The sequence below is a fragment of the Lutimonas halocynthiae genome, assembly GCF_030409835.1.
Taxonomy (GTDB): Bacteria; Bacteroidota; Bacteroidia; order Flavobacteriales; family Flavobacteriaceae; genus Lutimonas; species Lutimonas halocynthiae.
The window spans coordinates 173,014-288,356 of sequence record NZ_JAUFQO010000003.1; the positions used below are offsets into that span (position 1 = coordinate 173,014).

Annotated in this window: 116 protein-coding genes and 2 tRNA genes (2 of these 118 only partly in view); 62 read left to right on the plus strand and 56 right to left on the minus strand. The window is 35.2% G+C overall.

What is annotated here, in order from left to right:
- From QWY87_RS05270 to QWY87_RS05320, 11 genes are all read right to left on the minus strand, one after another.
- Nucleotides 1–33, minus strand: partial view of a hypothetical protein gene (locus QWY87_RS05270; RefSeq protein WP_290289121.1) — the 5' portion only. It extends 606 nt beyond the left edge of the window; 33 of the gene's 639 nt are visible here — the first part of the coding sequence; its start codon is at nucleotides 31–33; its stop codon lies off the left edge, out of view.
- Between the two features lie 247 nt (nucleotides 34–280).
- Nucleotides 281–937 carry a uracil-DNA glycosylase family protein gene (locus QWY87_RS05275; protein WP_290289124.1) on the minus strand — a complete coding sequence of 219 codons (657 nt, stop codon included), beginning with the start codon at nucleotides 935–937 and terminating at the stop codon, nucleotides 281–283.
- Nucleotides 938–971: 34 nt separating this feature from the next.
- Nucleotides 972–2,402 (minus strand): sugar transferase, encoded by a 1,431-nt coding sequence (locus QWY87_RS05280; RefSeq protein WP_290289127.1) that lies wholly within the window; start codon nucleotides 2,400–2,402, stop codon nucleotides 972–974.
- Nucleotides 2,403–2,446: 44 nt separating this feature from the next.
- Nucleotides 2,447–3,256, minus strand: a complete 810-nt coding sequence (locus QWY87_RS05285) for a glycosyltransferase (protein WP_290289130.1) — start codon at nucleotides 3,254–3,256, stop codon at nucleotides 2,447–2,449.
- Between the two features lie 7 nt (nucleotides 3,257–3,263).
- Nucleotides 3,264–4,397 (minus strand): glycosyltransferase, encoded by a 1,134-nt coding sequence (locus QWY87_RS05290; RefSeq protein ID WP_290289133.1) that lies wholly within the window; start codon nucleotides 4,395–4,397, stop codon nucleotides 3,264–3,266.
- Nucleotides 4,398–4,412: 15 nt separating this feature from the next.
- Nucleotides 4,413–5,369: an O-antigen ligase family protein gene (locus tag QWY87_RS05295; RefSeq protein ID WP_290289136.1), complete on the minus strand. Its 957-nt coding sequence runs from the start codon at nucleotides 5,367–5,369 to the stop codon at nucleotides 4,413–4,415.
- Nucleotides 5,370–5,632: 263 nt separating this feature from the next.
- Complete coding sequence (locus QWY87_RS05300) at nucleotides 5,633–6,853, minus strand: EpsG family protein (protein ID WP_290289139.1); 1,221 nt, start codon at nucleotides 6,851–6,853, stop codon at nucleotides 5,633–5,635.
- A gap of 5 nt (nucleotides 6,854–6,858) precedes the next feature.
- Nucleotides 6,859–8,124, minus strand: a complete 1,266-nt coding sequence (locus QWY87_RS05305) for an oligosaccharide flippase family protein (protein WP_290289141.1) — start codon at nucleotides 8,122–8,124, stop codon at nucleotides 6,859–6,861.
- Nucleotides 8,125–8,190: 66 nt separating this feature from the next.
- Nucleotides 8,191–9,261 (minus strand): hypothetical protein, encoded by a 1,071-nt coding sequence (locus QWY87_RS05310; protein ID WP_290289142.1) that lies wholly within the window; start codon nucleotides 9,259–9,261, stop codon nucleotides 8,191–8,193.
- Between the two features lie 147 nt (nucleotides 9,262–9,408).
- Complete coding sequence (locus QWY87_RS05315) at nucleotides 9,409–10,770, minus strand: OmpP1/FadL family transporter (protein ID WP_290289145.1); 1,362 nt, start codon at nucleotides 10,768–10,770, stop codon at nucleotides 9,409–9,411.
- An 18-nt stretch (nucleotides 10,771–10,788) separates the two neighbouring features.
- The gene (locus tag QWY87_RS05320) at nucleotides 10,789–12,096 is read right to left on the minus strand and encodes a hypothetical protein (protein ID WP_290289147.1); all 1,308 of its coding nucleotides are present in this window, start codon (nucleotides 12,094–12,096) and stop codon (nucleotides 10,789–10,791) included.
- 104 nt (nucleotides 12,097–12,200) lie between these two features.
- On the opposite strand from QWY87_RS05320, the gene proS reads away from it, so the two are divergent.
- The 3 genes from proS to rpsT all read left to right on the plus strand — a co-directional run bounded on the left by proS (nucleotide 12,201) and on the right by rpsT (nucleotide 14,120).
- Nucleotides 12,201–13,676 carry a proline--tRNA ligase gene (gene proS / locus QWY87_RS05325; RefSeq protein ID WP_290289150.1) on the plus strand — a complete coding sequence of 492 codons (1,476 nt, stop codon included), beginning with the start codon at nucleotides 12,201–12,203 and terminating at the stop codon, nucleotides 13,674–13,676.
- 87 nt (nucleotides 13,677–13,763) lie between these two features.
- Nucleotides 13,764–13,835, plus strand: a tRNA-Glu gene (locus tag QWY87_RS05330).
- Nucleotides 13,836–13,868: 33 nt separating this feature from the next.
- Nucleotides 13,869–14,120: a 30S ribosomal protein S20 gene (gene rpsT, locus QWY87_RS05335; RefSeq protein WP_290289153.1), complete on the plus strand. Its 252-nt coding sequence runs from the start codon at nucleotides 13,869–13,871 to the stop codon at nucleotides 14,118–14,120.
- Between the two features lie 76 nt (nucleotides 14,121–14,196).
- Here the strand turns inward: rpsT and rodA are convergent, their stop codons facing one another.
- From rodA to purH, 6 genes are all read right to left on the minus strand, one after another.
- Nucleotides 14,197–15,474 (minus strand): rod shape-determining protein RodA, encoded by a 1,278-nt coding sequence (gene rodA / locus QWY87_RS05340; RefSeq protein WP_290289156.1) that lies wholly within the window; start codon nucleotides 15,472–15,474, stop codon nucleotides 14,197–14,199.
- Complete coding sequence (gene mrdA, locus QWY87_RS05345; RefSeq protein ID WP_290289157.1) at nucleotides 15,455–17,335, minus strand: penicillin-binding protein 2; 1,881 nt, start codon at nucleotides 17,333–17,335, stop codon at nucleotides 15,455–15,457. Before mrdA ends, rodA begins: the two co-directional genes overlap by 20 nt.
- Before the next feature lie 3 nt (nucleotides 17,336–17,338).
- Nucleotides 17,339–17,845, minus strand: coding sequence for a rod shape-determining protein MreD (gene mreD / locus QWY87_RS05350; protein ID WP_290289159.1), 507 nt, complete (start codon nucleotides 17,843–17,845; stop codon nucleotides 17,339–17,341).
- The gene (gene mreC / locus QWY87_RS05355) at nucleotides 17,838–18,668 is read right to left on the minus strand and encodes a rod shape-determining protein MreC (RefSeq protein WP_290289161.1); all 831 of its coding nucleotides are present in this window, start codon (nucleotides 18,666–18,668) and stop codon (nucleotides 17,838–17,840) included. The genes mreD and mreC overlap by 8 nt, the downstream gene beginning before the upstream one ends.
- A gap of 17 nt (nucleotides 18,669–18,685) precedes the next feature.
- Nucleotides 18,686–19,714 carry a rod shape-determining protein gene (locus QWY87_RS05360; RefSeq protein WP_290289163.1) on the minus strand — a complete coding sequence of 343 codons (1,029 nt, stop codon included), beginning with the start codon at nucleotides 19,712–19,714 and terminating at the stop codon, nucleotides 18,686–18,688.
- A gap of 176 nt (nucleotides 19,715–19,890) precedes the next feature.
- Nucleotides 19,891–21,423: a bifunctional phosphoribosylaminoimidazolecarboxamide formyltransferase/IMP cyclohydrolase gene (gene purH, locus QWY87_RS05365; RefSeq protein WP_290289167.1), complete on the minus strand. Its 1,533-nt coding sequence runs from the start codon at nucleotides 21,421–21,423 to the stop codon at nucleotides 19,891–19,893.
- A 259-nt stretch (nucleotides 21,424–21,682) separates the two neighbouring features.
- On the opposite strand from purH, the gene QWY87_RS05370 reads away from it, so the two are divergent.
- Nucleotides 21,683–22,885 carry an MFS transporter gene (locus tag QWY87_RS05370; protein ID WP_290289170.1) on the plus strand — a complete coding sequence of 401 codons (1,203 nt, stop codon included), beginning with the start codon at nucleotides 21,683–21,685 and terminating at the stop codon, nucleotides 22,883–22,885.
- Here the strand turns inward: QWY87_RS05370 and QWY87_RS05375 are convergent.
- A complete protein-coding gene (locus QWY87_RS05375) occupies nucleotides 22,866–23,339 on the minus strand; it encodes a GAF domain-containing protein (RefSeq protein ID WP_290289175.1) in 474 nt (157 codons plus the stop codon). The two genes, QWY87_RS05370 and QWY87_RS05375, sit on opposite strands and share 20 nt — an antisense overlap.
- Before the next feature lie 49 nt (nucleotides 23,340–23,388).
- On the opposite strand from QWY87_RS05375, the gene xrtF reads away from it, so the two are divergent.
- The 3 genes from xrtF to QWY87_RS05390 all read left to right on the plus strand — a co-directional run bounded on the left by xrtF (nucleotide 23,389) and on the right by QWY87_RS05390 (nucleotide 24,983).
- Nucleotides 23,389–23,937 (plus strand): exosortase family protein XrtF, encoded by a 549-nt coding sequence (gene xrtF, locus QWY87_RS05380; RefSeq protein WP_290289177.1) that lies wholly within the window; start codon nucleotides 23,389–23,391, stop codon nucleotides 23,935–23,937.
- The gene (locus QWY87_RS05385; protein WP_290289180.1) at nucleotides 23,930–24,370 is read left to right on the plus strand and encodes an exosortase F system-associated membrane protein; all 441 of its coding nucleotides are present in this window, start codon (nucleotides 23,930–23,932) and stop codon (nucleotides 24,368–24,370) included. The genes xrtF and QWY87_RS05385 overlap by 8 nt, the downstream gene beginning before the upstream one ends.
- A gap of 301 nt (nucleotides 24,371–24,671) precedes the next feature.
- Complete coding sequence (locus tag QWY87_RS05390) at nucleotides 24,672–24,983, plus strand: heavy metal-binding domain-containing protein (protein WP_290289183.1); 312 nt, start codon at nucleotides 24,672–24,674, stop codon at nucleotides 24,981–24,983.
- A 46-nt stretch (nucleotides 24,984–25,029) separates the two neighbouring features.
- On the opposite strand, the gene pyrG is transcribed toward QWY87_RS05390, so the two are convergent.
- The 9 genes from pyrG to rlmD form a co-directional block, all read right to left on the minus strand.
- Nucleotides 25,030–26,637 carry a CTP synthase gene (pyrG, locus tag QWY87_RS05395; RefSeq protein WP_290289185.1) on the minus strand — a complete coding sequence of 536 codons (1,608 nt, stop codon included), beginning with the start codon at nucleotides 26,635–26,637 and terminating at the stop codon, nucleotides 25,030–25,032.
- 129 nt (nucleotides 26,638–26,766) lie between these two features.
- Nucleotides 26,767–26,946 (minus strand): hypothetical protein, encoded by a 180-nt coding sequence (locus QWY87_RS05400; protein WP_290289188.1) that lies wholly within the window; start codon nucleotides 26,944–26,946, stop codon nucleotides 26,767–26,769.
- Between the two features lie 87 nt (nucleotides 26,947–27,033).
- A complete protein-coding gene (locus QWY87_RS05405; protein ID WP_290289192.1) occupies nucleotides 27,034–27,906 on the minus strand; it encodes a nucleoside phosphorylase in 873 nt (290 codons plus the stop codon).
- Nucleotides 27,907–27,942: 36 nt separating this feature from the next.
- Nucleotides 27,943–28,299 (minus strand): translation initiation factor, encoded by a 357-nt coding sequence (locus QWY87_RS05410; RefSeq protein WP_290289196.1) that lies wholly within the window; start codon nucleotides 28,297–28,299, stop codon nucleotides 27,943–27,945.
- On the minus strand, nucleotides 28,292–28,459 hold the full coding sequence (locus tag QWY87_RS05415; RefSeq protein WP_290289199.1) for a hypothetical protein: 168 nt from the start codon (nucleotides 28,457–28,459) through the stop codon (nucleotides 28,292–28,294). The genes QWY87_RS05410 and QWY87_RS05415 overlap by 8 nt, the downstream gene beginning before the upstream one ends.
- A complete protein-coding gene (locus QWY87_RS05420) occupies nucleotides 28,456–28,626 on the minus strand; it encodes a hypothetical protein (RefSeq protein WP_290289202.1) in 171 nt (56 codons plus the stop codon). The genes QWY87_RS05415 and QWY87_RS05420 overlap by 4 nt, the downstream gene beginning before the upstream one ends.
- 7 nt (nucleotides 28,627–28,633) lie before the next feature.
- On the minus strand, nucleotides 28,634–29,320 hold the full coding sequence (locus QWY87_RS05425) for a DUF6048 family protein (RefSeq protein WP_290289205.1): 687 nt from the start codon (nucleotides 29,318–29,320) through the stop codon (nucleotides 28,634–28,636).
- Nucleotides 29,301–29,807 (minus strand): DUF6452 family protein, encoded by a 507-nt coding sequence (locus QWY87_RS05430; RefSeq protein WP_290289207.1) that lies wholly within the window; start codon nucleotides 29,805–29,807, stop codon nucleotides 29,301–29,303. Before QWY87_RS05430 ends, QWY87_RS05425 begins: the two co-directional genes overlap by 20 nt.
- 3 nt (nucleotides 29,808–29,810) lie before the next feature.
- Complete coding sequence (gene rlmD / locus QWY87_RS05435) at nucleotides 29,811–31,223, minus strand: 23S rRNA (uracil(1939)-C(5))-methyltransferase RlmD (RefSeq protein WP_290289210.1); 1,413 nt, start codon at nucleotides 31,221–31,223, stop codon at nucleotides 29,811–29,813.
- A 91-nt stretch (nucleotides 31,224–31,314) separates the two neighbouring features.
- Here rlmD and dinB point away from each other — a divergent pair, with 91 nt between their 5' ends.
- Nucleotides 31,315–32,403, plus strand: a complete 1,089-nt coding sequence (gene dinB / locus QWY87_RS05440; protein ID WP_290289211.1) for a DNA polymerase IV — start codon at nucleotides 31,315–31,317, stop codon at nucleotides 32,401–32,403.
- Between the two features lie 59 nt (nucleotides 32,404–32,462).
- On the opposite strand, the gene pckA is transcribed toward dinB, so the two are convergent.
- Together pckA and QWY87_RS05450 are read right to left on the minus strand one after the other, a co-directional pair.
- Complete coding sequence (pckA, locus tag QWY87_RS05445) at nucleotides 32,463–34,088, minus strand: phosphoenolpyruvate carboxykinase (ATP) (RefSeq protein ID WP_290289213.1); 1,626 nt, start codon at nucleotides 34,086–34,088, stop codon at nucleotides 32,463–32,465.
- A 303-nt stretch (nucleotides 34,089–34,391) separates the two neighbouring features.
- Nucleotides 34,392–34,775 carry a DUF423 domain-containing protein gene (locus QWY87_RS05450; protein WP_290289216.1) on the minus strand — a complete coding sequence of 128 codons (384 nt, stop codon included), beginning with the start codon at nucleotides 34,773–34,775 and terminating at the stop codon, nucleotides 34,392–34,394.
- A gap of 170 nt (nucleotides 34,776–34,945) precedes the next feature.
- Between QWY87_RS05450 and QWY87_RS05455 the strand changes: the two genes are divergently transcribed.
- Nucleotides 34,946–36,316, plus strand: coding sequence for a saccharopine dehydrogenase family protein (locus tag QWY87_RS05455; RefSeq protein ID WP_290289219.1), 1,371 nt, complete (start codon nucleotides 34,946–34,948; stop codon nucleotides 36,314–36,316).
- An 82-nt stretch (nucleotides 36,317–36,398) separates the two neighbouring features.
- Nucleotides 36,399–37,268, plus strand: coding sequence for a bile acid:sodium symporter family protein (locus QWY87_RS05460; protein WP_290289222.1), 870 nt, complete (start codon nucleotides 36,399–36,401; stop codon nucleotides 37,266–37,268).
- On the opposite strand, the gene QWY87_RS05465 is transcribed toward QWY87_RS05460, so the two are convergent.
- From QWY87_RS05465 to QWY87_RS05475, 3 genes are all read right to left on the minus strand, one after another.
- Nucleotides 37,258–37,974 (minus strand): tRNA1(Val) (adenine(37)-N6)-methyltransferase, encoded by a 717-nt coding sequence (locus tag QWY87_RS05465; protein WP_290289224.1) that lies wholly within the window; start codon nucleotides 37,972–37,974, stop codon nucleotides 37,258–37,260. The genes QWY87_RS05460 and QWY87_RS05465 overlap by 11 nt on opposite strands.
- A gap of 6 nt (nucleotides 37,975–37,980) precedes the next feature.
- On the minus strand, nucleotides 37,981–38,508 hold the full coding sequence (gene rimM, locus QWY87_RS05470) for a ribosome maturation factor RimM (RefSeq protein WP_290289226.1): 528 nt from the start codon (nucleotides 38,506–38,508) through the stop codon (nucleotides 37,981–37,983).
- Nucleotides 38,509–38,593: 85 nt separating this feature from the next.
- Nucleotides 38,594–39,181, minus strand: a complete 588-nt coding sequence (locus QWY87_RS05475; RefSeq protein ID WP_290289229.1) for a 30S ribosomal protein S16 — start codon at nucleotides 39,179–39,181, stop codon at nucleotides 38,594–38,596.
- Nucleotides 39,182–39,448: 267 nt separating this feature from the next.
- Here QWY87_RS05475 and dnaE point away from each other — a divergent pair, with 267 nt between their 5' ends.
- Complete coding sequence (gene dnaE, locus QWY87_RS05480; RefSeq protein WP_290289232.1) at nucleotides 39,449–43,768, plus strand: DNA polymerase III subunit alpha; 4,320 nt, start codon at nucleotides 39,449–39,451, stop codon at nucleotides 43,766–43,768.
- Nucleotides 43,769–43,771: 3 nt separating this feature from the next.
- On the opposite strand, the gene QWY87_RS05485 is transcribed toward dnaE, so the two are convergent.
- On the minus strand, nucleotides 43,772–44,860 hold the full coding sequence (locus tag QWY87_RS05485) for an SRPBCC family protein (protein WP_290289234.1): 1,089 nt from the start codon (nucleotides 44,858–44,860) through the stop codon (nucleotides 43,772–43,774).
- A 226-nt stretch (nucleotides 44,861–45,086) separates the two neighbouring features.
- On the opposite strand from QWY87_RS05485, the gene QWY87_RS05490 reads away from it, so the two are divergent.
- Nucleotides 45,087–45,971, plus strand: coding sequence for a dimethylarginine dimethylaminohydrolase family protein (locus QWY87_RS05490; protein ID WP_290289236.1), 885 nt, complete (start codon nucleotides 45,087–45,089; stop codon nucleotides 45,969–45,971).
- A 70-nt stretch (nucleotides 45,972–46,041) separates the two neighbouring features.
- Complete coding sequence (locus QWY87_RS05495; RefSeq protein WP_290289238.1) at nucleotides 46,042–47,394, plus strand: UDP-N-acetylmuramate--L-alanine ligase; 1,353 nt, start codon at nucleotides 46,042–46,044, stop codon at nucleotides 47,392–47,394.
- A gap of 1 nt (nucleotide 47,395) precedes the next feature.
- On the opposite strand, the gene era is transcribed toward QWY87_RS05495, so the two are convergent.
- The 6 genes from era to rho all read right to left on the minus strand — a co-directional run bounded on the left by era (nucleotide 47,396) and on the right by rho (nucleotide 54,875).
- The gene (era, locus tag QWY87_RS05500) at nucleotides 47,396–48,277 is read right to left on the minus strand and encodes a GTPase Era (RefSeq protein WP_290289240.1); all 882 of its coding nucleotides are present in this window, start codon (nucleotides 48,275–48,277) and stop codon (nucleotides 47,396–47,398) included.
- A 77-nt stretch (nucleotides 48,278–48,354) separates the two neighbouring features.
- On the minus strand, nucleotides 48,355–49,836 hold the full coding sequence (locus QWY87_RS05505; RefSeq protein WP_290289242.1) for a Na+/H+ antiporter NhaC family protein: 1,482 nt from the start codon (nucleotides 49,834–49,836) through the stop codon (nucleotides 48,355–48,357).
- Between the two features lie 339 nt (nucleotides 49,837–50,175).
- Nucleotides 50,176–51,345: an alpha/beta hydrolase-fold protein gene (locus tag QWY87_RS05510; RefSeq protein WP_290289244.1), complete on the minus strand. Its 1,170-nt coding sequence runs from the start codon at nucleotides 51,343–51,345 to the stop codon at nucleotides 50,176–50,178.
- A gap of 434 nt (nucleotides 51,346–51,779) precedes the next feature.
- Complete coding sequence (locus QWY87_RS05515) at nucleotides 51,780–52,199, minus strand: nuclear transport factor 2 family protein (protein ID WP_290289246.1); 420 nt, start codon at nucleotides 52,197–52,199, stop codon at nucleotides 51,780–51,782.
- 643 nt (nucleotides 52,200–52,842) lie between these two features.
- Nucleotides 52,843–52,915: transfer RNA gene (locus tag QWY87_RS05520), tRNA-Met, on the minus strand.
- Nucleotides 52,916–53,060: 145 nt separating this feature from the next.
- Entirely contained in the window at nucleotides 53,061–54,875 is a 1,815-nt protein-coding gene (gene rho, locus QWY87_RS05525; RefSeq protein WP_290289421.1) for a transcription termination factor Rho, read from the minus strand.
- 206 nt (nucleotides 54,876–55,081) lie between these two features.
- On the opposite strand from rho, the gene QWY87_RS05530 reads away from it, so the two are divergent.
- From QWY87_RS05530 to QWY87_RS05545, 4 genes are all read left to right on the plus strand, one after another.
- Nucleotides 55,082–55,516 (plus strand): DUF4293 family protein, encoded by a 435-nt coding sequence (locus tag QWY87_RS05530; protein ID WP_290289247.1) that lies wholly within the window; start codon nucleotides 55,082–55,084, stop codon nucleotides 55,514–55,516.
- Nucleotides 55,517–57,288: 1,772 nt separating this feature from the next.
- Nucleotides 57,289–57,696, plus strand: a complete 408-nt coding sequence (locus QWY87_RS05535) for a hypothetical protein (RefSeq protein ID WP_290289249.1) — start codon at nucleotides 57,289–57,291, stop codon at nucleotides 57,694–57,696.
- A gap of 117 nt (nucleotides 57,697–57,813) precedes the next feature.
- Complete coding sequence (locus QWY87_RS05540; protein WP_290289251.1) at nucleotides 57,814–58,473, plus strand: response regulator; 660 nt, start codon at nucleotides 57,814–57,816, stop codon at nucleotides 58,471–58,473.
- Nucleotides 58,460–60,292 carry a tetratricopeptide repeat-containing sensor histidine kinase gene (locus QWY87_RS05545; protein ID WP_290289253.1) on the plus strand — a complete coding sequence of 611 codons (1,833 nt, stop codon included), beginning with the start codon at nucleotides 58,460–58,462 and terminating at the stop codon, nucleotides 60,290–60,292. Before QWY87_RS05540 ends, QWY87_RS05545 begins: the two co-directional genes overlap by 14 nt.
- A 1-nt stretch (nucleotide 60,293) precedes the next feature.
- Here the strand turns inward: QWY87_RS05545 and QWY87_RS05550 are convergent, their stop codons facing one another.
- Complete coding sequence (locus QWY87_RS05550; RefSeq protein ID WP_290289255.1) at nucleotides 60,294–60,788, minus strand: metallophosphoesterase family protein; 495 nt, start codon at nucleotides 60,786–60,788, stop codon at nucleotides 60,294–60,296.
- A 51-nt stretch (nucleotides 60,789–60,839) separates the two neighbouring features.
- On the opposite strand from QWY87_RS05550, the gene truA reads away from it, so the two are divergent.
- Entirely contained in the window at nucleotides 60,840–61,589 is a 750-nt protein-coding gene (truA, locus tag QWY87_RS05555; RefSeq protein ID WP_290289258.1) for a tRNA pseudouridine(38-40) synthase TruA, read from the plus strand.
- Nucleotides 61,590–61,591: 2 nt separating this feature from the next.
- Entirely contained in the window at nucleotides 61,592–63,376 is a 1,785-nt protein-coding gene (locus QWY87_RS05560) for an ABC transporter ATP-binding protein (RefSeq protein ID WP_290289260.1), read from the plus strand.
- Nucleotides 63,377–63,405: 29 nt separating this feature from the next.
- Here QWY87_RS05560 and QWY87_RS05565 read toward each other — a convergent pair whose 3' ends face one another.
- The 4 genes from QWY87_RS05565 to QWY87_RS05580 are packed head-to-tail and all read right to left on the minus strand — an operon-like array spanning nucleotide 63,406 to nucleotide 66,316.
- Nucleotides 63,406–64,188: a diadenylate cyclase gene (locus QWY87_RS05565; protein ID WP_290289263.1), complete on the minus strand. Its 783-nt coding sequence runs from the start codon at nucleotides 64,186–64,188 to the stop codon at nucleotides 63,406–63,408.
- Nucleotides 64,189–64,217: 29 nt separating this feature from the next.
- The gene (locus QWY87_RS05570; protein WP_290289266.1) at nucleotides 64,218–64,895 is read right to left on the minus strand and encodes a hypothetical protein; all 678 of its coding nucleotides are present in this window, start codon (nucleotides 64,893–64,895) and stop codon (nucleotides 64,218–64,220) included.
- Nucleotides 64,886–65,716 (minus strand): dihydropteroate synthase, encoded by an 831-nt coding sequence (gene folP, locus QWY87_RS05575; RefSeq protein WP_290289268.1) that lies wholly within the window; start codon nucleotides 65,714–65,716, stop codon nucleotides 64,886–64,888. The genes QWY87_RS05570 and folP overlap by 10 nt, the downstream gene beginning before the upstream one ends.
- Before the next feature lie 15 nt (nucleotides 65,717–65,731).
- Nucleotides 65,732–66,316, minus strand: a complete 585-nt coding sequence (locus QWY87_RS05580) for an LOG family protein (protein WP_290289270.1) — start codon at nucleotides 66,314–66,316, stop codon at nucleotides 65,732–65,734.
- 116 nt (nucleotides 66,317–66,432) lie between these two features.
- On the opposite strand from QWY87_RS05580, the gene QWY87_RS05585 reads away from it, so the two are divergent.
- The 3 genes from QWY87_RS05585 to crcB are packed head-to-tail and all read left to right on the plus strand — an operon-like array spanning nucleotide 66,433 to nucleotide 68,459.
- On the plus strand, nucleotides 66,433–66,969 hold the full coding sequence (locus QWY87_RS05585; protein ID WP_290289274.1) for a DUF1599 domain-containing protein: 537 nt from the start codon (nucleotides 66,433–66,435) through the stop codon (nucleotides 66,967–66,969).
- Nucleotides 66,970–66,977: 8 nt separating this feature from the next.
- Nucleotides 66,978–68,081 carry a BT_3928 family protein gene (locus QWY87_RS05590; RefSeq protein WP_290289276.1) on the plus strand — a complete coding sequence of 368 codons (1,104 nt, stop codon included), beginning with the start codon at nucleotides 66,978–66,980 and terminating at the stop codon, nucleotides 68,079–68,081.
- Nucleotides 68,082–68,087: 6 nt separating this feature from the next.
- Nucleotides 68,088–68,459 (plus strand): fluoride efflux transporter CrcB, encoded by a 372-nt coding sequence (crcB, locus tag QWY87_RS05595; RefSeq protein ID WP_290289279.1) that lies wholly within the window; start codon nucleotides 68,088–68,090, stop codon nucleotides 68,457–68,459.
- A 7-nt stretch (nucleotides 68,460–68,466) separates the two neighbouring features.
- Here crcB and QWY87_RS05600 read toward each other — a convergent pair whose 3' ends face one another.
- Nucleotides 68,467–69,069 (minus strand): DUF1684 domain-containing protein, encoded by a 603-nt coding sequence (locus QWY87_RS05600; protein WP_290289282.1) that lies wholly within the window; start codon nucleotides 69,067–69,069, stop codon nucleotides 68,467–68,469.
- Between the two features lie 122 nt (nucleotides 69,070–69,191).
- On the opposite strand from QWY87_RS05600, the gene QWY87_RS05605 reads away from it, so the two are divergent.
- Complete coding sequence (locus QWY87_RS05605; protein ID WP_290289285.1) at nucleotides 69,192–70,382, plus strand: MDR family MFS transporter; 1,191 nt, start codon at nucleotides 69,192–69,194, stop codon at nucleotides 70,380–70,382.
- A 24-nt stretch (nucleotides 70,383–70,406) separates the two neighbouring features.
- Here the strand turns inward: QWY87_RS05605 and QWY87_RS05610 are convergent, their stop codons facing one another.
- The 6 genes from QWY87_RS05610 to trkA form a co-directional block, all read right to left on the minus strand.
- Complete coding sequence (locus QWY87_RS05610) at nucleotides 70,407–71,123, minus strand: class I SAM-dependent methyltransferase (RefSeq protein WP_290289289.1); 717 nt, start codon at nucleotides 71,121–71,123, stop codon at nucleotides 70,407–70,409.
- A gap of 7 nt (nucleotides 71,124–71,130) precedes the next feature.
- Nucleotides 71,131–72,498: an alpha/beta hydrolase gene (locus QWY87_RS05615; protein WP_290289293.1), complete on the minus strand. Its 1,368-nt coding sequence runs from the start codon at nucleotides 72,496–72,498 to the stop codon at nucleotides 71,131–71,133.
- Nucleotides 72,499–72,571: 73 nt separating this feature from the next.
- Nucleotides 72,572–74,509, minus strand: a complete 1,938-nt coding sequence (locus QWY87_RS05620; RefSeq protein WP_290289295.1) for a CocE/NonD family hydrolase — start codon at nucleotides 74,507–74,509, stop codon at nucleotides 72,572–72,574.
- A gap of 88 nt (nucleotides 74,510–74,597) precedes the next feature.
- Nucleotides 74,598–78,032 (minus strand): methylmalonyl-CoA mutase family protein, encoded by a 3,435-nt coding sequence (locus tag QWY87_RS05625; protein WP_290289296.1) that lies wholly within the window; start codon nucleotides 78,030–78,032, stop codon nucleotides 74,598–74,600.
- A gap of 110 nt (nucleotides 78,033–78,142) precedes the next feature.
- Nucleotides 78,143–79,654, minus strand: coding sequence for a TrkH family potassium uptake protein (locus QWY87_RS05630; RefSeq protein WP_290289299.1), 1,512 nt, complete (start codon nucleotides 79,652–79,654; stop codon nucleotides 78,143–78,145).
- Between the two features lie 6 nt (nucleotides 79,655–79,660).
- A complete protein-coding gene (trkA, locus tag QWY87_RS05635; RefSeq protein ID WP_290289302.1) occupies nucleotides 79,661–81,010 on the minus strand; it encodes a Trk system potassium transporter TrkA in 1,350 nt (449 codons plus the stop codon).
- A 140-nt stretch (nucleotides 81,011–81,150) separates the two neighbouring features.
- Between trkA and radC the strand changes: the two genes are divergently transcribed.
- From radC to QWY87_RS05675, 8 genes are all read left to right on the plus strand, one after another.
- The gene (gene radC, locus QWY87_RS05640) at nucleotides 81,151–81,828 is read left to right on the plus strand and encodes a RadC family protein (protein ID WP_290289305.1); all 678 of its coding nucleotides are present in this window, start codon (nucleotides 81,151–81,153) and stop codon (nucleotides 81,826–81,828) included.
- Nucleotides 81,829–81,929: 101 nt separating this feature from the next.
- Entirely contained in the window at nucleotides 81,930–83,252 is a 1,323-nt protein-coding gene (locus QWY87_RS05645; RefSeq protein ID WP_290289307.1) for a polysaccharide deacetylase family protein, read from the plus strand.
- A gap of 54 nt (nucleotides 83,253–83,306) precedes the next feature.
- On the plus strand, nucleotides 83,307–84,170 hold the full coding sequence (locus QWY87_RS05650; RefSeq protein WP_290289309.1) for a GNAT family N-acetyltransferase: 864 nt from the start codon (nucleotides 83,307–83,309) through the stop codon (nucleotides 84,168–84,170).
- Between the two features lie 2 nt (nucleotides 84,171–84,172).
- Nucleotides 84,173–85,369: a glycosyltransferase family 4 protein gene (locus QWY87_RS05655; protein ID WP_290289312.1), complete on the plus strand. Its 1,197-nt coding sequence runs from the start codon at nucleotides 84,173–84,175 to the stop codon at nucleotides 85,367–85,369.
- Nucleotides 85,356–86,801: a lipopolysaccharide biosynthesis protein gene (locus QWY87_RS05660; protein ID WP_290289316.1), complete on the plus strand. Its 1,446-nt coding sequence runs from the start codon at nucleotides 85,356–85,358 to the stop codon at nucleotides 86,799–86,801. Before QWY87_RS05655 ends, QWY87_RS05660 begins: the two co-directional genes overlap by 14 nt.
- Before the next feature lie 6 nt (nucleotides 86,802–86,807).
- The gene (locus tag QWY87_RS05665; protein ID WP_290289319.1) at nucleotides 86,808–87,488 is read left to right on the plus strand and encodes a YjjG family noncanonical pyrimidine nucleotidase; all 681 of its coding nucleotides are present in this window, start codon (nucleotides 86,808–86,810) and stop codon (nucleotides 87,486–87,488) included.
- Between the two features lie 77 nt (nucleotides 87,489–87,565).
- A complete protein-coding gene (locus QWY87_RS05670; protein ID WP_290289323.1) occupies nucleotides 87,566–88,996 on the plus strand; it encodes a DUF5723 family protein in 1,431 nt (476 codons plus the stop codon).
- A gap of 8 nt (nucleotides 88,997–89,004) precedes the next feature.
- The gene (locus QWY87_RS05675) at nucleotides 89,005–89,997 is read left to right on the plus strand and encodes a hypothetical protein (protein ID WP_290289325.1); all 993 of its coding nucleotides are present in this window, start codon (nucleotides 89,005–89,007) and stop codon (nucleotides 89,995–89,997) included.
- Nucleotides 89,998–90,010: 13 nt separating this feature from the next.
- On the opposite strand, the gene QWY87_RS05680 is transcribed toward QWY87_RS05675, so the two are convergent.
- Nucleotides 90,011–91,285, minus strand: coding sequence for a replication-associated recombination protein A (locus tag QWY87_RS05680; protein ID WP_290289328.1), 1,275 nt, complete (start codon nucleotides 91,283–91,285; stop codon nucleotides 90,011–90,013).
- Between the two features lie 130 nt (nucleotides 91,286–91,415).
- Between QWY87_RS05680 and QWY87_RS05685 the strand changes: the two genes are divergently transcribed.
- Entirely contained in the window at nucleotides 91,416–92,099 is a 684-nt protein-coding gene (locus QWY87_RS05685; RefSeq protein WP_290289330.1) for a rhomboid family intramembrane serine protease, read from the plus strand.
- Nucleotides 92,100–92,101: 2 nt separating this feature from the next.
- On the opposite strand, the gene rlmB is transcribed toward QWY87_RS05685, so the two are convergent.
- The 4 genes from rlmB to QWY87_RS05705 form a co-directional block, all read right to left on the minus strand.
- Entirely contained in the window at nucleotides 92,102–92,848 is a 747-nt protein-coding gene (gene rlmB / locus QWY87_RS05690) for a 23S rRNA (guanosine(2251)-2'-O)-methyltransferase RlmB (RefSeq protein ID WP_290289333.1), read from the minus strand.
- Between the two features lie 131 nt (nucleotides 92,849–92,979).
- Entirely contained in the window at nucleotides 92,980–94,446 is a 1,467-nt protein-coding gene (locus QWY87_RS05695; protein WP_290289336.1) for a SusD/RagB family nutrient-binding outer membrane lipoprotein, read from the minus strand.
- Nucleotides 94,447–94,466: 20 nt separating this feature from the next.
- Entirely contained in the window at nucleotides 94,467–97,700 is a 3,234-nt protein-coding gene (locus QWY87_RS05700; protein WP_290289337.1) for a SusC/RagA family TonB-linked outer membrane protein, read from the minus strand.
- 157 nt (nucleotides 97,701–97,857) lie between these two features.
- Entirely contained in the window at nucleotides 97,858–99,552 is a 1,695-nt protein-coding gene (locus QWY87_RS05705; RefSeq protein WP_290289339.1) for a POTRA domain-containing protein, read from the minus strand.
- Between the two features lie 296 nt (nucleotides 99,553–99,848).
- On the opposite strand from QWY87_RS05705, the gene rpsL reads away from it, so the two are divergent.
- The 30 genes from rpsL to rpsD all read left to right on the plus strand — a co-directional run.
- On the plus strand, nucleotides 99,849–100,223 hold the full coding sequence (gene rpsL / locus QWY87_RS05710) for a 30S ribosomal protein S12 (RefSeq protein WP_224926486.1): 375 nt from the start codon (nucleotides 99,849–99,851) through the stop codon (nucleotides 100,221–100,223).
- A gap of 19 nt (nucleotides 100,224–100,242) precedes the next feature.
- A complete protein-coding gene (gene rpsG / locus QWY87_RS05715) occupies nucleotides 100,243–100,719 on the plus strand; it encodes a 30S ribosomal protein S7 (protein WP_290289346.1) in 477 nt (158 codons plus the stop codon).
- 11 nt (nucleotides 100,720–100,730) lie between these two features.
- Entirely contained in the window at nucleotides 100,731–102,854 is a 2,124-nt protein-coding gene (gene fusA, locus QWY87_RS05720; protein ID WP_290289349.1) for an elongation factor G, read from the plus strand.
- Between the two features lie 18 nt (nucleotides 102,855–102,872).
- Nucleotides 102,873–103,178, plus strand: coding sequence for a 30S ribosomal protein S10 (rpsJ, locus tag QWY87_RS05725; protein WP_224926449.1), 306 nt, complete (start codon nucleotides 102,873–102,875; stop codon nucleotides 103,176–103,178).
- Nucleotides 103,179–103,334: 156 nt separating this feature from the next.
- Nucleotides 103,335–103,949, plus strand: a complete 615-nt coding sequence (rplC, locus tag QWY87_RS05730) for a 50S ribosomal protein L3 (protein WP_290289357.1) — start codon at nucleotides 103,335–103,337, stop codon at nucleotides 103,947–103,949.
- Nucleotides 103,949–104,578, plus strand: coding sequence for a 50S ribosomal protein L4 (rplD, locus tag QWY87_RS05735; protein ID WP_290289359.1), 630 nt, complete (start codon nucleotides 103,949–103,951; stop codon nucleotides 104,576–104,578). The genes rplC and rplD overlap by 1 nt, the downstream gene beginning before the upstream one ends.
- A 5-nt stretch (nucleotides 104,579–104,583) precedes the next feature.
- On the plus strand, nucleotides 104,584–104,874 hold the full coding sequence (gene rplW / locus QWY87_RS05740) for a 50S ribosomal protein L23 (RefSeq protein WP_290289361.1): 291 nt from the start codon (nucleotides 104,584–104,586) through the stop codon (nucleotides 104,872–104,874).
- A gap of 9 nt (nucleotides 104,875–104,883) precedes the next feature.
- Entirely contained in the window at nucleotides 104,884–105,708 is an 825-nt protein-coding gene (gene rplB, locus QWY87_RS05745) for a 50S ribosomal protein L2 (RefSeq protein WP_290289364.1), read from the plus strand.
- A gap of 13 nt (nucleotides 105,709–105,721) precedes the next feature.
- Nucleotides 105,722–106,000, plus strand: coding sequence for a 30S ribosomal protein S19 (gene rpsS / locus QWY87_RS05750; RefSeq protein ID WP_290289367.1), 279 nt, complete (start codon nucleotides 105,722–105,724; stop codon nucleotides 105,998–106,000).
- Between the two features lie 6 nt (nucleotides 106,001–106,006).
- Complete coding sequence (gene rplV / locus QWY87_RS05755; protein WP_290289370.1) at nucleotides 106,007–106,411, plus strand: 50S ribosomal protein L22; 405 nt, start codon at nucleotides 106,007–106,009, stop codon at nucleotides 106,409–106,411.
- Nucleotides 106,412–106,417: 6 nt separating this feature from the next.
- On the plus strand, nucleotides 106,418–107,131 hold the full coding sequence (rpsC, locus tag QWY87_RS05760; RefSeq protein ID WP_290289372.1) for a 30S ribosomal protein S3: 714 nt from the start codon (nucleotides 106,418–106,420) through the stop codon (nucleotides 107,129–107,131).
- A 19-nt stretch (nucleotides 107,132–107,150) separates the two neighbouring features.
- Entirely contained in the window at nucleotides 107,151–107,579 is a 429-nt protein-coding gene (rplP, locus tag QWY87_RS05765; protein ID WP_290289373.1) for a 50S ribosomal protein L16, read from the plus strand.
- A gap of 63 nt (nucleotides 107,580–107,642) precedes the next feature.
- On the plus strand, nucleotides 107,643–107,834 hold the full coding sequence (rpmC, locus tag QWY87_RS05770) for a 50S ribosomal protein L29 (RefSeq protein WP_290289374.1): 192 nt from the start codon (nucleotides 107,643–107,645) through the stop codon (nucleotides 107,832–107,834).
- 19 nt (nucleotides 107,835–107,853) lie between these two features.
- Entirely contained in the window at nucleotides 107,854–108,111 is a 258-nt protein-coding gene (gene rpsQ / locus QWY87_RS05775) for a 30S ribosomal protein S17 (protein WP_290289376.1), read from the plus strand.
- A 2-nt stretch (nucleotides 108,112–108,113) separates the two neighbouring features.
- Entirely contained in the window at nucleotides 108,114–108,485 is a 372-nt protein-coding gene (gene rplN, locus QWY87_RS05780; RefSeq protein ID WP_290289378.1) for a 50S ribosomal protein L14, read from the plus strand.
- Between the two features lie 11 nt (nucleotides 108,486–108,496).
- Complete coding sequence (rplX, locus tag QWY87_RS05785; RefSeq protein ID WP_290289379.1) at nucleotides 108,497–108,805, plus strand: 50S ribosomal protein L24; 309 nt, start codon at nucleotides 108,497–108,499, stop codon at nucleotides 108,803–108,805.
- 2 nt (nucleotides 108,806–108,807) lie between these two features.
- Nucleotides 108,808–109,359 carry a 50S ribosomal protein L5 gene (gene rplE, locus QWY87_RS05790; RefSeq protein ID WP_290289380.1) on the plus strand — a complete coding sequence of 184 codons (552 nt, stop codon included), beginning with the start codon at nucleotides 108,808–108,810 and terminating at the stop codon, nucleotides 109,357–109,359.
- 4 nt (nucleotides 109,360–109,363) lie between these two features.
- A complete protein-coding gene (gene rpsN, locus QWY87_RS05795) occupies nucleotides 109,364–109,633 on the plus strand; it encodes a 30S ribosomal protein S14 (protein WP_224926463.1) in 270 nt (89 codons plus the stop codon).
- 69 nt (nucleotides 109,634–109,702) lie between these two features.
- Nucleotides 109,703–110,101, plus strand: a complete 399-nt coding sequence (rpsH, locus tag QWY87_RS05800; RefSeq protein ID WP_290289383.1) for a 30S ribosomal protein S8 — start codon at nucleotides 109,703–109,705, stop codon at nucleotides 110,099–110,101.
- A gap of 12 nt (nucleotides 110,102–110,113) precedes the next feature.
- Nucleotides 110,114–110,656 carry a 50S ribosomal protein L6 gene (gene rplF / locus QWY87_RS05805; protein ID WP_290289385.1) on the plus strand — a complete coding sequence of 181 codons (543 nt, stop codon included), beginning with the start codon at nucleotides 110,114–110,116 and terminating at the stop codon, nucleotides 110,654–110,656.
- Nucleotides 110,657–110,668: 12 nt separating this feature from the next.
- Nucleotides 110,669–111,019 carry a 50S ribosomal protein L18 gene (gene rplR / locus QWY87_RS05810; RefSeq protein WP_290289386.1) on the plus strand — a complete coding sequence of 117 codons (351 nt, stop codon included), beginning with the start codon at nucleotides 110,669–110,671 and terminating at the stop codon, nucleotides 111,017–111,019.
- 9 nt (nucleotides 111,020–111,028) lie between these two features.
- The gene (gene rpsE / locus QWY87_RS05815) at nucleotides 111,029–111,553 is read left to right on the plus strand and encodes a 30S ribosomal protein S5 (protein WP_290289388.1); all 525 of its coding nucleotides are present in this window, start codon (nucleotides 111,029–111,031) and stop codon (nucleotides 111,551–111,553) included.
- A 9-nt stretch (nucleotides 111,554–111,562) separates the two neighbouring features.
- Entirely contained in the window at nucleotides 111,563–111,745 is a 183-nt protein-coding gene (gene rpmD, locus QWY87_RS05820; RefSeq protein WP_290289391.1) for a 50S ribosomal protein L30, read from the plus strand.
- Between the two features lie 11 nt (nucleotides 111,746–111,756).
- Entirely contained in the window at nucleotides 111,757–112,206 is a 450-nt protein-coding gene (gene rplO, locus QWY87_RS05825) for a 50S ribosomal protein L15 (RefSeq protein ID WP_290289393.1), read from the plus strand.
- 13 nt (nucleotides 112,207–112,219) lie between these two features.
- Complete coding sequence (gene secY / locus QWY87_RS05830; protein WP_290289397.1) at nucleotides 112,220–113,551, plus strand: preprotein translocase subunit SecY; 1,332 nt, start codon at nucleotides 112,220–112,222, stop codon at nucleotides 113,549–113,551.
- A 2-nt stretch (nucleotides 113,552–113,553) separates the two neighbouring features.
- Nucleotides 113,554–113,769, plus strand: coding sequence for a translation initiation factor IF-1 (gene infA, locus QWY87_RS05835; protein ID WP_290289400.1), 216 nt, complete (start codon nucleotides 113,554–113,556; stop codon nucleotides 113,767–113,769).
- Between the two features lie 12 nt (nucleotides 113,770–113,781).
- Nucleotides 113,782–113,898 carry a type B 50S ribosomal protein L36 gene (gene ykgO, locus QWY87_RS05840; protein ID WP_074961360.1) on the plus strand — a complete coding sequence of 39 codons (117 nt, stop codon included), beginning with the start codon at nucleotides 113,782–113,784 and terminating at the stop codon, nucleotides 113,896–113,898.
- A gap of 2 nt (nucleotides 113,899–113,900) precedes the next feature.
- Nucleotides 113,901–114,275, plus strand: a complete 375-nt coding sequence (gene rpsM / locus QWY87_RS05845) for a 30S ribosomal protein S13 (protein ID WP_290289404.1) — start codon at nucleotides 113,901–113,903, stop codon at nucleotides 114,273–114,275.
- Nucleotides 114,276–114,286: 11 nt separating this feature from the next.
- A complete protein-coding gene (gene rpsK / locus QWY87_RS05850) occupies nucleotides 114,287–114,679 on the plus strand; it encodes a 30S ribosomal protein S11 (RefSeq protein ID WP_290289405.1) in 393 nt (130 codons plus the stop codon).
- A 77-nt stretch (nucleotides 114,680–114,756) separates the two neighbouring features.
- Nucleotides 114,757–115,343 carry the 5' portion of a 30S ribosomal protein S4 gene (gene rpsD / locus QWY87_RS05855; protein ID WP_290289406.1) on the plus strand. It continues 19 nt past the right edge of the window, so 587 of the gene's 606 nt are visible here — the first part of the coding sequence; the start codon lies at nucleotides 114,757–114,759; its stop codon lies off the right edge, out of view.

Genomic DNA, 115,343 nt, shown 5'->3' on the forward strand with positions numbered 1-115,343 from the left:
TATTATGATTACTAGGGGGAGTAGCGTTTTCATTTTTTCAAGGTATTAGTTTTAAAATATTGGTAAACAGAAACTATAATAAGAAAGAGTAAAAATGGATAGATGAATATCAAATCAACTCTTATGAGAGGGTCACTAGGAGGTATATTTCTAGACCAGATCCATATTCCTATTTCCCAAAACACATAACTAATAAGCATCACAATAGTTATTCTTTGGATGCTAGTAGTCTTTTTCATAGAATGGTATTACCAAGTTTCGAAAATACGAAAAAATGGAATCAAGTGAAGTGATTTCTGAATTGTTCTACACGAAAATCTAAGGTTGTATAATTCTTGTTGGCTTTTTTCTGCATTTTATAATAAGGGTCTCCACCAATTGACCTGTTGGCAGCGCTTGAAGGAGATATAAGTGATATTGTTTTTATTTTTCGGCCTTCAAGATGTAGTTCGTGAATTTTAGGACGACCAGCACTTTTATTTATTAGTTCTAAGCCAAGTGGTTTTATTAATTTTCTAAATAAGTATTCAGGTCCATTTTTACTATTCCCTCCCATAAACAGAAGTGTTGTGATATCTTTATTTTTAATAATATGGTTCAGGAGATTTCTCATCTTTATTTGGTCCATTCCTACATCTGAAGCATCTACTTTACCCCTTGCACAACTTTCTATAACGTCACATATACCAATTCTGTTTTGAATTAGAAAATTTTTTCTTTGCAAAATGGCGTGATTCGTGTTTTCATATTTTAAGTTGAGATCAAATATGCGATCTAAGATGGGCCACAATAAGCCAAATTTACTGCCGTAGCAAAAATCAACATCATCAGAAAACAGGTCTCCTGTTGAAAACCTGGGAGGAGGAATAGTACCTACAATTAATTTTACACTATTTTCTGGAATGAATGGGGGGTAAGGATGCTGATGTAAAAACATAGTTTTAAACGATATAGCCTGTAAAAGTCTGAAATCAAACTCCTTTATAGAATAAGATGGTATTTATGGTTTTAAAGATGATTCTTATGTCAAGCGTAACCGATCTGTTTTTGATATAATACAGATCATATTCTAATTTTTTAATCGAATCTTCAGTGTTTTCTCCATATTCATATTTGACCTGGGCCCAACCGGTTATACCCGGTTTAATAAGATGTCTGGAGTCATATAACGGAATGCTTTTCACCAATTGATCTATAAATATTTTCCTTTCTGGTCTTGGACCTATGAGGCTCATTTCGCCCTTGAGTACTGACCAAAATTGAGGTAATTCATCTATTCTCAATTTTCTAAGGATCTTTCCAAAACTCGTAACCCTTTGATCTCCCTTTATAGACATTTTTGCCCCATGTTCTTCTGCCTTTACAATCATCGATCTGAATTTAATAATCTCAATTTCCTTTCCTCCTTTACCAACTCTAAACTGCCTGTAGAATAAAGGGCCTTTATTCAAAAATAAATTCATGAACACAATGATTGGTGTTAAGATCAGCATGGTTGATAATCCTAATACTGATGACAATATATCAACTAATTTATGCCATAAAAGATATATGTAGTTATGGCTGTATTTTGAAATGGGAAGAATAGTGTATAATTGGTTTCCCGCAAATTGAACAGGGATAGCCTCTTTTACGTCTTCATATAGCTTAAAATAAGTTTCTACTTGTATACCATTTCCTATCGCTTTGACCAAGGTGGTGTTGAGTGAATTTGAAATAGCTCCCTGGTCTCTATCCATAATGATTACGGTATCCATGAGTTTTTTCCTAGTCATTCTTTCTATGGCCCTTGAAAGCCTGTCAATTTGTTTCTGTTCTTTTGTTACGGTATAGGTTCTTAAAATTTTAAGCCCATATTCAAATTCAATCCCTTCAATCGATTCAATAATACGATCAATAAGAATTCTATCTGTTTCTTCAGAAGTCAGTAGGATGCAATTCTTGGCAAATACATTTGAATGGATAACGGATGCATAAAAAACCCGCCAAAACATCAATAATAGTGTGAATATAATCGTGAAGAAAAATAAATTCTTAATTTCAATTATATAGCTAGAACTAATCGAAGTTGTTATGAAATAAGTCAATGTAAAAATAATTCCAATAAAAAAAGAAAGGGGTAGTACTTTTCGAGTCTTGTTCACATAGTCAAGATCATAGAAGTTGAAAATGATCGTTAGGATCCAGAAAATACCAATTCCAAACAAGACACTTAAACTATTTCCTTGAAAGAAATGATAAAAAGAAAGATTCTCAGTTGTGAACTTGTGATAATAAAACAGGCTGTAAGTTAAAATGCACAGGTCTATAAAAGCCAATAGTAACTTTTTATGCCAAAGACCAAACTGAGGAACGGCAAAGCTTTTTTTAGAATTTTGTTGAATTTCGGTGACTGAATTCAAATCGTTTCATTTTAATGCAAATATAAACTTAATTTATACGGATATCAATGAATTTCGTTTACGCGAGGGTCTAACTTCTTGATGTAGACATATAATTTATGAGGTAATAAACCTAAAATGATAGGAATCAATGCATAATAGTATCTGTAAAAAGGCAGGTTTATGTGTTTGAAACATTGAAGCCTGAGTTTACAATCATAAAGTCGGTATTTTAATGATTTTCGTTTATGATAATTATTGTCGATTCTGTATTTCAGTAAAATTTCCTGGAGATTATGAAACTTAAGCCCTTTTCCTGCAGCTCTGAACCACATTTCATAATCTTGGGTAGTGCGATAAGCTTCGTTATAATACCCAATTGAAGCGAAACTCTTCTTTCTAAACATTACGGTTGAATGCGTTATAGGATTTGCTTTGGGTAGAAGCGCAATAATATCATCGTGTGACTTTGGTGATTTTCGTAATTGAATTTCGTCTCCATTTTCATTGATGTCAAAGGCGGCCGAACCAACCAGATCAATTTCTTGATGATCATCAAGAAATTTCACTTGCTTTTCAATTCTTGAAGGAAGTGCAATGTCGTCAGCGTCCATTCTCGCAATATATTCTCCTTTAGAAAGTGATATTCCTATATTGAGATTCGCTGTTAAGCCTTTATTTACGTCATTGAAAACGGTAATGATTCTAGTATCCTTTAGGGCAAAATTTTGAATAATTTTTTTAGTGGAATCTGTAGAGGCATCATCGAATAAAATCAATTCAAATTCCTGATATGATTGATTGATTAGACTCTCTAAAGCCTGTTCAAGAAAGGACTCACAGTTATAAGCTGACATAACGATAGAAACCTTCATCTTATTTTTACTTTTTGAAGCTATTCATTGAACTTTGATATACTAGTTGGTATTTATTTGACATTAAATGAGCACTAAAATTAATTTTCATTTTGAGAGCATGTTGTTGGCTGAACTTTTGGTTTTCTTTTTGCACAATCAATTTCAATTTTTTGTTTAGATCTTTTGAATTATTAGGATCGAACAAATATGGATAATTATCCCCAATTATTTCAACATGAGGAGCTATTTTAGAAAGAATAACAGGAAGTCCAATACTTATAGCTTCTAATACAGAATTTGGCAGGCCTTCAGTTAAAGAAGCTGAAATATAATAATCACTGGCTCGTAAATAGTTTTTGACATTGTCTACACGTCCGGCAAAAAGAATGTTTTTAGATTTGTAAGAAGATGAAAGAGAATCATATAACTCACCATTTCCAAGGAATAGTAAAACAGAATCTTTATTTTTTTGCAACTCAAAAGCCTCTATAATGATTTTTGGATTTTTCAAAACAGTCAATGCCCCGCTAACTATAAATATTTGTCCATCAACGGGCAGGTTTAAAGATTTTCTAAGTTCATTTTTATCTTTTGTTAAGGGAGCAAAATTTTCAATAGCTATACCATTCTGAATAAAGTTGGTTTTAATCTTATAAGTTTCTGCAAACTTGTTCATCACTGTTTTTGAACAAGCAATTGGTAATTGGATTTTTTTGATGGTATTCTTATGCTTTATTGACATCCATGATCCCATTATTTTTCCATAGCGGTTTTTATAATCTTCAGGAGGAAAATTGTGAATCGTATTGATCGTAATGACATTATTGAGTTTTGCATTGATCATATCTGACCTGAAATCATTAGAATGTACTATGTCAATCTGTTTGTCGTACAGTATTTTTTGAACAATTGATTTGTTAAAAAGCAATCCTTTTAAACGCGATTGATTTAATGAAATAAATTCTATTTGCAATGCCTCAAATTGATTGAGAACCGAGCCAATTTCTCCTTCAGACAAACTTAAAACATAGATGTCATAGGTTTTTGAATCTAAACCCTTTATGATATTATACAATACACTGATCGGGCCACATTTTTTAAGGGCTGAAATCAGATAAAGTATCTTTATCTTTTGTAATGGCTTATTTTGTTCTGACACTTTTATGTTTAAAATTTAATCTTTTGCTGAATTGAAATTAAGCATTTCTGTTGATCCAAAAATAATGAAAGCATAAAAGAATGAAATTGCTGTGATTCCCCAAATACGATCCAACATGTTTTCAAACAGTAAGTTCAGAAAAACGATTAAAACAAGGGATACAGTAAAAATATTTCGTTTAAAAAACAAGGGTAACAAAACAAAAACGGTAGTTAATGAGAAGCCTATAAAACCAGCGTTGAGCAAACTCTGAAGAAACTGGTTATGCATATTCTTGTCAATTCCGGTGCTTTTCATTATTCTATCACGTCCTCCTGAGTTTCCAGCTCCTATGAAAAGCTCTTTTAGATTCAAATCAGCAATTGAATTCCAAAGCAGCAATCTTTCTGAAGTACTGTTAATTTTCAAGGGATTTTGCTCTGAGCTGAATGATCTATAAGCGTTCTTTAAACGTATTTCTGTTGATGGTGTTTTTGCTATGATTAAGGCCAGCAGTAAGATAGCGGATACTCCAATTAGCCTGTTTTTGTTTGATTGGCCAATAAATAGATAGGCCAGTAGCACGATAAATAATGAAATAATTCCGGTCTTGGAACTAAGGAAGATAATCATGATCACATGTATTAAAATGAAGCTCCATTTTAATAATTTTTTTAGCTTAATTGTTTGAGTGAATAGCAGGATTATAATGGCAATAATCGAGAAGAGGGCATAATAGGAGGGGTGCATATCGAAAAAGAAGAACAATCTTTTATAACTTAATTCTCCCCAATTGATAATCATTTCGTTTTGATAAAACCTTTCAGTGGTTTCACTATCCCAATTACCATAAATGATTTGATTCTTATTGATAACCGACCTTGCTAATCCGGCAATCAAAAGTATAGAAGAGAGTAAGGTTAAGAAAAGTACATATGTTTTTAAGGCTAGATTTTTAATTTGTTCTGATGAAACTGAAAAAATAATCGGCATAAAGACAAAACTTAATCTTTTGCTAATTTGGTTAAAGCCTAATGTGTTTTGATTAAACAGATCTATAAAAAGACCTATGATGATAACTAATGTAAAGGTGTTGAATAAAAAGTACTTTTTCCAGATATTCCGTGGACGATTTTCTCTTAATAACCAGATTGAGATCAATGTACATAGTACCAGTATAATTGAATTGGCGGCGAACGAAAAAATCACACTAGGGACAATTAAAACAAACAAATAATTAAAAACGTTTTTAATATTCATAATGATTTAACTTTTTTAGGACTGGCTGTTTTTTCATCAATATGTTTATCGATCCACTCAATGTCATATTTCTTTATAGAAAGTGAAATGACATTGTTATAGATAATACTTGGGATGTATCCAACTCTAATGTTTTTTTGCTGAGCGACTATCCTCGTTGAAAAAACCAGTGTAATTGTTAGTGCTAAGCCCAGATGGATTAATTGACTATAAGCCTTCTTTTTATTTTCGATAATCATGCAGAGTATACCGAAAAATGTAGCTAATACCAAATACCTATTAAACAAATTAGGGAAAGAAAATAGCACATTTATCAATATTAAAAATGGAATTGCTATTTTTCTGTGCATAGTATTTCCTTTGGTAAGTAAAAAGTAAGCTAAGACCAGAAAATATAAAATACGCTCAATATAAATTTGGAAAAGAGCCTTCCATGTTCTCTCCTCAAAGAATTCCAGTGCCCAATAACCTAAAAAATAATCCTCCAGCTTTTCTTTAAAAGGGATGTTCGGAAACCATTCAAGTAAGTTGTTTATTAAGAAGATAAATATATAGCTACCAAAAGGAATAATTAGTAAAGAAATTAAAAGGGCGGTATTCAATTTTTTTAGTGATAACCTACTTAAAAAATAAATTGGAATAGAAATCAAAGCGCCGAAATGAATCGTAGATGCGAGGATTAAAAGCAGGATGCTGTATTTTTTACCATCAATTTTATTGAGAAACGCATAAATCACTAAAAGTATGGCCAAAGGAAATCTTAAAAACAAGCCCTGAAGCAGAAAGTCAAATTGCATTACAAACAAAAGAATTATTAATACACTGATTTTTCTTGGCTGTTTTAATAATAAATTAAATGAGAGTTGAAAAAAACTAAAGATCATCAAGAAAATAATAATTCTGATAGATAATCCAATCTTGGCGAATACATAAAGTAATGCATAAAAAAGAAAATCAGGCTTCACACTTAAGAAATCAATAAAAGAATCAAAATTAAATTCCTGAAAATCAAAATATGTGAGATACAACCTATATAAATCTCCTGTAGGAGCTAAAAGAGAAGCTGTTAATGCAAAAAACGTCGAGATCAAAATTGTATAAAATACCCGTCTCGTTTTAATCAATTGAAAAATAACCAAGGGTAAAGACCAGAATGGCATGAAAAAAAAGGCTGTGCCCAAGACAATGTCGGAAATATAATATCTTGATTTGAGCATATTTTTCATCTTGAAATAAAGATCAATCTATAGTGTATGGCAACAACTAATCTATAAATGGCCATCATAACATCAACCAGTATTCTTGACATAATGATGATTTCAAAGTTTAAAGAGTCCGTGTTCCATAAAAATAAAAGAATCAAGATATAGATTGTTGATGGTATTATAAAACTATAATTAAAATGATTTTGATGACCAAAAGCTATTAGCGTATTTGGCCCCAATAAATAGGTCAAGACCACCACAGGAATTAGAATGCTGAGACGTTGTAATAATGAGCTGTATTCCATTAATTCAGCACCTCCTAATAGATTCATCAAAAACGCTGCTTGCCAATAGGTAAAAGCCCAAAACAATAGCGATACTGAAAATCCTATAAAAATGATCTTTTGATTCAGCAGGAGGTTCTTAGTTCTTGCTATAGTTGGGAATAATACAACAGACAGCGTCTCAAAAGGCAGCTGCATTACTGCTATGATCTTGAATGAAATGTCAAAACTACTGACATCCTTCATCGAACAATAGATGCCTATGAGCATAATAGCTGCAAAATTAAAGGATTTACCAAATAAGCCTCCAATGAAAAAAGCAAAGGATTCTTTTATGAGATTGGTGACGTCAGAAAATCCAAAACGAACTATTTTTATATTGAGTTTGGTAATGGCAAAAATCAAACCGAAGAAACCAATAAGTATTTGACTGATGGTTAAGAGCAGTGCATAACGCAATAAGTGCTCTGTTTGGGTGATGAACCAGAGCGTTGTAATGACAAGTAATAGTCGAAAAACAAAAACAATTTTAGTCGGTATTTCTAATTTTTCAGAACCTTGAAAAAACCATATGGGAAAAACTGCTTCACCAAAGGCAAAGCCCAATAGGATCAATAGTAAAAAGGAATTCTCTCTTAATAAAGGGAAAAAGCTCAGAGAGATTAGTAAAAGTATGCTACTGAGAATAAAAAGAGATATTTTAATGCCCATAATGGATGAAAATACCGTATTGATTCTATTCGGATCATTATGATCTTCAGTAACGTATTTAGCTGCATAGGTGTTGAATCCAAAATTGACAACGATCACCAAGTATTGAATAATTGAAAAAGCCCAGACAAAGACCCCATAGGTCTCGCCACCTAGAGTTCTAACCAAAAACGAAACCAGAATATATTGACTTAATATATTAAAAACCCTAAGCATTGATAAATAGGAAAAATTTTTAAAGATAATTTTCCCATCAGCGTTAAGATTTGATAAGTTGAATATATTCACCTAAAAGATACTTGGTTAATAGAAACCAATTATAGGGTTTCAGTAATAATCATTTGAAAAATGATGCTAACGTTGATTCTTATAAATCACAAGTTGCTGATCTAATTTTCGAATACTAATCATTAGGAACATCAATACAAACCCTCCAATGAAGCCGATAATTGCGAAATTTTTATACCAGGTCTTGACCTTCATACCTATTGAATTAAAACTTGAAACTACATTGACAACCTCATTTTCTGCAGTCAGTGTTTTGTTTACTTCAATAAGCTCTTCATTCATAACCATATATTTATCAAAAACATCAACTTCTTTAGTTGAGTTTCCTGTTTCCGACATGAAAATACTGGTTCCTGAGCTTTCTTTAGCACTTTCAGTTAATAATACTGTTTTATACAATTCACGCAATGAATCGAGTTCCACCATTGAGCTTTCAAGCGCAGATTTTCTACTCATCAAATTTGAATATGCTGTATTTTTGACTTTGTCATAATAACTATTGCTGATAATAGAATTGATAATTGGGGTTTCTAACTTTTGAAAAATGTATTTATCTTTTGAAGTAATATTGACAATATGATATTTGAAGGATTCAATGGGTTGTCCTTTTGAAAATGTTTTATAATCAACATGTTTTACAGCATTACTGTCAAGTTCTGATATAAAATTCTTATAAGATATTAATAATTGATTTTCATTTGAATAAGGTTCAACCTCGATCCAGGATATACTAGCAGCTTCTTCTTTAGAGATTTTCAAGCTTGTAGCTAGCCTTTCAAAGTCATTTTGTTTTACAAGACTTAAGTAATAGTCAATGTTTTTGTATAATTGAACAGCAGACCCAAAATTTGGTTCAACGGTCATTGAAGATTCATACTGAACTTCCTTTATAGCATATTGGTAAATGGCACCAATACATCCACCAATAATTGCAGCGAGGATCATTTTTTTTAAATTACCCCTTATAAAAATCAGGAATATTAAAAACCAGCTAAAAACTGTTTTAATAAGAGATGCTATAAAATTAATAATAGCCGAGAATCCTTTGCCAATTAGAACGAAAAGTTGTGCAATATCAATATCTTCTTCTCTTGATTGACCCGATTGTTCTTTACCTTCAAGTTCATCTTTCTTCATAAAATGAGAATTTGTTTGAAGGGTAAAAATACTTAAAGAAACGAAAGAATCACAATAATTTTAAGCGATGTTCCTCAAAGAGTCATTAATGCCTTTTAAAAGTGACTCATTTATGAATATACTCATGGTATAAACCAATTTCTTTATTTAAAAAGAAAACACAAGAGAGGATGTAAATCTTTTATTTGTGATATCCAATTGCGCGGGTTCAGCTCCTTCTGCAGTCATAAACCGATATTCATCAAGATAGCCAGAATTGTCATAAGCAAAGTCTAATCCGAATTGTCTGGTGAATTTGATACCTAAACCTAGAGAATATCCTGTTGTATCATATTCAGTTGAAGAGCTTACATAAGGAGATTGTATGATTCTGTACCCAGCTCTAAAACTGAGAATGCTGTATTTCCATTCCGTTCCAAATTTGAAAGAATGTGTATTTCTTAGACCAGTGCTGAGGTCTTGATTTTCATCAATGAAATTACTGGAAGGGGAGAGACTGGTTTGTTTAAAATCTTGAAAAGTATAATCAAAACTAAACAATCCATACTTGCCAAAAACATAAGCAAGACTTCCTATGAATTTTCCAGGTGTTTTCAGCTTGTAGTCGTAATAATTTGGCAATGGATAATCAGGGTTAGGATCAGGTTCTCCATTAAAAACATAAGATGTTCTTCCCTCAAATCTTTCAGACATGTTATACCAAATGGGAGATTGATAAGCTGCGCCTAATCTCAAGCCTTTGTATGGTGTAACGATGATTCCCAAACCAAAATTAAAACCACTTCCATAAGTAGATAAATATTCAACATTTCTCACATCCATAGTGTTGCCTTCGCCGTCATTACTACTTTCTTCAAAAACCGTATTTTGATAAAAATTGATATGATGAAAAGCCATTGAAGCTCCCATATAAACTATTTCTTTATATAGTGATGCAAAGCTGAAATTGAATTTGTCATTTATACCAGAAGTATAATTATAGAAATATTGATCGTCAACATTCACATAGTTAATATCATTATTAGGATCGTCGTCAAAATTAAAATCTGGGTCATCTGGATATTCGGGAATGCCACTATTACCTTGAACGACATAATTATTGTTGAAATGGTTAACGACGCTATAATTAAATCCAAAAGCGAATTTATAAATATCCGGGTTGCCAAAACTATCCCAGGAATTTAACCCTCCAATTTGCGAAAATCTAAAATAATCATCAGTATTATAGATCGTATTCCCATAAAAAGATGAATTAATATCGGTATCACGATAGGTGAATGTCGTAGAAAATTCTCCCTTATTGTAAACGGCTAAGCCGGCCGGGTTGATATCTACTGCTGACATATCATTTCCGAGTGCCCCAAAAGCACCACCCATTCCAACAAATCTTGCGGTCCCAAAATTACTTTCAGTAGAGAATAAAACAGCTTGATCAGTATAGCTCAATGATTGGGCAGTTATAACAAAACTGCATAGGTATAATATGACAAAAGGTATCTTTTGGTTCATAGCATGTACTTTTTAAAATTATCTTGTTCTTGATGGTCTTGACGCAGACGAACTACTTGGCTTAAATGATCTGGATGGCGCAGAAGATCTACTCGCTGAGGATGAACTCGAAGACCTGCTAGAGCGGGCGCTCGAAGACGACTTGCTGGAGCTTCTTGATGAATAATTCGATCTGTTGCTTTTTCCACTTGAAGATTTAACATTGCTGTAATTTGTTTTCTCCGTAACTGAAGGCGTATATTTTGTATAGCGTTGCATATTGCCATTGCTTCTGGCGTTGGCATAAGAAACTCTTGACCCTGAGTTGTTTTTTACACCGCCTTGAGTTCTTTTAATAAAAGTGCGATTTGAAGAAGTTCCACTGCCGTTATTTACATTGTTATAAGACATTTGTCTCCTTCCAGAACTGCTTCTTGCGCCTGAAGAGCCACTTCTGAATCCAGATGAGCTTCCTCTTGAACTTGGCGAGTACGATCTGCTAGATGGGGCTGAAGAACGATTATAACTTCTACTATTGTTAGATCCAGAACTATTTCTATATCCAGATCTGTTATTGGTATTGCTATAACTTGATCTTTTTGAATAAGAAGTATTGTTATTCCTTGCACCACTTCTGCTGCTGGAATTTGAATAATTTGTATTTCGTCCGTTTCTGCCAGAATAGTTTGAAGCGACATTCCTACCACTAGATCTATTACTTCTGCTATTAAAGGAATCTGCTCTATTGACTCTGCCAGTATTCATTCTACCGGTATTATTAGCATAACGTTTTCCATAAGTTGCTCTTTCATAATACCCAGGATGGTATGGCGGATAATAACCAGGATAATAAGGAGGATAGTAACCATATCCAGGATATCCCCAACCCCAACCATAGCCGTAACCCCAGCCATAACCATAGCCATAACAAGGATAACCCCAACCGTAATAACCACCCCAACCATAACAAGGTGCACCCCATCCGTAACCAGCACCAATTCCTACATTAAAACTGATACTTACGTTTGACGATGTGGCATCCCATGGTGGATTGCCATTATACTGTTCAACATATGTTGTGTCATTTTCATAGTCTCCCTGATAGGCATCTATGTCTGTAAAAATTTCTTCACTATTATCTTTTTCACCTGAAAAATAACTTTGATAATAATCAGTTTTAGTATCTCTGACCATAACAACTTCTTGTTTAGTTTGCCCAGATCCATAAATACCATCATCATCATTATAAGCCTGTTGAGTAGAACTGCACGAATAAAAACCTACCGTCAGTAATCCCAGCGTGATACTGTTAAAAAGAATATTTTTAATTAGAGTAATGTTTTTCATAGTGACTTATTTTTATGGTTGTAAGGCAAAAAAAAACTAAGTTTGCAACTTATTTTTCGAGTTCAAAAGTAATATTACAATATTTATGCCAAAAATTTATTTACATGGGTAAAAAACTGACTAAAAGAGCGGAAGATTATTCTAAATGGTACAATGAACTAGTTGTAAAAGCTGACCTTGCGGAGAATTCCGGGGTACGTGGAATGATGGTAATTAAACCTTATGGTTATGCAATTTGGGAAAAGATGCAGGCCGAATTAGACAGGATGTTTAAGGAGACCGGTCATGAGAATGCTTATTTCCCTTTATTGATACCCAAATCATATTTTAGTAAAGAAGCTAGCCATGTAGCTGGATTTGCAAAAGAGTGCGCAGTTGTTACGCATTATAGATTAAAAAACGATGAATCTGGAAAAGGAATCATTGTAGATGAAAAAGCAAAACTTGAAGAAGAATTAATCATTAGACCAACTTCTGAAACGATTATCTGGGATTCATACAGAAAATGGATTCAGTCATACAGGGATTTGCCACTTTTGATTAACCAATGGGCGAATGTGATGCGTTGGGAAATGAGAACTAGATTGTTTTTGAGGACCGCTGAGTTTTTATGGCAAGAAGGTCATACGGCTCATGAAACAAAAGCAGAGGCCATTGAGGAGACTCAGAAGATGCAAGGTGTCTATGCCGAGTTTTCTGAAAACTTTATGGCGATGCCAGTGATTAAGGGAACTAAAACAGAGAGTGAACGATTTGCTGGAGCCTTAGACACCTATACAATAGAAGCGATGATGCAAGATGGGAAGGCACTTCAGGCTGGAACATCTCATTTTTTAGGGCAAAATTTCGCCAAGGCATTTGATGTAAAATATACAACTCGAGAAGGGAAGCAAGATTATGTCTGGGCTACATCTTGGGGCGTATCTACAAGATTAATGGGAGCCTTAGTGATGTCTCACAGTGATGATTTTGGATTGGTATTACCTCCTAAATTAGCCCCTATTCAAGTAGTTATTGTTCCTATTTACAGAAGTGATGAGCAATTAGATTTGTTGAATGAGAGGATTGCTCCTATAACGAAAGAGTTAAAAGAAAAGGGAATATCGGTTAAGTATGACAATAGAAACACTTATAAACCAGGCTGGAAATTTGCAGAATACGAATTGAAAGGAGTTCCTTTGAGAATTGCAATGGGGCCGAGAGATCTTGAGAATAATACGGTTGAATTGGCAAGGAGAGACACACTTGAGAAAGAAAATCTTAGTCAGGATGTATTGGTTGAACGTATAGAGGGCTTACTAATTGAAATTCAAGACAACCTTTTTCAGAAGGCATTAAGTTTTAGAAATGACTTAATAACAGAAGTCAATAGTTTTGATGAATTTAAAGAAATTCTGGAAACAAAAGGAGGATTTATTTCAGCACATTGGGATGGTACTTCAGAAACTGAGGAGAAAATTAAAAGCTTGACCAAAGCAACTATCAGATGTATTCCTCTTGATGCGGAACAAGTAGAAGGATCATGCGTGCTAAGTGGAAATCCATCCTCGAAAAGGGTATTGTTTGCAAAAGCATATTAAAAAACGAAAAAAAAATTAAAAAGTTCTTGCAGAGTTGAAATAATGTATTAATTTTGCACTCGCTTTAATAAATAAAAGCAAACTCTTGGCCCGTTCGTCTATCGGCTAGGACGCCAGGTTTTCATCCTGGTAAGAGGGGTTCGATTCCCCTACGGGCTACATTTGTTTAAATAACAATTTAATATTAGAAGTATGGCAAATCATAAATCGGCATTGAAGAGAATTAGAAGTAATGAGTCGAAACATTTAAGAAACAAGCACCAGCACAAAACTACACGTAATGCGATTAAAAATTTGCGTACTGTAGAAGATAAGAAGGATGCTGAGGCTTTATTGCCTAACATTGTTTCAATGCTAGATAAATTGGCTAAGAATAACATTATACACAAAAACAAGGCTGCTAATGTTAAATCAAAATTGACATTGCACGTAGCTTCTTTATAGTCGAAGCCAACTTAAAGATATACTAAGCAACCCATTCGGGTTGCTTTTTTTTTGACTACAATTCATGAAATTTAACTTACCATTCATAAATTCTATCTGCATCCAGTCTGATTAATATGAATAAAAGTACTGTAAATCCCCAAAGAGACGAGCCTCCGTAACTGAAGAAGGGTAGTGGGATACCAATCGTTGGTAACAGACCTATCACCATTCCAATATTAATGGTAAAGTGGAAAAAGAAAATAGCCACTGTAGCATAAGAAAAAACTTTGCTAAAGATAGACTTTTGTCTGTCTGCAATCATAAGTAGCCTGATTAAAAATACCACAAACAGTATGATAACGAAACTACTACCTATAAAACCCCATTCTTCTCCTACTGTGCTGAAAATATAATCAGTTTGTTGTTCTGGAACAAAATCCCCTTGAGTTCTGTCTCCTTGTAAAAAGCCCTTTCCATTTACACCACCCGATCCGATAGTGATCACTGACTGAGCCGTGTTATAACCAATCCCTTGATCATCAACATCCTTTCCCAGAAGAATATTAAACCGGTCTCTGTGTCTTTGTTCGAAAACATTGTTGAAAACATAATCCACACTGACGATGAAGATACCGGTGAAGAAATAGATGATCACGAACCTTAGCCAATTGTGTCTGAGGTATTTTTTGTTTTTATATACCAGATAACCTAAAAAGCCTGAAATGGCCACAGAAGCGATTATTAGGGTTGTAAGAAACCCAAAGTACAAGGTGATAACAAATAAGACCAAAGCAAGAAATCCAATTACCAAATAGTAAAGCGGTAACCCGAATTGATACAGGACTAAAATAAGCGAGCCATAAACCAATGCTGAACCTGGGTCTGGCTGCAAAGTGATGAGTAAGGCAGGTAGAAATATGATTCCAAAGGCTCTTAATTGATTCGGCAGTTTTCTTAGATCCTGGTTTCTTTCGTTTAGATAATTGGCTATTGCCAGTGCGGTGGCTGCTTTAGCGAATTCTGATGGCTGTATTCCGAAAGAACCAAAAGTATACCAGGAGGTTGCACCGTTAATATTGTTTCCAAAAATGAAAAGACCAGCCAGTGAAAGAACAGATACCAAATAAAATATTCCCGAAAACTGTTCATAGAATTTTTTATCGATGGCAAGAATAAATATGATCAGCACGAAACTAAGCAGGATCCAGATCATCTGCTTACCATACTTAGTACTGAGATCGAATAATTCATATTCTGTCTCAGAAAATGTGGCTGCATAAATACTGAGCCAACCTAGAAATACGAAAAGCAGGTACATGATGATGGTAGGCCAATCTACCCCTTTGAATATATTACTCTTCCTTTTGCGCAACGTAGTTTTCTATTTCAAGTTGTTTATTATACTCTTCTTCCAGACTTCCTTCAAACATTCTTTTTTCTAACCAGTCTCTTTTGACCTCTCCATTTAAATAACTTTCGATCATTAAACTTGCAATCGGGGCAGCCCATCTGGAACCCCAATAGCCATTTTCTACAAATACAGCTATCGCGATTTTCGGATTGTCTTTGGGGGCAAAAGCGATGAAAATTGAATGGTCGGTGAATTGAACCCTTTCGCCATTAATTCTTTTAAAATTTTCTGCTGTTCCTGTCTTTCCACAGATTTGAATACCGTCAATTTTTGAACCTCTAGCCGTTCCAATTTCAAAAACATTGTACATTCCATCAATGACAGGTTCAAAATGTTGTGGATCAATAGTGGTATATTTTGGTTTGGTATATTTAATGTCATTGTTGATGCTATCTCCAATTTTTTTGAGAATATGTGGGGTGTAATAATAGCCTCTGTTGGCTATGGCAGCTGTCATATTAGCCAGCTGAATCGGAGTAGTAAGCACCTCTCCCTGACCTATGGCATTTGATATTGTGGTAATTGCTTTCCATTGATGATTTGGATAATAGCGATTATAAAGACTTGAATCAGGGATTAAACCTTTTTGACCTGCTGGAAGATCGTAGCCCAGAAAATTACCTAAACCAAAGCTTTTTGCATGATTACTCCAAGTATCGATTCCTTTGGCAGGAGAGTCATATTTTTCAATTGTTCTTCTGTAAAGATTAGAGAAATAAGAATTGCACGATCGATAAATTCCTGTATTCATGCTAATGGGAGTTCCTACAATTCCACAGTGGCATTTCATGAATCCTCCTCGACCGTATTTATAGCCGTGATAACAAGAAAATCCGGTTGTTGGGGTCACTACATCCTCTTGTAAAGCAATCAGGGCGTTAATGATCTTAAAAGGAGAGCCTGGAGGGTATTGTGCTTGCAAGCCTCTATCGAGCATTGGTTTCTTTACGGAATCATTAAAAAGCAAATAAGAGTTTTTAGATCTTTTTCTCCCTACAAGCATCTTAGGGTCGTAACTAGGAGTTGACACAAGAGATAATATTTCACCAGTGGATGGTTCAATCGCAACAATACCGCCTCTTTTGTTCGACATTAATTTTTCTGCATACATCTGGAGTGCCATATCAAGTGTGAGCGTGATATCTTTTCCGGGAATTGCAAGCGTGTCATATAAGCCATCCTTGTAGGCGCCAATTTCTTTGTTAAAACGATTTTTTTGAATAAAGCTTACACCTTTTTTACCTCGTAATACTTTTTCGTATTGTTTTTCAATCCCCTGATAACCAACTAATTCACCTAGTTGATAATCGGTATTCTTTTTTAGCAATCCTTCATTGACTTCACTTATATATCCGAGAACATTGGCGCTTGTGTTTTCAGGGTATTGACGGAGGAATCTTTTTTGAATGAAAAAACCTTTGTATTTATACATTCTTTCCTGTAAATAGGCATAGTCTTCTTTTGAAACCTGTCCTACAAAAATAGAGGGAATTCTAGGGGAATAATTTTTGGTTCTATGATAACGTTTTAAAAACTCTTCTTTTGTTATTCTAAGTAATCCACAGAATTCTAAAGTGTCTAGAGGTTCTACGTCTCTTGGAATGATCATGATATCATATGAACTTTGATTGGCTACCAATAACTTACCATTGCGATCATATATAAACCCTCTGTCAGGGTAAGCAAATTTTGTTGTGACCGCTGAATTATTTAAAGGGTTCTGACGGTATTTGGAATCAACTACTTGTATAAAGAATAACCTGCCAATAAAAATGGCGCCTACTGTAAGAATCAAAAAATATAACAGTGAATTTCTTGGCATCTTTTATCTTTTACGCATTACAAAGGTAAAACTTATCATCGTTAAAATTATGGTAAAAACACTTGTTAAAACAGTGTTGAGCAAAATGGTACCAAACTTACTCCATTTAAAATATTCCATTCCAAAAACAATAAAATGATGCAGAAATGTTAAGATGACTACATAGAGGAACATTTTAGGAAAAGGGATTTTAAATATAGTCATGGCTCCATATTCAATGTCTCTTTTCCCTATTACGCTTTGTAAGATTGGAATCCTAACAAAAGCAATAAATAAAGTAGCTGCAGCATTAATACCGCCCGAATCAGAAAAAATATCGATACATAATCCGAGAAAAAAGCTCAATATCAAAACCGAAGCATCATCTTTTTTGATAGGGTAAAGAAAGATAAAAAAGATGTAAAAATAGGGATTAATATAGCCGAGGAAGTTGATATTATTCAGCACGATGATCTGCAAAAATATCAATCCTATAAAAAGCAAAGCGCTATTAATATTTTCCCTATTCATTAGTCGATTTTTCTTCGATTGATTTTATTTCCATTTTATCAAAATTCTTAATCACTTGCACAAAACCAATAGAACTCATGTCATTAAACAAAGTGATATTGATAAATTCATAATTGTTGTTTAGTGTTTTAAAATCTTTGATGGTACCTATAGGAATTCCTTCTGGGAAAATAGTTGATTTTCCGCCGCTTACAATTGTATCACCTGCATAGATTGCCGCCTGTATGGGCAGGTCTAAGAGTTGGACAACGTTGTAATCGTTATTATCCCAGCTCAAACTTCCATAATGATCTGAATTTAATAATTTTGCGTTAATTCTTGAATTCACATTTAAAATTGATAGTACTGTGGCGTAATTTCCAGAAACACTTTTAGTAATTCCAACGATTCCTTTGCCATTGATCACAGCAAGATCAGATTCTAAACCTTGATTTGAACCTTTGTCAATGGTCAGATAATTATTGTTTTTCCTGTAATTATTGTTAATGACTTTCGCACCAGTATAAACATATTTTCGTTTGTATTTCAAGCTGTCAACGTGAGTCAAATCTCGTTGCACGATATTTGTGCTATCCAGACCAAGAAGGTTCTTCAAATAGACGTTTTCATCATTCAAGCGCTCATTTTCTTTTTTTAGAAGCAAAAATTCTTTGAAATTATTGATTTTATTGTAGACTCCTCCCGTTAAGAAATTCGCCGAATTGACAAATTTACTTTTGTGAAATGAGTGACTTTGAATTGTAAAAATAATGGCAAAAAACTCAAGCAACAAAAACAGTATAAATAATTTATTCTTGTCAAGGAATGAAATAATTTGTTGCATAATATTTCTTCAGGATGCTATTTCATTAAAACACTTTTGTATTTCTCAATATCCTTCAAAGCAATACCTGTTCCTCTAACAACTGCTCTTAAAGGATCTTCGGCAACATATACGGGTAAGTCAGTTTTACGCGAAAGTCTTTTATCTAGTCCACGCAACATTGACCCTCCTCCAGCGAGGTATATCCCAGTATTATAGATGTCTGCAGCAAGCTCTGGAGGCGTTTGTGATAGGGTTTCCATCACAGCATCTTCTATTCGAAGAATAGATTTTTCGAGCGCCTTAGCTATTTCCCGGTATGATAATTCAATTTGTTTTGGTTTTCCACTTAGAAGATCACGCCCTTGGATAGAAATATCATCAGGAGGTGTATCTAATTCTTCAGTAGCTGCACCAATTTGAATTTTAATTTTTTCAGCCGTAGATTCACCAATATATAAATTATGTTGGGTTCTTAAATACATAGCTATATCACTGGTAAATACATCTCCAGCTACTTTTACCGATTTGTCACAAACAATTCCGCTTAAAGCGATTACAGCAATCTCGGTTGTTCCTCCACCAATATCAATAATCATATTTCCCTTTGGCATCATGATATCTATTCCAATACCTATGGCAGCAGCCATTGGTTCATATATTAAATAAATATCCTTGGCGTTCATTTGTTCTGCCGAATCTCTAACAGCTCTTTTCTCAACTTCAGTAATTCCTGAAGGGATACAGATCACCATTCGGAGTGAAGGTCTGAAAAAACGTTTTTTGATGGTAGGGATATTCTTTATGAATTCACGAATCATCGCTTCGGAAGCCTCAAAGTCAGCAATTACCCCATCCTTTAAGGGGCGTATTGTTTTGATATTTTCATGAGTTTTACCTTGCATAAGGTTCGCCCTTTTTCCAATGGCAATAATTTTGTTGGTTGCTCTGTCCATGGCAACTATTGATGGACTATCAACAACAACTTTTCCTTTGTGAATAATTAAAGTATTTGCAGTTCCTAAATCGATTGCAATATCTTCGGTCATAAAGTCAAAAAACCCCATAAAATGATATCGTGTTAACTTGTTTGTAATGTGAATGTCACAAATGTAATAAAATTACCCAATTCTTAAAGCCAAAGCCTTAAAATAGTTAGAACTATTTTAAGACCTTGAATTCATTTGGATTTGTTCAAATTTTGAGGGAGTATTTGAAGCTAAATAAAATGTTGTCAGTTCAATTAATGCTTAAAATGCCTGGTGCCCGTAAAGACCATAGACATATTGTTATTGTTGCAGTAATCAACTGATAATTTGTCTTTTATGGATCCGCCAGGTTGAATAACTGAAGTTATGCCAGCATTGTCAGCAATTTCAACACAGTCTGGAAAAGGGAAAAAAGCATCGCTTGCCATCACTGACCCTTTGAGATCAAAATTAAAATGATTTGCTTTGATAATAGCTTGATTCAAAGCGTCTACTCTAGATGTTTGCCCTGTTCCACTAGCAAAAAGCTGCTTATTTTTTGCAATTACAATGGTATTGGATTTAGTATGCTTGCAAATTTTTGAGGCAAAAATTAAGTCAGAGGTTTCATTTCCTGAAGGCTCTTTATTGGTAGCTTTACTAAGATCACTTATTTGATCAGTCTTGCCGTCTTTCTCTTGGCTTAAGACACCATTCAATGCCGTTCTATAAGTAATGGCAGGTAATTCAACCTCCTTTTGAATCAGAATAATTCTGTTCTTTTTTCCTTTTAAAATTTCTATGGCTTCTTCCTCATAAGAGGGAGCGATAACAACTTCACAAAATAACTTATGAATTTCCTCAGCCGTAGCCACATTAATCGTGGTGTTGGCAATTAGGATACCTCCAAAAGCTGATATCGGGTCACCGGCTAAAGCATCATTATAAGCTTGTTCAATAGTTTCTCTTTGTGCCAGTCCGCATGCATTATTATGTTTGAGAATAGCAAAAGTAGGAGCTTCTCCTTTGAACTCATTCATCAAATTCACAGCAGCATCTACATCGAGTAAATTATTATAAGATAATTCTTTACCGTGTAATTTATCAAACAATCCCTCAAGGTTGCCGAAAAAATAACCCTTTTGATGTGGATTCTCACCATATCTAAGTTCGCTTGCCTGATCAAAACTTGCCCTGAATTCTATTTCACCAGCTTCTTGGTTCAAATATTTAAAAATGGCAGTATCATAATGGCTGGAAACACCAAATGCCTTTGCTGCGAAATTTTTACGATCACTCAATTCAATTGAACCGTCATTCTTGGAAATAATATCAAGAAATTCGTCGTATTGCTTCATGCTTGAAACACAAATAACATCTTTAAAATTTTTAGCAGCGGCCCTTATAAGAGAAATTCCGCCAATATCAATTTTTTCGATGATGTCTTGTTCAGAAGCATCGCTAGCCACAGTTTTTTCGAAAGGATAAAGGTCTACAATTACAATATCAATTTCCGGAATCTCATATTCACTTAATTGTGAAAGGTCACTTTCATTTTCTCTACGTCCAAGAATCCCTCCAAACACTTTTGGGTGTAAGGTTTTTACCCTTCCGCCTAAGATTGAAGGATAACTTGTTAATTCCTCTACAGGAACCACATTAATGCCTAAATCGTTAATAAATTTTTCTGTTCCTCCAGTTGAAAAAATAGTTACACCTAAGTCGTTTAATTTTTTCACGATAGGCTCTAATCCATCTTTATGAAATACGGAAATTAGTGCCGATTTTACTTTTATGCTATTGCTCATGATTCTTGTTGAAGATATTGCGCAAAAGTAATAAAACAATCTTGATCAACAACGATTTGATTTAATATTATGACCAAGTTTTAAGTCAATTTTTAGATTTCGAAACGAGCTTGGATCATCTCATTGATTTAATAGCATCTTGTCAATAAAATTAACTGATTCATCCAAATGATGCATAAAAAAGTATATTTGAATAAGATTAAGAATAGAACAGCAATTTGGTGAAATCTGAACGGGATTGTACCATAAAACTAAAATTTTGAAAGAGGTTGAATTAGGCTTAAAAAACAATTGGAAGCAATTCGTTTTGCTGGTTATTGTTAATACTTTTGTAGGTGGAATGGTAGGTATGGAAAGAACCATTTTACCACAGTTGGCGGAGGAAAAATTCAATTTAAAGGTCAAAACAGCCATTTTGTCCTTTATCATCATTTTCGGAGTCTCAAAGGCAATTACCAATTATTTCACCGGAGTTCTTGCTGATAGATTAGGAAGACGAAATCTATTGATCGTTGGCTGGATCATTGCACTGCCAATACCTTTTATATTAATTTATGCCCCCTCTTGGTCATGGATTGTTTTTGCAAATTTACTTCTAGGTGTTAATCAAGGTTTGACATGGTCAAGTACCGTTGTGATGAAAATTGATCTGGTTGGGCAGAAGGATAGAGGATTAGCAATGGGGCTTAATGAGTCAGCCGGATATTTAGCGGTAGGAGGAGTGGCCTTCTTAACAGGATGGATAGCGTCTAATTACGGATTGATTCCGTACCCTTTTTATGTTGGAATTGTTCTTTCAGTGCTGGGCCTGCTTTTTTCAGTACTATTTATAAAAGACACAAAGCATCATGTAGCAAGGGAATCAAAACAGAGTTCGAAGGCTCAATTGAAACGTGTTTTTTGGGAAACAACCTGGGCCAATAAAAACCTTGGTTCAATTACTCAGGCAGGATTGGTAAACAATCTGAATGATGGTATGGTTTGGGGTTTGTTTCCTATACTTCTGGCTGGCCTTAATTTTGATTTGGAACAAATTGCGATCATTGTCTCAGTTTATCCAACAGTATGGGGATTGGGTCAATTGTTTACCGGTAAACTGGCAGACATACTTTCAAAAAGGTCTTTGATGTTTTGGGGTATGCTATTACAAGGTGTGGCATTGAGTTTTATGGTGATAACAAAGGAATTCTATCCCTTTCTAGTTTTATCGGCAGTTCTGGGAATTGGAACAGCCTTGGTTTATCCTACATTTTTAGCCGGAATTGCCGCCTATACAAATCCTTTGCAAAGAGCTGAGAGTATTGGCGTATTTAGATTGTGGAGAGACCTTGGCTATGCTTTGGGGGCTATCTTAACTGGAGTTATTGCAGATCTATTAGGCATTAACTATTCAATTATGGTCATCGCAATCATCACGATTATTTCCTCTTTAATTATTCGCTTCAGGATGGATCCTGGCTGATTAAATTCTGAAGATTCAAACTCGCCACTTCGCTGCAGACAAATTCAAGCAATTCTTCATCTTCCTTTGTAAAAGGAGCCCGATCATGCGAATCAATATCAATTTGTCCTATATTTTTGCCTTCTTGAAATATGGGTATTACTATTTCTGATTTTACTCCAATGCCGCATGAAATATAATTATCTTGTTCCATGACATCTTGAACAACAAAATTTTCATTACTTAAAGCTACTTGACCACATATACCTTTTCCAAATGGAATGATAGTGTGTTCAGTTGGTTCTCCGGAGAATTGCGCTAATTTCAATTCTTGTTTATAACCATGAACGAAATAGAATCCAACCCAATGAAAATGGGCGTAATTGCTTTTGAGTAAATCGCAAATCTGCTGGAGTTTTTGCGTGTTGGATTGGTCATTGTTAATTAATTGAGAAATTTTGCTTTTGATTGTCATTTAATCTAAATCTTTCATATAAATTTGGAAGTGTAAAAATATTTAATCTTTGCATAAAAATAAAGCCATAATTGTTTTTTTAGTAAAATTCTTTGCTACCTACTTTATTCTTTTTGGAGCCTATTCGTTTTATTTAAACAAGACACAACAAAAATCAGATGTTTTTGTTTGTTCGCCCTTAACATATTCAGTGGCAAATCATGTTTATAAAACAGCGAAAATGCTTGGTTATGATGCCGAAATAGAGCAACACTCTGAAGAGCTTTCAATCAAGTTTATGCTGAATGGAAATTATGTATCCCGTATAATAGAAGGCTGTAATTCTGTTAGTATCATCATTCTTTTTCTATCTTTTATCATTGCATTTTCGGGAAGTTTCCTCAAAACGTTTTTATTTGGGCTTTTTGGGAGTATAATTATCTATATCGTTAATGTATTAAGAATTATAGCATTAAGTATTTTATATCATAAGTTTCCGGAGTACCAGACAATTTTACATGACCTTTTATTTCCTTCCATTATTTATGGATTAACTTTTGTATTATGGGTTACATGGGTTAAGTTTTTTTCTAACTTGAATACAAAGTCAAATGGATAAAAAACTCAGAATAGTAATAATTTTAGCACTGTTTTTTGTTCTCGTGCTTGTTAGGGCATTTGAGCTGCAATTGTTTTATGACCCATTTATTGAATACTTTAAATATGATTATTTGTATGACCCAATACCTGTCTTTAGTGGTTCGAAGTTATTGACATCTTTAATTTTCAGGTATGGCTTGAACACTGTTATTTCTCTATTCATAATTTACATCGCTTTTGAGAATAAAGGTTTTGTAGTGTTTGCAGTAAAGTTTTATATGATTGCTTTTGTCATACTGAGCATAACATTTTTTATCATTTTAAAGGGTGAACTTGCCCATGGTTATTTGTTTGCATTTTATATCAGAAGGTTTTTGATTCACCCCTTATTTGTGTTATTGCTGCTACCGGCCTTCTATTATAAACAGTTAACAACGAGAGAAATAATTTAACAAAAATTTAAAAATAAGAGTACATTATTAGCACTACATTTGATAGTATGTTACAAGTGTTAGATAAAATAATGGCCCTCATTATAGCCCTCGCAGTATTATTCACAGCAGCCTTAAATTCGTTTTAAATTAATTTGCTTAGTTTATTAATTTAGGCATTTTACGAAGTTTATTTCTGTAGCGTTTTTAGAGTAGTTGTGATTATATATTGCCACAAGAATTCCAGTGTAAAAATTCTCATGTTGAATGATTATAGATGTGTTTTATCCTATATTTGTTGGCTGTAACAAAATTTAAATTTATGAAAATATTAGTTAGAATTTTTTTCTTTTTAATGATGACAGGCTTTGTATTGACTTCCTGTAACAATGATAAGAAGGAGCATGTTGAAAGTAAAGAGGCTTTAGAGCAAAAGGAGCATTCACATGATAAAGGGGCCGAGGCGGAAGATCATGGTTACGAGATGGCTATGTCAGCCTACCAATGCCCGATGAAGTGTGAAGGCGATAAAACTTATGAAGAAGAAGGCGCTTGCCCGGAATGTAAGATGGACCTAAAAAAGATTGAAGCTGCGGAAAACGCCCAATCAAAAGAGGAGCCTACAGAAAATTAAACTTTAGTAATAAATAAAAAAAAGCGACTCATTGAGCCGCTTTTTTTTATTTATCATCTGCGCATGCTTTAACAAAAGCAATAAACAATGGATGGGGGTTCAAGACTGTACTTTTATATTCCGGATGGTATTGAACACCTACAAACCATTTATGAGAAGGAATCTCAACGATTTCAACCAAGCCCGTTTTTGGATTCAGACCTGTAGGAACTAATCCGGCATCTGATAACTGGTCGAGATAATCATTGTTAAATTCATAACGATGTCTATGTCTTTCACTTATTAATTCCTCACCATAAACCCCAAAGGCTTTAGATTTTTTTACGATTTTACAGTCCCAGGCTCCCAATCTCATGGTTCCTCCTTTTTCCGTAACCATTTTCTGGTCTTCCATTATATCAATAACTGGATGAGGAGTACTTCTGCTCATTTCAGTTGAATTTGCATTTTTAAGGTTGAGCACATTTCGGGCAAATTCTATAACGGCCATTTGCATTCCAAGACATATTCCAAGAAAAGGAATATTATTTTCTCTTACATATCTGACCGCTGCAATCTTTCCTTCGATACCTCTGTCTCCAAAACCTGGCGCGACAACTAAACCTTTGAGTCCTTTTAATTTTTCGGCAGCGTTTTCTTCATTCAAATCTTCTGAATGTATCGGATGAATGATCACCTTTAATTTGTTATGTGCCCCAGCATGGTCTAAGGCCTCCAAAATTGATTTATAGGCGTCTTGTAACTCTATATATTTTCCGACTAGCCCAATGTCTATTGTTCCTTCAGGATTCTTATAATGATCTAAAAATTCGTTCCATTTGCTTAACGATGGTTTCTTGCTTGCTTTGAGGTCTAATTTTTTCAAAACCACTTCATGCAAACCTTCAGCAAGCATCAAATTCGGGACGTCATATATGGTTTTTGCATCGATAGACTCGATAATAGCATCTTTGTCTACATTGCAGAACAAGGCCAGCTTTCTTTTTATATCCTCACCAATGTGATGTTCTGTTCTGCAAACCAAAATGTCAGGACTAACACCACTTTGCATTAGCTCTTTTACTGAGTGCTGGGTTGGTTTGGTTTTTAATTCTTTTGCAGCAGCTAAATAGGGTATAAGTGTTAGATGGATAACAATTGCATTGTGTTTACCCAGGTCCCATTTTAATTGTCTTACAGATTCAACATACGGGAGTGATTCAATATCACCTACAGTTCCACCAATTTCGGTTATAACAATATCATATTCTCCAGTCTGGCCAAGAATTTTGACCCTTCTTTTAATTTCATTCGTGATGTGAGGAATAATTTGAACCGTTTTTCCAAGATAATCTCCTTTTCTTTCCTTGTTAATTACTGTCTGGTATATTCTACCGGTGGTAACATTATTGGCTTGAGAGGTTGGGATATTTAGAAATCGCTCATAATGACCTAAGTCTAGATCGGTTTCGGCACCATCGTTGGTCACAAAACACTCTCCATGTTCATAAGGATTTAATGTTCCAGGATCTACATTTAGATAGGGATCCAGTTTTTGAATGGTCACTGAAAAACCACTTGCTTGTAATAGTTTCGCTAAAGAGGCAGCAATAATTCCTTTGCCAAGAGATGAACTAACTCCTCCTGTAACAAAAATATACTTGGTATTTGGCATTGTGTTTAGGTTTGTGCAAAATTACAAAGTCTATCAATTGTGGCAAGAGATTTCGTTTTTTTATTTTTAAGCACAAAAAAAACCGTCAATCTTGATTGACGGTTTTTTTTAAAATGTATAGAATTCAAATTAATTGATGATCTCATCATTTGTTTTGAATTTCTTTGAAAGAACCATCTCCTGATTCTCAAATTTCATATTTTTAATAATGTACTTGTCTGATTCAACACAACTCGCACTTGATCCACCACAGGAAGCAAAGCTTGCTGACGCGAAAATAATAACTAATAAATAGGCTAACTTTTTCATAGGGTTAATTTTTCGTTAATAATAATCAAGGGAGATTGCTATAATAACGTTTGAAAAAATTGTTTAGTATATTCTAGATAAAATAAATTAAGATGTAAGCTTATTTAGTGAGTACTTAATCATGTTGTCAACAGCGGCATAGGGGTCTTTACTAAAGGTGAGGTTAACCCTGTTGGCAATGATAGCATTCATTGATATTGCCTTGTGCCCAAGCAACTTAGATAGCCCATATATAACTGATGTTTCCATCTCAAAGTTTGTGATTCGCAACGCTTTGTAGTTGAACTTTTCAATCATAGAATTCATGTCTGGATCTTGTAATGGGAGTCTTAAAATGCGTCCTTGTGGCCCGTAAAAACCACCTGAAGTAGCTGTGATTCCAGAAAAAATAGAATCTGACATCAGTTTATTTGCCAATGCTTCACTACCTTTTACAATATAGGGTCTTGCTTTTTCTCCAGGATACTTACAATGATTGATAAATGCTTCTTCTAACTCGGTTTCAAAAAGACCTTGATTCTTATAGAAATGAAGTACGCCATCAAATCCAAGCCCATATTTTCCGATTACAATGGAATCTACAGGAATTTCTTCCTGTATGGAACCAGAGGTTCCCATTCTCACAATTTGCAGGCTCCTTAAATCTTTTTTTACTGTTCTTGATTTTAGGTCTATATTGACCAAGGCGTCAATTTCATTTAAGACGATATCAATATTGTCTGGACCAATACCAGTTGAAACAACTGTAATTTTTTTTCCATTTAGATCCCCAACAATGGTTTTGAATTCTCTTTTTTGAGTAGTGAATTCAATATTGTCAAAATGACTTGCAACTCTTTCTACGCGGTTTTGGTCTCCAACAAATATGACGATAGGAGCTATGTGCTCAGGTTTTAAATTAAGGTGATAAATACTACCATCAGGGTTGAGAATGAGCTCGGAAGGTCCTATAATACGCATAAAATGGTGTGAATTTAGAATTTGTTTTGTTGAATTTTATCCTCCAACTCTTTTTACTTGATATCCTTCCTTTTGAAGGATTGACATAATTTTATCGCGATAATTCCCTTGAATGATAATCTCTCCATCTTTTACTGTACCGCCTACACTACATTTCGTTTTTAAAAGTTTTGCAAGTGATTTTAATTCAGATTCGGGTCCAACAAAGCCAGAAATTACTGTTACCGTTTTTCCGCCGCGCCCTTTGTTTGAGAAATGAGCTTCAAGTCTTTGATCTTTATTGCTAAGGATTTCAGTCGATTGATCTGAAAAAGCAGAAAAATCTTCTTCATTATTTGTCGAAAAAACAAATCCCCCTAAATCAGATAAACTATTAATTTTTTTTTTAGCCATGGCGTCGTTTCCAATATTTTACCAATCCAAAGATAAATAAAATAACACCGACAATAAACATTCCTAGAAAACAATAATAACAGTCATCCTTAATTTTTAAAGCCAATACGGTTACCATTACCGAGGCTACAACGATAGAAGCAGGGTTGGAATAATTCATTTATTTTTTAATCGTATCCATGCAAAGACTAATAATGCCAATGATTCAAAAGTAAGGCCCAAACCAATAAAAATCATCGATTGATCCCAGTCGAAAAAAGTACCTATCGCTCCAACTGTAATCAAGACAAGTCCAAAACTGAACAAAGACAATAGATTCTTATTCATTTTATCTTTATTTTCTGTAAAAAGGAATCAAATACGACACTGTGTAATTAAAACTAAAGCCATTATCGTTTACAAAAACCCTTTCGAAGCCGGGTACGTAAAGGTTTTTGAAATTTTCGGGCTCAGTGATTGATAGCATGGTGTTACCTCTGAATGAAAACCCGAGAAAGACGTTGTGTAATACCTCCACTTTAATACCTAATACCAACTCAGCCCAATGTGCTGTTTGACCACCAAATGCCTCTCCTTCCGGTTCTGTCCGATTCGGGATGAAAGGGTCAGTATTTATAGTATACTCATTTACTTTTTGGCTGAATGTACTAAACCCATAACGCAGGCCTACAACAATCATATTTTCCATGCCCAACCAATTTTTGTAGGCATTATAATCTACTCCCAGTTTAATATACTCTCCTTTAGTAGTAAAGTCAAAGAAGTCTTCATAAGTAGTTTGATCGCGATAACCAAGCTCAGTGGCGATATAGAATCTGTTTGTGACCCTGTAATCACCCACTATTTCAAAACCTTTGGTGTCATCGCTAAATGCCGAGTAAATGGGCCTGACTACATCTATTCCAACCCTTAGCCCATAACGGTCTTTATAGGTTGTCGTATCCTTAGCCTCTTTTCCTAATTGAGCAGCAAGAGGGAATAAGGTGAACAAAAAAATGAGGCTAATGATATATTTTAACATGAGCTGAATTTTCATCTATTATTTCTAAAGGATCTACTTGAGCTTCAATAGCTTTGATCCAATTATCATCATCAGTTACCAAGGCCCCTTCTACATTATTAAAAATTGTTTTATATCCACAGGATCTCGAAATAAATATATCTTGTTGTGTGTAAACCAATGAAATCGTATCAGTATTATCTTCTGTCCCTGCACTGTCATCTCCAGGGATAGTGAGAATGAATCTTGTATTGTTCTCTGTTACCACAAGAGGAATAGAAATAGAATCAGTGAGCACTTTAATTGTCTCATTGGTATATTCACCGTCAATTCCTTCGATTTCTACTTTCAGATTGAGTACAGATTTCACCTCATCCGGTATTTTAGCATTATGAAACCTTATAATCAGCTTAGGTGTGATATCTTCCAAGCAAATTTCATCTCTTTCACAGCTAAACAAGAGTATGAATAGAAGACCTAGCAGAACCGGCTTAAGAAATTTTCTCATTCTTTATTCTTTGCGTTTTAACAATACTACATTTTCCACATGGTGCGTTTGAGGGAACATATCTACGGCTTGCGTCTTTTCAATAGTATAGGCCTCTTTCATAAGCGCTAAGTCCCTTGCTTGTGTTGCAGAATTACAGCTAATATAAACAACTTTTTCGGGTAAAATATTTAATATTTGCATGACAACCTTTTGATGCATCCCATCTCGTGGAGGGTCTGTAATAATTAAATCAGGCTGCCCGTTTTCTGTAATAAACTCAGATGTAAATACCTTTGCCATGTCTCCAGCGTAGAATACGGTATTTTCAATACCATTGAGTTTCGCGTTCTCCTTAGCGTCTTTTATCGCCTCAGGAACTGCTTCAATACCAACAACTTTTTTAGCTTTGGATGCGACAAATTGGGCTATCGTACCTGTTCCTGTGTAAAGATCATAAACGATCTCATCACCTTTTAAATCAGCAAAATCTCTAGCTATTTTGTATAATTCATAAGCTTGGGAAGAATTGGTCTGATAAAATGATTTGGCATTGATTTTAAATTTCAGGCCTTCCATTTCTTCAAAAATATGGTCCCTTCCGCTAAATAAGACAACGTCCTGATCATAGATGGAATCATTCCCTTTCTCGTTAATGATATATTGTAGTGATGTTATCGCTGAAAATGTATTTTTAATATAATTCAAAAGCAACTCTCGTTTTTCAACGGCTTCTTGAAAAAACTGAATCACTAGCATGATCTCTCCAGTTGAACTAATACGAATCATCATAGTTCTCAATAATCCGGTTCTATTCCGAGGATTGTAAAAACTAATGTCATTTTCAATCGAGAAATCTCTTACCGAATTCCTTATTTCATTGCTAGGTTCTTCCTGTAAGTGACATTTCTTTATGTCAAGAATCTTATCCCACATTCCCGGGATATGAAATCCGCAAGCATTTTTATCCTTAAACTCTTCGTCGCTTTTTAATTCCTCCTCGGTTAACCATCTAGAATCCGAAAACGAAAATTCCATTTTATTTCTGTAAAAATAGGTTTTTTCGCTTCCTGCGATTGGTGTAACCTCCGGAAGTTCAAGATGACCTATTCTTATTAAATTATTAGTAACTTCCTTTTGCTTGTAAGCCAATTGGTCTGTGTAATTCATGAACTGCCATTTACAGCCGCCACAAACCCCAAAATGCTCACATACCGGGTCAACTCTTTTATCAGATAAATGATGAAACTTCACTGCCTTTCCTTCATAGAAAGATTTTCTTTTTCTACCAGTTCTGATATCTACAATATCTCCTGGTACGGCATTACTAAGAAACACAACCCTTCCATCAGGTGATTTAGCGACGGATTTACCTTTCGCAGCAGTATCAATCACCTCAATATTCTCAAATAAATGAAATTTCTTTTTTCTTGACATGCTGCAAAAGTAAGGCATTTTTATGATTTTTCAATCCCGATTTTGACATGAATACAGCGCATCTTTCACAATATTTTGTAGTTTTATCCACATGGAATTAATGCCTGACAGAAAGATTATTCACGTTGATATGGACGCCTTTTTTGCTTCTGTCGAGCAGATGGATAACCCTGAGTTGCAAGGGAAGCCTCTTGCAGTTGGAGGAGGTGGTGAAAGGGGTGTCGTGGCTGCAGCGAGTTATGAAGCGAGAAAATTTGGTGTAAGGTCTGCTATGAGTGGCATGCAGGCCAGGCGAAATTGCCCGAATCTAATTTTTGTAAAACCCAGGTTTGCGCGATATAAAGAGATTTCAGGGAAGATAAGATCGATTTTCTATGAATATACTGAGCTTGTGGAGCCCTTGTCACTTGATGAGGCCTATCTGGATGTTACGGTGAATAAAAAGAACCATCCTTCGGCAACTATTATTGCACAAAATATAAGAAAACAGATTTTTGAAGAAGTTGGTTTACATGCCTCTGCAGGGATAGCAAATAGCAAATTTGTTGCCAAGATTGCGTCTGATATTAACAAACCAAATGGGCAAAAGACAATTGCTCCGGAAGAAGTGGAGTCTTTTTTAGAAAATTTGGAGATTTCAAAATTCTTTGGAATAGGAAAAGTTACAGCTCAAAAGATGTATCGCTTGGGTATTTTTACGGGAAGTGATTTGAAAGAAAAGAGTTTGGAGTTTTTGATGACTCATTTCAAATCATCAGGAGAGCATTACTTTAACGTGGTTAGAGGCTTACATTATAGTGCCGTAAAACCAAACAGAATTCAAAAATCAGTTGCGGCAGAACACACCTTTACAAAAAACCTTACTTCTGAAATATTTATGATGGAACGTTTAGAAGCGATAGCAGCCGAATTAGAAAACAGGCTTAAAAAGTCTAGTGTTGCAGGTAAAACAATAACCTTAAAAATCAAATACAGTGATTTTTCTTTGCAAACCAGAAGCAAGACTTTAGCTGTTTTCGTAAAAAATAAAGACATATTACTCGATACAGTCAAAGACTTACTGTATCAGGAAAAAATTAAAAATTCGGTTCGTTTGTTAGGGATTTCAGTTTCAAATCTCAATAATGTGTCTAAAGAGGTAGAGAAGGTAATAGATGTGCAGTTAAAATTTGACTTTTAAGCATAAAAAAATGCGTACCGAATATATTCGATACGCACTTCTTATTGAAAAACAATAATTTAGTCTTGTTGTGGACCTGCAGCAACTAATGATTTTCCTTCTTCATTATCAGTGTACTTTTCGAAGTTTTTCGCGAATAAGCCAGCTAATTTTTGCGCTCTTTTATCCCATTCTGCAGAATCTTCGTAAGTATCTCTAGGATCTAAAATTTCATCATGTACATTTTCTAAAGAAGTAGGAACTTCTAAATTAAATACAGGAATGATTTTAGTTTCAGCTTTATCAACAGAACCATCTAAAATTCTATCAATAATTCCTCTTGTATCCTGGATAGAAATTCGTTTTCCAGTTCCATTCCAACCAGTGTTTACTAAATAAGCTTCAGCTCCATGCTCTTCCATTTTTTTCACTAGCTCTTCACCGTATTTTGTTGGGTGTAAAGTCAAGAAGGCTTCACCAAAACAAGCAGAAAAAGTTGGAGTTGGTTCAGTAACACCTCTTTCGGTACCGGCTAATTTAGCTGTAAATCCTGATAAGAAGTGATATTTAGTTTGCTCTGGGGTCAACTTGGATACTGGAGGCATTACACCAAAAGCATCAGCTGTTAAGAAAATAACTTTATTCGCATGACCCGCTTTAGAAACTGGTTTTACAATATTGTCAATATGATAAATAGGGTACGAAACTCTTGTGTTCTGAGTAACTGATCCATCAGTGAAGTCAATTTTACCATTTTCATCAACAGTTACATTCTCAAGTAATGCATCTCTTTTAATGGCATCATAGATGTCTGGTTCAGCTTCATGACATAGGTCAATCGTTTTGGCATAACATCCACCTTCAAAGTTAAAGACACCTTCATCATCCCAACCGTGCTCATCATCACCAATTAAGGCCCTGTTAGGATCTGTAGAAAGGGTAGTTTTACCAGTTCCTGATAATCCAAAGAAAATGGCTGTTTTACCGTCTTTTCCAACGTTAGCAGAACAGTGCATAGAAGAAATTCCTCTTTGAGGTAAGAAATAGTTCATCATGGCGAACATTCCTTTTTTCATTTCACCACCATACCAGGTTCCACCAATTATTTGCATTTGCTCTGTTAGGTTAAACATCGTAAATACTTCAGAATTTAAACCATGTTCTTTCCAATTGTCATTTTGAGTTTCAGAACCATTCATCACTACGAAATCTGGTTCTCCAAAAGTCTCTAATTCTTCAGAAGTAGGTCTGATAAACATGTTTGTAACAAAATGAGCCTGCCACGGAACTTCTACAATAAATCTAATTTTTAATCTAGTGTCTTCATTGGCACCACAAAAAGCATCAACTACATATAATTTTTTACCTGATAATTCATCAAGAACTAATGCTTTCAATTCATTCCAAACAGCTTGAGTTGTTGGTTTGTTGTCATTTGGTGCTTGTTCAGAAGTCCACCACAATGTATCTTTTGTTGCATCATCCTTAACAATAAACTTATCCTTTGGAGAACGACCTGTAAATTTACCTGTCATTACGTTTACAGCACCTAATTCGGTATCGTAAGCTTTTTCATATCCTTCTAAAGAAGGTGACATTTCATACTTATATAATTCATCATATGATGGGTTATAAATAATCTCTTTTGGGTTTTTGATTCCTAAGTCATTTAATGAGCTGATTACTGATTTTGTTAGAACTTCCATAAGTAAATATTTAAGTGTTAATTGTTTTGATTTCTTCAACAAATTTACGGCTTAATGCTATTTCGTTTTTATGACATTTGTCAGGGATTACATGCTTATTTACGATAACGTTTTCGCAATTAATAGTTGAAAATTGATCTCTTAAAATTACTAAGAATAAGATAGTGTACAAAAAGTATTTACCATTAATTATTAATAAAATCAAGTAATTACTAGTGATTCAGTCTTTTTCTTAAAATCATGAAGATAATTGGGGCAATGAAAATAACCCATGAGGAATTAGGGTTTATAAAGCGTTTTTGATTAATTTCTATTAGTTGATGTAAAAAATGAATAAGCACTTATTAACCATCCAAGAATAAAGAATAGACCACCTAGAGGAGTAATAAACCAAATTTGCTTTGCTTGAACGATGTCTAATGAGATGACAAAAATAGAGCCTGAAAAAAACAGGATTCCCGCAATAAATAGCGAAGAAATAATCAATTTAGACTTGTCAGAGAGCATTCCAGAGTTTGTGATTAATAGAATAGCTAAAACATGATACATCATATACCTCACACCTGTTTCAAAACTCTGTAGAACTTCCGGACTCAGCTTTTCTTTTAAAGAATGTGCTCCAAAAGCCCCAATTACAACAGTTAACATGGCTAATAAGGCGGCAAGTCCTGATATTTTTTTAATCATTTTTCGGGTATTTTTTGATTGCTTAAAGTTACTTAATAATGCTAATTTAATTATTCAAAATACTATTTTATTAATTCTTTTTTTTAATAAAAAAATGAGAAAAAAATCAAGTTTTGAGCAAGTATCTTCTACTCAATTTTAAGTACATTTGAACAAACATCTACGCACTTATGAGAAGTATTTTAATAGTTGGAGCCGGGAGGTCCTCAGCAGCTCTGGTAAGATATCTTTTGGAAAAATCTTTTTCAGAAAAGTTGAAAGTGATTATAGCTGATATTTCAGTTGATAATGCCAAAAAATTGGTTAAAGGTCATGAGAACGCCACAATAGTAGAGCTGGATATCTTTAATGTAGAAAGTAGAAAAGCTTTAGTAAATAGTGCTGATATTGTAATTTCAATGTTACCTGCCAGGTTTCATTTAGAAATAGCTAAAGATTGTTTAGACTTTGGAAAGAGCCTTGTAACAGCTTCCTATATATCAAAAGAATTGATGGCCATGGATGAGGAGGTAAAGAAAAAAGGGCTCGTATTTATGAATGAGATCGGGCTCGACCCGGGGATTGATCATATGAGTGCCATGCAGGTCATTGACAGAATAAAGGCTAAAGGGGGTAAAATGTTGCTTTTCGAATCATTTACAGGTGGGCTTGTAGCGCCTGAAAGTGATACAAATCTCTGGAATTATAAATTTACATGGAATCCAAGAAATGTTGTTGTTGCCGGTCAAGGAGGCGTAGCGAAATTTATTCAAGAAGGAAGGTATAAATATATTCCATATCATAAGTTGTTTAGAAGAACTGAGTTTTTGTCAATCGAAGGTTATGGGAATTTTGAAGCCTTAGCTAATAGAGATTCACTTAATTACCGAGACATTTATGGTCTTGAAGATGTACTAACCCTTTACAGGGGAACAATACGTAGGGTTGGGTTTTCAAGAGCATGGAATATTTTTGTTCAATTAGGAATGACAGATGATAGTTATCATATGGAGGGTTCAGAAAGCATGAGCTACAGGGAGTTTACAAATTCCTTTTTACCTTATAAACCTCATGATTCAGCGGAACTCAAACTAAGACATTATTTAAAAATAGATCAGGACGATGTCATTTGGGAGAAATTATTAGAGCTTGACATTTTTAACGCTGATAAGATCGTTGGAATCAAGGATGCCACTCCTGCTCAAATATTACAGAAAATCCTGATGGATAGCTGGACACTTCAAGAGGAAGATAAAGATATGATCGTTATGTACCATAAATTTGGATTTGAAATTGACGGTGAAAAACGGCAGATCGAATCTAACATGGTAGTTCTTGGGGAAGATCAATCCTATACGGCGATGGCAAAAACGGTAGGGCTGCCTGTTGCTATTGCAACACTTAGTATTTTGAATGGTCAAATAAAAAGCCCAGGGGTTCAATTGCCAATTAGCAAAGAAGTTTATGACCCAATTTTAAAGGAATTAGAAAATTATGAGCTTTTGTTTCATGAAAAAGAAGTTCCATATTTAGGTTATAACCCAAACAATTTAGGTGCTTAATAGCACATGCTAGATCATTAACCGACTGTTTTAGAATTTTTGTATATTGATTTCCTAATCAATCAATGAACCTTTTATTGCTATGACTTCGATTACAGGGATTATTCTCGCTATTTCTTTGTTTATTATAATGGCTGGTATGGGCTTATCATTGGCAATAGCTGATTTTAAACGGATAGTTAAATACCCTAAGGCAGTGATTGTAGGGCTCAGTAGTCAACTTATTTTATTGCCAGTCATTGCATTTTTAATTTGCTATTTTTTAGCATTACCACCCGTTATTGCCATTGGTATTATGCTTATCGCATCATGTCCGGGAGGTGCCACATCTAATATGATTAGTTATTTGGCTAAAGGAGATCTTGCTTTGTCAGTTTCACTGACTGCAATTGCGAGCTTGCTTTCATTTATAACGATCCCTTTTATTATGAATATTGGGTTTCACTATTTTTTAGAGGAGTCACAAGCCATGTCTTTGGATTTTATGTCTACTTTAAAACAGTTGTTTGTGATTATTATTATTCCGGTTTTGATAGGGATGTTCATTAACAAAAAATTTCCAGAATTTGCTTTTCGAGTTGAGAAGCCAGTGAAAAAAGCATCAATGGTATTGTTTATCCTTGTAGTAGTTGGTGTAACGTACAGCAATAGAAATGAGTTTATTGAGTATTTTGGGGAGGCTGGATTGCCCTCAATATTGTTAAATATTTTCACAATGCTCGCTGGGTATTTATTGGCAATTATTTTTAAGCTACCTAAAAATCAAGCGGTTACTATTTCTATTGAATCAGGTATTCAGAATGGAACTTTGGCTATAACGATTGCTACTTTGATACTTCAAAAGCCTGAATACACGATTGTTCCATTAACTTATGGTTTGTTAATGTTCTTTACGGCAGCTGTTATTATCGCGTTTAGGAAAAGAGCCAAAGAGTCTGATCTTATAACTTAAGGTAAAAATCTTTCACCAAACTTTTATAATGATCAGAATATTCATGACGAGAATGTTCTAAAAAGAATTCTTCTTGAACTAGCGTATGAGGCTTAGTTTTTAATTGAATAAGACTTCTTTTTAATTCACTATTTATATTTCCTCGATACCTGCTAATCTTAGAAGGGAAAAGGTTTGTGTTTTGAGCGAGCTCCAAAAAACCTATTTCCTCTTTGTAGGGTATAATAAAAGCAGCAGTACCATCAGTTGCGAGCACTTTGGTAACTCCTTCCAATAGCTCCTTAAAAGTGAGTTCTTCTGTATGTCTTGCAATGGCACGTTGTTTATCTAATTCCTTAAAAGTGTCGTTAAAATAAGGTGGATTACTTATGACCAGATCATATTTATCATCTATTTCACTAACAAATTCCTGTAAAGAGGCGTGGTAGCAATACAGCCTATCAGCCCATTGGCTATTTTCAAAATTTTCAACTGCCTGCTCGAAAGCCTGGGGCTCTATTTCCAAGGCATCAATTACTTCAGCGTCACTTCGTTGAGCTAGTTGAAGCGCTATAATTCCGGTGCCAGTCCCAATATCCAGGATTGAATTAATATGTTCAGGTACATCAACCCAAGCCCCTAATAGAACTCCATCAGTACCAATTTTCATTGCACAGCGGTCTTGTTCGACTTTAAATTCTTTGAACTGAAATCCTTTATGAGACATGATAATTTAGGCTCTATTCATATCAATAAGCCCTTCTGGCGTTCTGACAATAACTTTCTTATTTTTACGGTCAATCTTTTCAATGAAGTCATCAACCATTGGGATTAGAATTTCATCAGAATCCGTTTTTATTACAAAGAGAGGTTGTGAAGACTTGTCATCAATGGAATCAATAAGTCCTATTTCTCCAAAGCTTATATCTTCTAACATGAATCCTTTTATTTCATGATAATAAAACTTGGTCCCTTCCAGTTTGGGAAGTAAATTCATTGGCAGATAGGCACCTTTCTTCAAAAGTTTTTCAGCTTCTTGCTCAGAGTAGACTTCTTCAAATTGAATTCTTAGTTGGTTACCTTTTTGAAATAAGCTTTTTTCAATAAAGTAGGGTACAAGGGTTTTACCAAAATCTATGAGGACGGCATCGAGGTTTTCATAAATCTCAGGTTGATCAGTATCGAGTTTTAAGACGACTTCTCCTTTAAAACTATACTTTCTAGCAATTATACCGAGATAAAAACAATCCTCTTTTTTCATTTAGTTGAAATTCTAATCTGACAAATTTAAAACAAAAAAACCTGATACATTCATATCAGGTTTTCAAAAATATTTCAAAAATATTTTATTTTTCTTCTTCTTTAGCTTGTTCAGCTACTTCGTCAATTGTTTTAGGAGCCTCATCTTCTACTGCTTCTTCAGCTTTTGCCGCCGCTTCTTTGGCCGCTTTTGCATCTGCTTTAGCTTTGATAGCTTCGTTTTCAATTTCATCTGCTGCCGCTTTACGACTAGCATTAACAGCCTTCTCAGCTTCAAAAATTGCTAATTTAGCATCTTCTTCAGCTTTTGCAAGTTTTCCTTCTTTATCTGAAACTTTATTTGCTTTCTCTTCTAACCAAGCTTGATATTTAGTTTCAGCTTGCTCTTCAGTTAAAGCACCTTTTTTAACGCCACCAGCAAGATGGTTTTTTAATAAGGCACCTTTGTAAGATAGAATAGCTCTAGCTGTATCAGTTGGTTGTGCACCATTTTGAAGCCATTTAACGGCTCCATCGATATCTAAATCAATGGTTGCAGGGTTTGTGTTAGGATTGTAAGTTCCTAGTTTTTCCAAAGATCTACCATCTCTTTTTGAGCGCGAATCTGCAGCTACTATCCAAAAGAATGGTTTTCCTTTTCTACCGTGTCTTTGTAATCTAATTTTTACTGACATAAATGTTTAAATTTTTAGGTTCTCGACCTAAGTTATTAATATTATATTTCTACTTTCTCGAAGTAGGGCGCAAAAATAGTAAATATTATTGAATGCATAGTCAAAAATAATAATTATTATCATTCTCATTATCAGTACCTGCGACAATGAAAACCCCTATTAACAATTGCGTCTCATTGTTGATAAAAATACTGCTATTTGGGATTATTAGAATTGACTAAATACTTACTTTTATCCCTTTCATATCTTCACATAATTAATTGTTGCATGTATTTAATATTTGACACAGAAACTACAGGTTTACCTAAGAACTGGAATGCACCCATAACGGATGTTGATAACTGGCCAAGATGTGTTCAGATTGCATGGCAATTGCATGATGAGATGGGAAAAATGATTTCTCATGAAGACTATTTAATAATCCCGGAAAATTACAAAATCCCCTATGATGCTGAGCAAATCCATGGAATTTCCACTGATTTAGCATTACAGCAGGGAAGGCCTTTGACAGAAGTGCTGGCTTTGTTTAATGAAGCCTTGTCAAATACAAAATTCGTTGTTGGCCAGAATTTAAAGTTTGATTTGAATATAATGGGCGCTGAATTTCACAGAGCCAGTATTGCGTCGAAACTTAATGATTTACCGGTATTGGATACCTGTACTGAAAAAACAGCTCTCTTATGTGAGATACCCGGAGGAAGATACGGCAAGTTCAAACTGCCTACGCTGACTGAACTGCATGAGAAACTCTTTAACAAACCTTTTGGCGAAGCGCATAATGCCACGGCTGATGTTGAAGCTACGACCAGATGTTTTTTAGAATTGATCAGGAATGGAAATTATTCATTAGATGAATTACAAGTAGATAGTTCATATTTTGTTGATTTTACAAATCATAATCCCCAAACTTTTGAAGCAGCAGGTTTAAAACATCTGAATCTTAAGAAAGAAAGTGATAAAATAAAGAAGGCAACGAAAGACGCCTCAAGTGACGGGCCAATTGTCAGTTCTGAATTGAAGGAAGCATTTCAAGCTGCATCTTTTGCCCATCTCCACAATCATTCCCAGTATTCTATTTTACAATCTACGGCCAGTGTTGCTGGTCTTGTAAAAGAAACCATTGCAAATAAAATGCCAGCTGTTGCTTTGACCGATACGGGAAACATGATGGGGGCATTTGTGTTTGTGAAGGAGATTCTTAAGCACAATAAGGAGGCAGAACATCCAATAACACCGATAGTGGGTTGTGAGTTTAACGTATGTGAAAACCATTTAGACAAATCTGTCAAAGACAATGGTTATCAGGTCGTTCTTCTTGCTAAAAATAAAAAAGGATATCACAATTTAGCGAAATTGGCCTCAGCAGCATATATAGATGGTTTTTATTATGTCCCAAGGATAGATAAACATCTTGTTGAGAAGTATAAAGAAGATGTGATCGTTTTAAGCGGAGGTGTAAATGGGGAGATTCCTAATAAAATTCTCAATGTAGGTGAGCATCAGGCTGAAGAAGCATTACTGTGGTGGAAAAAGACATTTGGAGCTGATTTTTATCTTGAAATCAGTGATCATCAGCAAGAAAACGAAAAGCATATTAACGATATCATTATAGGTTTTTCAAGGAAGCATGAGGTGAAACTGATCGCGACCAACAATACATTTTATCTGAAAAAGACCGATTCTACCGCCCATGATATTTTATTGTGCGTTAAAGACGGAGAGAAAATAGCAACTCCTAAAGGAAGAGGGAGAGGATTTCGATATGGCTTGCCCAATGACCAATACTATTTCAAAGATCAGGATGAAATGAAGGCCAAGTTTAAGCATGTTCCTGAGTCAATTATAAATATCCAGGAAATAATTGATAAGGTTGAGATTTTTGATCTTGCAAGGGATGTATTACTTCCTAAATTTGATATGCCAGAGCAATTTTACGATGCTAAAGATGCAGAAGATGGAGGGAAAAGAGGAGAAAATGCATATTTAAAGTACTTGACCTATGAAGGAGCAAAAGGAAGGTATGCTGATCTAACTGAAGATATTAGGGAGCGCCTTGATTTTGAATTAATGATTATTGAGAAAACAGGCTATCCAGGTTATTTCCTTATTGTTGAAGATTTTATAAAGGAAGCCCGCAGGATGGGAGTTTCTGTTGGCCCAGGTAGGGGTTCTGCCGCTGGTTCTGCAGTAGCCTATTGCCTTGCGATTACAAATATAGATCCTATTAAATATGATCTTCTTTTTGAGCGTTTTTTGAATCCTGACAGGGTATCACTTCCTGATATTGATATTGATTTTGATGATGAAGGAAGGCAAAGTGTTATTGATTATGTAATTAATAAATATGGTTCGAATCAGGTGGCACAGATTATCACTTACGGAACCATGGCTGCGAAATCTTCCATTAGAGATACGGCAAGGGTTTTAGACCTTCCCCTTCCGGATGCAGATAGAATAGCCAAACTTATTCCCGGGCTTAAGCTGAATAATATTTTTGGAACTGATGCAAAGAGTATTTCAAAAGTAAAGGGTTTACGAAGTGAAGAAAAAGCCAATGTAGATGAACTGAAGTCTTTGGCTGAAGGAAGTAGCCTGGAAGCAGAAACCATTAATCAGGCCCTCATGCTTGAAGGTTCGGTTCGAAATACCGGAACACATGCCTGCGGTGTCATTATAACTCCTGAAGATATCACCAATTTGATTCCAGTGGCAACGGCCAAAGGAACCGACATGTATGTGACACAATTTGACAATGGAGTTGTTGAAGATGCAGGGTTGTTGAAAATGGATTTCCTGGGCTTGAAGACACTTACTTTGATAAAGGATACGGTGAAGATTGTCAAGGCTTTGCATGGAGTAGATCTTGAGCCTGATGATTTTCCGCTTGATGACGAAAAGACTTATGCTTTGTTTCAAAGAGGAGAGACTATTGGGATTTTTCAATATGAATCTCCGGGTATGCAGAAGCATATGAAGTCATTAAAGCCAACTGAATTTGCTGACCTTATTGCAATGAATGCCCTTTACAGACCAGGGCCTATGGAATATATTCCTTCATTTATTGATCGAAAGCACGGTAGGGAAGAAATCGAGTATGACTTGCCTGATATGGAGGGTTATCTAAAGGAGACCTATGGTATTACTGTATACCAGGAGCAAGTAATGCTTTTATCTCAGAAATTAGCAGGTTTTACCAAAGGCCAGGCGGATATGCTGCGTAAGGCAATGGGAAAAAAGATTTTTGCCCTTTTGGAAAAATTAAAACCACTCTTTATTGAAGGTGGTAAAAAGAATAACCACCCAGAGGAGACTTTGGAAAAAATATGGAAAGATTGGGAAGCATTTGCAGCCTATGCCTTTAATAAGTCACATTCAACATGTTATGCTTTTATAGCCTACCAGACGGCTTATCTAAAAGCACATTACCCTGCTGAATATATGGCCTCTGTGTTGAGTAATAACATGAACGACATAAAGCAGGTTACGTTTTTTATGGAGGAATGTAAAAGGTCAGGTATTGAAGTGTTAGGGCCTGACGTCAATGAATCCTATTATAAATTCTCAGTGAACAAACAAGGAGCCGTCAGGTTTGGAATGGGAGCTATTAGAGGTGTTGGAGAAGGGGCTGTGCGCGCATTTGTAAATGAAAGAAAGGAGAATGGTAATTTTCGTTCGATTTTTGACGTCACTAAACGTGTCGATTTAAGATCAGCGAATAAAAAAGCATTTGATGGAATGGTATTAGCAGGAGGGTTTGATTCTTTTGGAACAGCCAACAGGTCTCAATATTTCGCCCTTGATGAAAAAGGATTGACCTTTATTGAGAAGGCGATTAGATTCGGAAATAAGTTTCAAGAGAGTAAAAATTCTGCACAAGTTTCTTTATTTGGTGAGGCTTCAGATGTGCAGTTTGATGAGCCGATTATACCTCCTTGTGAACCATGGAATGTCATGGAAAAACTTTCTAAAGAAAAGGAAATGATTGGTATCTATATTTCAGGACATCCTCTGGATGATTATAAAACTGAAATAAAATATTTTTGTAATGCGAAAGTAGATAGCTTGCAAAATATCAACCAACTTGAAGGCATGGAATTATCGTTTGCAGGTATCATAACAGATGTCCAGCACAGAGTGAGTAAGAATGGGAAACCATGGGGGATGTTTACTTTTGAAGATTATAGTGATGCTTATGAATTCAGGCTGTTTAATGAAGATTATCTGAAATTCAGACATTATTTAATTCCTAACACTTTTTTATATCTCAAAACGGTGATGCGAAGAGCATGGCAAAATGGTGATGTGAGAGTCGTAATTACAGCGATTCAGCAACTTCAGGATGTTTTAGGTAAAATGGCAAAGAAGATTACCTTGAATTTGCCGATAGAGCATATTAGTGAAAAGGCAGTTACAGATATTGAAAGTGTATTCAAGAACCATCCCGGAAGTCAACACCTCCACTTTATGATTATTGACCGAGAAGAAAAGCTAAAATTAAATATGCCTAGCAGGAGTTCTAAAATCAATATCACAAAAGAATTATTGGATGAACTGAATGAAAAGGAATGGAGTTTTAAACTAAACTAATCACTATTGGTTCATGAACTTGGCCAAAAGGGTATGAAAGTGATGCACACCTTTCTCTCGTTCAGGAGAAAATCTACCTGCTTTGTAAAATGATGAATGAATACCTTTTTGAACATTTTCAACAACGAATTCATCCTCTCTTTCCACTTTATCCAGGCCCTGACCAGCTCCTTTTTCTAATTTATCCGGATCGAGAACATAACTGATAAACGAAACTTTGGTCCTGTTCGGACTGATAGGTTTGACAACATTGATTGACAAGCCCCAGGGATAAAAATTGAACATCATATTTGGGAATACCCAATAGTAATAAGCCGCTACATTTTTACCGTAATCCAGGTGATTCTCGGGTAAATCAAAAGTTTCTGTGGCATCATTCGTATAGCCAATTTGGAGATTGCAATGCTTATAAATTTCAGTCTTATAGCTTCCGTAGTCAAGTACTTTATTCAAATCTTCATGCACAAAAGGAACGTGAAATCCTTCTAAATAATTGTCACAATATAAAGCCCAATGTGCATGAACCAAATAGTCTTTTGAAAGTGAAGGCTCAAGTCTAAAGTCTTGTATTGGGAGAAAGTCGAGTCTTTCTTTCATTTTGTCAAGCACCTCATTAAAATCAAAGCTTGGTTCTAAACCAGCAAATAATAATGGGCCCCATTGCAGCAGTGGGAAGTTGCGCAGATGATCACATTCTCTTGGGAAATCCTGGGCTTCTTTGAATTCAGGCATATGTTCAAACTTCCCTTTGAGATCAAATCTTCTTCCATGATACATGCAAGTTAATTTTTTTAGTTTCCCACTGCCTAATACGACAAGATTAGCCCTATGCGTGCAGACATTACTCATACAATGTAGATTGCCCTCTTCATCTTTAGTCAGCAACAAAGGCTCGGTTAAAAAGCTATTCAGCAGGACAAATGGATGTGCTGATTTAGGCAGTTTGACCAATTCTTCATCTCCTATAAATTGCCATGATTTAAGAAAAATCTTTTCTTTGATTTGATCAAAAATAGAATCGGTCTTGTAAAACGAAGACGGTAAGGTGCTGGCTTTTGTAATATCTTGATCTACAATGAACTCATTTTTCATAGTCTGCGCTCTTTAAATTGTTGTATTAAGGTCTAAAGTAATAATAATTATATTACTAATAACACTCAGGATTGCATGAATAAATCATATAGATTCTAGTTATTGCGTTTGGTTTTTATTAGCGCTTTTATCTGCTAGTGTATATGTTACTTTTTTGTAAGGCATTATTGTTGCTTATTGAAACCCTTTTTATATTTTAATGCCCTAGAATAAAAAAACGACATCAATGATAGAAACGAGCCATACCGATTATTTAAGATTAAAATCTGTACTGATCAAACCAGTTGAACTTGCGTTTAGATCTGACGATATTATTGAAAATCAATGGAAGGAATTGCATTATTTGGATAGGCCTGATTTGGCAGAAGCAGTTGATGAATATAAAGCATTCGAATTATTGCTTCAGCAGCAGGGCGCTGAAGTTTTACGTTTACCTGAAAATGAAGATTTGAGTATGGATTCAGTGTATTGCAGAGACGCATCGATTGCTACTGATTTTGGAATGATCTTATGCAACATGGGAAAAAAAGAGCGCGTTGATGAACCCCAAGCTCAAAAGGCATTTTTCACAGAACATAATATCCCGATTTTGGGTGAGATAAAGGCTCCTGGAAAGCTTGAAGGTGGTGATGTTGCCTGGCTTGATCAAAATACGCTGGCTGTTGGTTATACCTATAGAACAAATGAAGAGGGTATAGCGCAACTTAAAGGCCTTTTAGAGCCACATGGTGTAAAGATTGTTGTTGTTGATTTACCTCATTATAAGGGTGTCTCAGACGTTTTTCACCTCATGTCAATTTTCAGCCCCGTTGGGCCTCAGCTTGCTGTAGTTTATTCTCCCTTAATGCCGATTTCTTTTAGAAATGACTTGTTAGCTAGAGGATATAAACTTGTTGAAGTGCCTGATGAGGAATTTGAATCTATGGGATGCAACGTGTTGGCGATAGCAGCAAATAAGTGCATCATGGTTGAGGGAAATCCTATCACGAAAAGAAGGCTTTTGGATAAGGGTTGTGAAGTGCATTCATACCTCGGAAAACATATTAGCGTTATGGGTGGAGGTGGACCTACATGTTTGACCAGACCTTTAAAACGAGTAGACACTAATTGATTATTTAGTATGATTTTATAGTTCAACCAACCACTTTTAATTTGTATTTTTACCCTATTAATTCCATCAAATGAACATACACTTTATATCAATCGGAGGCAGTGCCATGCATAATCTTGCCCTTGCCCTACAGGCCAAAGGAGATACTATAACAGGTAGTGATGACGCTATATTTGAACCCTCTAAATCTAGGTTAGCAACTAAAGGTTTACTTCCCGAATCTATGGGTTGGTTTCCTGAAAAAATTCATTCTGGTTTGAATGCGATCATATTGGGGATGCATGCAAAAGCTGATAATCCTGAATTGATTAAAGCACAAGAATTAGGACTTACTATTTATTCCTACCCAGAGTTTTTATATGAGCATGCTAAGAATAAAACAAGAGTAGTAATTGGAGGTTCACATGGTAAAACTACCATAACTTCTATGATCCTGCACGTGTTGAAATATCATAACGTTGAAGTTGACTTTATGGTAGGAGCCCAGTTGGACGGTTTCGATAGAATGGTGCATCTGACTGAAGAAAATGAAGTGATTGTTCTGGAGGGAGACGAATACTTATCTTCTCCGATTGATTTGAGACCAAAATTTCATTTATATAAGGCCAATATTGCACTGTTGAGTGGTATAGCCTGGGATCATATCAATGTCTTTCCAACTTTTGAGAATTATGTTGATCAATTCAGCATTTTTGTTGACACCATGGTAAAAGGAGGTATGATGGTGTATTTTGAAGAAGATGAAGTAGTGAAAAAGGTTGTTGAGGAGACAAGTAATCAGATCAAAAAATACCCATACAAGACACCTGAATATACTATTGAAGATGGCGCTACTATTCTAGACACAATAGAAGGTGAAATTCCATTGGAAATATTCGGAAAACACAATTTGCAGAATTTAGAAGGAGCCAGAAGTATTTGTTTCCATTTAGGAATAGGTGAGGAAGCATTTTATGAAGCCATTGCAGATTTTAAGGGAGCCAGTAAAAGGTTGGAAAAAATTGCTGAAAATGATCAGACTGTGGTTTATAAAGATTTTGCGCACTCTCCATCAAAAGTAGGAGCGACAACTAAGGCAGTTAGAGAACAATACCCAAACAGAAAGCTATTGGCTTGTCTGGAATTACATACTTACAGCAGCCTGAATGAAGATTTTCTGAAAGAATATGAAGGTACCTTAGAGGGGGCGGATGAAGCTGTTGTGTTTTATTCTCCACATGCCGTTAAGATCAAACGACTTAAAGAAGTGACCGAAGAGCAAATTGCCAATGCCTTTAAACGAGATGATCTAATAATTTATACTGAGCCCAAGGCCTTTAAGAAATACTTATTTGAACAGAATTTAAAAGATACGGCCTTGTTATTGATGAGTTCAGGAAACTATGGCGGACTTGATTTTGAGGAGCTTAAAAGCCTTCTTTAATTTAATCTTTGTATCCGAATCTTTTTAATTGGTTTTTGTCACTCCTCCAATTTTTGTTGACCTTAACATAAAGTTCCATGAATATTTTTTTGCCAAAGAATTTTTCAAGATCCTTTCTGGCTTCAGAGCCAACTCGTTTTAAAGCAGCACCTTTGTGACCGATAATGATACCTTTTTGAGTGTCTCTTTCTACCATAATAACTGAACGAATTCGAATTATTTTTGCTTCCTCTTTAAATTCTTCAGTTTCGATTTCTACTGAATATGGAATTTCTTTCTTATAGTGCATCAGGATTTTTTCCCTGATTTTCTCATTTACAAAAAAACGTTCTGGTTTATCAGTTAATTGATCTTTTGGGTAAAATGGAGGTGACTCAGGAAGTAATTCAACTATCCGTTTCATGACAGTTGGGATATTAAAATTTTCAAGAGCAGATATTGGATGAATTTCAGCGTTAGGTACAGTTTCTTTCCAATAGGCTACCTGTTGCTCTAACAGATCTTGTGAAGATTGATCAATCTTGTTTAATAAAAGTAATACGGGAATTTTCACCTGTTTGATCTTATTGAAAAAGGCCTCATTCTTCAAGTCTTTTTCTCCGGTCTCAACCATGTAAATCAAGACATCGGCATCTTCGAATGCGGTCTTTACGAAATCCATCATGGATTCTTGTAATTCATAGGCAGGATTGATGATTCCCGGCGTGTCTGAAAAAACAGCCTGATAATCATCCCCATTTACAATTCCAAGAATTCTATGTCTTGTAGTTTGTGCTTTGGAAGTAATGATTGATAATTTCTCACCGATCAATACATTCATCAACGTTGATTTTCCCACATTTGGGTTCCCTATAATATTTACAAATCCTGCTTTGTGTTTCATGTATGCTCTAATTTGAGATGCAAAGGTAGGGGGTTTTCTACTTTATAAAGGTGGGATTTGAAACTTTATGAAAATTTTCAGATCATGCTAAACCCTAAAATCAAATATAGGATTGTAGTTATTGCACCACCTAAAAGAGCATAAGGTAATTGAGTTCTAACATGATCTATATGATCACTAGCAGATGCCATAGACGAAATAATCGAAGTATCAGAGATAGGAGAACAATGATCTCCAAAAATACCACCACCAAGAGTAGCTGCTATGATCAAGGTAACTTCGGCTCCATGGATGTTGGCCATTGGAATCGATATCGCCAGCATGATGGCAAAGGTTCCCCAAGATGTTCCGGTGGAGAACGCAATAAATGAACTAATAACAAAAACGATAGCAGGTAAATATTCGGGAGAAAGCCAGTCTTTTGACCAGTTTGCAACAAATTGACCAGTACCTAATTGATTACAGGCATCACCAATTGCAAAGGCTAACAGCATTAAAAGTGCCAAGGGCATTAATTCGCTAATACCTTTTAGGATTAAATCAACCATTTCTTTTAGTTTCATAATTCCTTGAGCCCGGTACAAAACCATGGCCACAAGAATAGAGCTAATCACCGCGTATAATACAGATGATGAGCCGGAACCATTACCGATGGCTTGAGAAACATGGTCCCAGAAAGAATTGTAATTTTCAACCTTTGACCAACCGGTATAGACTAAATTCACTGGCATCATGGCTACCATGGTTAATAAAGGAATAACCATATTATATGACTTTGCCTTTATGCCTTCTTTTGGAGGATATGAAGTAATCACCTCAGATATCATTGGCTTTGAGCCTTCATCCATAAGTTTTCCGGTTGTTTGAGTTCGCTTCTCGGCTTTTGCCATTGATCCAATATCTTTTTTAGAAACGATAACAATGAATAGAATGATCAAGGCTAAAAACGGATAAAAATTATATGCAATTGAAGATAGCATAACACTGAAGGGCTTTTCTATGCCTTGCGTTATGAGTAGCCCCATTATAAAAGCACCCCAGGCGTTAAATGGGATTAAAATAGAAGTAGGAGCAGAGCTTGAATCGGCGATATAAGCCAGTTTCTCTCTGGATATTTTTAATTTATCGAATACGGGTCTGTACAAAGTTCCTACTGTTAGTGAACTTATACTGGTTTCAACAAACAGCACCACTCCAGTAAGCATAGCTAATAATTGAATAATAATTCGGCTATATCCGGTATGCTTATTCTCGAAGTATTGAATCAACTTATTCAGCTGGTTTACAAAGCCTTCAACTCCTCTTGAATATTGGATAAACAATAATAAGGCACCAACCAGAGCACTAAACATGATGGTCCGGGTATTGCCTTCAGACTTGAAAACATTTACCATGCCTTCTATTGTTGCAAGGGTTCCTTCAAGGATGTTCCAATCGCTCATTATCAGCCATGAAAACCATATTCCGAATATGAGGGCCACATAAACTTGTTTAGTTCTTAAAGCAAGAATTATTGCTATTACGGGCGGCAGAACAGAAAGGAAACCGTAGTCATTCATATCTAAGAATAGTTTTGTCGTAAATATAGGAAAACAATCATTAGATGGGATAATTCATCTTAAAATGTATTGGTTATTTGATTTCTGTTAAGTCTTGTTAAAAGCACGCTTTACGCGAAACGGTCAGGGTTTGACTCTATTCATAAAGCTGCTGTCAAGCCCTGACTAAACAAAGTTGAAAGGAAACATTAATCTTAAAAAAGGCTTTAAACTATAGACGGCTGGATTCATTCATATAATCCAGAAAGCGGGAAGCATTGAATTATCGAACCTAAATGAGTTTGTGAAGGGTTTTTTAGAAGCGATATGGCTAACGAAGATATGCTAAACTTTGAATATTTAATTCTTGTCTTTCATTCTTCTGTCATGTTTTAAAAACCAATCATATAATGCATCTTTTGGGTAAACCAACCATTCCATCCCATGTCCTACATTGGATTCTGCTGTAAATTTTACATTTTTGTTTTTCCCTTGTAATCTGCCTACAACCCTTTCAGTTTCCTCAAATTGTACAACTTTATCAATTTTACCATGAAAAGCCCAAATGGGCATATCAACTAACTTATCAATATTCTTGTTTAGGTATTCAATATGGCTTGTAAATCCACTCATAGGAGCAATTGCTGCAAATAAGTCTGGGTATTTTATTGCCAGGTACCAAGTTCCTGCTCCACCAAGACTTGCTCCTGTTAAGTAAACCTTATTTTTGTCAACATTGTACTTTTTGGTTATTTCATCATAAAAATTCTCGAACCAATCGTCTGTCGACCATCTGTGTCCTAAAGGACATTGTGGTGCTACAATAATAAATGGAAATTCCCTACCTCTCCAGATTTGATCAGGTATTCCTGATGCATAAAGTTTTTTCAAATCAGTCCCTCTTGGTGTTCCTCCATGTAAATATATAATCAAAGGCCATTTTTTTAATGAGTCTTTTTTGTACTCTTTTGGCGTATACGATATATAATGATAATTGGTGTCCTTTGGTTTTATTCTTAACCCCTTATCAAAAAACATTTCATAAGCTGCCTCCCCTTCTTTTGACCATTTTTTAGATGAACCATGCATTTGTCCCTTGCCATTTTCAATTTCTCCTTTTACCCAATTACTCCTTTCAGCTATTTGCCCATTAGGATACCATTCTTCCTTTTGACCGTGAAATCTTCCATCAACATAGGTACATCGAGTATCAGGCAAGCCATTTTTATACCATGTTTGATAAAGTCCTTGTTTTGTGTTTGAATGATAATTACATTGATACTCCTCTTTAAAGAGTTTGTCAAGAGCACTATAGGTCGCATCCATCTGAAGCTGACCATTTTTATAAAAATCTCTGACATGATATAATTTTGTATTGTTATCAAACTCAACAATTCTTTTGTAGCTTATTGTATCTCTATTTTTTGGAATATGAAGAAAAAGAGTGTCAATTTCTTGAGATTTAATATTCTTCGTTAACATTATAAGAATAACCAAAAGAAATAGGTGTCTCCCTTTAAATAAATCCATTCGAGCAGTGTAATGAGTATTAATACTTAAAAATAATAATTAAATGTAATTGCGACCAAACAAAGCTTCTTAATTTCGTAAAATACTTCTTGCAGTAGGAGCTGGATTGACTTCGTTTAGTCGTTGTCCAGAATTAATGATGCTTAGAAACGGTCAGGGTTTGACTTTATTCATAAAGCCGCTGTCAAGCCCTGACTAAGCTAAGTTTAAAGGCAACGCTTATCTAAATAAAAGACATTAAACTATAGACAACTGGATTCAATTTTCCACATCGTTTCAAAATGGTCCAGAGTAGGTATGCTTTACTAACAAAACCTTTCAGCTTACTGAAAGGTTTTGCTGGTAGCGGGAACCATCGAATTGTCGAACCTAAATCAGTTGATGAGAAACTTTGTGGAAATAATAAAATTTATTGAATAACAACAAAATATTGGTTACATCCAACCTAATTCTTTAAGAGCCCAAGACGCATTCCATATTTTTGTCATGGCTTCAACCTTACCGTCATTATTCATTTTTAAGGCATACACATAATGTGTATTAGTAGTCTTGTTGGTAGGAGGAATAGGCCCTCCTTCACCAGAATGAGTCCCTGTAAAAGTGGCATAAAATATTGCAGTCTCATTAGCTTCATCATAAGCTGAAGCATGCACTTCATAACCACAACCAGGCATCGTAATTGTAGCTAATCCAGCCATCCATTCTACATATGTTTTAACATCTTTAACTTCGATTAAGGGTTCGCTTTGTGCATAGAATTTAGCGTTATCAGCCACATAAGGATTGCATGCATCCCATCCTTTCCCTGATTCACAATTGTGAAAAAAAACTTCTGCGTTTTTTAATGAATTCATATTCTTGGTTTTTAAAGTTCCCTTTAAAGGTAAGGAAAACAAAGGAAGTCATAAAAAGAGCAGGCTCCAAGCAAACTGGTTTTGCTAGCAGCGGTCAGGGTTTGACTCTATTCAAAAAGCTGTTGTCAAGTCTTGACTCAGCGAACTTTAAAGACAACGCTTATCTTAAAAAAGGCTTTAAATTATAGACAGCTGGATTCATTTTTTCACTTCGTTTCAAAATGGTCCAGAGTAGGGGATGCATGGAAAAGGTCAGGATTTGACTCTATTCATAAAGCTGCTGTCAAGCCCTGACTCAGCGAACTTTAAAGGCAACGCTTATCTTAAAAAAAAAGACATTAAACTATGAATGGCTGGATTCATTTCTTGCTACGCTGCGAAATGGTCCAGAAGGAGGATGCATTACTAGCAAAACCTTAAGGCTATCGCCTAATCTTTTTTTTATATCTGATTCGTTACAGTTTATCAATGACGGCTGGATTCATTTCTTGCTGCGCTGCGAAATGGTCCAGAAGGAGGATGCATTACTAGCAAAACCTTTTGGCTATCGCCAAAGTATTTTTTTATGACCAATTCGTTTAAAAGCAAGCTTTACACTTTTGGTCATAAAAAAACCTTCCAGTTTCCTGAAAGGTTTTGCTAGTAGCGGGAGCTGGACTCGAACCAGCGACCTTTGGGTTATGAGCCCAACGAGCTACCTACTGCTCTATCCCGCGATGTGGGTGCAAAGATACATATTATTTATAGATATAAACAAAGGATTTTGCATAAAAAAAGTCAGATATTTTTATATCTGACTTTCAATTATTTATATATTCTGACCTAAGCTGAACGCTCAAATAAAAATCTCAAAGTATTCAATTATCCATTCATAGACATCAAAAACTCTTCATTGTTCTTTGTGTATTTAATTTTGTCTTTAACAAACTCCATTGCTTCAATAGGGTTCATATCAGCAAGATACTTTCTCAAGACCCAAAGGCGTTGTTGTGTTGCTTTGTCATCATGAAGAAGATCATCACGTCGAGTACTTGATTTTACAAGATCAATAGCTGGATAAATTCTTCTATTAGAAATATTTCTATCTAATTGAAGTTCCATGTTGCCAGTTCCTTTAAATTCTTCAAAAATTACTTCATCCATTTTTGAGCCTGTTTCAGTTAGAGCTGTTGCAATAATTGTAAGAGATCCACCGTTTTCGATGTTTCTTGCGGCTCCAAAGAATCTTTTTGGTTTGTGTAAAGCATTGGCATCAATACCCCCAGACAAAATCTTTCCAGAAGCAGGAGCTACAGTATTATATGCTCTAGCCAATCTGGTAATTGAGTCTAATAATATGACTACATCATGACCACATTCTACAAGCCTTTTCGCTTTTTCAAGAACGATATTGGCCACTCTTACGTGTCTCTCGGCAGATTCGTCAAAGGTTGAAGCAATTACTTCTCCTTTTACGTTTCTTTGCATATCTGTAACTTCCTCAGGACGTTCGTCAATTAATAATACCAATTGATAAACCTCAGGATGATTCGCAGCAATTGCATTTGCTATATCCTTTAATAGAATTGTTTTTCCTGTTTTTGGTTGTGCAACTAACATTCCACGTTGACCTTTTCCTATAGGTGAAAATAAGTCAATGATTCTTGTAGATAGATTGCTTCCCTTTTCAGCAAGATTGAATTTCGCTTCAGGAAACAAAGGGGTTAAGTGCTCAAAAGAAACACGATCCCTTACAATACTTGGATTTAAGCCATTGATAAGACTTACTCTAATTAGCGGGAAATATTTTTCTCCTTCTTTAGGTGGTCTTACTTTTCCTTTAACAGTGTCTCCGGTTTTTAATCCAAATAGTTTTATCTGAGATTGAGATACATAAATATCATCAGGAGATGATAAGTAATTGTAATCTGAAGATCTTAAGAAGCCATAACCATCAGGCATAATTTCTAATACACCTTCACTCTCAATGATTCCGTCAAATTCAAAATCAGGATCACGGTATTTCACTTGCTTGTTCGCCTCATTACCACGTTGTTTTGGGTTATGATTCTGCTTTGGGTGTTGGTTGCGTGAATCTTTTTGTTGACCAGGACCTTGATTTTTTTGATCCCTTTGATGCGTTTGTTGAGGTTTTTTAGAATCTCTCGGTTGATTTTGTTCTCTTGGTTTTGGATGTTCTTTCTGAGCATTTTGTTCTTTCTGAACACTTTGTTCCTTTGGAGGATTCTGGTCTTTTTGTTGTTTTTGATCCTTAGGTAAGTTTTGGTTCCTTGGCGCTTGTTTCGCCTGAGGTCTTTCTCCTTCACTTGATTTACCAGCTACCTTGGCAGGTTTTGCCTCCTGTTTTGATTCAGCCTTCGTATCTGTAGACACTGGGCTAATAGGTTTAGGCTCTTTTTTTATAATTTGTTTTTTTGGGAGAATTTCTTTTTGAACTTCGGTGGCCGGGGTGGCCAAATCAGGTGCCGATTCGTTTTTTAAAATTCTTTTTCGTTTTGGTTTACCAACGGCAGCGGCTGATTCCTTTACTTGTTTAGGATTAGCGGCCTGCACATCTAATATTTGATATACCAAATCAAGTTTTTTCAACGAACGAAATTTTGGAACATCTATTTTTTGTGCAATTTCTTGCAGCTCCAAAAGTTTCATCTCCTTGAGTGCGTCTATGTCAAACATCATATATGAATGTTAATTAATGATATAAATTCTTTGGAAAGAATTATCTGTTTAAATGAATATGTTATGATAATATAATTGGGTATCGTAAAAGAAGTAACCTTACAATATGTTTCGATTTGTTGCGACAATATTACAAAATAAAATTAATATATAAACTTTATTTCTTAAAAAGATTAATGTATTTTTGCGCTTCATTTTTAGAGATGTTACAAAGAATTCAAAGTGTTTACATATTCATTGCCATTTTATTAGCTTGGCTGGTAGCTTTTTTGGTCCCTTTTTGGATAGACCAAAATAGCGAGGTGATTTATTTGAATTCCCTGTTTAAAAATAATGAATTGTTATATGTGACTATTCCATTTCTTTTTATAGGATCTGGAATTATATCTTTTATATCTTTATTATCATTCAAAAATAGAACAAGACAAATTATAAGCAATAGAGTCAATATTGTAATAAACTTTTTATTGTTAGGAATTATTGTATACCATTTACTAAGCTTACCTGGAGAGACTGTTGTTTCTGAGAAGGGTATTGGGGTTTTCATACCTTTATTAGTAATTGTTTTTTTGGTACTAACCAACAAGGCAATTATTAAGGATGATAAACTTGTAAAATCTGTAGACCGGTTACGATAAGACTAATACCTTAGTTATAGTGTGTAACGGCTGTCTAAATTTAATTTAGACAGCCTTTTTTTATGCCTATTGTTTTCTAACGGTTTTTGGGTAATTTTCAAAATCCCAAGTTCCTCTATTGTGAGAACCGTGATGTGTATGTATGTTTGTAGTGTAATTATTCAAGTAATAGTTACTGTTATGAAAAAACAGCCTTTGAAAAAAGGTATAAGGGGGGAAAGGAGAGAAGAGTCTTTCACTTCAAAGAAGAAAAGAGCTTCTCTCCTTATTATAACTCCTAGGATAAATTGCTATGAATTCCTAAAATGACATTTTGAAAATCAAATTTCTCTTAAAGAGATGTGCTTGCGAACGTTTTGTTCTTAAGTATATATAATATACTCCGGTTGTATAACAGCACGGAGCAGAAGAAAGGGGAGAAAGGAGAGAAGTGAAGCGCATTGATTCTGTCATTACTATTAGAACAAATTGCTTCTCTCCTTACTATTTTCAGAAAGTGGGAAAATTGCTATACATTCCAAAATTGACATAAAGACATCAAATTTCTCAACGAAATGATCATGTAAATGCAAATTTACATAAAAGCCACTCCGAATTTTATTTGGAGAAGAAGAAAGGGGAGAAAGGAGAGAAGCGAAGCACATTGTTTTCTATTATATTAAATAATACATTTAGCTTTTCTCCTTACTATTTTTAATAAAATAGACCTTTCAATTATTAGCTTTAAGATTGTTTTCATGAAATTATCCTGATCGGTTAAATTATCCAGGTCAAATCAAATACTCCAAACATTTAGGAGAAGAAGAGAGGGGAGAAAGGAGAGAAGTGAAGCATATTGTTTTCTAATAAAATGATTAATAAATAACTTCTCTCCTTACTATTTTAAATTAAAACCACTACTTCGGCAACATGTAGGTCTATTTGAGAAGAAATTATCTGGATTTGTAAAACCTAGATCATACCATATACTCCAGGAAAATTGGAGAAGAAGAAAGGGGAGAAAGGAGAGAAGTGAAGCACATTGTTTTCTAATAAAACGAATAATAAATAACTTCTCTCCTTACTATTTTAAATTAATATTCCGCTTTCAATAAAGTTTAAGAATAAATTATCTGGATCTTTGCAAAAAAAAGATCACACCATATACTCCAAAAATATAGGAGATGAAGAAAGGGGAGAAAGGAGAGAAGTGAAGCACATTGTTTTCTAATAAATTGAATAATAAATAGCTTCTCTCCTTACTATTTTTTCGAACAAAAAAAATACTCAAATCTTAAAAATTTGAGTATTTCTTAAGAAGAATCTTTAGGGTTCTTCTTTTAAAGGGGAAAAAGGAAAGGGAGTTAGGAGAGAAGTGAAACAAGTTTTTAATAAACAAATAACTTCTCTCCTTACTATAAAATATTTCAACTATTGAAATTAAATTCAAGTGTTAACGAAGATGCAAGATAGAAAAAGAATTTGAATTATTCAAAAATAAATTTCACAACGATAATTGGTTGTTTGCATAAATTGCTTAAGACTAAAGAGTTACATTAAAAAATATAGATAAAAAATGCAATAAAAAGAAGAGAAAAACATAATAATAGATTTTTTATATCTTTCAAACATCGAATTAGCGGTTTTTGGGTAGATATCTAGTAGTTTCTGGGTATATCAAAAAATACCTGATTTCGCTATTGGATTATACCCTTTTAGCCGATACATTTGGTGTGTTAGCTTATATGAGCTGATATACAATACATACAAAACAAATCTAAAAGTTTATTATTATGAAAAATTTTACTATTGCAATTGCCGTATTGTTGGTTATGGCTTCTTTTACTACCAACTTAACTAACTCATCCTCAACTGTTTTGTCAGATTTCGAAGGAACTCTATTAGAGTCAGCTCCTGTTATGGAAAATAACAATGGAGACGTAACTGTTACATTTACTGTTGATGAGAATGTACTTGTTTCTTCTGCATTGATTGGATCTTCAAATGAGATTTTTCTAGTGGAAAACGGTGACTCTGAATCATTAAAAACAGTGACATTAGATCTTCAACCTGTAAACGGTATGGTGAAGACAGCGTTTAACAATATTTACGAAAGTAATTATGATGTTGCTGCTATGGATGCTTTATTAAATGCTAGCGAACCAGAAAAAAGACCAAAAGGTGCTATCATCTGGGACTAGTACAAAACATACAATATTTACAGATTTAAAACGTTTGTAATTTAAACTAGGAATGGATCCGAAAAATTAGTTTTTTTCGGATTTTTTTTAACCTTGTTTTTAGAAAAGTTTAGACCTATGGATAGAAAAATTACAGTTCATATTGCTGATGACCATCAAATCTTGATAGATGGCGTTAAAGCGGTGCTTAAGATTGAACCTAATATCGAGGTAATAGGTTATTCTCTCAATGGAATGGAAGTGGTTTCATGGTTTAAGGAGAATGAAGCAGATGTGCTGATATTGGATATCAATATGCCAGAATTAGATGGTATTGAGGTGTTAAAGAGGTTAAAGGATTTCAAGAAACGACCGGAAATTATCGTTCTTTCAAGCTATGACGACGTCAAGCTGGTAAAAGAAGTCCTTCAAATGGGTGCCAAAGGATTTGTTCCTAAAAAATCTGCTGGTGAACATATAGTTAATGCAGTGAATAAGGTTTCTGAAGGGAATCAGTATTTTACAGATGACGTCAAAGAAAAAATGATGCAGACCTTACTTAACGGTCAAGTTAAGAATGAAGGAAGCCAAGATGGCGTTTTAATAAGTTCACTTACAAAACGTGAAGTACAAGTTCTTAAGCTTGTTGCTCAACAATACAGTACACGTGAGATTGGTGATGAGTTACATATTAGCGAAAGCACTGTTGAAACGCATCGTAAAAATCTTATGAAAAAGGTAAAGGTTAAGAATAGTGTTGGACTTGCTATATTTGCCTTAAAAAATGAGGTCATTTAACCCTAGATCATATTGTAGTTTGAAACATTTAAGGATCTTCTTTCTTAGTATTTTTTTGTTGTTTTCAGGAGTTTTGATGAGCCAGAAAATCAGTCAGGAAGAATCTTATGTCAAAAACAAACTGGCGCAAATCGATTCATTGATTAATATAGGTCAGCATGAAAAGGCAAATTCCCTTATTAATAATACCATCAATACATTCTCATTTAGAAAAAATTCAGAGGAACAATTGGCCTTTGATTTTAGAATAGCTAAAAATTTATACTATCAGGGCAATAAGGAAAAAGGACTCAATGAGATGTTAGTTGGCCTTGATAAGTTAAAAAGCAAGCCTTTTTCTCCTCTTAATATAGATTATTCCAACGAGTTGGCAAAAATATTTGCAGATTCAGAGAACTTCGAAAAAGCAATTTATTATAATAAAATAGCACTTCAAAAATCTTACTTGATTAAAGATACTATTGGTATAACAAGGTCTTTGATTCGTATGGGAGGATTTTATTATGCCAAAAATGAGGAGGATAGTGCCAAAATCTATTTTAAAAAAATGGCTCGTTTTCCGGTAACTCCATTAACAGAAAAAAGAATTGGAGATGCTTATAATAATTTAGGCGTTATAGCCCAAAACAATGAAAACTATGATTTGGCAAAGGCTCGTGGAAGACAAGCATTAGAATTAAAAACAAGACTTAATGATGTAAAAGGAATAGCTTATTCTAATGTGAATCTTGGTAATTTATATCATTATGAGAATGATTATAAAACGGCTATTGGGAATTACCTGGCGGCATTTAAGCAAATAGAAAATGATACAACAAGAAGCTTACTTTATTTGAAAAGAATTATTTATGAGAATTTATCTGTTTCCTATGATTCGATAAAAGACTATGAGAACGCCTACAAATATTTGCATAAATCATATCAATTAAAATTCAAGTTAACTAATGAGCAATTAGCTGAGAACAATGCAGAGGTTGAAGCCAGGTATAATCTGGCCGTCGAAGAAAGAAAAACAGAAGAGGAGAAGAGTAAGGCGTTAAGAGCTCAATTTTTATTTTATGGCTTGGCTTTTGTTACCCTCACCTTTGTAATTCTGGCTTTCATTTTCTACAAGAACTACAAGTTAAAAGAACAAAACAGGCTAGAACAGGTGCATAATAATCTACAGACCAGAATTATTAATGCCACGATAGATGCAAAGGAGAAGGAACGCAAATCTATTGCCGAGATTCTTCATGACAGTGTTAGTGCACTCTTATCTTCAGCAAATTTACATTTGCAAGCATCTAAGGCGCAGTTAAACTCGCATGTACCCATAGAGATAACGAAGGCACAAGAAATTGTTAATGAGGCTTCTGTTAAGATTAGAGACCTTTCTCATGAACTCATCTCATCAGTTTTATTGAAGTTTGGTCTTGCCTTTGCAGTGCATGATCTTTGTGAAAAATATTCCAATTCTGAAATCCAATTTATTAGTGATGATAATGGTATAAAGAGATATAATCAGCAATTTGAGATAAAAATTTACAATATTATTGAAGAATTGATCAATAATATTATGAAGCATAGTGGTGCAAAGAATGCATCGATCAATCTTATTGAAAGAAATGGTGAAAAATTACTGATCCAGATAATAGATGACGGTAAAGGTTTTGAGCTCAAAAAAGCGAGAAAAAAGGATGGTTTAGGTTTGAGTCATATCGAAGCTCGAATCAAAATTATGAAAGGGGTTTTCAACATCAACACCAAGAGGGGTGAAGGAACCAGCATTTTTATTTCAGTTCCAATTTACCAACCCGAACTCTCTGAAGCCGTTTAAATTATCTTTTCATTTCGATAATTTCCAGTTTTCTAATATCAGTTTTATCAATTTCAAATCGCAGCATTGTTTTCACTTTGTGAAAGCCATGATTTCCCATGGCCCCCGGATTCATATGCAACAGCTTTAATTTTTTATCATACTGAACCTTTAGAATATGTGAATGACCTGAAATAAATAATTTGGGTGGACGCAATGATAAAGACTGCTTGATTCTAGAATTGTAGCGATAAGGATATCCACCAATATGTGTGATCCAAACCCCTACATTCTCAGCCATAAACTTATTGTCTAACGGAAATTCACTGCGAATATCTTTGTCGTCAATATTTCCATACACTGCTCTCAAAAAGCTAACTTCTTTAATTCGGTCAGTAACTTCAACAGAGCCGATATCGCCAGCATGCCATACTTCATCAGCCTCTTTACAATAGTTTATTATTTTTTCATCTATAAAGCCGTGAGAGTCAGATAGTAGTAAAATTTTAAGGGCCAAATGCGTATAGATTTAATTAATTATCTTTGTTCGGCGTAAAACTAGAGCTTTTTGAGATACTTTATTGAACTTTCTTATAATGGTAAAAACTACCATGGATGGCAAATACAACCCGATGAAATTTCGATTCAAGAAACCATTGAAAAAGCATTGTCTTTATTATTAAAAGAGACGATTCAAGTTGTAGGTTGCGGCAGGACGGATACTGGAGTTCATGCCAGTCAATTTTTTTTACATTTTGATTGTCAAAGGCCAATAGATAAAGAAAAGTTAAAGTTCAGACTAAATTCTTATTTACCACAGGATATTGTTATTTTTCAGGTTATTAGTGTTGTTGATGATGCTCATGCCAGATTCCAAGCCTTGTCTCGAAGTTATCAATACAGCGTGTCTTTAGGTAAGAATGTATTTCAGAGGGATTTAAGCTTAGAAATTTTTCATAATTCACTTGATGTTGACTTAATGAATAAGGCGGCAAAAACATTATTGGAATATAGTGATTTTAAGTGCTTTTCAAAGACAAAAACTGAAGTGAAAACGTATCAATGTTTAATCACTGAAGCGTATTGGGAAATAAATGGAAATCAATTGGTTTTTCATATTAGTGCGAATCGATTTTTAAGAAACATGGTAAGGGCAATTGTTGGGACTTTACTTCAAGTAGGAAAAGGAAGAATGAGTTTGGATGAGTTTAAATCTGTAATTGAATCTAGAGATAGAAATAAGGCTGGGACCTCAGTAAAAGCGAAAGGGCTGTTCTTAACTGCTGTGGTATATCCTAAAGATATTTTTAACGAATAACTATGTCTGAAAAGAAAGAAGGAAATAAGAAAGTAATTGGGAAAGTATATGACGTCAAACTTTTTAAGAGGTTGATGAATTATGCACGGCATTACAGATTACAATTTAGTATATCTGTGATGGCGGTTTTGTCTGTAGCCTTATTGGCTGCGGTGAGACCAATTCTTTTAAAGAGAATTATTGATGATTTTATTTTCAATAGAGACGCTGAACAACTTGTCGTTTTCACCAGTTTAATGGTATTGGTTCTTGTTTTTGAAGTTTTATTTCAATTTCTGTTTATTTATTTTGCTAACTGGTTGGGTCAGAATATCATTAGAGATATGAGAACGCAGCTTTTCAAGCATTTGCTTCATTTTAAAATGAAGTATTTTAATACTTCCGCAGTTGGAAAGCTTGTCACAAGAGTCGTATCAGACATTGAGACCATAGCAAGTGTTTTTGGACAAGGTCTTTTTATGATAATTAGTGACCTCCTTAAAATGTCAGTAATTGCCGTGGTAATGTTATGGATGAATTGGCGTCTGGCCTTAATTGTATTTGCAGTTTTACCCATATTAATTTTTGCTACCAAAATATTTCAGAAAGCCATGAAAGGTGCTTTTCAGGATGTTAGAACAGAAGTTTCAAATTTGAATAGTTTTGTACAGGAACGTATTACTGGGATGCGAATAATTCAACTTTTTACTCGAGAGAAAATTGAATACGATAAATTTAAAAGTATTAATGACAAGCATAAAAAGGCTTGGATAAGAACAGTTTGGTATAACTCTATATTCTTTCCTATTGCTGAAGTTTTACCGTCCATTGCTATAGGGCTTGTGGTGTGGTATGGTGGTCTGAGCGCAGCAACCAGTAATTCAGTAACGGCAGGTGAGATTATCAGTTTTATTATGATGAACAATATGCTCTTTAGGCCTTTGAGGCAAATAGCTGATAAGTTTAATACACTGCAGATGGGTATGGTTGCAGCAGAGCGAGTATTCAAGATTGTTGATGATAATGAAGTTGAAATCGATACAGGAAATGTTGAGGTGGACTCTTTTAAAGGAAAAGTTAGATTTAAGGACGTTCACTTTAGTTATATAAAAGGAGAAGAAGTAATTAAAGGGATCTCTTTTGATGTGAACCCGGGAGAGACGGTTGCCATAGTTGGTGCTACCGGAGCCGGTAAGTCAACAATAATTAATTTACTCAATAGATTCTATGATATCGATAAGGGGAGTATAGAAATTGACGATGTCGACCTTAAGGAGTACAATCTGCACGGGCTTCGTGATCAAATAGCTGTGGTATTACAAGATGTGTTTTTATTTTCGGATAGCATCTATAACAATATAACCCTTAAAGATAATTCTATTTCATTAGAAGAAGTAGAGGCATCTGCTAAGGTAATTGGTATACATGATTTTATCATGTCATTACCTAATGGCTATAACTATAATGTAAAAGAAAGAGGTGTTATGTTATCAGTAGGACAAAGGCAACTCATCGCATTTTTAAGAGCTTCGGTAAGTAAACCTGCTATACTCATTCTGGATGAGGCTACTTCTTCAATAGATTCGTATTCAGAAAAACTTATACAAGAAGCAACAGAAAAGCTGACAAAAAACAGAACGTCAATAATTATTGCTCACAGGCTGGCTACGATTCAAAAAGCTGATAAGATTATAGTAATGGAAGATGGTGTTATTGTTGAACAAGGAACTCATTCGGAATTGTTAGATAAAAAGGGGCATTACAGTAATTTATATAATATTCAGTTTCTTCAAAAGCAAGCCAGTTAAGGAGCTTAGTAAGGCTCGACAAGAACTGATTAATTGAGATCCTCTTTTATGATTTCTGCCAATTCTGAAAAATCCTCAAAAAGAATAAAAGCCCCGTTATTAATATAAGAAACCTGTCCGGACTCTTCAGACACTACCAGCGATAAGGCGTCTGTTCTTATGGTAATCCCTAAGCCCGCTCTATGCCTAAGCCCAAAATGAGCCGGGATATCCATTGTGTTTTCAATGGGTAAAATAACCCTGCTAGCCGTAATGATATCATTTTCAATTACAATAGCGCCATCATGTAATGGGCTGTTTTTATAAAAGATACTTTTCAATATGGGTTTATTGACTTTGATTTCCATTTCATCACCTGTCATTTTCACAAATTCTAAGCTGTTATTACGCTGAAGTACTATAAGCGCACCCGTTTTGATCTTTCCCATTTCTTCACAAAAGCTTACTATATCATCAATTTGACTGTGGGCCGCAATATCCGTTTGAAAGAATTTTAAATGCTTTAATATACCTTTTTTGGATGCCAGATTAGTTGATCCTACCATCAATAAAAACTTCCGAATCTCTTGTTGAAACACAATAATAAGGGCAATAAAACCACCGCCAAGAAAATTACCTAGGATATCACTAAGCAACTCCATTTCAAGCGCTTGGGTAAGTTTCCAGATAAGATAGATAATGGCTATTCCAATAAAGATGTTTATGGCAGCTGTTCCGCGAATCAATCTAAAAATATAGAATAGCAAAACAGCGACTAAAACAATGTCAAGAATGTCTAAAAAGCCAATGTTTAAAAAGTTAAATTGATCCAATTCTGAGCGAGTTTTTGTAAATGTATGAATTATTTTACAGTATGGAAATATTCTGCTGATTCACAGTGAATATCATTGGCATGAAGATAAACCTTTAGCTCCAGATAGTCTTGATAGCTGGTATCTTCATCAAACATTAACATCACCCTAAGTTTTTCTTCGTCTGTACATTGCTGCCCTTTTTTTAAGTTTGATGCCAAGTCAGTTAAAGCTTGTCTTTTACCGTTTAATTTAATATCATCAGTAACTAATTCAATTATTGCGGTACAGGTATTTACCCTAAATTCTTTCATAACATTGTTAGCCGTATCATTTGTTATAAAATTTGTTTGTGGAAATAACAGTAATGAGATAGTGCTAGACTTTGTGTCAGCATAACTAAAATAGCTATTCATATCCCCTTTTTTATGCATGGAATCTTTGTTCTTGTTTTCCTGCATAGCTATCAACACAGGAACCACTTCTTTCATGGGTAATCTCCTGTCAATATTGTATATCCAATGGGTGTTCAGGATCTTATTGCCTTTATTAAGATCGGCGATAATCTTCCCATTTTTAGTTTCCATAAAAACCCAAATACTGGAATGATTTTGTATTTCTGAAATTCCCGGGATGTCAATTAAAGGCAATTGCACTTCTTTTTTTTGACAGCCGATAAAAAACAGCAGCATACTACATATCATTACAATTGTCTTTCTTATTGCCATTGCTTTATTTTTTCAAAAATCATAATGGTTTCTTTGGCTTCTTTTACATCATGAACCCTAAGTATTCCGGCCCCTTTGCTCAAAGCAATGCTATTTGCTGTGGTCGTCGCATTTAGGGCATTTACTGCATCGGTATCTAATAGCTTATACAACATTGATTTTCTCGATAAGCCTGCTAGTATAGGTAGACCCAATGTATTGAAAAGTTGCATTTTTTGTAATAATTCATAATTTTGATCTAGTGTTTTACTAAATCCAAATCCAGGATCGATAATGAGGTCATTCACGCCTAATTGTCTCAGTTTGAATATTTTTTTTGAAAAATAATAAATCATGTCTTTTACGAGATCGTCATAATTTACATGTTGTTGCATGTTTTGTGGCGTACCCACCATATGCATGAGTATATAAGGCACTTGAAGCTTGGCTATTGTTTCAAACATATGCTGATCCATGCCTCCACCTGAAATATCATTTACAAGACTTGCTCCGGCACTAATGCCTTCAGAAGCAATGCGACTTCTAAATGTATCTACAGACAATAATGAATCGGGAAATTCTTTGCTAAGCAGTTGAATGACCGGGATTGACCTGGAAAGTTCCTCTTCTTCTGAAATATGATCAGCATTGGGTCTTGATGAGTAGGCGCCAATATCAATAAAGGTGGCTCCTTCAGTGAGCATTTTTTCAACTTGCTTTAAAATGTCTGCATCAGATCGAAATTTACCGCCATCATAGAATGAATCAGGTGTCACGTTTAGAATTCCCATAATTCTGGGTTTACTCAGATCGATAAGATGTCCTTTGCAATTTATATACATATTCAGAATAGGCTATTATTTGCTAGCTACTGTGTTTACTACTTTACCCATTTTGGGTGCTTTATAGGAGTACATTTTACTTATAAGATCCTCAATTGATTCACTGACAATAATCATATCTCTGTTTTCTTTTTTTAGAAAACCTTCTTGAACCATATGGTCTAATTGAAGCAAAGTGTATTTAAAAAACTGATTCGTATTCAAAATACCAATGGCTTTATTTTCGATACCCAACTGACCTAAGGTTAAAGCTTCAAATATTTCATCAAGAGTGCCAAAGCCTCCAGGTAAGGCGATATAGCCATCTACAAGTTTGCTAATCTTAACTTTCCTTTTCGACATCTTTCTGGTAACAATCATTTCAGAAATATTGGAATGGGCAACTTCCTCATGCTTAAGAAGACCTGGAATTACTCCAATTACTTCAGCATTAGCTTTGATCATACTATCAGCTATGGCTCCCATGATTCCGATTTTTCCTCCTCCATAGACCAAGCCTATGTCATTTTGAGCAAAATAATCTCCTAATTTTTCGGCCTCTGAGGCATAATCTTTATTGAACCCTTTACTGGATCCGCAAAATACTGCTATTCGTTTCATTTTAAAGGGCTTTTATTGAACATTGATTTTGTAAAAATAAGCAAACCAAGGATATTATATCATGAGATTTTTATAAATTCGTTTCCGTAAAAAAACATTCACGCTGATTTAAATATATGCAGAATACATCTAAGCAATATGATGAAATAACGGCTAAATGCCGTTCTCTTTTTATAAATAAAATGAGTGATTATGGCAGTGCCTGGCGCATATTGAGGCTACCGTCCTTAACGGATCAAATATTTATCAAGGCGCAAAGAATTAGGCAGTTGCAAGAAAATACGGTCAGAAAGGTGGATGAAGATGAAATTCCTGAATTTATTGGAATTATCAATTATTCTATCATGGCATTGATTCAATTAGAAAAAGGAGTTGTTGAACAGCCCGACCTGAATGTTGAGGAAGCGGTAGGATTATACGATAAACATATCCAAGAGACTAAGGCCCTTATGGAGAATAAGAATCATGATTATGGCGAGGCTTGGAGAGATATGAGAGTTAGTTCACTAACTGACTTGATACTTCAAAAATTATTACGGGTGAAACAAATAGAAGATAATCAGGGTAAGACATTAGTGTCAGAAGGGATTGATGCCAATTATCAGGATATGATAAACTACGCTATTTTTGCCTTGATACTAATGAATAAATAATTATTGAAATGATGCAAATTTTGACCCATATCACGCGTCTTTTAGTGGCTGTGACTTTTATTTTTTCAGGATTTGTAAAATTAGTAGATCCGCTTGGGTCTGCCTATAAGTTCGAAGAATATTTTGGGGCTGATGTGCTTAATCTTGAGTTTTTAAGTCCTTTCGCATTGCAATTCTCGGTACTTTTGATTTTAGCTGAAATCATGTTGGGTGTGATGTTACTCGTTGGATTTAAAGCTAAATTAACTGTATGGAGTCTTTTTATTATTTCTTTGTTATTTTTATTTTTAACCTGGTATTCAGCTTATTATGATAAGGTTACGGATTGTGGTTGTTTCGGGGATGCGATAACATTAACCCCTTGGGAAACATTTTACAAGAATGTAGTTTTGATCTTTTTAGTATTGTTTTTGATACTTAGAGTTTTCGATATTCAACCCATATCTTCTGATATTTTTGCCAAGAGAGTTAGCCTGATTTCATTACTCGTGTTTATAGGAATTATATTCTATGTACTGCGATATCTCCCTATTATTGATTTTAGAGCGTATGCAATTGGGAAAAGTATTCCTGATGGTATGCTTATCCCTGAAGATGCTGAAAAGCCTGTTTATGAGGATACATGGGTGTATAATGTGAATGGTGAGGACCAGACTTTTACAACCGAAGAAAAGCCTTGGAGTATAGAAGGCGCTACTTTTGTTGATAGAAAAACCAGAACACTTGTTGAAGGTTATATTCCTCCAATTCATGACTTTACTATGGAAAGGGGTGGAGAAGATATTACAGAACTGTTGATGGCCAAGGAAAAGTTGATGCTCATTGTTGCATACAATCTTAGTTTGACTGATGAAAAAGGAATGAAAAACATAAAAGAATTGTCTGAACGTGCTATGGAAAATGGCTATTCAGTCTTTTGTTTTTCTGCTTCGACGCAAGAGGATTACGATAAAATAAAAGCAGCGTTTGACTTAGATTTTGACTTGCTATTCTGTGATGAAACTACTTTAAAAACTATTGTTAGATCAAATCCTGGGGTTGTTTTACTTGACAAAGGAGTTATTACAGGGAAATGGAGTTGGAGACAGACAAGCAGTATAATTTTAGATTGATAAAAAGTGAAACAGGCATTATTAGTATTTCTCGGAGGAGGTTTAGGAAGTGTTGCCCGTTATTGGCTTAGTCTAAAATTAAATAATTTTGAGAATGCAATTCCTTATGGAACCTTGCTGGCAAATATATTGGGAAGTCTGATTATTGGCTTTATACTCGGATACTCTTCAAGAACAGGTCTTTTAAGCGAGAATCAGTCTTTGTTACTCGCTACCGGATTTTGTGGAGGTTTTACCACCTTTTCTACATTTGCTTATGAGAATCACCTCTATATTAAAGGAGGAGATTACTTTAGTTTTTTACCTTATATGGCGGTTACTTTTGTTTTAGCTATTGGAGCCGTTTTCTTAGGCATGTACCTATCTAAATTGGTATAAACCTGATTTAATGCTTGAATGATTTAACACCAGCCAATACTTCTATATCTAAATTGTTGCCCTTAGGAGGCACCGGACATGAATATTTGTCATTGTAAGCACAGTATGGGTTATAGGCCTGGTTAAAATCAATGATGATTGAGTCACCTTCTGGGAGTTTAAGATCTAAATACCTGCCACCTCCATAGCTGCCGTTACCATTTGTCTTGTCCGTAAACGGTAAAAATAAATAATCTTCATATTCAGTGGTCAGAACTAATTTTTCATTTTGATAGATCTCAAGCGAATATGCTTTGCCTTTTATTTCAAAGTTGGCTGTGGCGTAAATTTTATAGATGGGTAAACGATCAGTTGTCGTTTTCATAGGAAATGGTTCGCTGTCTTTGTGCAAAGTCAACGTAGCATTTACAATAAAACTGCTGTCTATTGGAAAAAAATCAAGTGACTCAAAATTAGCTAAATCTTCTTCCTTCAAAGGAGACTCTTCCTTGCTTGAAAATTCCTTATTTAATTTCTGTTGAAATTTCTTTGCACTTTTTATATCCTTAGTTTCCTGACCGTAAAAAACGGTGGCGAATAACAAAGCAAGTACTAATATTTGAATCTTCATAAGCTCAATTTTAAACCAAATATAGCTCAAAAAAATCGAAAAATTTAGGTTTCTATACCGCTATAGATTTTATTGATTTCAAATAATTTAATGAGAAGCGTTTAAAACATATCTTTATCTCAATGTTTGAAAAATTACTAGAACCATATCGAGGTTTATCCAGAGAAGTCTGGTTTATGGCACTTACAACCCTTATAAACAGGACTGGGGCCATGGTAATACCCTTTATGTCATTGTATCTTACAAACTATCTTGGTTTTTCATTCGCACAAGTTGGATGGATATTGACGTTTTACGGAATTGGGTCAGTCGCTGGTGTTTTTATTGGAGGAAAGCTGGCGGATAAAATAGGTTATTACAAAGTCATGTATATGAGTTTGTTATGTTCAGGAGTTGTTTTTTTTAGCATTCAGTTCATTACCGATTTTTATATGTTTTGTTTTGGGATATTTGTGCTTACTATTTTTTCGGATACGTTTAGACCCGCAGTCTGGGTAGCGCTGGATGATTATAGCAAACCAGAGAATAGAACCAGATCCATAACATTGATAAGACTGGCTATCAATCTTGGGTTTTCTATGGGGCCTGCATTGGGAGGATTGTTGATTACCTATATTAGTTATAGCAGTTTGTTCTGGGTTGATGGTTTGACCTGTATTGCGGCTGGCATAGTTATCCTGTTATTCCTAAGTCAGAAAAGTGCGGTAAAGACTGCCCATGAAAAGAAAAACATGCCGAAACTATCGCCTTATAAAGATAGCCATTATTTAATTTTTTGGTTGGCATTGTTTTTAATTGGCTTCACCTTTGTTCAGTATTTTTCGACTATTCCACTGTATTATAGCCAAACACTAGGGCTGGAAGAAGACAAAATCGGACTTATGCTGGCCATGAATGGTTTGCTAATTTTTCTCCTGGAAATGCCTATCGTTAATTCTCTCGACAAAGGAAAATTAGATAATTTAAAAATTGTAATAGGCGGCACTTTTTTATTGATGCTGAGTTTTTTAGTGCTTAATGTTGGCGGCTGGATCGGATTTGCCATATTCGGGATCATATTAATGACTTTTGGTGAAATGCTGGGGTTCCCTTTCTCTAATTCATATGCGCTTGACCGATCTAAAATGGGGAATCAAGGATCATATATGGCCTTGTACAGCATGGCATTTTCTGTGGCACACATATTAGGGCCGAATATAGGTATGCAGTTTTCTGCGAAGTTTGGATTCGAATCGACCTGGTATCTTATGGCTGCAACTTGTTTGCTTGCTTGTTTAATATTGTTATGGCTTCAAAGAAGGGAGTCTTCTTAATATGGTTACAGCAAATGAGATTTGTTATGTTAAACTCAATCTAACAAGAAAATCATAATGCCCACCTTCGTAAATCATTTCACATTTTAAACCAGCTTCAGCGGCATACGTTTCCAGCTTAGTATAATCGATATAAAGCCAATCAAATTTCAGGCTTTTTTGGTTTTTATATTCCAGATAGAATTGGACTTCACCATAATAACTTTCACTTGCAGGAATGTCAATTTCTCCTTCTTCATCTTCAAACATATAGACTAGATCTGAGGAGTCAATTAGAACCTGACCATTGGGAGTGAGTAACGATTTTAGATGTGTTAGAAACGCCGGTAGTTTGCTGAGTGTTCCGCAAATACCTATACCATTCATTAAGGCAATAATGGTGTCAAATTTTTCATTTTTTAATTGCCACAAATCTTGATGAAACACATTCTTTAAGCCTCTTAATTTACAGACTTCAATCGCACCAATTGAAATATCTATGGCCTTGACATCGAGCTTGTTTTGCTCAAGGTAGATGGAATGACTGCCGGCACCGCAACCGAGGTCTAATATTTTCCCTTTCGAAAGCCTTAATGCCATTTGTTCCAGAGTAGGCATCTCTTTGTAGCTTCTAAACAAATGCGCCAAAGGAAGCTCATCTTTACCAGCAATTGACGAGAAGGTCAATAGTTTAACTTTCTTACCATGATAATAGTCTAGAATAGCCTTCCCATAAATATCGTCGATATTGTTTTCTGACATCGGTTTTTTATTCTTTCATCAAATCTTTAAATCTCTCATTATCTTTAAGGCCTTCCAATACATTTTCATGTAAATTCACTTCTTTTATATCAATCCCTGAAGCTAATAATTTCTCAAGATAGTCCAAGGATTTATCTTTTTCGCCGATTGCGAGTGAATATTGTATCTGCCTATAATATGGCAGGGGATAAGTAGGGTAAACCAAGATGCATATATCATAACAAAGCATCCTTTGTTGTATTGTGGTTAAAGTGCTGTCATATCTCGCTGTTTCAATAGCATGAGCAAATATTTTATATAACAATCGCTTGTACATTTTTGATTCTTGCAGATCATCCGAGACTTCTTTTTTCTTTAATTTGTTGATTCTGTTCTCCCACCAGTTCAAGGAATAATTTTTCTTCTCCAGGTCTTTATCGAATTGCAACCAAAATTCATCAGTCAAAGCCTCTTCTGCACTTAATAAGTCTTGGTTCTTTTTATGCTGGCTTTTAAATTGCCTGGATTCCCTCAGCGATTGGTATTTTTTTTCAATGCTGTCGAGATGATAATGCCTTCCAAAATTTTTGAGAATTCTTTGATAGGCTTCTGCAGCTGAGATGAGTTGCTTGTTGTTTTGTTGCGCGATGGCATGCTTGTAAAATTTAGCGTAAATTCTTCGAAGCACTGTACTGTCTTTTTCTATCAGTTGATTTTTATAAGCTTCTAACTGTAACCAATCGTAAGCTAAAAGAATTTGATCTTGATCTGGCCATCGGTGATTGATGTCATAAGTGAAAAGTTCGAAGGAGATTGGCGTTTTTTTGAGGTAGGTCTCGGTGAATTGTAACTCATGATAGTTCATATCTTCGTCTCCCATAATACTGACGTATGAAAATTTTTGAGTAGAAGGCAATGCGCGTGATTTCAGATTGAATCCTGCTCCGCACGATACAACTCCTTGGATTTTATCACTCTGCACTGCTAATGTTGACGCTAGGCGTCCACCACCTGAAAAACCAGCTGTATAAACTCTTTTCTGATCAATTTGAAGCGTTGAAAAAGCCTTTGAAAACAAGTTGTTGGCCACTGCAAAATTAAGTTCATACGGGCCGTTTTTTGAATCATTGGAACATATGAGTATATACCCGTATTGCTCAGCTGCACTGATAAAGGGTTGGATCCCTATTTTTCCCCTGCCCATAGGCTCAAAAATAAAAATAGCGGGTGAGGCATTCTCAGGCTCATATTGATTTGGTAAATAAAGGGAGAAACTTTCACCCGGGTTTTTGTCTACCCATACCGTATCGATTACGACACCTTTTTCCAATCCATTATGCTGAGCGTTCAGGCTCAAATGAATAAGCAGTAAATAAACGAAAACGAATAGTTTCAAAACACGTTGATTTGAACCTTCAAGTTATTCATTTTTATAATTATCAATTGTTAAATCAATCCTAATTAATAAGTCATTTCAATAGGGTGAATTCTATCGCAGAAGATGAATATACAGTATGGGTCTGGGTTTTAAAATCACTCTCTTTGGCCTTAAATATATTGGGAACAAAGGTTTGAGGATTTAAATCAATCAATGGAAACCAAGTACTTTGCACTTGCACTTGTAATTTATGACCCTTTTTAAAGGTGTGAAAAACGTCTTGTAATTTGATATTCACCTTTGTTTTTTCACCTGGCGTAAATGGTTCAGGACTAATAAAGCTATTTCTAAATTTACCCCTCATCACTTCGCTTCGAACCATTAAATGGTAGTTACTCATTTTAAGATGACCTTGTAAACCTTCATTGTTGTTTTTCATCTCGGCAGGATGCACGTCAATCACTTTGACAATCCAGTCAGCATCTGTACCAGTAGTGGATACAACTAATTTTGCAAGGATATCTCCTGCCATTGTTAAATCCTCTTCTAATACTTCCGTTTCAAAAACCAATACATCAGGTCTTCTGGCCGCAAATCTTTGGTCATCAGTCATGTATTTTCTTGGCGTGAATACTGTTTTAATATCTTCTGAATAAGGTACAGGTCTTTTAATATCGCTTATAAAAGAGATTTTTGTTTCAGCACTTTGCTCAGTCGACAAATTCTGGTCTGCACTTAAATAAAAATTTTGTTTTGATACATTTGAAGGAGGCCAGCTATCATAGGTTTTCCAGCTTTTTTTACCTGAATCATAAACATAAGCCTCAGGCAATCCTGAATTGTGGTCGCCGTTATTTTTTAGAAAATGTTCAAAAAAATGCGTTTCTATGTTTTGCTGGAAAAAGTCTGAAATCGAATCACCAAAATAATAGTTTCCTACTGTATTTTGAGTCTTATTTCTAGCCCAGGCACCATGATCCCATGGTCCAAAAACCATTGTATTATAATTATCAGGATTATTCGCTTCAATAGTTTTGTAAGTTTCCAAAGGCCCGTAAAGGTCTTCGGCATCAAACCAACCTCCCACAACCATAGTCGCTACCGAAGGCTTGATATTCTTTAAATGCTGAATAATTCCTTTTTTCTGCCATACACTATCGTAATTGGGATGGTCAATTAGTTCCTGCCAAAAAAAGTCGTCGACGATGTCATCTTTTCTCAATCCAGGTTGGTCTATATTTTCATATTGAAAGTACTTATTCAAGTTGCTCAAAGGTCCGGCATCTAAAAAGAACTGGTATTGATCTTGCGTTTTTAGATCAGGTGTTTTATACCAGGCTGTGTCAGTAGGCTGGTCTTTTGGTGTCCCAAAAAGTGCAGTTGCTCTGAAATAACTCAATAAATAAGCCCCATTATGATGGAAATCATCAAAAAAGAAATCTCCGATACAAGCTTGTGGAGAAGCGGCTTTAAGTGCCGGGTGGGCATCAATTGTAGAGTAGGTTGAATAGAAGCCGGGATAGGAGATACCCCAGGTGCCAACATTGCCATTATTGTTATCTACATTATTAACAAGCCAATCGATTGTGTCAAAAGTGTCTGAGCTTTCATCTATGTCTTGATCTGTTTTTTTATTCGGGATATAGGCCCTCATATTGTCATAAGTTCCTTCACTCATCCACCTGCCTCTTACATCCTGGTAGACTACAATATAGCCATCTTCCATCATATATTTATTGGGTCCTACGGCTGCTGGATATTCATTTTCACCATAAGGTTTACAGCTATAAGGGGTCCTTTTCAAAACAATTGGATACGCTTTGGATTTGTCTTTTGGGGAGTAAATCGTAGTGTGCAAACTAATGCCATCTCGCATTTTTATGCTTACTTCTTTTTTGTCAAAATGATCCTTTACATAGGTGCTTTGAATCTTGAGTTCAGGATCTTCATTTTGATTGTTTTCTGTGCACGAAGTAAGGGCATAACTGCTAAGTGCCAAAAGCACTAGCATAGATAATAATCTTTTCATTGAGGTAGTAAATTAATTGGTAAATCTACAAATTAATATAAACTCTAAATTGGATTAACCGGATATTCCGATGATACAATAATTTTCATTACATATTACGTCGATATTGACCACCAACTTTGAACAAGGCTGTTGTTATCTGCCCTAAGGTACAAACCTTTGTTGCCTCCATGAGTTGTTCAAAAATATTTTCGTTATGTATGGCAGCTTCTCTTAATTTAGAAATTTCGGCTTCAGCATTATTTTTATTGGCCTTATGAAGGTTCTCGATGACACTAATTTGATATTGTTTTTCTTTTTCTGTGGCGCGAATAACTTCTTGAGGTAGCACAGTTGGCGAACCTTTACTATTTAAAAAAGTATTGACTCCAACGATTTCTATTTCACCATTGTGTTTGAGTTCTTCATAATAGAGGCTTTCCTCTTGAATTTTTGATCGTTGGTACATGGTTTCCATAGCACCTAATACACCACCTCTTTCAGTGATCTTATCAAATTCTAAATAAACAGCTTCTTCAACGAGATCCGTTAATTCTTCTGTTATAAAAGAACCTTGTAAGGGATTTTCATTTTTGGCTAAACCAAGTTCTTTATTGATGATCAATTGAATAGCCATAGCCCTTCTCACTGACTCTTCAGTTGGAGTTGTAATGGCTTCATCATACGCATTAGTATGAAGAGAATTACAATTGTCATAGATGGCATAAAGCGCCTGTAAGGTTGTTCTGATATCATTGAAATCTATCTCTTGAGCATGTAAAGATCTTCCGGAAGTCTGAATATGGTATTTTAACATCTGCGCCCTTTCATTCGCGCCGTATTTAAGCTTCATTGCTTTGGCCCAGATTCTTCTCGCAACGCGTCCAATTACCGCGTATTCCGGGTCTGTACCATTCGAAAAGAAAAAGGATAAATTAGGCCCAAATTTATTGATATCCATACCTCTGCTCAAGTAATATTCAACATAAGTAAAGCCATTGGATAAGGTGAATGCCAGTTGTGAAATAGGATTGGCTCCTGCCTCTGCAATATGATAACCTGAAATAGAAACCGAGTAAAAATTTCTGATGAGGTTGTCAGTGAAATATTGTTGAACATCCCCCATCATTTTTAGGGCAAATTCTGTAGAAAAAATACAGGTATTTTGTGCTTGATCTTCTTTAAGAATATCTGCTTGCACTGTACCCCGAACTTTTGAAAGCGTCTCTTTTTTAATCTTCGAATAAATGGCTTCAGGTAATACTTCATTTCCAGAAACACCAAGTAACATGAGTCCTAGCCCGTTATTGCCTTCAGGTAGTTCACCTTGGTAACGAGGTCTTTCTACTCCTTTTTCCTTATAAATAGTTTTGATTTTAGATTCCACCTCTTTTTCAAGCTTATTGGCCTGAATATATTTTTCGCATTCCTGGTCGACAGCAGTATTCATGAAGAAGCCCAATAACATCGGTGCGGGCCCATTGATGGTCATCGATACAGAAGTCAATGGATTGGTAAGCTCAAAGCCTGAATATAATTTTTTTGCATCATCCAGACAGCAAACAGATACACCTGCATTACCTATTTTTCCGTAGATATCAGGACGGTGATCCGGATCATGTCCATAAAGTGTTACAGAATCAAAAGCTGTGGAAAGTCTTTTTGCCGGGGCATTGAGACTTACATAATGAAATCTGCGATTCGTTCTTTCAGGCCCTCCTTCACCAGCAAACATTCTGGTAGGATCTTCCCCGGTTCTTTTAAAAGGATAAATCCCGGCAGTAAATGGAAATTCACCAGGAAGGTTTTCTTGTAGGATCCACAATAGCAGATCACCCCAGGCTTTGTATTTGGGTAAGGATATTTTAGGAATTTTTAGCTGAGAAAGAGAGGTGGCATGTGTTTTTATTTCAATGACCTTATCTCTGACTTTAAATTTAAAAATTTCATTTTTATAGGCTTGTTTTTTTTCTTCAAAACCAACTATATGCTCCCAGTTGTGGGCGGTAAGATTCATTTTGACCTTTGAAAATTCTTTGAGAAGAACTTCACTCAGTAGTGTGTTTTCATCTTCAGAGCTTGATTCATCCTTTATAATATTTAGTCCGCTGCTATCAACTTTTACTTTTGACCCTGTCAGGTTTTCAAGTGTAAGGTAAATACCATAAAGCCTTTGAGCAATGTCACTTTGTTCTTTACTCCAATTATCGTAATTCGTATTCATATCAGATATTTCTGATAGATATCGTACTCTTTTCGGTGGAATAATAAATTGTTTTTCACTTTGGTCAGCGCTTGATACCATAGAAGTATTAAAGTCATTCTCAGAAATAGTATCTAATTTATCGATGATGCTCTTATACAGATTATTGGTGCCAGGATCATTAAATTGAGAGGCTATTGTGCCAAATACGGGCATGTTTTCAACAGGTTCTTCCCAAAGGTGATGGTTTCTTTGGAATTGTTTTTTAACATCCCTTAGGGCGTCTAAGCCTCCTTTTTTATCAAATTTATTTAGGGAAATTAAATCAGCAAAATCAAGCATATCAATTTTTTCCAACTGAGTTGCTGCACCATATTCAGGAGTCATAACATATAATGACAAGTCAGAATGATCGAGGATCTCTGTATCAGATTGTCCAATCCCAGATGTTTCCAATACGATAAGATCGAATGAAGATGCCTTAAGAATATTAACAGCCTCGTTCACGTGTTTAGACAAGGCCAGATTAGATTGCCGTGTGGCAAGAGATCTCATATAAACCCTGTCATTATTAACTGAATTCATTCTTATTCTATCTCCTAAAAGGGCTCCTCCGGTTTTTCTTTTTGACGGATCAACAGAAATAATACCAATATTTTTCTTTGGAAAGTCGGTTAGAAATCTTCTAACCAGTTCATCTACCAATGAAGATTTTCCGGCGCCTCCGGTTCCTGTAATACCTAAAACCGGTGTTTTTTGATTGGTTTTAGCAATCATTTGAAACTTTTTATCAAAAGCTTCGGGTTGGTTTTCAGCCAAAGAGATTAATCGAGCTATGGCTGGACTCTCATTGTTTTGAAGTTTATCTCCAAGATTTCCATCCAGACCGGGCAGTTTTGATGGGTCAAAATCGCATTTTTGGATCATGTCATTGATCATTCCCTGTAGGCCCATTTTTCTACCATCATCAGGAGAGTAGATTCTTGTGATGCCATATTCCATCAAGGCTTCAATTTCTTTAGGCAAGATCACACCGCCGCCGCCGCCGAATATTCTAATATGACCACCTCCTTTTTCCTGCAGAAGGTCATACATGTATTTGAAGTATTCATTGTGACCTCCTTGATATGAAGTCATGGCAATAGCATTAGCATCTTCCTGTATAGCCGTGTTGACTACTTCATCCACACTTCTGTCATGCCCTAAATGAATTACCTCTACACCGGTAGATTGTATAATCCTACGCATGATATTAATGGCAGCATCGTGCCCGTCAAATAAGGAGGCTGCAGTAACAATACGAATTTTGTTTTGAGGGATATAGGGCTTAGCGATCTTCATAAATAGATGTAATTTCTAGTGTGCAAGTTACTGATTTTACAAAATAAACCTAAGACGAATACGAACCTAATTGAAAGGTTCTAAAAAAAGGAGGGCTTATATATAAAAGCTTAGTTGTTTCTCCAAAAATAAGGAGTAAATATTATCAATACTGTAAATAATTCAAGCCTTCCAAAAAGCATCAAAAGGGCTGACCACCACTTTCCAAATGGAGGCAAGCTGGCATAATTATTTACTGGGCTTAAGTCTCCAAAGGCCGGGCCTACATTCCCTAGGGAGGATGCCGCAGCGCCGACCGAAGTCATAAAGTCAATACCCATAAAACTAAACACCAAAGAGCCAATAGCAAATATGATCAAGTATAGAATGAAAAAGGCCATGATATTAAATACAATGCCTCGTGTAACAGGTTTGCCGCTATAACGAACCGGAACGATACCATTGGGATGTAAACTTCTTTTGAATTCAAGGAAGCCATTTTTTACCATAATGATATGACGCATGAATTTTACCCCACCAGCCGTAGATCCTGCAGAGGCTCCTAAAAACATCATGATAAAAAACATAACGCTTAAAAAAGGAGTCCAAATTGTAAAATCGGCTGATACAAAACCCGTTGTGGTAATCACAGCAAGAACCTGAAATAAGGCATGCCTAAAAGCGCTTTCAAACGGACCGAATATCTGCGGATGCGCGATGACTTGGATATCGGTAGGGTCAATAGATACACTGGCATAAAAATAAATAGCCAAAGTTACCATCACCGTAATTACGATGATACTTGCGAAATAATACCTAAACTCTTCGTTTTTTCGATATTTAGTAAAATCACCTTTGACAGCATAATAGCTTAGAACAAAATTCGTACCCGCTACGAACATAAAAAAGATAATAATATATTGTATTAAGGGCTGGTCATTCCAGTGTGCAACACTGGCATTTTTAGTAGAAAATCCTCCTGTTGACAGGGTACTCATGGCATGATTTATTGCATCGAAATAGCCCATTCCGGCAAATTTCAATAAAATAGCCTCGGTTAGTGTGAGCCCGAAATAAAGAAACCATAGTCTTTTTGCCGTATCGGTAATTCTCGGATGCAATTTATCAGCCGACGGCCCTGGTGCTTCAGCAGCAAACATCTGCATACCACCGATACCAAGTAATGGCAGAATTGCAATGGCGAGCACTATGATTCCCATGCCTCCTATCCAATGCGTTGTACTTCGCCAAAACAGAATGCTTTGAGGCATAATTTCAATGTTGTTCATAATAGATGCCCCGGTAGTTGTATATCCAGACATGGTTTCGAAAAAAGCATCGGTAAAGGAGGGAATTGCTCCGGTGAACATATAGGGTAAGGCCCCTGATAATGACATGGTAATCCAACCCAAAGTAACAACGAGATAACCTTCTCTTTTTTTTATTTTTTTCTCAAACCCTTTGGTAATAAAACGTAAAATAAGACCAATTATAACAGTGACGCCTCCTGCCAAAAGAATTCCCTTGATAGCCCCATCATCAAAATACCAGCTAACCAGGCCTGAAATGAGCATAAATCCTCCGTTGAACAGGAGAAGAATTCCCATGAGTTGAAGTATGATCTTAAAATTGAATTTTTTCATCTAGGATCAGTTAAAGAATCTCTCAACTTTTGAAATAGTTTTTGGGAAGCAGCAAACCACTACTTTATCATTTTCCTGAATCTGGAAATCTCCTAAAGGAATCATGCCTGTATTGTTTCTGATAATTCCGCCAATAATAGCATTTCTGGGAAACTTAAGATCCTTGATGCTTTTCTTGGTGATTTTAGAATTTTTAGGGGCATTGAATTCGAGAATTTCTACATTGACGTCATTTAGAATCGTCATTTCTAAAACATCGCCTTTTCTGATATATCTAAAGATACTGTTAGCAGCCAGAAGTTTTTTGTTGATGAGCGTATCGATTCCAATATTCTTACTTAAACTAAAATAATCGACGTTTTGAACAAGTGCAACGGTTCGATCTACTCCTTTTGATTTCGCTACAAGGCAAGACATGATATTGGTTTCTGACCTTCCCGTAACAGCTACCACAGCATCCATTTCTGAAACATTTTCTTCTTCAAGTAATTCTACGTCTCGGCCATCACCATATATTATTAAGGCATTGGGCAGGAGTTCTGCAAGTTCAATGGCTCGTTTCTTATTGTATTCAATTAGTTTTATGTTGAGATTTTTACCGCAAAGATCTCGAGCAGTTTTTTCTCCTATCTTACTTCCACCTAGAATTAATACGTTTTTGATCTGTTTCTTCTTAACAGCAGATAATTTGTTGAGTTCCTCAACTCCTTTTTCCAAAGTGATAAAATAAATCTGGTCACCTACACCAAAGACAGTATCTCCTCTCGGAATGATTGTTTCGGAGGTGTTTTTTCTTTTTAGGGCAACGGGCATAAAGTTGATGCCGGCGTAAATACTGGCCGCTTCCATCACTGATTTTCCAACAAAAGGAGCAGATTTTGAAATGGTCATGGCTACCATGGTGAGCTTGCCTTCTTCGAATTCGTGTGTTTCACTAAAAGTTACTTTTTCTAAGAGCAACTTGATTTCACTTGTGGCTAATTCTTCTGTAGAAATCAATTCATCAATTCCTAATTCCGAAAAGTCTATTGAATTTTTGCTATCCGTAAATTCGGAATTGCTAATTCTCGCGATTGTTTTTTTCGCTCCAAGTTTTTTAGAAATGACACAAGCGGTAATATTGGTTGTTTCTGAGGAGGTTACAGCTATAAAAAGGTCAGAATTTTCAATGTTCGCATCTTTTAATGCCTGAATAGAGGTAGCATCTTGCTGCAGGGTTTTTATGTCAAGTTTAGAATCAGCATAAAGCAGTCTGTCTTTGTCTTGGTCGATAAGAATGATCTCATGCGATTCGTAGGAAAGCAATTTCGACAAGTGAAATCCAACCTCTCCTGCCCCGGCAATAATTATTTTCATTTAAGATTTATTGATTGAACATTTTCAATAAAAAGAATAATCAGATTGGAATTCAAATTATTGAATATACAAATGTATTATATTTCTTTTATATCTGCGGGTTGATCTTCAGACTAAAATGACAATAAAGAATAAAAGAAATGATCATTAAAGATTGGAGTGAACAAGAACGGCCACGAGAGAAATTGTTTTTGAATGGACGATTGGCATTGTCTGACACCGAGCTTTTAGCCATATTGATTGGCTCAGGGAATCAAAAAGAAACTGCCTTATGCATATCGAGAAAAATATTGTCAAACACTGACTATAGTTTAAGCGACTTATCAAGGTTAAGCGTTCATAAACTCATGAAATTCAGAGGAATTGGCAAAGTAAAGGCTTTGACTATTATTGCAGCTCTTGAATTAGGTAGAAGGCAGCGAAACCAAAATGTTATTAAAGCATCCAAACTTAGTAGTTCGCAATCTGTCTTTGATTTGATGCAACCAATATTAGGCGATCTGGATCATGAAGAATTTTGGATTTTACTCTTGAATAACGCTAATAAATTGAAATACAAATGGCAGCTAAGTATTGGTGGTATTACAGCTACTCTTGTGGATGTAAGGCTTATTTATAAAAAAGCGCTTGAAATAGGAGCAACTAGCATTATTCTTTGCCATAACCATCCTTCTGGAAATTTAAAGCCCAGTCAATCGGATATGATGCTGACAAAAAAAATAATAAAGGGGGCTAATTTATTAGATGTCAAAATCTTAGACCATGTGATCATAACGGAGAAATCCTTCTTTAGTTTTGCCGATGAGGGCCGTTTATAAGATTTGTTTTTTAATTGATTCAATCTGAATTTCTCTTTTGTAAAAGAGATTTTATAATACGCTTTATATAGTTTACATTTGGTTAGACAAACGATCCAAACATGCTCTTAGTTTATACCCATAAGATAACGCCGAGGTTAACTTATACCTTCAGACATATATTTATTAGGATTCTTAATATTGAAGTAAATTTCACGAATAAGATAGAGGAATTTATCGGGCATGATGGGCCTAAATTTTCTTATACCAAGCAAGCTTTAGGCAGTGAGTTATTTGTAAAGAGCAATGATTTAATGTTTAATCAAGGTATCGATTATATCGATATTAACATGGTTAAATGGGGGGAGGCACCTTGTTTCTTTCAAACAAATGTTTCAGCAGAAGTGCCTTGTGATATTTTTGCAGCCAGCTTTTATTTGATAAGTCGTTATGAAGAATATTTACCTCATGTGAAAGATCAATACGAGCGATTTCCTGCGTCGGAGAGTCTTGCTTATCAGAATAAATTTCTGGATCAGCCGGTAATTGATATGTGGGCCTATAAGTTCAGGGATGTATTAATGCTTCATTTTGAGAACTACAGAGATGATCTGAAGAGTTCAAAAAGAAAATTCACTTATATCTCAACGATTGACATTGATAATGCTTACCAGTTTAAGCACAAAGGGTTTACAAGAAGCGTCGGTGGAATTTTTAAGGATTTGACCCAATTTAACATCCCCAATATCTGGTTGCGCTTTTTAGTCATCTTTAATATTCGAAGGGATCCTTTTGACATGTATAAGAAACTGTTGTTGATGAAAAAGAAATACGGTATCAATACGATATTTTTCTTTTTGCTTGGTGAATACAGTACATTCGATAAGAATATTTCACCTGGAAATACAAGCTATAAATTACTGATTAAGGATATTGCTGATTATGTGAAAGTTGGTATACATCCATCCTATTTCAGCATGAAGAATGAATTAAAGATCAAAAAGGAAAAAGAAATACTCGAGAGCATTGTTAATTTTCCTATTACAAGATCAAGGCAGCATTATTTAAGAATTGAAGTGCCAGAAACCTATCAGCATTTAGTAGATCTTGAAATAGCAGAGGAATATTCAATGGGCTATGCTTCTCATTACGGATTTAGAGCCAGTACATGTACCCCCTTTTATTTTTATGATCTGGATTTTGAAATTCAAACCCCATTAAAAGTTTTTCCTTTTGCAGTTATGGATGCTACCCTTAAGGATTATTTAAATTTCACACCTAAAAGAGCTTTTAATACGATGATGAAATTAGCCAAGGAGGTTCGAAAAGTGGATGGCACATTTATCACTATTTTTCATAACGAATCAGTGGGTGGATCTGGCAGATGGAGAGGCTGGGGCAGGGTCTATGAAAGTCTTCTTATAGAATTGAGTAAGGTTTTATGATCTTTCCTTGAAATCTTTAAGCTTCGTTTTGATAGAAGCATAATAATTTAGTTTATGATCAGGTACATTCCAGCTAAACGCATAGATAGAATCAAGTACGACCGCTGTATAGAGAAGTCACAAGCGAGCAGGATATATGCTTACAGTTGGTATCTGGACTGTACATGTGATCGATGGGATCTACTTATAGAAGGAGATTACGATTTTGTTATGCCACTTCCAATGAGGGTGAAATATGGTATTCCCTATATCTACATGCCATCATGGGTTCAGCAATTAGGATTGTTTTCAAATGACCTAATCGATGAAAATAGAATTAAGTCCTTTCTAAAAGCAATACCGAAAAAGATTCGCTGGATAGATTATCAATTCAATGCCGATAATAAGTTGCCTAACCTTACATCTGTTTTAAAGAGAAATTATTTACTCTCTCTTGATCAAAGTTTTGAAGAGATAAAGAAGCATTATAACACCAACCGGAAAAGAATAAGTAAAAATTGTTTCAAAGAGTATGTTATCGAAAAGAAAGGTAGTGCAGACATTTTTCTATCTCATTATAAAAAGTTGAATAAATCTTATGATGTCTTGGATCAGTCAATTGACAAGTTGAATTGCCTATGTCAAATAAGTAGTGGAAAGGTAAATGTTTGGAATGTCCTTAAGGATGGGGTTTTTATTGCCGGATTGATCTGGTTAAAAGATAAAAACCGAATAACTTATTTGGTTCCACTTGCGGATGATCAGGCAAAGAAATTACATATCCCAACTTATATTATCAATGAATTAATAAAAGATTATCAAACCCAGGAGCTTGTATTAGATTTTGAGGGTTCGATGGTGAGCGGTGTTGAAAAATTTTATCAAAGTTTTGGTGCAAAAGCTGAACACTACAGTTATTATAAAAAAAGAATATTCTAAGGATGCGTGAAAGTACAACCATTTGTTTTTTAGCTGACCGTCATGATCTTTACGATGACAGGATCTATTGGAAAATGGCTGTACCTTTAGTTAAAAGAGGATTTCAGGTTCATTATTTTCTTATAGGAAATACCAGTAAAAAGGGGACTACAGAGGAAGGAGTTCATTTTAAAATGTTTAAAATAAAATCCTTTTCGAGTAATAGGTTTTTGAATTTTGTTCTTAAAAGATTGAATCCTTATAATAATTACGCATTATTATTCAAAGAAGTAAAAGCTTTAAAAGCAGATATCTATCATTTTCATGATTTATGGATAAACAGGTTGGGGCCAAAACTTAAGAATCTTGCACATCAACCAGTTGTGTTTTATGATGCAAGGGAACCGTATGCTGATGATTATGTATCATATGTAAAAACATCATTTCCCTGGCTATTAAAAGCCTTTGCCTCCAGGCTTGATTCATGGGAAAAGCGGCAGGCAAGTCATTATGATTTAGTGATTGCCAATGAAGCTACAGTTCAAAGAAATTTTGCAAAAAAAATCGGAGAGAAAAGAGCTGTCGTTTTGTATAATTATTCAGATATGATTGAATATGCAAAAGATGTTGCCTCTAACGAAAAATACTATGATTTGATTTATTGCGGGGCCATTACAGAGCTGAGAGGTGCATTTGAAATGATCAAGGCGATAAAAAAGGTAAAAGAGCATCTTCCGAAAATCAAAGCACTATTTATCGGAAACTACTATCCTTCATCCCTAAAGGAACAGATGACTGACTTACTGATTAAGGAAGGTTTAATTGAAAATATAACACTACATGCTGCAGTTCCATATCGAGACGTTGCAGGATATTATAACAAAAGTAAAATTGGTTTGGTTTTATTGCAAAAGGTAAAAACCTTTGAAGTGAGTATGCCTATCAAGATATTTGAATATATGGCATTTGGATTACCTGTTATAGGAAGTGATTTTGGACATATGAAAGATTATATTCAAAAAGATGCTTGCGGAATTGCTGTGGCGCCAAATGATACTGAAGGGGTGGCCAAAGCCATAATTACGGTTCTTGAAGACGAAAAATTATTCATGAAATTTAGTCAAAACGGCAGGAGTGCTGCAAGATCAAAATATAGATGGGAACTGGAATTTGAAAAATTACTAGGTTATTATAAAACTGCTCTTGATGCAAGAAGATAAGGCATATAAGGTTTCTACATTTAGGAAGGATTTCCTATGGTACTTTATTGGATCCTTGGTTCCGATGCTTATAGGGTTTGTGAAGACACCCATTTTTACGAGACATTTTGATAAAGCATCTTATGGTGAATTGGGTCTTGTCAGTATTACCTTTGCATTTTTAGGAATGATACTCTTTTCATGGATAAGTTCATGCCTTTGGCGTTATTTTAGCAGGTATAAGGAGTCAGAAGAATTGCATATTCTTTATACAAATCTATTCGTTCTTTTTGGCGGCTCACTATTTGTTTTGGCGATTATTTCTTTGGGCTGGCATCAAAGTGTTCATGATGAAATGATAAAGGAATTAATTCTGTTTTCATTTTTGCAACTTGTATTCAATCAATTATTCCTTGGATACATGGTCGTGATTCGCTTAACAGGAAGATCTGGGTTTTATACAATTTTTCACGGACTTAAATCTATACTAGGTCTTGGCCTGGCTTTACTACTCGTTTTTTACTATGATCAAGGAATTATTGCCTTGGTGAGCAGTTTGGCCATTATTGATATCATATCTGTAGCCATTTTAGCAGTGTCAAATCCGGCAAAATTTGAGTTAGATCTCCATAAAATAAACAGGCCTGTCATAAGTCAATTACTGTCATATGGAAGCGTTGGACTGATATTAAACCTAAGCCTACTCAGTATAACTTATAGTGATCGTTATATTATTGCTTTATACCATGATTTAGAGGAGGTTGGTATTTATGATCAGGTCGCTAAAATTTCTCAACTATCTATCATGGCGCTAAGCACCGTTTATTTTAATACCATTAACCCTACATTACTCAGACGGCTTGAATCTGATTTTAAAGGCGCTTTGGTAGCTATGCAGCGTTATATGTTTCCATTTGTTTTACTGGGCATTCCCGTGGTGTTTTATTTAGCATTATTTTCAAAGGATCTGGCGAGCATATTGCTGGGTGAAGCATTCAGAGGGGGCTATGTAATGATGCCTTATATATTTTTAGCAACTTTTATTCATGGCTTCTCTAACTTCTTCGAGCTGCGATTAAAATTCTCTGATCAATTAAAGAAATTAGGAATGATTGCTGTATCAACTGCCTTGCTGAATATCTCATTAAATTTTATTCTGGTCAATAGGTTTGGATATCAATGGGCGGCCTATACAACGCTAATATCTTATATGTTTATGCTTACTCTTTTATATATCAATGACAAACCGCTTTTGAGTATTTCAAAGGAAAAACGACAGGTGTTTTATAAAATAGTGGCTCTTTTGAGTTGTCAGTTTTTGGTGTATTTCGCAATCGCTAATCAAACAAAGTTTCAATTGGGTTTTCGATTAAGCCTCGGACTTGTATTTTTGTTGACGTATTTTCTTATTTTTAGAAAATCAATTTTAAACATCAACTTAGCTTCAAACTAAATCCTCATGCATATAAAACATATTTTTTTCGATCTGGACCATACCTTATGGGATTTCGAGGCAAATTCAAAAAAGACATTTTCTTATATCTTTGATAAGAATGGATTGGAAATAAAATTCAATGATTTTATAGAGGTGTACCAACCTATAAATCATCGCTACTGGAAGCTATTTAGAGAGGATAAAGTGACTAAATCTCAATTGCGCTATGGTAGGCTAAAAGAAGCTTTTCAGGCCATTGATTTTAAGTCAGATGATGAGCTGATTCATTTACTTTCGGAAGAGTATATTACTTATTTGGCAAATCATAATGCCTTGTTTGAAAATGCCATCCCGGTGTTGGAATATTTGCAACCTAAATATAAGATGCATATTATCACTAACGGTTTTGAGGAAGTACAGCACAGAAAACTTAAAAACTCTAATCTATTGCCATTTTTTGATGAAATAATTACTTCAGAAAAGGTGGGCGTTAAAAAACCGAACCCAAGAATATTTGAATATGCTCTAGATATTACGGGTGCAGTGAATGGAGAAAGTGTTATGATAGGAGATAATTTTGAAGCTGATATTTTAGGAGCAAAGAATATGGGAATGCAGGTTATTTTTTGCAAGTTTAACGGTGAAAGTGCTACAGAAGAGGTTTCTTCTGTTGAGAATCTTCTTGAATTAAAAAATTTTCTGTAAAATTCCTAATTAAGCCAAGTAAGAAAATAAATGTATATTTATCACTTGTTGTGAATAAGAATACTAGATTTCCCCTCATGGTCAAAACATACTGTACATACCTTATGTTGTTCTTGTTATGTGCAAGTGCTACCTCTCAAAACATGCAGATTTTGTATGGTTTTGATCAGTTACCTCAAACCTTAATGCTTAATCCCGGTGCGGTGGTTGATTATGACAAGCATTTTGGTGTACCGCTGCTATCTAATGTATATGCTGTGGCAGGATCTTCCAGTAGAGACATCAATTATAATAATCTTAAAGAGGGAACTGAAGATTCTGGGGATATAATAAGAAACTTACATGATTTAGGTTTAAATGATAATGAAATATTTCTATTTCATCAAGAAGTAGAACTTCTCAATGCGGGGTTAAGATTAAAAAACCCCAAGTACTATTTGAGTTTTGGGATGTACCAGCAAACTGACGGCTTCTCTAGTTATCCTAAAGACTTTGGAAATATTTTTTTTAATGGTGATGATCAAGACCAAAATGGTAGTCCTGAGTTTGGAGAGGATTATACAGCTTCTCATGTGAATACAGTATTCGAACTTGTTGGAGTCTTCCATGCTGGTATTAGCAAAAGAGTCAATGAGAAGTTAAATATAGGAGGAAGGTTAAAGATATTATCTGGGTCTTTAGGACTCGAAACAACAAATAATGAGGGAACATATCATCTCGGGTATGATCCGTTATCAAATGAACCTTATCTTCATAATTTTGAGGAGATAAATGTTCGTATGAATACTGCGGGCCTATTGGATTCTTTTGATCTAAGTGAAGATGTAGGTTCTACAAAAGAATTAATAGCAGGATTATTTTTTATGAATGGTAGCTTGGGAGCGGCCATAGACTTGGGTTTTACGTATAAGCACAGCAAAGAACTGAGTTTTACAGGAAGTCTACTTGACCTGGGTATCATGTCATTTCAACACAAATTGACTACACTAGATTTTGAAGATGCTCAAATAGCTTCAGATGATTATTATGATCCTAGTGGAAATGAATTGGATTATTGGACAACGAAATATTTGTCAAATGAGTTGCCCTTGATTACAGGTGAAGAGAAATTTTCTTATTCCAGGTCACCTAAGTTAAATGCTTCAGTTCGTTATGACAAAAGAAGGAAGGTAAAACAACCAAATTCGGCTTTCCGTAATGTAAGGGCCGATCTTTTATCTGATTATTTAACAACCAGTTTTGGTATGCAGATTTATACCGCATTTAGACCAAAGTATCCTGTCTGGGCGGTAACAGCTTTCTATTCAAGAGAATTAAATAAATATCTATCCTTAAAGGCCACCTACACTGTTGATAAATTTTCCTTTTATAATATTGGTTTTGGCTTGTCAACACATATAAAGAGTTTTAATTTTTATGCCACAATTGATAATTTAGTAGCTTTGCCCTCAATAAAGAATAGTAACTATCAATCATTTCAATTTGGGATGAACTTTATCTTTAAGTAACACTGACAATGGATTTAAAAAAAATAGCACTCACAATACTAATTTCAGTTTGGGTTTTCAACGCTTATGCGCAGAATGAATTAAACCCATATAAGTATATAGTTGTGCCAAAACAATTTGATTTTTTGAAGGAAGAGAATCAATATAGGGTAAATTCATTTACTAAATTTCTCTTTGATAAGGAGGGTTATCAGGTATTTTATAGCGGAGATGATTATCCAGAAGATCTCAAGTCAAATCCATGTTTGGGGTTAACTGCAAATGTTCTTGATGAATCAAGTGCTTTCACAACTAAAATTTTTCTTGTTTTAGAAAACTGTGGACGGGATGTTGTATTTAAAAGTGTTGAAGGAAGGAGTAAAATAAAAGATTATAACAAAACGTATATAGATGCGCTTAAAAAATGTTTTGTATCCATTCAGGAGCTTGATTATGTATATGAGCCCTATCCTTTGGTAAAAGATACCGATGATGCAAATACATCAGAAACCACTGAAGAGCTTGCAGTGATTGCAATAGCTGCAACGGGAGTTTCGGAAAAAGATGTGGTAGTAGAAGAAACTGTTGCCGCCGAACCTTTGGCAAATACTGAAAAGTCAGTGAGCCCAGAAAGTACTAGTACAGCTATACCTGCCGCACCTGTTGCTGTACCTTTAGTGATTAAGGAAGAAACAAAACAAGCTGACCCAGAAGTTGAAAAGACTGAAGCACCTGTTGTGGCCCGTGCTTTTCAAAATGGCACTATTTCATTTCTATTGGTGAATCAGGGGGCCCAGTTACAAGCCTATGTCAGCCAAAGCAGAAATGATAAATATAGGCCTGGAGAATTGATTGGTACGTTCGAAAAGTCGTCTTTGCCAAATGTATATAGGGTGTCATGGAAAAAACCTGACGAAGGAATTGATCAGACTACTGCTTACTTTGATGACAGCGGTAACTTAAAGATTGATTTGTATCGAGATGGGAAACTTGAAACCTTGACTTTCGTCGAGGTAAAATAAGTTTCTTAAAAGGTTAGTAATTATATTTTGATTTCCATCTTTTTTTGAGAACATCTCTAAATTGGTTTTCCCTAGGATTATTTCCGGGCTCATAGAATTTGCTATTTTTGATTTCATCAGGAAGGAATTCCTGTTCGATGAAATTCTCAGGAAAATCATGGGAATACTTATACTCTTTTCCATAGTCGAGCTCCTTCATTAATTTAGTAGGGGCATTTCTCAAAGGAATCGGAATTGACAGATCTCCTGTGTTTTTAACCATTTGCTGGGCTTTATTAATAGCCATATAGGAGGCATTACTTTTGGCCGAATTGGCAAGGTATACGGCACATTGACTAAGAATGATCCTGCTTTCAGGATTTCCTATCACCGTAACAGCCTGAAACGTATTATTAGCCAGTATCAATGCGGTTGGATTGGCATTACCTATATCTTCTGAAGCGAGAATAAGAAGTCTTCTGGCGATAAATTTCACATCTTCACCACCTTCAATCATTCTTGCTAACCAATAAACGGCTCCATTCGGATCACTGCCTCTAATTGACTTAATAAATGCTGAAATAATATCATAGTGCTGCTCACCTGTTTTGTCGTATCTAACCGTATTCTTTTGAACTTTACTCAAAACCAAATCATTGGTGACGCTAATGTCATCAGATTGAGAATTGACGATCAGTTCAAAAATATTGAGTAGTTTCCTGGCATCCCCTCCAGATAATTGCAAAAGTGCCTCGGTTTCGACCAAGTCTATAGATTTTTTGGATATATAGGGATCCTCTTTCATCGCCCTGTGCAGCAACGAAACCAAATCGTCTTTGTCAAAAGCGTTTAAGATGTAGATTTGACATCTGGATAGGAGGGCAGGTATCACTTCAAAACTAGGGTTCTCGGTAGTAGCTCCAATAAGAGTGACCCATCCTTTTTCAACAGCACCCAGCAAAGAATCCTGTTGAGACTTGCTAAAGCGATGAATTTCATCTATAAATAAAATGGGATTTCTCTGGGTAAAAAGTCCTCCGCTTGATTTTGCTTTTTCAATAATGTCTCGCACGTCTTTAACACCAGAATTGATGGCACTAAGCGAATAAAAAGGTCTTCCGGATTCCTTTGCAATAATGTTGGCTAATGTTGTTTTGCCAGTGCCTGGAGGCCCCCATAGGATTAGAGATGGAATTAAACCGTTTTTTATATTAGAAGTAAGCGCACCTTCCGGGCCGACAAGGTGCTGTTGACTAACATATTCGTCAAGAGATCGAGGTCTTATTCTTTCTGCCAAGGGTTCGTTCATGATGTAAAAGTAAACTAAAATGCCAAACCTTAATAATTGAATTTAGAAATATCTAATGAGATTTTAGTATCATAGCGAAGATGAAAATGATTTTTAAGATTATTGTATTTTAGCAATAAATTGCTTGTACATGACGCATCAAAATCAATTTAAATTTTCACCCTGGATTTTGGCAGTGCCTTTATACCTGGTTGTTTTTTTGTGGTTGGTATTTTGGTTTGAAGTTAAAAATGGATATAACTTTAACACTTTTGGGATTTATCCCCGCAATTTTTATGGATTAAAAGGAATCCTATTCTCTCCTTTTATCCATGGAGACGTAAAACATTTATATCATAATTCTGCGCCGCTTTTTGTGTTGCTTTTTAGCTTGTTTTATTTTTATAGAGGAATAGCCTGGAAGGTTTTTTTATATGGCGCTTTATTAACAGGGATACTAACCTGGATCATAGGCAGAAAATCTTATCATATTGGGGCAAGTGGTATTATATATTTCTTGTTTAGCTTTATATTTTTGAGCGGTATATTGAGGAAGAATTACAGATTGGTGGCTGTTTCCTTAATGATCATATTCCTTTACGGAAGTATGGTATGGTATGTATTCCCGGTAAAAGAAAGCATTTCTTGGGAAGGTCATTTATCCGGATTTGTGGCAGGAATTATTTTTGCTGTGTTTTACAGACGAGTAGGGCCTCAAAAATTAGAATATGACTGGGAAAAGGAAACATATGAGCCCGATGAATTTGACCGATTATTTGAGGAACGTGAAAGAGAGAAGTCTTCACCCTCTGAACCAGTTGAAGAAAGCCAATAAGCTCATTTTAAGCTTCTCTGACGAACTATCTCATAAAGTGCGGCGCCACATGCCACTGAAACGTTCAAGGATTCTATATCGCCTAATAAAGGCAGTTTACCTTTATGATCAGAATTTTTTAAGACAGAGGTAGAGATACCCTTATCTTCTGATCCCATTACCAAAGCAGTAGGAACTTTAAAATCAATATCATAAACAGTTGTATCAGTTTTTTCGGTCACAGAAACAATTTGAATATCATGGGCTTTTAATTGATGCACAGCATCGAGAACATGGTTCACTTTACAAATTGATAATTTAAAAGCTGCACCCGCTGAAGTTTTGATGGCATCGGCATTGATAGGAGCGTTGCCATGCGATGGAACAATAACTGCATTAACACCTGTGCATTCTGCCGTTCTTAACATAGCGCCAAGGTTTCTTACATCGCTTATTTGATCAAGCAACAAAAATAGTGGAGTGGACGTTGTAAGATCCATTTCATCAAGTAATTCATCCAAGTCTTTAAAAGTTATGGAAGATATTTTGGCTACCGCTCCTTGATGGTTTTGAAATTTCGAGAGTTTGTTTAATTTCTCTGCTGGCACATAGCTAAAAGAAATGTTAAGGTCATTTATCTTGTGCTGTAAAGCCTTGGCTAAAGAGCCATGAATTTCTTTTTGAAGATAAATTTTTTCGATTTCTTTTCCTGAATCTATAGCTTCTAAAATAGCCCGTAATCCAAAGATTTTAGTAGTGTCTTTTTCCATGCCGCAAAGTTAAACTATTTTTTGTATTCGAAGCTTAGGATTGTGTTGGGTCTTCTATAAAAAAAAACCATCCCGCCAGAGGCGGGATGGTATTAACATATAAAAAGTGTCTAATCTAAATTATATATTATTTAGTTTGGAAGATTTGACGGAGGAACGTTTCCGTTATCGTTTCCTTTACCATTAACATCCCAGAATACACGTGTATCTAATTCGTCTCCACCTATTGCAGCTGAAGCAGCGTCATAGTTGTCTCCGTTAATATTAGGTTCGTCATTAGGATATATATAACGTCTTGGAACTGGTAATTGAGATTCAACAGCCAAATTCATTAATGGCCAATCCAATAATCTCCAAGATGCCCAAGATTCAAAACCATTGGTCATATAAAGAGCAAGGTATTTTTGAACACCAATTCTTTCATTCCAGTCAGCAGTACCGTAAGCAACAGTTGGTTGAGCCAAATAAGTCGCAGCGTCAGCAGCATCACCTCCGTAGAATTCAATTGACGATGTAACACCTTGGTTATAATATGCCTCAGCATCAGCAGCAAGAATTCCTTTAGCAGCAGCTTCTGCTACTAAGAACGAAACTTCTGAAAAAGACATTAACAAACCTGGAAGATCTGACTCTTGGAAATACTCACCGATATGCGTATAGTTAGCGAATGGTGCATTAGTACCATACGTTCCACCTATATATGGAACTTGATTATCATCTAAATACGTAGTAATTCTAGGGTCATTCAATGGAACGATAAGATCTACCATAGTATTCGCAACTACATAATCAGAACGACCTGATTGTACCAAACTAGTCCATAATGGATTTGTATTTGGTGGATCAGCTTCGAAAGGATATGAGAAGTTATCAGCATCAGATTCAAAAACACCGGCAGCATATGCTGCTGAAGCGTTTGCTGAAGCTAGTGCTTGATCAACATCAGCAATACGAACAGCCAACTTTAATTTCAAAGAATTAGCGAATTTTAACCAAGCAGTATTGTCACCGCCATAAATTAAATCTGCATCTTCAAAACCAGTACTTCCAGCTTCTAAAGCTAGTATAGCCTGATCAATTCTTCTGAATAAATCAGTATAGATGGCTTGATCATCATCGTACTTTGGTTGGTAATTTCCTTCACCAGCTTTTAAAGCTTCAGTATAAGGAACATCTCCAAATACATCAACCAATATATGCCATGTAAAAACTTCTAATAGCTCGATTTGACCTATTTTTGATGCCTTTACAGCTTCTAAATCACTATTCGCTAGAACAATGTTTTTAGCATCTGCTAAATCATTTAAAATATCTCTATACATGTAAACGAAAAACGTTCCTTGTCCATCTCTTGTGGCAAGATTATAATTAGGTTCATCCTGATAAGTAGTAGAACCAACATTTTGCGCAAAATATCTAAAGTTATTGTAGTTTACACTGATACTCGTCATTCTTAAGAACAACGTATATTCAGCACTTGTGACTAAAAAATCGGCAGGAACTTCTGCTGGATTTTTGGTATCTACATTCCACCCTTCAAAATCTTCACATGACGTTGAAACAGCTAGAAGTAGAATTATTAAAAATAAATTCTTCATTTTTTTCATTTTTTTCATTATTAAAATTCTATTTTAACACTAAATCCTATGTCTCTAGTCGTTGGGTAAACTCCCGATTGATAACCTTGAACATTACCAGAACTTAATCCTGCTTCAGGATCAGAATAAGGAGTGTTTTTGCTGAATATATGTAAGTTTCTACCAATAGCTGTAAAGGTCATTCCCTGAATTTTATTTCTGAATACGTCGCTATTAAGTTTGTATGATAAAGACATTTCTCTTAGTTTCACAAAACTGGCATCATAAACATGTAATGCATTTGGTGTACCACCGGCCCATCCTTGAGAGTTAGCATAATAATCATATCTAGCTCTTGCAGTGTTAGGAGTACCGTCTGGTGCAACACCTTCATTGATAATACCACCACCTTGATCTATTGGAAGACGTTTAGGATTTCCTAAATCATTAAGTCCAACAGTATTGTCAAAAGTACCAGTACTATAACCGTACCATGTGTCTAAAGAAAATACACTACCACCATCTTGCATATCAATTAAGAAACTCAAACTTAAGTTCTTCCATGTAACTCTGTTATTGATACCACCTCTAAAGTTTGCTTGGTAAGTACCAAGGTTTTCAGTAGAACTAGATGAAGCAACATAACGACCATTATCTTGGTTTACAATTCTTCCTCCATTATCGGCGTAAGTAAAATCAGTTCCCTGAATCATACCATAAGGTTCACCAACAGTTGCGTTAATAGAAACACCCCCTTGTACACTTGCTAATAGCAAGTTGTCAAGACCTGAAGGTAATGATAATACTTCACTTTCGTTTTTACTATAGTTAAGATCAATTCTCCATTCCCAATCTTGGTTTTTTACAGGAGATCCCCAAACAGTGGCTTCAATACCCTTGTTCTGAATTTCACCAGCGTTTAGCCACTGACCAGTATAACCCGTTGCAGCACTAATCGTAACAGGTGTAATAAGATCTTCAGAAGTCTTGTCATATAAAGATATGTCAAGTCCTAATCTGTTCTTAAACATTGCCATTTCTAAACCTAATTCTATTTCGTTAGAAGTTTCAGCTTGAAGATTACTATTGTTATTTCTACTAGGTAATGAAGCTGTTGGTTGACCTCCAGTAATATTTCCTAACACATAAACATTATTTACTGATAATGGTCTTGCAGTGTTACCTGTTTTAGCATAACCAAACCTAAGTTTACCTAAAGAAATAGCATTAGAGTTTAACAAACTAGACCATAAGAAACTCAATGACCCAGAATAGTAATCATATGTATTATTATCTTCTGGAAGAGTTGAAGAAACATCTCTTCTGTAAGAACCTTCTAAATAAAGTAAGTTTTTCCAACCTACAGAAGCATTTGCGAAGTAACCATTAATACCTGAATAATATTCGTATTCAGTTGGAGCTAATAATGAACTCGCTGAATTACTTAAAGCATATAATCTAGGAACATTTAATCCACCATTGGTTTGTGATCTGATACTAGAATAAGTATTTCTTCTAATGTTAGTACCAAGAACACCTGCTAAAGTCCAGTTGTCCCATGACTTGTTGAAATTCAACATGAAGTCATAGTTGTTTTCCATAAAACGCTCATTAAATTTCGCATAAAGAGGAACATCAACACTACCAATAGCAATACGCTCTTCTTGAATACCATTATAATTATCCATAGTAACCCTACCTAAAACACTTAACCAATCATTGATTTGGTAGTTTAAAGTAACATCACCAAAGATACGGTCTCTACCATCAGTTTGGTAGTTCTCATATTGTGTCCAGTAAGGATTATCAGTATAAATTGGAGTTCTATTAGTCAAAGGGTCATTTGCATTCCAAGTAATATTCTTTCTTGTTGCAAAATATGCATCTCTTTGATCTCTAAAGTCAACGTTAGCTTGATTCCATTGTCTGAAAGACTGTAATGGGTTTCTTCCATCGTATCCAGTACCGTAACGACCCTGACCAGCAGTATTAACATAATTTGCTCTTATGCTAGCTGTGAATTTGTCTGTCAATTTTAAGCTACCGTTGAAAGCAATAGTATGTTTTCTAATATTACTATTAGGCATAATACCTGATTGATCAAGATTTGTATAGCCTAATCTGAAATCTCCTTTTTCATTAGCACCATCAAGTTGAACACTATTAAACATAGTAGTACCTGTTTGGAAGAATGATGTTGGATCATTTTCAGCAGCTACCCATGGACTAGGAACTAAATAAGTATCTAGTTCTGGATACCATGAATCCCATTGGTAAATCAAAAGATTTTCATCAAAAATCGCACCATAAGAAGCATCTTCAGTAGAAGGTGTTGTTAATTCAAGGATACCGTCTCCGTTAAGATCTCTCTCAAAGAATGCACCGTCTCTTGGTCCACCTGCATCATAGTAATAATCAGAATAACCAGCACCGTATTCTTTTTGGTAACGGTTAAAAGTATCTGGGTTAAAAGTATTCATCGTAACAGATGAGTTAATTGTAACACCAATTGCTTTGTTTCCGTGATCCTTACCTTTTTTAGTAGTAATTAAGATAACACCATTTGCGGCTCTTGAACCGTATAATGCTGTTGCACCACCACCTTTTAAAACGTTTACAGATTCAATGTCATCAGGGTTGATATCCTGAGCAGCATTACCGTAATCATAACCACCACGACCAGTAGACTGATCACTTGTGTTATTGTTATTGTTACTTACCGGTACACCATCAACCACAAAAAGTGCTTGGTTACTGTTAAACATCGAGGAATAACCCCTGATGATAACATTTGTTGATCCACCTAAGGTTCCACTGGCTTTAACATCAACACCAGAAGCCTTACCTTGCAAAGAGTTTACAAAGTTCGGGTCTTTAACGGTATTGATTGCTTCTCCATCCACTTGTTGAGTAGCATAACCTAAAGATTTTTTCTCTCTTTGAATACCCAAGGCAGTAACTACTACTTCATCCAGGGTGTTCTCTTCAGAGACCATTGTTGTATTGATTGAGCTTTCAGCCCCAACTGTTTTTGTCACAGTAGTCATCCCCACAAAGCTATAACGAAGAACATCTCCGCTTTTTGCTTCAATTGAATAATTACCATCAAAATCAGTCTCAGTACCAGAAGTGGTACCTTCAATCAAAACACTAACTCCTGGCAATGCTCCGGACTCGTCCGACACCGTACCAGTGATAGTTCTTTCTTGTGCAAAAGAAATTTGCACTACAAACGCTAGTAAAAGCGTCATAATTCCACTTAACTTTGTTTTCATTATATAAATTATTTGAATTAATTTGAGCCAAAAATCTTAATAAAAAGTTAATATACCAAGTTTTTAACATAAAAATTTAAAAAAAAGGTTAACGCTTTGTTAAGAAAAATGGCATTCTTACTAATAGGATGTGAAAATAAAGATAGGTTGCGTTGCCTTAGAAATTACTTAATATTTTAATATGCACCTTTGAATTATCAAAGGTAAATGGGCTGTCATTGAATTTACCGATGGCATAACTTAGATTAAGTATACCAGCTTTAGTCCTAAAAGCATAGCCCAAACCAAGGCTAATTACATTCGTGTTTTCAAGAATTAATTTATTTTCAGAATAAGAAAAATCTGTGATACTATAGAAATAGCTTGACAAGTTTGGTTTGAATCGATATTCAACATTAAATATGGTATAACTTGAAGCGAATATGCTTTCTTCATTCACCCCTCTTAAGTTATTAATTCCTCCAATCCTGAAAAGTTCATTTTCAAAATAGCTGTCAGAATTTAATAATCCACTGCTATTGCGTATAAAAACAAAATTTTTATTATTAATTGAATATAAATAATGAGCATCAATTAATAATTTCAGCTGATCTGTTGATTTGGATTCTTCTGTTCTTGAACCTAAGAGGGCAGAAAAGCCTAAATTAAACTTAACAGGGAACAGCGCATCAGAGGTCAGTAGCCTAAAGTTGTAGGAAAGTCCATAGAACATATTTGAATAGGATGCTACACCAACCGCATTGCCGTTTGAGAGATCATTTGAATTTTCTGTGCTAAACTCAGCAGCCAGTTGCCCCTTTCCCGTAAAGTTGTACAGGAGACTGATATGCGCCTTAACATTATTAAAGGTAGAATCTTGACGGTACAATTCAAAATTGGCTCTAGGGGTTAGTGGGAGATTGAATAAATAAGGAATTTCAGCTTCAAGATAAAAACGTTGTCTGTTCTCTCCATTGTTCTTCCAGTATAGCCCTATCGTTTCTCCAGAATTAAAAATGTTGTTAATGGCCAGATCAAGATATCCGTTGAATTCAATCCCGTTGCTTTCTTCTTTGGATGCAAATCCGATAATGCCGTCAAATTGATTGGACTTTTTTTTGTTGAGATATAAATAAATAATAGTGGAGTCATTTGTAAAAAGTACTTCGGGTGGTTTTCTTTCATCTGCAAATGGTAAATTGTTTATGGCTCTTGATGCCAATTCTATTTTTTCTTTATTGAATATTGAACCGGTTTTCAGATTTAGCTCATGTTTGATATAATTTTTTGGAAAGTTCTCATACCCTTTCACGATAACTTTGTCAATTCTTCTAATAAAGTTTCGCTCAAGTTTTAATGTTGCACTGGCTTCTTGATTTTGCAGATTTATATTTTCAAGAGAAAGTTGTACAAAAGAATCACCTTTGTTTTCAAAAACTGCTACCAATGAATTCATGAAATCAGTGATTTCAACAAATGGGATTACAAAATAAGATGCATTGATTTCTGAGACAAAGGGTTTTAAATCCTTTTCGTTCAAAAAGTCTTTTGATATATGATCGTAAAATACTTTGATGAATTCCAATCTTTCCCCAGGGCTTAAGTAGGCCATACAAACAGAATCGGATTTAATTAAACTATCAACGCTCACCTCAAGATATCCTCTTAATTGTAGTTTGTGAATATGGTTTGATAGTTCAACATCTATAGAATCAATGCTCAAAATGCCTATCTCAACTTTTTCCAGATCAAAAGTGACTTGACTATCTTGAAATCCTGTTCTGATATCTAACTTGTAATTCTGAGCAAGCGCACCTGATATTTGGACTAAAAAAAAGAGTATATATATATATGGTGTAAACGTCTGTTTCAAATGCACTATTATTTATAGGTAAATATCAATCAATTTTAGGGATTTACAAACAGTGATGTGAAGCAATATTTCATAGACAAATAATGCTGTTTTCATTCTTTTTGTTTCAAGCTTACATCCTTTAGAGAGCCTGTCTTCGACACTTATTTGAAAAATGCATGCTTTATATTCTGGCCAATGCAAAATGTAAAGCTAAAAAAATCAATAATTTAAAGTTTGAATAACAAATAAAAAGTCATACATTTGCAAACTCTTAAAAAACAGAGAGAACTAAAATTAAAATATTATAAAATAGAATGCCAACTATTCAACAATTAGTACGAAAAGGAAGGACCAAAACAACCAAGAAGAATAAATCGGCTGCTTTAAATTCTTGTCCTCAACGTCGTGGAGTTTGTACACGTGTTTACACTACTACACCAAAGAAACCAAATTCAGCAATGAGAAAAGTTGCTAGGGTAAGGTTAACCAATGGTAATGAAGTGAACGCATACATTCCAGGAGAAGGACATAATTTACAAGAACACTCGATAGTATTGGTTAGAGGAGGAAGAGTAAAGGATTTACCGGGTGTTAAATATCACATTGTTCGTGGTGCTTTGGACACAGCAGGAGTAGAGGGACGAACTCAGCGTCGTTCCAAATACGGAACCAAACGTCCAAAGAAATAATTTTTTTAAGTAAGGAACAATGAGAAAAAGACTTTCAAAGAAAAGGATCCTTTTACCGGATCCGAAGTTTAACGATCAGTTGGTTACAAGATTTGTAAATAACTTGATGTTGGATGGTAAGAAATCTGTTGCATTTAAAGTGTTTTATGATGCATTGGAGATAGTTGAAGAGAAAAAGCAGGATGAAGAAAAATCTGCTTTGGAGATGTGGAAAGAAGGGTTGTCAAATGTGATGCCTCATGTAGAAGTAAGAAGCCGTAGAGTTGGTGGAGCTACTTTTCAGATCCCTATGCCTATTAGAGCTGATAGAAAAATTTCTATGGCTATTAAATGGATGATTCTTTATGCCAGAAAAAGAAATGAGAAGAGTATGTCTCAAAGATTAGCAGGTGAGATTTTAGCCGCAGTGAAGGAAGAAGGAGCAGCAGTTAAGAAAAGAGTAGATGTGCACAAAATGGCGGATGCGAATAAAGCGTTCTCTCACTTCAGATTTTAATTAATTATAGAATGGCAAGAGATTTAAGATTAACTAGAAATATTGGTATTGCTGCGCATATTGATGCGGGTAAAACCACTACTACTGAAAGAATTCTATATTACACTGGAGTTTCTCATAAGATAGGTGAAGTACATGATGGTGCTGCCACTATGGACTGGATGGAGCAAGAGCAGGAAAGAGGTATTACTATTACTTCTGCTGCAACAACTTGTACTTGGCAGTTTCCAACTGAAAATGGAGTTCCTGCTCCAGATGCAGAAGGCTATCACTTTAATATTATTGACACTCCTGGTCACGTTGATTTTACAGTTGAGGTAAACCGTTCGTTAAGAGTACTTGATGGATTGGTTTTTCTTTTTAGTGCTGTTGATGGTGTTGAACCTCAATCTGAGACTAACTGGAGATTAGCTGATAACTATAAGGTACCTAGAATTGGATTTGTAAACAAGATGGACAGACAGGGGTCAGACTTTTTAAAAGTATGTACTCAGGTAAAAGAAATGCTAGGATCTAATGCGGTTCCTATTGTTTTGCCAATTGGAGAAGAAGGTGATTTTAGAGGAATTGTTGATCTGGTAAAGAACAGAGCAATTACTTGGAATGAAGAATCTTTCGGTTCTACTTTTGAAGTTATTGATATTCCTGAAGATTTGAAGGAAGAATCAGCTCAGTATAGAGCTTTGTTGATCGAAGAAGTTGCGTCTTATGACGAGAATCTATTGGAGAAATTCATGGAGGATGAAGATTCGATTACAGAAGAAGAAGTTCACAATGCATTGAGAGCCGCCGTAATGGATATGGCTATTATTCCAATGATTTGTGGTTCCGCTTTTAAAAATAAAGGTGTTCAGTTTTTATTGGATGGCGTATGTAGATATTTACCTTCACCATTAGATAAAGAAGCGATTATTGGTATTAATCCTGATACTGAGAAAGAAGTTGAAAGAAAACCTTCTGTAAAGGAACCTTTTGCTGCTTTAGCTTTTAAAATTGCTACTGATCCTTTCGTAGGAAGGTTAGCATTCTTTAGAACCTACTCTGGTAGGCTTGATGCTGGTTCATATATTTTGAACAACAGATCTGGTAAGAAAGAAAGAATTTCTCGAATCTATCAAATGCACTCAAACAAACAGAATTCAGTTGATTATATTGAAGCTGGTGATATTGGTGCTGCGGTAGGATTTAAAGATATTAAAACTGGAGATACAATGTCATCTTTAGATGCCCCAATTGTGTTGGAATCTATGGATTTCCCAGATCCGGTAATTGGTGTTGCAGTAGAGCCTAAAACAAAGGCTGATGTAGATAAGTTAGGTATGGGACTAGCCAAATTGTCAGAAGAAGATCCTACCTTTCAGGTAAGAACGGATGAGGCATCTGGTCAAACCATTATTTCAGGTATGGGTGAGTTACACCTTGAGATTTTGATCGATCGTTTAAAGCGTGAGTTCAAAGTGGAAGTGAATGAAGGAGAGCCTCAGGTAGAATATAAAGAAGCAATTACTAAGACTGCAGAACACAGAGAAGTTTACAAAAAACAATCAGGTGGTCGTGGTAAGTTTGCAGACATTGTTTTCGAGATGGGTCCTGCTGATGAAGATTTTGAAGGAACTGGATTGCAATTTAAGAATACCATCAAAGGTGGTAATATTCCTAAAGAATTTGTTCCAGCTGTAGAGAAAGGATTTACGATGGCGATGAAAAATGGTCCATTGGCTGGATATGAAATGGATACGATGAAGATCACTTTAAAGGATGGATCTTTCCACCCTGTGGATTCTGATGCGCTATCTTTTGAATTAGCAGCGAAAATGGGATATAAGTCAGCAGCGAAAGCAGCTGGTGCAGTTATCTTAGAGCCAATCATGAAACTGGAGGCTGTTACACCAGAAGAAAACATGGGTGATATTGTTGGTGATTTGAACAGAAGAAGAGGTCAGGTGAATGCGATGGATGACAGAGCAGGCGCTAAAGTTGTTAAAGCGCATGTTCCTTTATCGGAAATGTTTGGTTATGTAACCACTTTAAGAACATTATCATCAGGTAGAGCTACTTCAACTATGGAATTTTCTCATTACGAGAAAACACCATCAAGTGTATCTGAAGAAGTAATCAAAAAATCACAAGGTTAATCTACTAAAAAGAGAAAAATGAGTCAGAAAATTAGAATAAAATTAAAGTCTTACGATCATAATTTAGTAGATAAATCTGCTGAGAAGATTGTAAAAACAGTAAAGAATACAGGTGCGGTTGTTAATGGACCAATTCCATTGCCAACTCACAAAAAAATCTTTACAGTTTTACGTTCACCACACGTAAACAAGAAGTCAAGAGAGCAATTTCAATTGAGTGCGTTTAAAAGAATTTTAGATATCTATAGTTCTTCTTCGAAAACAATTGATGCCTTGATGAAGCTTGAATTACCAAGTGGTGTTGAAGTAGAGATCAAAGTATAATCTGAAGGATTAGAAAGATCAAAAACTGGAAAGGAATTTTTCAGTTACTTGTCCTGAGCGATTGACGAAGGAAAAACGGTAAAAATATATTCAGGGTTGAACATATTTTGGCCCTGTTTTTTTAAATAAGAGAATTAATAATTAAATAGTAATAGAATGTCTGGGTTAATAGGAAAAAAAATTGGAATGACCAGTATTTTTGACGAGAATGGAAAGAATATTCCATGTACCGTTATTCAAGCTGGTCCTTGTGTAGTTACCCAAGTCAGAACCAAAGAGGTTGACGGGTACGAAGCCTTGCAACTTGGTTTCGATGACAAAGCAGAAAAGCAGTCTACTAAGGCGCTTAATGGCCATTTTAAAAAGGCTGGAACAACTGCTAAAAGACGTGTCGTTGAATTTCAAGGATTTGAGCAAGATTTAAAATTAGGTGATCAAATTTTAGTTGATCATTTTGAAGAAGGTGAATTTGTAGATGTATCTGGTACATCCAAAGGAAAAGGATTTCAGGGTGTAGTAAAACGTCATGGTTTTGCGGGTTCTGAAAGAACACACGGTCAGCAAAGTATGAATAGAGCTCCAGGTTCTGTTGGTGCAGCATCATATCCTGCGAGAATTTTCAAGGGAATGAGAATGGGCGGTAGAATGGGTGGAGATACAGTGAAAGTTCAAAACCTAAGAGTTTTAAAAGTGGTAAAGGATAAAAACCTTATAGTAGTTAAAGGTGCTGTTCCTGGTCATAAAAATGCATATGTAATTATTCAGAAATAATGAAAGTAGCTGTAATAGATATCAACGGGAAAAAAACCGGAAGAAATGTTGAGCTTTCGGAAGCTGTTTTTGGTATTGAACCAAATGACCACGCGATTTATTTAGATGTGAAACAACATTTAGCAAATAGACGTCAAGGAACCCATAAAGCCAAGGAAAGAGCTGATATTACGGGAAGTACTCGTAAGATCAAGAAGCAGAAAGGTACTGGTACTGCGAGAGCAGGTAGTATCAAGTCGCCAATATTCAGAGGTGGGGGTAGAGCTTTTGGTCCTAGACCGAGAGATTATTCTTTCAAATTGAATAAAGGATTAAAGAGATTAGCACGTCAATCAGCTTTGTCAATTAAGGCAAAAGAAGAGAATATTCTTGTGATTGAAAAGTTCGATTTCGAAGCACCAAAGACAAAAGACTTTACAAATATTTTGAAAGCCTTGGAATTGGAAAACAAAAAATCTTTGTTTGTGTTGGATGGGTCAAATAAAAATGTATATTTGTCATCACGAAATTTGAAGAGAGCTAATGTTGTAAATGGTTCAGAATTAAGTACTTACACTGTATTAAATGCAAACAAAGTAGTTATCTCAGAAACATGTTTGGAAGAAATAGAATCTAATTTTAGCAAATAAGGGTCATGAGTATATTGATAAAACCTATTATTACGGAAAAAGCAACAGATCAAAGCGAGTTGAATAACTGCTTTAGTTTTGTTGTGAAGAAGGCGGCTAATAAGATAGAAGTTAAAGAAGCTGTAGAGAGTTCTTATGGCGTGACTGTTAAGAATGTTAGAACGATGAATTATCCTGTTTACCGTAGTACGAAGTACACGAAAAAAGGATTGGTTTCAAGTGCGAAAGGTGCTTATAAAAAAGCTATCGTTCAATTAGCAGAAGGTGAGAACATTGATTTTTACAGCAATATCTAAGATAAGAAGATGGCATTAAGAAAATTAAAACCGATAACTCCAGGACAACGTTTTAAAGTTGTTACAGATTTTGATGTTGTAACGACTGACAGACCTGAGAAAAGTCTTTTGGCGCCGATCAAAAGAAGTGGAGGAAGAAACAGTGAAGGAAAAATGACGATGCGCTTCTTAGGAGGTGGTCATAAGAGAAGATACCGTGTTATAGATTTCAAAAGAAATAAAGATGGTATTCCTGCAACTGTAAAAACGATTGAGTACGATCCAAATAGAACAGCTTACATTGCTTTGTTGAACTATGCAGATGGAGAGAAAAGATATGTTGTTGCTCAAAATGGTTTAAAAGTAGGTCAGAAGTTAGTTTCTGGTGAAAAAGTAGCTCCGGAAATTGGAAACACGATGCTTTTAAGTAATATTCCTTTAGGTACAGTTATTTCTTGTATTGAATTGCGACCTGGACAGGGAGCTGTTATAGCAAGAAGTGCTGGAACATTTGCACAGTTAATGGCAAGAGAAGGAAAATACGCAACGATCAAATTGCCTTCAGGAGAAATCAGAATGATTCTTCTAACATGTAAGGCAACTATTGGAGTAGTATCTAATTCTGATCATCAGTTAACTGTTTCAGGTAAGGCTGGTAGAAGCAGATGGTTAGGTAGACGTCCAAGAACACGTCCTGTAGCAATGAACCCGGTTGATCACCCAATGGGTGGTGGTGAAGGTAGAGCTTCAGGTGGACATCCAAGATCGAAGAATGGTATTCCTGCAAAAGGATTTAAGACCCGTTCTAAGACAAAGGCAAGCAACAAGCAAATAGTTGAACGTAGAAAAAAATAATTAGTTAGAAAGTATGGCACGTTCGTTAAAAAAAGGACCTTATGTTTTTCACGCTTTAGAGAAAAAAGTTCAAAAAAACATAGACGCAGGAAAGAAATCAGTAATCAAAACTTGGTCGAGAGCTTCAATGATCACACCAGAATTTGTTGGACAAACAATTGGTGTTCATAATGGCCGTCAGTTTGTACCAGTTTATATTACTGAAAATATGGTAGGTCACAAATTAGGTGAATTTTCTCCAACACGTTCTTTTAGAGGACATGCAGGAGCAAAAAATAAAGGTAAAAAATAGTAGGTTATGGGAGTTCGCAAAAAGTTAAGAGCAAATGAACTGAAGGAAGCACGTAAGAATACTTACGTAGCGAAGCTAAATGGTTGTCCTACATCACCAAGAAAGATGCGTTTAGTTGCAGATTTGATCAGAGGTGTTGAAGTGGAGAAAGCACTTTCAATATTGAAATTCAATCCAAAGGAGGCATCTATTAATCTTGAGAAATTAACGTTATCAGCAATTGCCAACTGGCAAGCTAAAAATGAAGACGCGAGTATTGAAGATGCTGGTTTATTCATTAAAGAGATTTATGTTGATAGCGCATCGATGTTAAAAAGGTTGCGTACTGCTCCTCAGGGTAGAGCGCACAGAATTAGAAAACGTTCGAATCATGTAACAATGGTTTTAGGAACAAATAATTTAAGCAATTAATTAAGCATGGGACAGAAGACAAATCCAATAGGAAATCGTTTAGGAATCATCAGAGGATGGGAATCTAACTGGTACGGTGGAAATGACTACGGTGATAAGCTTGCTGAAGACAGTAAGATCCGTAAATATATCCATGCTAGATTATTTAAAGCAAGTGTTTCTCGTGTAATTATTGAGCGTACGCTTAAACTTGTAACCGTTACTATCACTACTGCCAGACCAGGTATTATTATTGGAAAAGGTGGACAAGAGGTAGACAAGTTAAAAGAAGAACTTAAGAAAATTACAGGAAAAGAAGTACAGATTAATATCTTCGAAATCAAGCGTCCGGAGCTTGACGCGAAGTTGGTAGGTGCCAGTATTGCACGTCAGATTGAGAATAGAATCTCATACAGAAGAGCAATAAAAATGGGTATCGCAGCAACTATGCGTATGAATGCAGAGGGTATTAAAGTACAAATTTCAGGTCGTTTGAACGGTGCTGAGATGGCTAGATCTGAGTCTTATAAAGAAGGAAGAATTCCTCTTTCTACTTTTAGAGCAGATATAGATTATGCCTTGGAAGAAGCGAATACCACTTATGGAAAAATAGGTGTGAAAGTGTGGATTATGAAAGGTGAGGTTTATGGTAAGAGAGAATTGAATCCGTTAGTTGGACTTTCTAAGAAAGGAAAAGGAAGCGGACCAAAAGGGCCAGGTAGGAATAAATCTCGTAGATAAATTTTTTAAGACGTAGAAAATGTTACAACCAAAAAGAGTAAAATATCGTAAAGTACAGAAAGCCAAAGGGAACATGAAGGGCAATTCTCAGAGAGGCCATCAGCTTTCTAATGGTATGTTCGGTATTAAATCATTAGATCAAAACTTACTTACTTCACGTCAGATTGAAGCAGCAAGGGTTGCCGCTACAAGATACATGAAGAGGCAAGGAAGTTTATGGATTAAAATTTTTCCGGATAAGCCTATTACCAAAAAACCTTTAGAGGTTCGTATGGGTAAAGGTAAAGGAGCCCCTGAATATTTTGTTGCAGTGGTGAAGCCAGGAAGAATTATGTTTGAAGTAGGCGGTGTTCCTATTGAAGTAGCAAGAGAGGCTTTACGCCTGGCTGCTCAAAAGTTACCTGTAAAAACGAAGTTTGTGGTTGCAAGAGATTTTGACAACGCTTAATATTTAAGAAGATGATGTCCCTGAAATATTGGATGACATCGAATTAAATTTAACAAAGAAAACATGAAACAATCAGAAATTAAAGAATTATCAGTTGAAGAGCTAAATGAAAAGTTAGCCATATTCAGAAAGAATTATACTGATCTAAAACTTGCTCATGCCATTTCACCGTTGGAAACTCCAATGCAATTAAGAAATGTGCGTAGAACAGTTGCAAGAATTGCCACAGAATTAACTAATAGAGAATTACAATAATTGTAATTTATTTGAAGAGATGGAAAAAAGAAATCTTAGAAAAGAAAGAATAGGAGTAGTTTCAAGTGACAAAATGGAGAAATCTATTGTTGTATCTGAAGTGAAACGAGTAAAGCATCCAATGTATGGGAAGTTCGTATTGAACACCAAAAAGTATGTGGCACATGATGAAAACAACGATTGTAAAGAAGGAGACAAAGTGAGAATCATGGAGACTCGTCCTTTAAGTAAATCAAAACGTTGGAGACTAGTAGAAATCTTAGAAAGAGCTAAATAATTATGTTACAGCAAGAATCAAGATTAACAGTAGCGGATAATACAGGAGCCAAAGATGCTCTTATTATACGAGTGCTTGGCGGAACAAAGAAACGTTACGCTTCAGTAGGAGATAAAATTGTAGTTGCCATAAAGCATTCTACTCCGAACGGAACAGCAAAAAAAGGTCAAGTATCTAAAGCTGTTGTGATAAGAACAAAGAAAGAAGTGAGACGTAAGGATGGATCTTATATCCGTTTTGATGATAATGCATGTGTATTATTAGATTCAACTTCTGGTGAAATGAGAGGAACACGTGTTTTCGGACCTGTTGCTAGAGAGCTTCGTGATAAGCAATTCATGAAAATTGTATCATTAGCACCTGAAGTGCTTTAATTTATAGAAAGATGACAAAGCTAAAAATTAAAACAGGAGACACAGTAAAAGTGATGGCCGGTGACCATAAAGGTGAAGAAGGTAAAGTGATAAAGGTTATTTTGGACAAGAATCGCGCGATCGTTGAAGGTGTAAATATGGTTTCAAAACACGCAAAGCCAAGTGCTGAAAACCCACAAGGTGGAATTGTGAAAAAAGAAGCTTCTTTACATATTTCTAACTTGATGTTGGTTGAGAATGGAACTACTACTAGAGTAGGGTATCGTACTGAAGGAGATAAAAAAGTTAGGTTTTCAAAAAAATCTAAAGAAGTATTATAGTTATGGAAAATATGCCAAGACTTAAAAAGGACTACAACGACAGAATTATTTCTGCATTGACTGAAGAATTTGGTTACAAAAATGTAATGCAAGTTCCGAAATTACAGAAAATAGTAATCAGTAAGGGCGTTGGGGCTGCTATTGCAGACAAAAAATTAATCGAGTACGCAGTTGATGAATTGACACAGATCACTGGTCAACGCGCTGTATCGACAATTTCAAAGAAGGATATCGCAACTTTCAAGTTACGTAAAGGAATGCCAATTGGTGTTAAAGTTACTTTACGTAAGAATAGAATGTACGAATTTCTAGATAGACTGGTAACTGCATCTTTACCTCGAGTAAGAGATTTTAAAGGAGTAAAAGCTACTGGTTTTGACGGAAGAGGAAATTATAATTTGGGAATTACAGAACAAATTATCTTTCCGGAAATCAATATTGACAAGGTGAATAAGATAGGTGGTATGGATATCACTTTTGTTACATCTGCCGATACTGATAAAGAAGCGAAATCATTATTACACGAATTAGGGGTACCATTTAAAAAGAATTAATAAGATGGCAAAAGAATCAATGAAAGCTCGTGAAGTGAAAAGAGCTAAGACTGTTGCAAAATACGCTGAAAAAAGAAAGGCTTTGAAAGAAGCTGGAGATTATGAGGCATTGCAGAAATTACCAAAGAACGCTTCGCCTATACGTATGCACAACAGATGTAAATTGACTGGGCGTCCAAAAGGATATATGCGTCAATTTGGAATTTCACGTGTTACTTTTCGCGAAATGGCTAATCAAGGTTTGATCCCTGGTGTGAAAAAAGCTAGCTGGTAGAATCATTAATTGGTTTCAGGTTTGATGGAATTATTTTCTATCGAAAACCAAAACCGTAAATATTTATATATGTATACAGATCCAATCGCAGATTATCTAACTAGAATTAGAAATGCTGCAAGCGCCGGACACAGAGTTGTGGAAATTCCAGCGTCGAACTTAAAGAAAGAAATGACCAAGATTTTATTTGATCAAGGGTATATTCTTAGCTATAAGTTCATCGAGAACAAAGTTCAAGACATTATTAAGATTGCTTTAAAGTATGACAAAGATACAAAGCAACCTGTAATCAAGAACATTCAAAGAATAAGTACACCTGGTTTAAGAAAATATGCTGGTGCAGATGAGATGCCAAGAATTTTGAACGGTTTGGGTATTGCGATTATCTCTACTTCTAAAGGAGTGATGACCAATAAGAAAGCGCGTCAAGAGAATGTGGGTGGTGAGGTTTTATGTTTGGTTTATTAAAAAGAAAGTAAGATGTCAAGAATAGGAAAAAACCCAATATCGATTCCAGAAGGAGTTACTGTTGAAATAAAGGAAGGCGTAGTTACTGTTAAAGGTAAATTAGGCGAATTATCTCAGGAAATCGGAGATATTGGAATAAAAAATGAAGATGGTATCCTTACTTTGGATAGACCTTCAGAATCGAAAGATCATAAAGCGAAACATGGTTTATACCGTGCTTTAATCAATAATATGATGATTGGTGTGTCACAAGGATGGACTAAGGAACTTGAATTGGTTGGAGTAGGTTATAGAGCTTCAAACCAAGGTCAAAAATTGGATTTGGCTTTAGGATATTCTCATAATATAGTTTTAAACATTGCTGAAGAAGTAAAGGTTGAGACTGTTTCTGAAAAAGGTAAAAACCCAATAATTAAATTGTCTTCTTTAGACAAGCAATTAGTTGGACAAGTTGCGGCAAAGATTCGTTCTTTCCGTAGACCTGAGCCTTATAAAGGAAAAGGAGTTAAGTATGTAGGTGAACAATTAAGAAGAAAAGCGGGTAAAACTGCATAATATATAAAGGTTATGGCATTAACAAAACTTCAAAGAAGACACAGAATTAAGAACAGAATCAGAAAAATTGTTTCTGGTACTGCAGCAAAACCTAGATTATCAGTTTTTAGAAGCAATAAAGAAATTTCAGCTCAACTGATTGACGATGTAGCCGGAGTAACGCTAGCATCAACTTCATCTTTATCATTGAAAGATGCTAAAGGAACGAAGATTGAGGTAGCAACTGCGGTTGGGAAATCATTGGCTGAACAAGCTGCTAAAGCTGGAATTGAAAACGTGGCTTTTGATAGAAATGGTTATTTATACCACGGTAGAGTAAAAGCCCTAGCAGAAGGTGCTAGAGGAGAAGGTTTAAAATTTTAAGATTATTCCATGTACAAAAAATATAATAACGTAGAAAGAGTAAAGCCGAGCGGACTTGATCTTAAAGATCACTTGGTAGGAGTACAAAGAGTTACTAAAGTAACCAAAGGGGGAAGAACTTTTAGTTTTTCAGCCATTGTAGTTGTAGGAAACGGTGATGGAGTAGTTGGTCATGGATTAGGTAAATCTCAGGATGTAGCTTCTGCGATTGCTAAGGCAATTGAAGACGCGAAAAAGAACTTGGTAAGAATTCCTATTATTAACCAAACTTTGCCACATGAGCAAAAAGGTAAATATGGTGGTGCAAAAGTATTCTTGAGACCAGCTTCACATGGTACTGGGGTTATTGCAGGTGGTGCAGTAAGAGCAGTATTAGAATCGGTAGGAGTTCATGATGTACTTTCAAAGTCGCAAGGTTCTTCAAACCCTCACAATGTGGTGAAGGCAACTTTTGATGCCTTATTGAATCTGAGAGATGCATATACGATTGCCAAGCAAAGAGGTATATCAGTTGAAAAAGTGTTTAACGGTTAATTTTTAGCGATGAAAAGAATTAGAGTAAAACAAGTACGGAGTAAAATCAGACGTCCTAAAAACCAAAAGTTAACACTTGATGCTTTAGGATTACATAAAATGAATCAGGTTGTGGAGCATGATGCGACACCAGCGATTCTAGGAATGGTAAAAACAGTTAATCATTTAGTTTCTGTAGAGGAAATCAAATAAGATAGAAGCTTATGCAATTAAATAACTTAAAACCTGCAAAGGGTTCCGTAAAAGCGGGAAAGCGTATTGGTAGAGGTGAAGGATCTGGTAAAGGTGGTACCGCTACAAGAGGTCATAAAGGACAAAAATCTCGTTCTGGATATTCTAGAAAGATTGGTTTTGAAGGTGGACAAATGCCACTTCAAAGACGTGTTCCTAAATTTGGTTTCAAAAATATCAACCGTAAAGATTACCAAGGTGTAAATCTTGATACTTTACAACAATTAGTTGATGATGGGAAAATCAAGGATACTGTGTCATTAGCAATTTTGATGGAAAATGGTTTAGTAGGTAAGAATGACCTAGTAAAAATTTTAGGAAGAGGAGAATTGAAAGCTAAATTGAATATCTCAGTACATAAATTTACTGCTACTGCTAAAGCAGCTATTGAAAAAGCGGGTGGTGAAGCTGTAACTATTTAATGATAAAAATTAAATGAAAAAGTTTATTAGTACTGTCCAAGATATTTGGAAAATTGAAGAATTAAGGAATAAAATCCTTCTAACTTTAGGTTTAATGGTAGTTTACCGTTTAGCTGCTCAGGTACCACTTCCTGGTATTGACCCAACGCAGTTGACTGGATTAGCCAATAAAACTCAAGATGGATTGTTAGGATTATTAAATGCCTTTACTGGAGGAGCTTTTGCTAAAGCTTCAGTAATGGCCTTAGGTATTATGCCTTATATATCTGCTTCTATTGTTGTTCAATTGATGGGTATTGCTGTTCCTTATTTGCAGAAACTGCAGAAAGAAGGAGAAAGCGGACGTAAGAAAATTAATCAGATCACGCGTTGGTTGACAATTGCGATTTTGATTATTCAGGCACCTACTTACTTGATTAGTTTACCAAGTTTAGGTATTCCTGAAAGTGCATTTTTGTTAGGAACTGGTCCTTTGTTCTATTTTTCATCTATACTATTGCTAACAACAGGTACTGTTTTTGCAATGTGGTTGGGAGAAAAAATTACTGATAAAGGTATTGGAAATGGTATATCATTATTGATTATGATTGGTATTATCGCTATTTTCCCTTCATCTTTTATGCAAGAGACTACTTCAAGACTTAACTCGAATGGAGGATTGATAATGATCTTGATTGAGGTTGTAGTTTGGTTCTTGGTAATTTTCGCAAGTGTTCTGTTGGTAACAGCGGTAAGAAAGATTCAGGTGCAATATGCCAGAAGAACTGTTGCCGGTAATATACAGGACGTAGCAGGTGCCAGACAATATATTCCTTTGAAGTTAAATTCATCAGGGGTTATGCCAATTATCTTTGCTCAGGCTTTGATGTTTGTTCCTGGATTGATGGCGAATTCTGAAAATGGAACAATAAAGTCTATAGGTGTTGCTTTTACTGATATATTCGGTTTATGGTATAATATCTTATTTGCTGTTTTGATTATAATATTTAGTTATTTTTACACTGCAATTACAATACCTACAAATAAAATGGCTGACGATCTTAAGAGAGGTGGTGGTTTTGTACCGGGAATAAGACCTGGTAAAGAAACGGCTGATTACCTTGATACGATTTTATCTCGTGTTACCCTTCCAGGCTCTTTATTTTTAGCTTTACTGGCAATACTTCCAGCGGTTATAACGCAGTTTGGAGTACAACCAGGATGGGCTATCTTTTACGGAGGTACATCACTACTGATCATGGTGGGAGTTGCAATTGATACCTTACAACAAATTAATGCCCATTTGTTGAATCGTCATTATGACGGCTTGATGAAAGCAGGGTCTAAAAGAAAAGTAGCTTATTAATTATGGCAAAACAACCAGCAATAGAACAGGACGGTAGAATTAGTGAAGCATTATCAAATGCAATGTTCCGTGTAGAATTAGAAAACGGACATATTGTTACCGCTCATATATCTGGGAAAATGAGAATGCATTATATTAAATTGCTACCAGGAGATAAGGTAAAATTAGAAATGAGTCCTTACGATTTGACTAAGGCAAGAATTACTTATAGATATTAAAGATAACACGAGATGAAAGTAAGAGCATCAGTAAAGAAAAGAAGTGCCGACTGTATCATAGTACGCAGAAAAGGCAGATTATATGTAATCAACAAAAAGAATCCTAGATTTAAACAAAGACAAGGATAATTATGGCAAGAATAGCAGGTATTGACATCCCAAAGAATAAAAGAGGCGTAATCGCATTAACTTACATTTTTGGAATTGGAAGAAGTAAGTCTAAAGAAATTTTAGCAGAAGCAAAAGTTGACGAAAACATCAAAGTTCAAGATTGGACCGATGAACAAATCGCCAACATTCGTGGAGAGGTGGGTAAATTGACCATCGAAGGTGAATTGAGATCTGAAGTTCAATTAAACATTAAGCGTTTAATGGACATAGGATGTTACAGAGGAATCAGACACAGATCTGGACTTCCATTAAGAGGACAAAGAACTAAGAATAATTCTAGGACTCGTAAAGGAAAGAGAAAAACTGTAGCAGGTAAAAAGAAAGCAACTAAATAATAGTTAACAAGATGGCAAAGTCAAGTTCAAAAAACGTAAAAAAACGTAAAGTAATCGTAGACGCTGTTGGAGAAGCACATATCACTGCATCTTTCAACAATATCATTATCTCTTTGACAAACAAAAAGGGTGATGTTATTTCTTGGTCTAGTGCAGGAAAGCAAGGTTTTAGAGGTTCTAAAAAGAATACTCCTTACGCTGCTCAAACTGCATCTGAAGATTGTGCAAAAGTTGCTCATGAAGCAGGGTTAAGAAAAGTAAAGGTTTATGTGAAAGGGCCAGGTAATGGTAGAGAATCAGCGATCAGAACCTTACATAACAATGGGATTGAAGTTACTGAGATTATCGACGTAACACCTATCGCACACAACGGATGTAGACCTCCGAAAAGAAGAAGAGTTTAATAAATTTTTTTAATAACTAAGGATAAAGATCAGCGAAGGACTGCCTTAATTCATGATCCCTTACATAAATATAAAAGATGGCAAGATATACAGGACCAAAATCAAAAATCGCTCGAAAGTTTGGAGAACCAATCTTCGGGGATGACAAAGCGTTAGAAAAAAGAAATTACCCTCCAGGACAACATGGTTCCAACAAAAGAAGAGGTAAGCAATCTGAATACGCAATTCAATTAAAAGAAAAGCAAAAAGCTAAATATACCTATGGTATCTTGGAGCGTCAATTCAAAAATCTTTTTGAAAGATCTCAAAGAAGCAAAGGTATTACTGGTGAAGTTCTACTACAATTATGTGAATCTCGTTTAGATAATGTAGTGTACCGATTAGGAATTGCTCCTTCAAGAAGTGGAGGTCGCCAATTGGTATCACACAGACATATTACTGTAAATGGTGAAATCGTTAATATTCCTTCTTATTCTTTAAAAGAAGGTGATGTGATCGGTGTAAGAGAAAAATCAAAGTCTTTAACAACCATCGAAAGTTCTTTAGCAGCTAAATCGAATGTATATGAGTGGTTATCTTGGAATCAAGAAACCTTGGAAGGAAGATTTGTTACTGTTCCTGAAAGAATTCAAATTCCAGAAAACATTAACGAACAGTTTATCGT

Bases quoted from the DNA above. Each gene is read 5' to 3' on its own strand.
- QWY87_RS05275 (WP_290289124.1), bottom strand. From the start codon at position 937: ATGTTTTTACATCAGCATCCTTACCCCCCATTCATTCCAGAAAATAGT.
- QWY87_RS05285 (WP_290289130.1), bottom strand. From the start codon at position 3,256: ATGAAGGTTTCTATCGTTATGTCAGCTTATAACTGTGAGTCCTTTCTT.
- QWY87_RS05295 (WP_290289136.1), bottom strand. From the start codon at position 5,369: ATGCCGATTATTTTTTCAGTTTCATCAGAACAAATTAAAAATCTAGCC.
- QWY87_RS05300 (WP_290289139.1), bottom strand. From the start codon at position 6,853: ATGCTCAAATCAAGATATTATATTTCCGACATTGTCTTGGGCACAGCC.
- QWY87_RS05310 (WP_290289142.1), bottom strand. From the start codon at position 9,261: ATGAAGAAAGATGAACTTGAAGGTAAAGAACAATCGGGTCAATCAAGA.
- QWY87_RS05315 (WP_290289145.1), bottom strand. From the start codon at position 10,770: ATGAACCAAAAGATACCTTTTGTCATATTATACCTATGCAGTTTTGTT.
- QWY87_RS05320 (WP_290289147.1), bottom strand. From the start codon at position 12,096: ATGAAAAACATTACTCTAATTAAAAATATTCTTTTTAACAGTATCACG.
- proS (WP_290289150.1), top strand. From the start codon at position 12,201: ATGGGTAAAAAACTGACTAAAAGAGCGGAAGATTATTCTAAATGGTAC.
- rpsT (WP_290289153.1), top strand. From the start codon at position 13,869: ATGGCAAATCATAAATCGGCATTGAAGAGAATTAGAAGTAATGAGTCG.
- mrdA (WP_290289157.1), bottom strand. From the start codon at position 17,335: ATGCCAAGAAATTCACTGTTATATTTTTTGATTCTTACAGTAGGCGCC.
- mreD (WP_290289159.1), bottom strand. From the start codon at position 17,845: ATGAATAGGGAAAATATTAATAGCGCTTTGCTTTTTATAGGATTGATA.
- mreC (WP_290289161.1), bottom strand. From the start codon at position 18,668: ATGCAACAAATTATTTCATTCCTTGACAAGAATAAATTATTTATACTG.
- QWY87_RS05360 (WP_290289163.1), bottom strand. From the start codon at position 19,714: ATGGGGTTTTTTGACTTTATGACCGAAGATATTGCAATCGATTTAGGA.
- purH (WP_290289167.1), bottom strand. From the start codon at position 21,423: ATGAGCAATAGCATAAAAGTAAAATCGGCACTAATTTCCGTATTTCAT.
- QWY87_RS05375 (WP_290289175.1), bottom strand. From the start codon at position 23,339: ATGACAATCAAAAGCAAAATTTCTCAATTAATTAACAATGACCAATCC.
- QWY87_RS05385 (WP_290289180.1), top strand. From the start codon at position 23,930: ATGGATAAAAAACTCAGAATAGTAATAATTTTAGCACTGTTTTTTGTT.
- QWY87_RS05390 (WP_290289183.1), top strand. From the start codon at position 24,672: ATGAAAATATTAGTTAGAATTTTTTTCTTTTTAATGATGACAGGCTTT.
- pyrG (WP_290289185.1), bottom strand. From the start codon at position 26,637: ATGCCAAATACCAAGTATATTTTTGTTACAGGAGGAGTTAGTTCATCT.
- QWY87_RS05400 (WP_290289188.1), bottom strand. From the start codon at position 26,946: ATGAAAAAGTTAGCCTATTTATTAGTTATTATTTTCGCGTCAGCAAGC.
- QWY87_RS05405 (WP_290289192.1), bottom strand. From the start codon at position 27,906: ATGCGTATTATAGGACCTTCCGAGCTCATTCTCAACCCTGATGGTAGT.
- QWY87_RS05410 (WP_290289196.1), bottom strand. From the start codon at position 28,299: ATGGCTAAAAAAAAAATTAATAGTTTATCTGATTTAGGGGGATTTGTT.
- QWY87_RS05415 (WP_290289199.1), bottom strand. From the start codon at position 28,459: ATGAATTATTCCAACCCTGCTTCTATCGTTGTAGCCTCGGTAATGGTA.
- QWY87_RS05420 (WP_290289202.1), bottom strand. From the start codon at position 28,626: ATGAATAAGAATCTATTGTCTTTGTTCAGTTTTGGACTTGTCTTGATT.
- QWY87_RS05425 (WP_290289205.1), bottom strand. From the start codon at position 29,320: ATGTTAAAATATATCATTAGCCTCATTTTTTTGTTCACCTTATTCCCT.
- QWY87_RS05430 (WP_290289207.1), bottom strand. From the start codon at position 29,807: ATGAGAAAATTTCTTAAGCCGGTTCTGCTAGGTCTTCTATTCATACTC.
- rlmD (WP_290289210.1), bottom strand. From the start codon at position 31,223: ATGTCAAGAAAAAAGAAATTTCATTTATTTGAGAATATTGAGGTGATT.
- dinB (WP_290289211.1), top strand. From the start codon at position 31,315: ATGGAATTAATGCCTGACAGAAAGATTATTCACGTTGATATGGACGCC.
- pckA (WP_290289213.1), bottom strand. From the start codon at position 34,088: ATGGAAGTTCTAACAAAATCAGTAATCAGCTCATTAAATGACTTAGGA.
- QWY87_RS05450 (WP_290289216.1), bottom strand. From the start codon at position 34,775: ATGATTAAAAAAATATCAGGACTTGCCGCCTTATTAGCCATGTTAACT.
- QWY87_RS05455 (WP_290289219.1), top strand. From the start codon at position 34,946: ATGAGAAGTATTTTAATAGTTGGAGCCGGGAGGTCCTCAGCAGCTCTG.
- QWY87_RS05460 (WP_290289222.1), top strand. From the start codon at position 36,399: ATGACTTCGATTACAGGGATTATTCTCGCTATTTCTTTGTTTATTATA.
- QWY87_RS05465 (WP_290289224.1), bottom strand. From the start codon at position 37,974: ATGTCTCATAAAGGATTTCAGTTCAAAGAATTTAAAGTCGAACAAGAC.
- rimM (WP_290289226.1), bottom strand. From the start codon at position 38,508: ATGAAAAAAGAGGATTGTTTTTATCTCGGTATAATTGCTAGAAAGTAT.
- QWY87_RS05475 (WP_290289229.1), bottom strand. From the start codon at position 39,181: ATGTCAGTAAAAATTAGATTACAAAGACACGGTAGAAAAGGAAAACCA.
- dnaE (WP_290289232.1), top strand. From the start codon at position 39,449: ATGTATTTAATATTTGACACAGAAACTACAGGTTTACCTAAGAACTGG.
- QWY87_RS05485 (WP_290289234.1), bottom strand. From the start codon at position 44,860: ATGAAAAATGAGTTCATTGTAGATCAAGATATTACAAAAGCCAGCACC.
- QWY87_RS05490 (WP_290289236.1), top strand. From the start codon at position 45,087: ATGATAGAAACGAGCCATACCGATTATTTAAGATTAAAATCTGTACTG.
- QWY87_RS05495 (WP_290289238.1), top strand. From the start codon at position 46,042: ATGAACATACACTTTATATCAATCGGAGGCAGTGCCATGCATAATCTT.
- era (WP_290289240.1), bottom strand. From the start codon at position 48,277: ATGAAACACAAAGCAGGATTTGTAAATATTATAGGGAACCCAAATGTG.
- QWY87_RS05505 (WP_290289242.1), bottom strand. From the start codon at position 49,836: ATGAATGACTACGGTTTCCTTTCTGTTCTGCCGCCCGTAATAGCAATA.
- QWY87_RS05510 (WP_290289244.1), bottom strand. From the start codon at position 51,345: ATGGATTTATTTAAAGGGAGACACCTATTTCTTTTGGTTATTCTTATA.
- QWY87_RS05515 (WP_290289246.1), bottom strand. From the start codon at position 52,199: ATGAATTCATTAAAAAACGCAGAAGTTTTTTTTCACAATTGTGAATCA.
- rho (WP_290289421.1), bottom strand. From the start codon at position 54,875: ATGTTTGACATAGACGCACTCAAGGAGATGAAACTTTTGGAGCTGCAA.
- QWY87_RS05530 (WP_290289247.1), top strand. From the start codon at position 55,082: ATGTTACAAAGAATTCAAAGTGTTTACATATTCATTGCCATTTTATTA.
- QWY87_RS05535 (WP_290289249.1), top strand. From the start codon at position 57,289: ATGAAAAATTTTACTATTGCAATTGCCGTATTGTTGGTTATGGCTTCT.
- QWY87_RS05540 (WP_290289251.1), top strand. From the start codon at position 57,814: ATGGATAGAAAAATTACAGTTCATATTGCTGATGACCATCAAATCTTG.
- QWY87_RS05545 (WP_290289253.1), top strand. From the start codon at position 58,460: ATGAGGTCATTTAACCCTAGATCATATTGTAGTTTGAAACATTTAAGG.
- QWY87_RS05560 (WP_290289260.1), top strand. From the start codon at position 61,592: ATGTCTGAAAAGAAAGAAGGAAATAAGAAAGTAATTGGGAAAGTATAT.
- QWY87_RS05570 (WP_290289266.1), bottom strand. From the start codon at position 64,895: ATGGCAATAAGAAAGACAATTGTAATGATATGTAGTATGCTGCTGTTT.
- folP (WP_290289268.1), bottom strand. From the start codon at position 65,716: ATGTATATAAATTGCAAAGGACATCTTATCGATCTGAGTAAACCCAGA.
- QWY87_RS05580 (WP_290289270.1), bottom strand. From the start codon at position 66,316: ATGAAACGAATAGCAGTATTTTGCGGATCCAGTAAAGGGTTCAATAAA.
- QWY87_RS05585 (WP_290289274.1), top strand. From the start codon at position 66,433: ATGCAGAATACATCTAAGCAATATGATGAAATAACGGCTAAATGCCGT.
- QWY87_RS05590 (WP_290289276.1), top strand. From the start codon at position 66,978: ATGATGCAAATTTTGACCCATATCACGCGTCTTTTAGTGGCTGTGACT.
- QWY87_RS05600 (WP_290289282.1), bottom strand. From the start codon at position 69,069: ATGAAGATTCAAATATTAGTACTTGCTTTGTTATTCGCCACCGTTTTT.
- QWY87_RS05605 (WP_290289285.1), top strand. From the start codon at position 69,192: ATGTTTGAAAAATTACTAGAACCATATCGAGGTTTATCCAGAGAAGTC.
- QWY87_RS05610 (WP_290289289.1), bottom strand. From the start codon at position 71,123: ATGTCAGAAAACAATATCGACGATATTTATGGGAAGGCTATTCTAGAC.
- QWY87_RS05620 (WP_290289295.1), bottom strand. From the start codon at position 74,509: ATGAAAAGATTATTATCTATGCTAGTGCTTTTGGCACTTAGCAGTTAT.
- QWY87_RS05625 (WP_290289296.1), bottom strand. From the start codon at position 78,032: ATGAAGATCGCTAAGCCCTATATCCCTCAAAACAAAATTCGTATTGTT.
- QWY87_RS05630 (WP_290289299.1), bottom strand. From the start codon at position 79,654: ATGAAAAAATTCAATTTTAAGATCATACTTCAACTCATGGGAATTCTT.
- trkA (WP_290289302.1), bottom strand. From the start codon at position 81,010: ATGAAAATAATTATTGCCGGGGCAGGAGAGGTTGGATTTCACTTGTCG.
- radC (WP_290289305.1), top strand. From the start codon at position 81,151: ATGATCATTAAAGATTGGAGTGAACAAGAACGGCCACGAGAGAAATTG.
- QWY87_RS05645 (WP_290289307.1), top strand. From the start codon at position 81,930: ATGCTCTTAGTTTATACCCATAAGATAACGCCGAGGTTAACTTATACC.
- QWY87_RS05650 (WP_290289309.1), top strand. From the start codon at position 83,307: ATGATCAGGTACATTCCAGCTAAACGCATAGATAGAATCAAGTACGAC.
- QWY87_RS05655 (WP_290289312.1), top strand. From the start codon at position 84,173: ATGCGTGAAAGTACAACCATTTGTTTTTTAGCTGACCGTCATGATCTT.
- QWY87_RS05660 (WP_290289316.1), top strand. From the start codon at position 85,356: ATGCAAGAAGATAAGGCATATAAGGTTTCTACATTTAGGAAGGATTTC.
- QWY87_RS05665 (WP_290289319.1), top strand. From the start codon at position 86,808: ATGCATATAAAACATATTTTTTTCGATCTGGACCATACCTTATGGGAT.
- QWY87_RS05670 (WP_290289323.1), top strand. From the start codon at position 87,566: ATGGTCAAAACATACTGTACATACCTTATGTTGTTCTTGTTATGTGCA.
- QWY87_RS05675 (WP_290289325.1), top strand. From the start codon at position 89,005: ATGGATTTAAAAAAAATAGCACTCACAATACTAATTTCAGTTTGGGTT.
- QWY87_RS05680 (WP_290289328.1), bottom strand. From the start codon at position 91,285: ATGAACGAACCCTTGGCAGAAAGAATAAGACCTCGATCTCTTGACGAA.
- QWY87_RS05685 (WP_290289330.1), top strand. From the start codon at position 91,416: ATGACGCATCAAAATCAATTTAAATTTTCACCCTGGATTTTGGCAGTG.
- rlmB (WP_290289333.1), bottom strand. From the start codon at position 92,848: ATGGAAAAAGACACTACTAAAATCTTTGGATTACGGGCTATTTTAGAA.
- QWY87_RS05695 (WP_290289336.1), bottom strand. From the start codon at position 94,446: ATGAAGAATTTATTTTTAATAATTCTACTTCTAGCTGTTTCAACGTCA.
- QWY87_RS05700 (WP_290289337.1), bottom strand. From the start codon at position 97,700: ATGAAAACAAAGTTAAGTGGAATTATGACGCTTTTACTAGCGTTTGTA.
- rpsL (WP_224926486.1), top strand. From the start codon at position 99,849: ATGCCAACTATTCAACAATTAGTACGAAAAGGAAGGACCAAAACAACC.
- rpsG (WP_290289346.1), top strand. From the start codon at position 100,243: ATGAGAAAAAGACTTTCAAAGAAAAGGATCCTTTTACCGGATCCGAAG.
- fusA (WP_290289349.1), top strand. From the start codon at position 100,731: ATGGCAAGAGATTTAAGATTAACTAGAAATATTGGTATTGCTGCGCAT.
- rpsJ (WP_224926449.1), top strand. From the start codon at position 102,873: ATGAGTCAGAAAATTAGAATAAAATTAAAGTCTTACGATCATAATTTA.
- rplC (WP_290289357.1), top strand. From the start codon at position 103,335: ATGTCTGGGTTAATAGGAAAAAAAATTGGAATGACCAGTATTTTTGAC.
- rplD (WP_290289359.1), top strand. From the start codon at position 103,949: ATGAAAGTAGCTGTAATAGATATCAACGGGAAAAAAACCGGAAGAAAT.
- rplW (WP_290289361.1), top strand. From the start codon at position 104,584: ATGAGTATATTGATAAAACCTATTATTACGGAAAAAGCAACAGATCAA.
- rplB (WP_290289364.1), top strand. From the start codon at position 104,884: ATGGCATTAAGAAAATTAAAACCGATAACTCCAGGACAACGTTTTAAA.
- rpsS (WP_290289367.1), top strand. From the start codon at position 105,722: ATGGCACGTTCGTTAAAAAAAGGACCTTATGTTTTTCACGCTTTAGAG.
- rplV (WP_290289370.1), top strand. From the start codon at position 106,007: ATGGGAGTTCGCAAAAAGTTAAGAGCAAATGAACTGAAGGAAGCACGT.
- rpsC (WP_290289372.1), top strand. From the start codon at position 106,418: ATGGGACAGAAGACAAATCCAATAGGAAATCGTTTAGGAATCATCAGA.
- rplP (WP_290289373.1), top strand. From the start codon at position 107,151: ATGTTACAACCAAAAAGAGTAAAATATCGTAAAGTACAGAAAGCCAAA.
- rpmC (WP_290289374.1), top strand. From the start codon at position 107,643: ATGAAACAATCAGAAATTAAAGAATTATCAGTTGAAGAGCTAAATGAA.
- rpsQ (WP_290289376.1), top strand. From the start codon at position 107,854: ATGGAAAAAAGAAATCTTAGAAAAGAAAGAATAGGAGTAGTTTCAAGT.
- rplN (WP_290289378.1), top strand. From the start codon at position 108,114: ATGTTACAGCAAGAATCAAGATTAACAGTAGCGGATAATACAGGAGCC.
- rplX (WP_290289379.1), top strand. From the start codon at position 108,497: ATGACAAAGCTAAAAATTAAAACAGGAGACACAGTAAAAGTGATGGCC.
- rplE (WP_290289380.1), top strand. From the start codon at position 108,808: ATGGAAAATATGCCAAGACTTAAAAAGGACTACAACGACAGAATTATT.
- rpsN (WP_224926463.1), top strand. From the start codon at position 109,364: ATGGCAAAAGAATCAATGAAAGCTCGTGAAGTGAAAAGAGCTAAGACT.
- rpsH (WP_290289383.1), top strand. From the start codon at position 109,703: ATGTATACAGATCCAATCGCAGATTATCTAACTAGAATTAGAAATGCT.
- rplF (WP_290289385.1), top strand. From the start codon at position 110,114: ATGTCAAGAATAGGAAAAAACCCAATATCGATTCCAGAAGGAGTTACT.
- rplR (WP_290289386.1), top strand. From the start codon at position 110,669: ATGGCATTAACAAAACTTCAAAGAAGACACAGAATTAAGAACAGAATC.
- rpsE (WP_290289388.1), top strand. From the start codon at position 111,029: ATGTACAAAAAATATAATAACGTAGAAAGAGTAAAGCCGAGCGGACTT.
- rpmD (WP_290289391.1), top strand. From the start codon at position 111,563: ATGAAAAGAATTAGAGTAAAACAAGTACGGAGTAAAATCAGACGTCCT.
- rplO (WP_290289393.1), top strand. From the start codon at position 111,757: ATGCAATTAAATAACTTAAAACCTGCAAAGGGTTCCGTAAAAGCGGGA.
- secY (WP_290289397.1), top strand. From the start codon at position 112,220: ATGAAAAAGTTTATTAGTACTGTCCAAGATATTTGGAAAATTGAAGAA.
- infA (WP_290289400.1), top strand. From the start codon at position 113,554: ATGGCAAAACAACCAGCAATAGAACAGGACGGTAGAATTAGTGAAGCA.
- ykgO (WP_074961360.1), top strand. From the start codon at position 113,782: ATGAAAGTAAGAGCATCAGTAAAGAAAAGAAGTGCCGACTGTATCATA.
- rpsM (WP_290289404.1), top strand. From the start codon at position 113,901: ATGGCAAGAATAGCAGGTATTGACATCCCAAAGAATAAAAGAGGCGTA.
- rpsK (WP_290289405.1), top strand. From the start codon at position 114,287: ATGGCAAAGTCAAGTTCAAAAAACGTAAAAAAACGTAAAGTAATCGTA.